105 protein-coding genes, 2 tRNA genes, 1 pseudogene and 1 riboswitch (1 of these 109 running past the window's edge) are annotated in these 113,590 nt (G+C 67.7%); of the genes and pseudogenes, 67 read left to right on the forward strand and 41 right to left on the reverse strand.

What is annotated here, in order from left to right:
- The 6 genes from NVV99_RS07300 to NVV99_RS07325 all read left to right on the forward strand — a co-directional run.
- On the forward strand, positions 1-541 hold the 3' portion of the coding sequence (locus NVV99_RS07300; protein ID WP_254583883.1) for a maleylacetate reductase. 536 nt of this gene lie to the left of the window's left edge; only the last 541 of its 1,077 coding nucleotides appear in the window; its start codon lies off the left edge, out of view; its stop codon occupies positions 539-541.
- 79 nt (positions 542-620) lie between these two features.
- Positions 621-1,049, forward strand: coding sequence for a DoxX family protein (locus NVV99_RS07305; protein WP_019288774.1), 429 nt, complete (start codon positions 621-623; stop codon positions 1,047-1,049).
- Between the two features lie 141 nt (positions 1,050-1,190).
- Positions 1,191-2,870, forward strand: a complete 1,680-nt coding sequence (locus tag NVV99_RS07310) for a sulfatase-like hydrolase/transferase (RefSeq protein ID WP_260782785.1) — start codon at positions 1,191-1,193, stop codon at positions 2,868-2,870.
- A gap of 392 nt (positions 2,871-3,262) precedes the next feature.
- Positions 3,263-4,390, forward strand: a complete 1,128-nt coding sequence (locus NVV99_RS07315) for a resuscitation-promoting factor (RefSeq protein ID WP_252173803.1) — start codon at positions 3,263-3,265, stop codon at positions 4,388-4,390.
- A 53-nt stretch (positions 4,391-4,443) separates the two neighbouring features.
- Positions 4,444-5,352 carry a 16S rRNA (adenine(1518)-N(6)/adenine(1519)-N(6))-dimethyltransferase RsmA gene (gene rsmA / locus NVV99_RS07320; RefSeq protein ID WP_006553819.1) on the forward strand — a complete coding sequence of 303 codons (909 nt, stop codon included), beginning with the start codon at positions 4,444-4,446 and terminating at the stop codon, positions 5,350-5,352.
- A 226-nt stretch (positions 5,353-5,578) separates the two neighbouring features.
- Positions 5,579-5,785 (forward strand): cold-shock protein, encoded by a 207-nt coding sequence (locus NVV99_RS07325; RefSeq protein WP_006553820.1) that lies wholly within the window; start codon positions 5,579-5,581, stop codon positions 5,783-5,785.
- Between the two features lie 63 nt (positions 5,786-5,848).
- Here the strand turns inward: NVV99_RS07325 and NVV99_RS07330 are convergent, their stop codons facing one another.
- Positions 5,849-6,115, reverse strand: a complete 267-nt coding sequence (locus NVV99_RS07330; RefSeq protein WP_260782786.1) for a hypothetical protein — start codon at positions 6,113-6,115, stop codon at positions 5,849-5,851.
- Between the two features lie 89 nt (positions 6,116-6,204).
- Here NVV99_RS07330 and NVV99_RS07335 point away from each other — a divergent pair, with 89 nt between their 5' ends.
- From NVV99_RS07335 to NVV99_RS07345, 3 genes are all read left to right on the forward strand, one after another.
- The gene (locus tag NVV99_RS07335; protein WP_037216304.1) at positions 6,205-7,140 is read left to right on the forward strand and encodes a 4-(cytidine 5'-diphospho)-2-C-methyl-D-erythritol kinase; all 936 of its coding nucleotides are present in this window, start codon (positions 6,205-6,207) and stop codon (positions 7,138-7,140) included.
- Positions 7,141-7,183: 43 nt separating this feature from the next.
- The gene (locus tag NVV99_RS07340) at positions 7,184-8,977 is read left to right on the forward strand and encodes an ABC-F family ATP-binding cassette domain-containing protein (RefSeq protein WP_260782787.1); all 1,794 of its coding nucleotides are present in this window, start codon (positions 7,184-7,186) and stop codon (positions 8,975-8,977) included.
- Positions 8,978-9,050: 73 nt separating this feature from the next.
- Positions 9,051-9,488, forward strand: coding sequence for a DUF6069 family protein (locus NVV99_RS07345; RefSeq protein WP_024103215.1), 438 nt, complete (start codon positions 9,051-9,053; stop codon positions 9,486-9,488).
- Between the two features lie 124 nt (positions 9,489-9,612).
- On the opposite strand, the gene NVV99_RS07350 is transcribed toward NVV99_RS07345, so the two are convergent.
- The 3 genes from NVV99_RS07350 to NVV99_RS07360 are packed head-to-tail and all read right to left on the reverse strand — an operon-like array spanning position 9,613 to position 12,256.
- Positions 9,613-9,948: an acyl-CoA dehydrogenase family protein gene (locus NVV99_RS07350; protein WP_260782788.1), complete on the reverse strand. Its 336-nt coding sequence runs from the start codon at positions 9,946-9,948 to the stop codon at positions 9,613-9,615.
- Between the two features lie 2 nt (positions 9,949-9,950).
- Complete coding sequence (locus NVV99_RS07355) at positions 9,951-10,745, reverse strand: enoyl-CoA hydratase/isomerase family protein (protein ID WP_064255743.1); 795 nt, start codon at positions 10,743-10,745, stop codon at positions 9,951-9,953.
- Positions 10,742-12,256, reverse strand: a complete 1,515-nt coding sequence (locus NVV99_RS07360) for an acetyl-CoA acetyltransferase (protein ID WP_260782789.1) — start codon at positions 12,254-12,256, stop codon at positions 10,742-10,744. The genes NVV99_RS07355 and NVV99_RS07360 overlap by 4 nt, the downstream gene beginning before the upstream one ends.
- A 101-nt stretch (positions 12,257-12,357) precedes the next feature.
- On the opposite strand from NVV99_RS07360, the gene NVV99_RS07365 reads away from it, so the two are divergent.
- From NVV99_RS07365 to NVV99_RS07385, 5 genes are all read left to right on the forward strand, one after another.
- The gene (locus NVV99_RS07365) at positions 12,358-12,966 is read left to right on the forward strand and encodes a TetR/AcrR family transcriptional regulator (RefSeq protein ID WP_024103219.1); all 609 of its coding nucleotides are present in this window, start codon (positions 12,358-12,360) and stop codon (positions 12,964-12,966) included.
- A 134-nt stretch (positions 12,967-13,100) separates the two neighbouring features.
- A complete protein-coding gene (locus NVV99_RS07370; RefSeq protein WP_024103220.1) occupies positions 13,101-13,583 on the forward strand; it encodes a nuclear transport factor 2 family protein in 483 nt (160 codons plus the stop codon).
- Between the two features lie 14 nt (positions 13,584-13,597).
- Complete coding sequence (locus tag NVV99_RS07375; protein ID WP_024103221.1) at positions 13,598-14,032, forward strand: glyoxalase/bleomycin resistance/extradiol dioxygenase family protein; 435 nt, start codon at positions 13,598-13,600, stop codon at positions 14,030-14,032.
- Between the two features lie 25 nt (positions 14,033-14,057).
- Positions 14,058-14,729: a pyridoxal 5'-phosphate synthase gene (locus NVV99_RS07380; protein WP_006553831.1), complete on the forward strand. Its 672-nt coding sequence runs from the start codon at positions 14,058-14,060 to the stop codon at positions 14,727-14,729.
- A 49-nt stretch (positions 14,730-14,778) separates the two neighbouring features.
- Entirely contained in the window at positions 14,779-15,819 is a 1,041-nt protein-coding gene (locus NVV99_RS07385) for an enoyl-CoA hydratase/isomerase family protein (protein ID WP_024103222.1), read from the forward strand.
- Positions 15,820-15,853: 34 nt separating this feature from the next.
- On the opposite strand, the gene NVV99_RS07390 is transcribed toward NVV99_RS07385, so the two are convergent.
- Both NVV99_RS07390 and NVV99_RS07395 read right to left on the reverse strand, forming a co-directional pair.
- Positions 15,854-16,531, reverse strand: a complete 678-nt coding sequence (locus NVV99_RS07390; RefSeq protein ID WP_024103223.1) for a hypothetical protein — start codon at positions 16,529-16,531, stop codon at positions 15,854-15,856.
- Positions 16,532-16,626: 95 nt separating this feature from the next.
- Positions 16,627-18,336, reverse strand: a complete 1,710-nt coding sequence (locus tag NVV99_RS07395; RefSeq protein WP_006553834.1) for a peptide chain release factor 3 — start codon at positions 18,334-18,336, stop codon at positions 16,627-16,629.
- Between the two features lie 205 nt (positions 18,337-18,541).
- Between NVV99_RS07395 and NVV99_RS07400 the strand changes: the two genes are divergently transcribed.
- Entirely contained in the window at positions 18,542-20,179 is a 1,638-nt protein-coding gene (locus tag NVV99_RS07400; protein ID WP_024103224.1) for a fatty acyl-AMP ligase, read from the forward strand.
- Positions 20,180-20,234: 55 nt separating this feature from the next.
- On the opposite strand, the gene pth is transcribed toward NVV99_RS07400, so the two are convergent.
- The 3 genes from pth to NVV99_RS07415 all read right to left on the reverse strand — a co-directional run bounded on the left by pth (position 20,235) and on the right by NVV99_RS07415 (position 22,908).
- Positions 20,235-20,807, reverse strand: a complete 573-nt coding sequence (gene pth / locus NVV99_RS07405) for an aminoacyl-tRNA hydrolase (protein ID WP_006553836.1) — start codon at positions 20,805-20,807, stop codon at positions 20,235-20,237.
- A 95-nt stretch (positions 20,808-20,902) separates the two neighbouring features.
- On the reverse strand, positions 20,903-21,511 hold the full coding sequence (locus tag NVV99_RS07410; protein WP_006553837.1) for a 50S ribosomal protein L25/general stress protein Ctc: 609 nt from the start codon (positions 21,509-21,511) through the stop codon (positions 20,903-20,905).
- A gap of 218 nt (positions 21,512-21,729) precedes the next feature.
- A complete protein-coding gene (locus NVV99_RS07415; protein WP_024103225.1) occupies positions 21,730-22,908 on the reverse strand; it encodes an aminotransferase class V-fold PLP-dependent enzyme in 1,179 nt (392 codons plus the stop codon).
- 154 nt (positions 22,909-23,062) lie between these two features.
- Here NVV99_RS07415 and egtA point away from each other — a divergent pair, with 154 nt between their 5' ends.
- The 5 genes from egtA to NVV99_RS07440 all read left to right on the forward strand — a co-directional run bounded on the left by egtA (position 23,063) and on the right by NVV99_RS07440 (position 28,567).
- On the forward strand, positions 23,063-24,292 hold the full coding sequence (gene egtA / locus NVV99_RS07420) for an ergothioneine biosynthesis glutamate--cysteine ligase EgtA (protein WP_024103226.1): 1,230 nt from the start codon (positions 23,063-23,065) through the stop codon (positions 24,290-24,292).
- A complete protein-coding gene (egtB, locus tag NVV99_RS07425) occupies positions 24,289-25,581 on the forward strand; it encodes an ergothioneine biosynthesis protein EgtB (RefSeq protein WP_024103227.1) in 1,293 nt (430 codons plus the stop codon). Before egtA ends, egtB begins: the two co-directional genes overlap by 4 nt.
- Positions 25,574-26,323 (forward strand): ergothioneine biosynthesis protein EgtC, encoded by a 750-nt coding sequence (gene egtC, locus NVV99_RS07430; protein ID WP_024103228.1) that lies wholly within the window; start codon positions 25,574-25,576, stop codon positions 26,321-26,323. Before egtB ends, egtC begins: the two co-directional genes overlap by 8 nt.
- A complete protein-coding gene (egtD, locus tag NVV99_RS07435; protein WP_006553842.1) occupies positions 26,320-27,276 on the forward strand; it encodes an L-histidine N(alpha)-methyltransferase in 957 nt (318 codons plus the stop codon). Before egtC ends, egtD begins: the two co-directional genes overlap by 4 nt.
- A gap of 64 nt (positions 27,277-27,340) precedes the next feature.
- Positions 27,341-28,567, forward strand: a complete 1,227-nt coding sequence (locus NVV99_RS07440) for an MFS transporter (protein WP_019288756.1) — start codon at positions 27,341-27,343, stop codon at positions 28,565-28,567.
- On the opposite strand, the gene NVV99_RS07445 is transcribed toward NVV99_RS07440, so the two are convergent.
- The 6 genes from NVV99_RS07445 to NVV99_RS07470 all read right to left on the reverse strand — a co-directional run bounded on the left by NVV99_RS07445 (position 28,536) and on the right by NVV99_RS07470 (position 35,443).
- Positions 28,536-31,124 carry a LuxR C-terminal-related transcriptional regulator gene (locus tag NVV99_RS07445; protein WP_041803562.1) on the reverse strand — a complete coding sequence of 863 codons (2,589 nt, stop codon included), beginning with the start codon at positions 31,122-31,124 and terminating at the stop codon, positions 28,536-28,538. The two genes, NVV99_RS07440 and NVV99_RS07445, sit on opposite strands and share 32 nt — an antisense overlap.
- Positions 31,125-31,344: 220 nt before the next feature.
- Positions 31,345-32,022 carry a hypothetical protein gene (locus NVV99_RS07450; protein ID WP_006553845.1) on the reverse strand — a complete coding sequence of 226 codons (678 nt, stop codon included), beginning with the start codon at positions 32,020-32,022 and terminating at the stop codon, positions 31,345-31,347.
- Between the two features lie 157 nt (positions 32,023-32,179).
- Positions 32,180-32,809 (reverse strand): DUF2461 domain-containing protein, encoded by a 630-nt coding sequence (locus NVV99_RS07455; protein ID WP_024103230.1) that lies wholly within the window; start codon positions 32,807-32,809, stop codon positions 32,180-32,182.
- A 33-nt stretch (positions 32,810-32,842) separates the two neighbouring features.
- Positions 32,843-33,820: a ribose-phosphate diphosphokinase gene (locus tag NVV99_RS07460; protein ID WP_024103231.1), complete on the reverse strand. Its 978-nt coding sequence runs from the start codon at positions 33,818-33,820 to the stop codon at positions 32,843-32,845.
- On the reverse strand, positions 33,817-35,292 hold the full coding sequence (gene glmU / locus NVV99_RS07465; protein WP_006553848.1) for a bifunctional UDP-N-acetylglucosamine diphosphorylase/glucosamine-1-phosphate N-acetyltransferase GlmU: 1,476 nt from the start codon (positions 35,290-35,292) through the stop codon (positions 33,817-33,819). Before glmU ends, NVV99_RS07460 begins: the two co-directional genes overlap by 4 nt.
- Positions 35,293-35,371: 79 nt before the next feature.
- A tRNA-Gln gene (locus NVV99_RS07470) sits at positions 35,372-35,443 on the reverse strand.
- A 192-nt stretch (positions 35,444-35,635) separates the two neighbouring features.
- On the opposite strand from NVV99_RS07470, the gene NVV99_RS07475 reads away from it, so the two are divergent.
- The 6 genes from NVV99_RS07475 to NVV99_RS07500 all read left to right on the forward strand — a co-directional run bounded on the left by NVV99_RS07475 (position 35,636) and on the right by NVV99_RS07500 (position 42,380).
- Positions 35,636-36,241 carry a TetR/AcrR family transcriptional regulator gene (locus NVV99_RS07475; RefSeq protein WP_024103232.1) on the forward strand — a complete coding sequence of 202 codons (606 nt, stop codon included), beginning with the start codon at positions 35,636-35,638 and terminating at the stop codon, positions 36,239-36,241.
- Between the two features lie 83 nt (positions 36,242-36,324).
- Positions 36,325-36,966, forward strand: coding sequence for a ScbR family autoregulator-binding transcription factor (locus NVV99_RS07480; RefSeq protein ID WP_024103233.1), 642 nt, complete (start codon positions 36,325-36,327; stop codon positions 36,964-36,966).
- Positions 36,963-37,292, forward strand: coding sequence for a helix-turn-helix domain-containing protein (locus NVV99_RS07485; protein ID WP_024103234.1), 330 nt, complete (start codon positions 36,963-36,965; stop codon positions 37,290-37,292). Before NVV99_RS07480 ends, NVV99_RS07485 begins: the two co-directional genes overlap by 4 nt.
- Positions 37,293-37,358: 66 nt before the next feature.
- Positions 37,359-37,937 carry a PIN domain-containing protein gene (locus NVV99_RS07490; RefSeq protein WP_039584602.1) on the forward strand — a complete coding sequence of 193 codons (579 nt, stop codon included), beginning with the start codon at positions 37,359-37,361 and terminating at the stop codon, positions 37,935-37,937.
- A 139-nt stretch (positions 37,938-38,076) separates the two neighbouring features.
- Positions 38,077-41,730 carry a transcription-repair coupling factor gene (gene mfd / locus NVV99_RS07495; RefSeq protein WP_260782790.1) on the forward strand — a complete coding sequence of 1,218 codons (3,654 nt, stop codon included), beginning with the start codon at positions 38,077-38,079 and terminating at the stop codon, positions 41,728-41,730.
- On the forward strand, positions 41,727-42,380 hold the full coding sequence (locus tag NVV99_RS07500) for a MazG family protein (protein ID WP_041803563.1): 654 nt from the start codon (positions 41,727-41,729) through the stop codon (positions 42,378-42,380). The genes mfd and NVV99_RS07500 overlap by 4 nt, the downstream gene beginning before the upstream one ends.
- 11 nt (positions 42,381-42,391) lie before the next feature.
- Here NVV99_RS07500 and NVV99_RS07505 read toward each other — a convergent pair whose 3' ends face one another.
- Entirely contained in the window at positions 42,392-42,904 is a 513-nt protein-coding gene (locus NVV99_RS07505) for a PIG-L family deacetylase (protein WP_313906243.1), read from the reverse strand.
- Positions 42,905-43,974: 1,070 nt separating this feature from the next.
- Between NVV99_RS07505 and NVV99_RS07510 the strand changes: the two genes are divergently transcribed.
- The 16 genes and pseudogenes from NVV99_RS07510 to NVV99_RS07585 all read left to right on the forward strand — a co-directional run.
- Positions 43,975-45,336: a glycosyltransferase family 2 protein gene (locus tag NVV99_RS07510; protein ID WP_024103239.1), complete on the forward strand. Its 1,362-nt coding sequence runs from the start codon at positions 43,975-43,977 to the stop codon at positions 45,334-45,336.
- On the forward strand, positions 45,315-46,709 hold the full coding sequence (locus NVV99_RS07515) for a nucleotide sugar dehydrogenase (protein WP_242411690.1): 1,395 nt from the start codon (positions 45,315-45,317) through the stop codon (positions 46,707-46,709). The genes NVV99_RS07510 and NVV99_RS07515 overlap by 22 nt, the downstream gene beginning before the upstream one ends.
- Before the next feature lie 42 nt (positions 46,710-46,751).
- Entirely contained in the window at positions 46,752-47,837 is a 1,086-nt protein-coding gene (locus NVV99_RS07520) for an NAD(P)-dependent oxidoreductase (protein WP_260782791.1), read from the forward strand.
- A gap of 104 nt (positions 47,838-47,941) precedes the next feature.
- Positions 47,942-49,387, forward strand: coding sequence for a polysaccharide deacetylase family protein (locus NVV99_RS07525; protein ID WP_260782792.1), 1,446 nt, complete (start codon positions 47,942-47,944; stop codon positions 49,385-49,387).
- Positions 49,384-50,169 carry a hypothetical protein gene (locus NVV99_RS07530; RefSeq protein ID WP_024103243.1) on the forward strand — a complete coding sequence of 262 codons (786 nt, stop codon included), beginning with the start codon at positions 49,384-49,386 and terminating at the stop codon, positions 50,167-50,169. The genes NVV99_RS07525 and NVV99_RS07530 overlap by 4 nt, the downstream gene beginning before the upstream one ends.
- A gap of 396 nt (positions 50,170-50,565) precedes the next feature.
- Positions 50,566-51,027, forward strand: coding sequence for an effector binding domain-containing protein (locus NVV99_RS07535; RefSeq protein ID WP_024103244.1), 462 nt, complete (start codon positions 50,566-50,568; stop codon positions 51,025-51,027).
- The gene (locus tag NVV99_RS07540) at positions 51,024-51,446 is read left to right on the forward strand and encodes a hypothetical protein (protein WP_024103245.1); all 423 of its coding nucleotides are present in this window, start codon (positions 51,024-51,026) and stop codon (positions 51,444-51,446) included. The genes NVV99_RS07535 and NVV99_RS07540 overlap by 4 nt, the downstream gene beginning before the upstream one ends.
- Positions 51,447-51,627: 181 nt before the next feature.
- Positions 51,628-52,281, forward strand: a complete 654-nt coding sequence (locus NVV99_RS07545; protein WP_260782793.1) for a hypothetical protein — start codon at positions 51,628-51,630, stop codon at positions 52,279-52,281.
- Entirely contained in the window at positions 52,278-54,395 is a 2,118-nt protein-coding gene (locus NVV99_RS07550) for an Rv1355c family protein (RefSeq protein ID WP_024103247.1), read from the forward strand. Before NVV99_RS07545 ends, NVV99_RS07550 begins: the two co-directional genes overlap by 4 nt.
- A 42-nt stretch (positions 54,396-54,437) precedes the next feature.
- A complete protein-coding gene (locus tag NVV99_RS07555) occupies positions 54,438-56,294 on the forward strand; it encodes a bifunctional diguanylate cyclase/phosphodiesterase (RefSeq protein WP_024103248.1) in 1,857 nt (618 codons plus the stop codon).
- Between the two features lie 117 nt (positions 56,295-56,411).
- Positions 56,412-57,134 carry a lytic transglycosylase domain-containing protein gene (locus tag NVV99_RS07560; RefSeq protein WP_041803566.1) on the forward strand — a complete coding sequence of 241 codons (723 nt, stop codon included), beginning with the start codon at positions 56,412-56,414 and terminating at the stop codon, positions 57,132-57,134.
- A gap of 116 nt (positions 57,135-57,250) precedes the next feature.
- Positions 57,251-58,537: a phosphopyruvate hydratase gene (eno, locus tag NVV99_RS07565; protein ID WP_024103250.1), complete on the forward strand. Its 1,287-nt coding sequence runs from the start codon at positions 57,251-57,253 to the stop codon at positions 58,535-58,537.
- Between the two features lie 8 nt (positions 58,538-58,545).
- Complete coding sequence (locus NVV99_RS07570; RefSeq protein ID WP_024103251.1) at positions 58,546-59,253, forward strand: septum formation initiator family protein; 708 nt, start codon at positions 58,546-58,548, stop codon at positions 59,251-59,253.
- Complete coding sequence (locus NVV99_RS07575; protein WP_024103252.1) at positions 59,250-59,777, forward strand: DUF501 domain-containing protein; 528 nt, start codon at positions 59,250-59,252, stop codon at positions 59,775-59,777. Before NVV99_RS07570 ends, NVV99_RS07575 begins: the two co-directional genes overlap by 4 nt.
- Positions 59,774-60,718, forward strand: coding sequence for a Ppx/GppA phosphatase family protein (locus NVV99_RS07580; RefSeq protein ID WP_024103253.1), 945 nt, complete (start codon positions 59,774-59,776; stop codon positions 60,716-60,718). The genes NVV99_RS07575 and NVV99_RS07580 overlap by 4 nt, the downstream gene beginning before the upstream one ends.
- A 12-nt stretch (positions 60,719-60,730) precedes the next feature.
- A pseudogene (locus NVV99_RS07585) lies at positions 60,731-60,847 on the forward strand (cold-shock protein); the annotation flags it as partial.
- Positions 60,848-60,969: 122 nt separating this feature from the next.
- Here NVV99_RS07585 and NVV99_RS07590 read toward each other — a convergent pair.
- Together NVV99_RS07590 and NVV99_RS07595 are read right to left on the reverse strand one after the other, a co-directional pair.
- Positions 60,970-61,434, reverse strand: coding sequence for a hypothetical protein (locus tag NVV99_RS07590; protein WP_041804004.1), 465 nt, complete (start codon positions 61,432-61,434; stop codon positions 60,970-60,972).
- A gap of 14 nt (positions 61,435-61,448) precedes the next feature.
- Positions 61,449-62,702 (reverse strand): lipase family protein, encoded by a 1,254-nt coding sequence (locus NVV99_RS07595; protein ID WP_024103255.1) that lies wholly within the window; start codon positions 62,700-62,702, stop codon positions 61,449-61,451.
- Between the two features lie 347 nt (positions 62,703-63,049).
- Here NVV99_RS07595 and NVV99_RS07600 point away from each other — a divergent pair.
- Positions 63,050-63,123, forward strand: a tRNA-Leu gene (locus NVV99_RS07600).
- Between the two features lie 124 nt (positions 63,124-63,247).
- On the opposite strand, the gene NVV99_RS07605 is transcribed toward NVV99_RS07600, so the two are convergent.
- Genes NVV99_RS07605 through NVV99_RS07615 form a run of 3 tightly spaced genes read right to left on the reverse strand, consistent with a single transcriptional unit; the run spans position 63,248 to position 65,791 of the window.
- Complete coding sequence (locus NVV99_RS07605; RefSeq protein WP_006553864.1) at positions 63,248-64,018, reverse strand: ABC transporter ATP-binding protein; 771 nt, start codon at positions 64,016-64,018, stop codon at positions 63,248-63,250.
- A complete protein-coding gene (locus NVV99_RS07610; protein WP_019288745.1) occupies positions 64,015-64,800 on the reverse strand; it encodes an ABC transporter permease in 786 nt (261 codons plus the stop codon). Before NVV99_RS07610 ends, NVV99_RS07605 begins: the two co-directional genes overlap by 4 nt.
- A complete protein-coding gene (locus tag NVV99_RS07615; protein ID WP_024103257.1) occupies positions 64,778-65,791 on the reverse strand; it encodes an ABC transporter substrate-binding protein in 1,014 nt (337 codons plus the stop codon). The genes NVV99_RS07610 and NVV99_RS07615 overlap by 23 nt, the downstream gene beginning before the upstream one ends.
- A gap of 36 nt (positions 65,792-65,827) precedes the next feature.
- Positions 65,828-65,924, reverse strand: a riboswitch (TPP riboswitch).
- A 947-nt stretch (positions 65,925-66,871) separates the two neighbouring features.
- Between NVV99_RS07615 and NVV99_RS07620 the strand changes: the two genes are divergently transcribed.
- Together NVV99_RS07620 and NVV99_RS07625 are read left to right on the forward strand one after the other, a co-directional pair.
- Positions 66,872-67,759, forward strand: coding sequence for a hypothetical protein (locus NVV99_RS07620; RefSeq protein ID WP_242411691.1), 888 nt, complete (start codon positions 66,872-66,874; stop codon positions 67,757-67,759).
- On the forward strand, positions 67,756-67,953 hold the full coding sequence (locus NVV99_RS07625) for a hypothetical protein (RefSeq protein ID WP_242411692.1): 198 nt from the start codon (positions 67,756-67,758) through the stop codon (positions 67,951-67,953). The genes NVV99_RS07620 and NVV99_RS07625 overlap by 4 nt, the downstream gene beginning before the upstream one ends.
- 7 nt (positions 67,954-67,960) lie before the next feature.
- On the opposite strand, the gene NVV99_RS07630 is transcribed toward NVV99_RS07625, so the two are convergent.
- Positions 67,961-68,107, reverse strand: coding sequence for a hypothetical protein (locus tag NVV99_RS07630; RefSeq protein ID WP_024103258.1), 147 nt, complete (start codon positions 68,105-68,107; stop codon positions 67,961-67,963).
- A gap of 219 nt (positions 68,108-68,326) precedes the next feature.
- Between NVV99_RS07630 and NVV99_RS07635 the strand changes: the two genes are divergently transcribed.
- Positions 68,327-68,524, forward strand: coding sequence for a hypothetical protein (locus NVV99_RS07635; RefSeq protein WP_006553868.1), 198 nt, complete (start codon positions 68,327-68,329; stop codon positions 68,522-68,524).
- Between the two features lie 115 nt (positions 68,525-68,639).
- Here the strand turns inward: NVV99_RS07635 and NVV99_RS07640 are convergent, their stop codons facing one another.
- A complete protein-coding gene (locus tag NVV99_RS07640) occupies positions 68,640-68,837 on the reverse strand; it encodes a CsbD family protein (protein WP_019288742.1) in 198 nt (65 codons plus the stop codon).
- A gap of 119 nt (positions 68,838-68,956) precedes the next feature.
- Between NVV99_RS07640 and NVV99_RS07645 the strand changes: the two genes are divergently transcribed.
- Positions 68,957-69,133 carry a hypothetical protein gene (locus NVV99_RS07645; RefSeq protein WP_024103259.1) on the forward strand — a complete coding sequence of 59 codons (177 nt, stop codon included), beginning with the start codon at positions 68,957-68,959 and terminating at the stop codon, positions 69,131-69,133.
- A 29-nt stretch (positions 69,134-69,162) separates the two neighbouring features.
- Here NVV99_RS07645 and NVV99_RS07650 read toward each other — a convergent pair whose 3' ends face one another.
- Complete coding sequence (locus NVV99_RS07650; protein WP_037216292.1) at positions 69,163-70,182, reverse strand: magnesium transporter CorA family protein; 1,020 nt, start codon at positions 70,180-70,182, stop codon at positions 69,163-69,165.
- A gap of 57 nt (positions 70,183-70,239) precedes the next feature.
- Positions 70,240-73,740, reverse strand: coding sequence for a serine/threonine-protein kinase (locus tag NVV99_RS07655; protein WP_024103261.1), 3,501 nt, complete (start codon positions 73,738-73,740; stop codon positions 70,240-70,242).
- Between the two features lie 159 nt (positions 73,741-73,899).
- On the opposite strand from NVV99_RS07655, the gene NVV99_RS07660 reads away from it, so the two are divergent.
- From NVV99_RS07660 to NVV99_RS07690, 7 genes are all read left to right on the forward strand, one after another.
- A complete protein-coding gene (locus NVV99_RS07660; protein WP_024103262.1) occupies positions 73,900-74,256 on the forward strand; it encodes a hypothetical protein in 357 nt (118 codons plus the stop codon).
- 7 nt (positions 74,257-74,263) lie between these two features.
- Positions 74,264-75,406, forward strand: coding sequence for a class I SAM-dependent methyltransferase (locus tag NVV99_RS07665; RefSeq protein ID WP_024103263.1), 1,143 nt, complete (start codon positions 74,264-74,266; stop codon positions 75,404-75,406).
- A 96-nt stretch (positions 75,407-75,502) separates the two neighbouring features.
- Positions 75,503-76,345: a Bax inhibitor-1/YccA family protein gene (locus NVV99_RS07670; RefSeq protein ID WP_006553873.1), complete on the forward strand. Its 843-nt coding sequence runs from the start codon at positions 75,503-75,505 to the stop codon at positions 76,343-76,345.
- Between the two features lie 118 nt (positions 76,346-76,463).
- The gene (locus NVV99_RS07675; RefSeq protein ID WP_006553874.1) at positions 76,464-77,849 is read left to right on the forward strand and encodes a cystathionine beta-synthase; all 1,386 of its coding nucleotides are present in this window, start codon (positions 76,464-76,466) and stop codon (positions 77,847-77,849) included.
- A 13-nt stretch (positions 77,850-77,862) separates the two neighbouring features.
- Positions 77,863-79,014, forward strand: a complete 1,152-nt coding sequence (locus tag NVV99_RS07680; protein ID WP_024103264.1) for a cystathionine gamma-synthase — start codon at positions 77,863-77,865, stop codon at positions 79,012-79,014.
- Between the two features lie 141 nt (positions 79,015-79,155).
- Positions 79,156-81,066 carry an SEC-C domain-containing protein gene (locus tag NVV99_RS07685; protein ID WP_231911957.1) on the forward strand — a complete coding sequence of 637 codons (1,911 nt, stop codon included), beginning with the start codon at positions 79,156-79,158 and terminating at the stop codon, positions 81,064-81,066.
- 149 nt (positions 81,067-81,215) lie between these two features.
- Positions 81,216-82,577 carry a bifunctional lytic transglycosylase/C40 family peptidase gene (locus tag NVV99_RS07690; protein WP_024103266.1) on the forward strand — a complete coding sequence of 454 codons (1,362 nt, stop codon included), beginning with the start codon at positions 81,216-81,218 and terminating at the stop codon, positions 82,575-82,577.
- A gap of 71 nt (positions 82,578-82,648) precedes the next feature.
- Here the strand turns inward: NVV99_RS07690 and NVV99_RS07695 are convergent, their stop codons facing one another.
- The 3 genes from NVV99_RS07695 to NVV99_RS07705 form a co-directional block, all read right to left on the reverse strand.
- Positions 82,649-83,848 (reverse strand): IS30 family transposase, encoded by a 1,200-nt coding sequence (locus tag NVV99_RS07695; RefSeq protein WP_260782798.1) that lies wholly within the window; start codon positions 83,846-83,848, stop codon positions 82,649-82,651.
- A 462-nt stretch (positions 83,849-84,310) separates the two neighbouring features.
- Complete coding sequence (greA, locus tag NVV99_RS07700) at positions 84,311-84,805, reverse strand: transcription elongation factor GreA (RefSeq protein ID WP_006553878.1); 495 nt, start codon at positions 84,803-84,805, stop codon at positions 84,311-84,313.
- 247 nt (positions 84,806-85,052) lie between these two features.
- Complete coding sequence (locus NVV99_RS07705; RefSeq protein WP_024103267.1) at positions 85,053-85,481, reverse strand: DUF4307 domain-containing protein; 429 nt, start codon at positions 85,479-85,481, stop codon at positions 85,053-85,055.
- A 162-nt stretch (positions 85,482-85,643) separates the two neighbouring features.
- Between NVV99_RS07705 and mca the strand changes: the two genes are divergently transcribed.
- The 3 genes from mca to NVV99_RS07720 are packed head-to-tail and all read left to right on the forward strand — an operon-like array spanning position 85,644 to position 88,877.
- Positions 85,644-86,522, forward strand: a complete 879-nt coding sequence (mca, locus tag NVV99_RS07710) for a mycothiol conjugate amidase Mca (RefSeq protein ID WP_024103268.1) — start codon at positions 85,644-85,646, stop codon at positions 86,520-86,522.
- A complete protein-coding gene (locus NVV99_RS07715) occupies positions 86,519-86,839 on the forward strand; it encodes a hypothetical protein (protein ID WP_024103269.1) in 321 nt (106 codons plus the stop codon). The genes mca and NVV99_RS07715 overlap by 4 nt, the downstream gene beginning before the upstream one ends.
- 43 nt (positions 86,840-86,882) lie before the next feature.
- Positions 86,883-88,877 (forward strand): thioredoxin domain-containing protein, encoded by a 1,995-nt coding sequence (locus NVV99_RS07720; RefSeq protein ID WP_024103270.1) that lies wholly within the window; start codon positions 86,883-86,885, stop codon positions 88,875-88,877.
- Positions 88,878-88,941: 64 nt separating this feature from the next.
- Here the strand turns inward: NVV99_RS07720 and NVV99_RS07725 are convergent, their stop codons facing one another.
- Both NVV99_RS07725 and NVV99_RS07730 read right to left on the reverse strand, forming a co-directional pair.
- The gene (locus NVV99_RS07725) at positions 88,942-89,859 is read right to left on the reverse strand and encodes a mechanosensitive ion channel family protein (RefSeq protein WP_024103271.1); all 918 of its coding nucleotides are present in this window, start codon (positions 89,857-89,859) and stop codon (positions 88,942-88,944) included.
- A gap of 74 nt (positions 89,860-89,933) precedes the next feature.
- Positions 89,934-90,602, reverse strand: a complete 669-nt coding sequence (locus NVV99_RS07730; protein ID WP_024103272.1) for a hemolysin III family protein — start codon at positions 90,600-90,602, stop codon at positions 89,934-89,936.
- Positions 90,603-90,759: 157 nt separating this feature from the next.
- On the opposite strand from NVV99_RS07730, the gene NVV99_RS07735 reads away from it, so the two are divergent.
- The gene (locus NVV99_RS07735; RefSeq protein WP_006553884.1) at positions 90,760-91,527 is read left to right on the forward strand and encodes an isoprenyl transferase; all 768 of its coding nucleotides are present in this window, start codon (positions 90,760-90,762) and stop codon (positions 91,525-91,527) included.
- Between the two features lie 74 nt (positions 91,528-91,601).
- Here the strand turns inward: NVV99_RS07735 and coaA are convergent, their stop codons facing one another.
- Positions 91,602-92,534, reverse strand: a complete 933-nt coding sequence (coaA, locus tag NVV99_RS07740) for a type I pantothenate kinase (protein WP_006553885.1) — start codon at positions 92,532-92,534, stop codon at positions 91,602-91,604.
- Positions 92,535-92,684: 150 nt separating this feature from the next.
- On the opposite strand from coaA, the gene NVV99_RS07745 reads away from it, so the two are divergent.
- The 4 genes from NVV99_RS07745 (at position 92,685) to NVV99_RS07760 (ending at position 97,813) form a co-directional block, all read left to right on the forward strand.
- Positions 92,685-93,875 carry a hypothetical protein gene (locus NVV99_RS07745; RefSeq protein WP_024103273.1) on the forward strand — a complete coding sequence of 397 codons (1,191 nt, stop codon included), beginning with the start codon at positions 92,685-92,687 and terminating at the stop codon, positions 93,873-93,875.
- Between the two features lie 95 nt (positions 93,876-93,970).
- The gene (gene glyA / locus NVV99_RS07750; RefSeq protein WP_024103274.1) at positions 93,971-95,266 is read left to right on the forward strand and encodes a serine hydroxymethyltransferase; all 1,296 of its coding nucleotides are present in this window, start codon (positions 93,971-93,973) and stop codon (positions 95,264-95,266) included.
- A gap of 161 nt (positions 95,267-95,427) precedes the next feature.
- Complete coding sequence (locus NVV99_RS07755; protein ID WP_024103275.1) at positions 95,428-96,114, forward strand: isochorismatase family protein; 687 nt, start codon at positions 95,428-95,430, stop codon at positions 96,112-96,114.
- 334 nt (positions 96,115-96,448) lie between these two features.
- Entirely contained in the window at positions 96,449-97,813 is a 1,365-nt protein-coding gene (locus NVV99_RS07760; protein ID WP_024103276.1) for a PhoH family protein, read from the forward strand.
- Positions 97,814-97,867: 54 nt separating this feature from the next.
- Here NVV99_RS07760 and NVV99_RS07765 read toward each other — a convergent pair whose 3' ends face one another.
- Positions 97,868-98,296, reverse strand: a complete 429-nt coding sequence (locus tag NVV99_RS07765; protein WP_024103277.1) for a carboxymuconolactone decarboxylase family protein — start codon at positions 98,294-98,296, stop codon at positions 97,868-97,870.
- Between the two features lie 92 nt (positions 98,297-98,388).
- On the reverse strand, positions 98,389-98,811 hold the full coding sequence (locus NVV99_RS07770) for a limonene-1,2-epoxide hydrolase family protein (RefSeq protein ID WP_024103278.1): 423 nt from the start codon (positions 98,809-98,811) through the stop codon (positions 98,389-98,391).
- A 160-nt stretch (positions 98,812-98,971) separates the two neighbouring features.
- Here NVV99_RS07770 and NVV99_RS07775 point away from each other — a divergent pair, with 160 nt between their 5' ends.
- A complete protein-coding gene (locus NVV99_RS07775) occupies positions 98,972-99,562 on the forward strand; it encodes an LGFP repeat-containing protein (protein ID WP_024103279.1) in 591 nt (196 codons plus the stop codon).
- A gap of 134 nt (positions 99,563-99,696) precedes the next feature.
- On the opposite strand, the gene NVV99_RS07780 is transcribed toward NVV99_RS07775, so the two are convergent.
- Both NVV99_RS07780 and glpX read right to left on the reverse strand, forming a co-directional pair.
- A complete protein-coding gene (locus NVV99_RS07780; protein WP_024103280.1) occupies positions 99,697-101,112 on the reverse strand; it encodes a class II fumarate hydratase in 1,416 nt (471 codons plus the stop codon).
- Between the two features lie 134 nt (positions 101,113-101,246).
- Entirely contained in the window at positions 101,247-102,281 is a 1,035-nt protein-coding gene (glpX, locus tag NVV99_RS07785; RefSeq protein ID WP_006553904.1) for a class II fructose-bisphosphatase, read from the reverse strand.
- Positions 102,282-102,464: 183 nt separating this feature from the next.
- Here glpX and NVV99_RS07790 point away from each other — a divergent pair, with 183 nt between their 5' ends.
- A complete protein-coding gene (locus tag NVV99_RS07790) occupies positions 102,465-103,034 on the forward strand; it encodes a DUF4245 domain-containing protein (protein ID WP_024103281.1) in 570 nt (189 codons plus the stop codon).
- A gap of 44 nt (positions 103,035-103,078) precedes the next feature.
- On the opposite strand, the gene NVV99_RS07795 is transcribed toward NVV99_RS07790, so the two are convergent.
- Genes NVV99_RS07795 through NVV99_RS07805 form a run of 3 tightly spaced genes read right to left on the reverse strand, consistent with a single transcriptional unit; the run spans position 103,079 to position 105,311 of the window.
- On the reverse strand, positions 103,079-103,348 hold the full coding sequence (locus tag NVV99_RS07795) for an exodeoxyribonuclease VII small subunit (protein WP_024103282.1): 270 nt from the start codon (positions 103,346-103,348) through the stop codon (positions 103,079-103,081).
- Positions 103,345-104,610 (reverse strand): exodeoxyribonuclease VII large subunit, encoded by a 1,266-nt coding sequence (gene xseA / locus NVV99_RS07800; RefSeq protein ID WP_260782794.1) that lies wholly within the window; start codon positions 104,608-104,610, stop codon positions 103,345-103,347. The genes NVV99_RS07795 and xseA overlap by 4 nt, the downstream gene beginning before the upstream one ends.
- Positions 104,607-105,311 carry a lipid droplet-associated protein gene (locus NVV99_RS07805; protein WP_006553908.1) on the reverse strand — a complete coding sequence of 235 codons (705 nt, stop codon included), beginning with the start codon at positions 105,309-105,311 and terminating at the stop codon, positions 104,607-104,609. The genes xseA and NVV99_RS07805 overlap by 4 nt, the downstream gene beginning before the upstream one ends.
- A 99-nt stretch (positions 105,312-105,410) precedes the next feature.
- Between NVV99_RS07805 and NVV99_RS07810 the strand changes: the two genes are divergently transcribed.
- Positions 105,411-106,409 (forward strand): 4-hydroxy-3-methylbut-2-enyl diphosphate reductase, encoded by a 999-nt coding sequence (locus tag NVV99_RS07810; protein ID WP_006553909.1) that lies wholly within the window; start codon positions 105,411-105,413, stop codon positions 106,407-106,409.
- A gap of 78 nt (positions 106,410-106,487) precedes the next feature.
- Here the strand turns inward: NVV99_RS07810 and NVV99_RS07815 are convergent, their stop codons facing one another.
- Together NVV99_RS07815 and NVV99_RS07820 are read right to left on the reverse strand one after the other, a co-directional pair.
- Entirely contained in the window at positions 106,488-107,387 is a 900-nt protein-coding gene (locus NVV99_RS07815) for a DUF6542 domain-containing protein (protein ID WP_024103284.1), read from the reverse strand.
- Positions 107,388-107,411: 24 nt separating this feature from the next.
- Positions 107,412-108,575 (reverse strand): DNA recombination protein RmuC, encoded by a 1,164-nt coding sequence (locus tag NVV99_RS07820; RefSeq protein WP_006553911.1) that lies wholly within the window; start codon positions 108,573-108,575, stop codon positions 107,412-107,414.
- A gap of 77 nt (positions 108,576-108,652) precedes the next feature.
- On the opposite strand from NVV99_RS07820, the gene NVV99_RS07825 reads away from it, so the two are divergent.
- Both NVV99_RS07825 and NVV99_RS07830 read left to right on the forward strand, forming a co-directional pair.
- The gene (locus tag NVV99_RS07825; protein ID WP_024103285.1) at positions 108,653-109,831 is read left to right on the forward strand and encodes an exonuclease SbcCD subunit D; all 1,179 of its coding nucleotides are present in this window, start codon (positions 108,653-108,655) and stop codon (positions 109,829-109,831) included.
- Complete coding sequence (locus tag NVV99_RS07830; RefSeq protein WP_024103286.1) at positions 109,828-112,806, forward strand: AAA family ATPase; 2,979 nt, start codon at positions 109,828-109,830, stop codon at positions 112,804-112,806. The genes NVV99_RS07825 and NVV99_RS07830 overlap by 4 nt, the downstream gene beginning before the upstream one ends.
- Before the next feature lie 7 nt (positions 112,807-112,813).
- Here the strand turns inward: NVV99_RS07830 and NVV99_RS07835 are convergent.
- On the reverse strand, positions 112,814-113,590 hold a 777-nt coding region (locus NVV99_RS07835; protein WP_260782795.1), incomplete at its 5' end, for an AI-2E family transporter.

The raw sequence follows: 113,590 nt of genomic DNA on the forward strand, positions 1-113,590 counted from the left end.
CTACTCCGAACAGGCCAATCCGATCGTCGACGCCCTCGCGCTCGAGGCCGTGGCCGCGATCGCCCGGGGTATCCCGGCGCTCGGTGCGGATTCGGTCGATCCCGAGGGGCGTTCGGATCTGCTGCTCGCGGCGTGGCTCTCCGGAACCTGTCTCGCCTCGGCGGGAATGGGGCTGCACCACAAGCTCTGTCACGTGCTGGGCGGCTCGTTCGACCTGCCGCATGCCGCCACGCACACCGTCGTGCTGCCCCACGCGCTCGCCTACAACGAACCGTCGGTACCGCACGTCATGGTGCGGGTCGCGCAGGCGCTCGGCACGGATTCGGCGTCCGCGGGCGTCTACGACCTCGTGGCGGCGGCCGGTGGGCCGACGAGTCTCGAGGAACTGGGGTTCCGGGAGTCCGATCTGGACGAGGCGGCACGACTGGCGACGGCGAAGCCGTATCCGAATCCCCGGGAGGTCACGGAGGTGGGCGTGCGACGGTTGCTGGGGGAGGCGTTCGCCGGTACCCGTCCGGAACCGGCGCAGAAGTCTGGTTGAAGCTACAACCAAGGGTTGCTACCTTAGTTGTCGCTTCAACTAAGTGGGGCTCTCCGGCCTCCTACCCGAAAGGCTCGACATGAAGACCCCTCTCGTCCGCGACCTCGGCATCCTCGTGGCCCGACTCGTACTCGGCGTCATCTTCCTCGCGCACGGACTGCAGAAGTTCAATTCGTGGGGATACGAAGGCACCAAGGCCGGCTTCGAAGGAATGGGCGTGCCCGCCCCGGCCGTCTCGGCGTTCGTCGCCACCTGGATCGAGATCCTCGGCGGTCTCGCGCTCATCCTCGGTGTGCTCGTCCCCGTCTTCGGCGTCCTGCTGTTCCTGCTCATGCTCGGCGCGTTCTTCATCGTGCACGTGGAGAACGGAATCTACGTCGGCGACGGCGGTTTCGAACTCGTGGCCGCGCTCGGCGCAGGGGCCCTCCTACTCGCCGCGGTCGGTGCAGGAGCGTTCAGCGTCGACCGATTCCTCGCGCGGAAGGTTCCGCTCCTGCGCACGGCCTGACCTGCGGTTCCGCGGCGCTGTGGACGACTTCCCCCGATCGTCCTCAGCGCCTCTTCCGTCCGATGACGCGCGCTCAACGCATATGTCTTGTTATTCTCCTGCACGACATACGCGTTCACGGATCTCTCCGACAGGACCGATATGACCGTGCAGCAGGCTGTTCCGCGTCGCGACACCACGTGGAATGTCAATCGACGGACCTTCCTCGTGGGCGCGGGTGCGCTCCTCGCTGCCGGCCTCGTGGGCGCCGGATCATCTGCGGCACAGCCTCGGACACCGCAGCGTCCCAACATCCTCATCATCATGACCGACCAGGAGCGCCAGCCGATGCACTGGCCGGCCGACTGGGCGCGCAACAACCTGCCCAACCGGCAGCGTCTGGCCGACACCGGGCTGACCTTCACGCGGTCGTTCTGCAACGCCGCGATGTGCTCGCCCAGTCGCAGCACGTTCTTCACCGGCTTCTATCCCGCCCAGCACGGGGTGGTGAGCACCCTCACCGAGGGTGGCACGCTCTCGCCCACCGAACCCGTGCTGCCGGTGGACGGCCAGAACATGGCGAAGATGCTGCTCTCCGCCGGATACGACGTCCACTACCGCGGCAAATGGCACATGAGCAAGGGCGCCGACGGCGGCGACCCGTCGCCCGACGACATCGCGCGGTACGGCTTCGCGGGGTGGGAGCCCCCGGAGGCGGGGCAGGACACAGCACCCGAGAACTTCGGGGGTGGCTGCGCCGACCGCGACGGCAAGATCGCCTCCGACGCCGCCGAATTCCTGCGGTCGCGCAGCGCCTCCGACGACAGGCCGTTCGCGCTCATCGTGTCGTTCGCCAATCCCCACGACATCCTCTCGTACCCGAAGACTTGGGATCAGGTCGACGGCGATTGCAACAACTACGGGGCCTTCGCACCCGAAGCCTTCGAGCAGGGAATCGACCTGCCGCCCACCATCGACGAGGACCTGCTCCGCAACTTCAAGCCCACCGCCCAGGCCGAACTGCTCCTGCTGCTCGCAGGTGCGCTCGGTCCGCTCGTCGGTCCCGAAGCGGCACGGCAGTACGTCAACCTGTACGCCTACATGCACAAGGTCGTCGACCAGCACATCGGGACGGTTCTCGATGCGCTGGAATCGGTTTCGGGCATGCGCGAACGCACCGTCGTCTTCCGGGTGGCCGACCACGGTGAGATGGGGCTCTCCCACGGCGGACTCCGCCAGAAGGCCTTCAACGCCTACGAGGAGACGCTCAATGTCCCTCTCGTGGTGAGCAATCCGGTGATGTTCCCGAGGCCGGTCTCCACCGACGCGCTCGCGTCGCTGATCGACGTCATGCCCACCCTCGCGACGATGGCCGCCGTGCCCGACCGTTCGGCGTGGACGTTCAAGGGCGTCGACCTCACGCCCGTCATCGAGGGCGCGTCGTCCGGTGGCACGCCGCCACAGGTGCAGGACACCGTCCTGTTCACCTTCGACGACGAGAACGCCGCCGCGGCCAACGGGCAGACGACGGTGAAGCAGCCCAACCACATTCGTGCCGTCCGGCAGGACAGGTGGAAGTACGCGATGTACTTCGATCCGTCGGGACGCGCGCTGCCGCAGTTCGAGCTCTACGACCTGCACGACGATCCGCTCGAGACGCGCAACCGCGCGAACCCGCTCGATCTCGCGAACTTCGACCCGGTGCAGGTCGCGACCATGCACGCCGTCCTGATGGACGTGATGGCCCGCACGGGCACCACCCCGGCTGTGACGATTCCGCAGTTCCCCGTACCGAGCGGATCCGCCGATCTCCCGATTCCCAGCGGGTCGGCCGGACGCTGACGAAGCCGATCACCGGCAACCGCGACCATCGGTAGGCGGTCCCGGAAACCGCTGCGCCCGCGAAGCCGGCCGCTCCGGCCGAGCCTGTGGGCATCGGCACCTCGAACGCCCCCGCATGGGGCAGGGCACAGCTGCGCGCGATCCTCGGCTACCTCACGGAGTCCATGTCCTTGCCGCCCGAATCGCGAGGAAGTTCTTCTTCCGAGTGTCGATCGAAAATGGCGATTTCGGACACTTGAAAATGATCGAGCTAATATCGATCCGATATCTGTGACGTGCGTCGTGATCTGACAGAAATCATGATCTGTGCAGGTAAATGCGATGAAGTTGCGATAACAATGCCGTCTCGTTACCGTGCTGTGATCACAGTTGTCGTCCGTCTGGAAATAATCGTGTCACCTTTCACCAAGATCAATCGCCTCAAGTCGCCGGTGTTCTACTCGGTGGTCGCCGCCGTCTTCGTCACCCTCGGTGCCGGTGGCGCCACTGCTGTGGTTCAGCACAAGGACGTCGTCCTCGACGTCGACGGTGAGCAGCGTGCCTTCGGCACGATGAACTCCAACGTCGGCGACATCCTGGCCGCAGCCGGCTACACCGTCGACGAGAACGACGTCGTGGCCCCGGCCGTGGACTCGTCCGTCTCCGACGGCGACACCATCGTCCTGCGACAGGCTCGCGAGCTGCGCCTCACCGTCGACGGTGAGGAGCGCTCGGTGTGGACCACCGCGCTGACCGTCGACGAGGCGCTCGACCAGTTCCGCCTCTCCGACGACGCCTACGTCTCCGCCTCCCGTTCGCACCGCCTCCCGCTCGACGGTGCCGATCTCGAGGTCGTCAACCCCAAGACGGTGCGCTTCGCCGACAACGGCGCGCCCGCCGCCGAGGTGCGCGTCGCAGCGCCGACGGTCGCCGAGTTCCTCGAGGCCCAGGGCGCGAAGCTCGAGCAGGCCGACAGCGTCACCCCTGCCCTCGACGCGGAACTCGCGGAGGGCATGGAGGTCGTGGTCACCCGCGACCGGACCGAGTCGCGGACCGAGAACCTGCCGATCGCCCCGCCGGAGAACCGCGTGGACGATCCGAACATGCTCGAGGGTGAGGCCGCCGTGAGCGACCCGGGTGCCCCGGGCGAGCGGTCGGTGACCTTCGACGTTCACACCGTCAACGGTGTCGAGGTCGGACGCGCCGAGACCGCTTCGAAGGTCCTCGCCGAGCCGCGGCCCGTCGTGGTCCGCGTCGGCACCAAGCCGAAGCCCGCCGTGCCGGCCTCCGGTCGCGGCTCCACCTGGGACGCTCTCGCGCAGTGCGAGGCGACCGGCAACTGGGCGATCAACACCGGCAACGGTTTCTACGGTGGCCTGCAGTTCACGCAGCAGACGTGGGCCGGCTTCGGCGGCACCCAGTACGCGCCGCGTGCCGATCTCGCGACGCGCGAGCAGCAGATCGCCGTCGCGGAGAAGGTCCAGGCGGCCCAGGGCTGGGGCGCCTGGCCATCCTGCACCAGCAAGCTCGGTCTGCGCTGACCGGCGCGGGTGTGCGCGGTGTGACCTGCTCCCGAGTGCGCTAGGTTCACCACGTGTCAGCAGACGATCCCGAAACCACTCCGAGGGCCACTCCGGCTTCTCCGCGCGGCCTCGCCGCGCTGCTCGGGCCCGCCGAGGTCCGCGCACTCGCGGAGGAGTTCGGGGTGCGCCCGACGAAGCAGCTCGGCCAGAACTTCGTGCACGACGCGAACACGGTGCGCCGCATCGTCAACGTCGCCGGGGTCGGCCCTGAGGATGTCGTGCTCGAGGTCGGGCCGGGCCTGGGTTCGCTCACCCTCGCCCTGCTCGACGTCGTCGACCGTGTGGTCGCTGTCGAGCTCGATCCCGTTCTCGCGCAGCGTATTCCCGTTACCGTGCGGGAGCGGGCCCCGCAGCTCGCCGACCGCTTCGACGTCGTGCACATGGACGCGATGAAGGTGCTGCCGAAGGATCTTCCCGTCACGCCCACCGCGCTGGTCGCGAACCTGCCCTACAACGTCGCGGTGCCGGTGCTGCTGCACCTTTTCTCTGAATTCCCTACTCTGCGAACCGCTCTCGTGATGGTGCAGGCCGAGGTCGCCGATCGGCTCGCAGCAGAACCGGGCGGTAAGATCTACGGCGTACCCAGCGTGAAGGCGCGGTTCTTCGGCGACGTTCGCAGGGCCGGCGCCGTCGGGCGTGCGGTCTTCTGGCCCGTTCCCCAGGTGGAATCGGGCCTCGTGCGTGTCGACCGCTATGCGGAGCCACCGTGGCCCACCGACGCCCGGACACGCGCTCGGGTCTTCGCCGTCGTCGACGCGGCCTTCGCTCAACGGCGAAAGACGTTGCGCGCAGCGTTGAGTGGATGGGCAGGTTCGCCCGCGGAGGCCGAGAGGCGCCTGCTGGCGGCCGGTATCGAGCCGTCGACCCGCGGGGAGAAGCTCGACGCCGCAGCCTTCGTGCGGCTCGCAGGGGTGGAGTGATCCCGGTCACTCTTCCTGGCGGTCGGATGCGATGTGTGGTTAAGTTGTCCTCGGTCGTTAGGTAGTGTGTTCGTGGTTTACCCCTCGCACATTTCTGGTTGCGAGCGGATGCGATAGCCACGATGGAATCGTTTCAGCCGTGTAGTGACAGACCCGGGGGCCGAAACCGACTCCCGACGAGACAGAACGTCTACATCCGTTCTGCCTGCAAGTGAAGGACAGCAACATGGCTGAAGGTACTGTGAAGTGGTTCAACGGCGAAAAGGGCTTCGGCTTCATCGCTCCCTCGGACGGCTCCGCTGACGTCTTCGTGCACTTCTCCGAGATCCAGGGCCGCGGCTTCCGCACCCTCGAGGAGAACCAGCGCGTGAGCTTCGAGATCGGCCAGGGCCAGAAGGGCCCGCAGGCCACCGGCGTGAACGTCATCGGCTGATACCGATAATTCTCCGAATCCGGGCCGGCACCTCAGGGTGCCGGCCCGGATTCGTTCGTCCGGTCAGCCGATCCTTGCCCCGTAACCGGTGATGCCCAAGTTCGACGAACCGGTCGACGAGCCCGCCGAGTCGGCGGAGCCGGTCGCCATTCCGGCGGAGCCCGTGGGAGGGGTCACGCAGTCCACGAGATTCAGCGAGCGCAGGACCAGGTCGCCGAGCGAGCAGACGCGCGGCGGAGCCGGTTCGGCCGAGGCGACGCCGGCGGTTCCCATGGTGGCCGCCACGGCGACGGCGCAGACGGCGACCGCATTACGTACGGAACGAGTCACATTTCCTCCAGAGTGTTCAGAGTCGATCGATCGTAGAGCGTGGCCGCGGCGGTCGGGAAGCATCCGTATCCCGAGTAAGCTCTGTACTCGTGCTTTCCGTCGTGCCGACCCCCGTGACAGTGAGGGTCCCGTCCAAGGTCAACCTGCATCTCGCGGTGGGTGACCTCCGTCCTGACGGCTACCACGACCTGCACACCGTCTTCCAGGCTCTGTCCCTGTACGACGAGGTGTCGGTGGTCCCGGCCGACACCCTGAGCGTGACGGTGCGCGGCGCGGGCGCCGAGTCGGTGCCTACCGATTCGACGAACCTGGCGTGGCGCGCCGCCGAGATGATGGCGGAACGGGCCGCACGTACACCCGACGTGGCGATCACGATCGACAAGGGCATCCCCGTGGCCGGCGGAATGGCCGGTGGCAGCGCCGACGCTGCCGCGACGCTGGTCGCGCTCGACACACTGTGGGGCATCGGGGCGCCCCGGGAGGACCTCGCGGATCTCGCCGTCCGCCTCGGCAGCGACGTGCCGTTCTGCCTCCACGGCGGAACGGCGATCGGAACAGGGCGGGGCGAGCGCCTCGTCCCCGTCCTCACCCGCGGCACCTTCCACTGGGTACTGGCCCTCGCGAAGGGGGGCCTGTCCACGCCGGTCGTCTTCCGTGAACTCGACCGGCTGCGTGCCGAGGGAGAACCTCAGCGCATCGGCAGCGCGGATGCCGTGCTCTCCGCGCTCGGCTCCGGCGACGCCCACCAGCTCGCGCCGCTGCTCGGCAACGACCTGCAGGCCGCGGCCCTGTCCCTCGACCCGATGCTGCGACGCACGCTCCGGGCGGGTGTCGAGGCCGGGGCCCTGGCGGGCATCGTCTCCGGTTCCGGCCCCACCTGCGCGTTCCTCGTCGAGGACCAGCACGCCGCCGTCACCGTGAGTGCCGAACTCGCCGGTGCCGGTGTGTGCCGTACGGTGCGGGTCGCCTCCGGTCCGGTGCCCGGAGCCCGTGTCGTCGGCGACGCCGATCCCGCACACTCCTGATCCTGTAGTACATCCCCGCAATTCTCGGAAGGCGTTCCTCCACGTGGCGAATCTCATCAACCTCGAACAGGTCTCGAAGTCGTTCGGCATCAAGCCGTTGCTCGACTCGGTGTCCCTCGGCGTGAACGAGGGGGAGCGGATCGGTGTCGTCGGCCTCAACGGCGGCGGCAAGACGACGATGCTCGAGGTGCTCGCCGGCACCGAGGAGCCCGATTCGGGCCGGGTGAGCCGCGTGAACGGTCTGCGCATGGCCGTCGTGACGCAGCGCGGCGGTCTGCCGGAGGGCTCGACCGTCGGCGAGGTGGTCCTCGGGCCGCTCGATGTGGCCGAGCACGAGTGGGCCGGTGATGCGCGCATCCGCTCGGTGCTCACCGGTATCGGCATCGACAATCTCGGTCTCGACGCGGTCGTCGACGGTCTGTCCGGTGGTGAGCGTCGCCGGGTCGCCCTCGCCGCAGCCCTCGTGCAGGATCTCGACCTGCTCGTCCTCGACGAGCCCACGAACCATCTCGACGTCGAAGGCGTGCAGTGGCTCGCCGAGCACCTGCTGTCGCGGCGCAGCGCGCTCGTCGTCGTCACCCACGACCGCTGGTTCCTCGATACCGTCGCGACGCGCACCTGGGAGGTCGTGAACGGCCGGGTCGAGAGCTACGAGGGCGGCTACAACGACTGGATCTTCGCGCGCGCCGAGCGTGCCCGCCAGGCCGACGCGATGGAAGAACGCCGCCGCAATCTCGCGCGCAAGGAACTCGCGTGGCTGCGTCGCGGAGCTCCGGCCCGCACGTCCAAGCCGAAGTACCGCATCGAGGCCGCCGAAGCGCTGATCGCGAACGTGCCGCCGCCGCGCGACTCGGTGGCGCTGGCATCGTTCGCGAAGCGCCGCCTGGGCCGCGTCGTCATCGAACTCGAGGACGCCACCCTCACCACCCCGGACGGGCGCGAACTGGTCCGCGACCTCACCTGGCGTCTCGGTCCGGGCGAGCGGATCGGTCTCGTCGGCGTCAACGGTTCGGGCAAGACGACCCTGCTGCGCACGCTCGCGGGCGAACTCGAACCGGCGCAGGGACGTCGCGTCCAGGGGCAGACCGTCGAGATCGGCTGGCTGCGGCAGGAACTCGACGACCTGCCCACCGACATGCGGGTGCTCGACGCCGTCAAGGACGTCGCCGAGCGGATCACACTGGGCGACAAGGAGATCTCCGCCGGTCAGCTCGCCGAACGTCTGGGCTTCACACCGGCGCGGCAGCGCACCCCCGTCGGCGACCTGTCCGGTGGTGAGCGTCGCCGGTTGCAGCTCACGCGCGTGCTCATGGCCGAACCGAACGTGTTGCTCCTCGACGAGCCCACCAACGACCTCGACATCGACACCCTCCAGCAGCTCGAGGACCTGCTCGACGGCTGGGCCGGAACCCTCGTGGTCATCAGCCACGACCGGTATCTCGTCGAACGCATCTGTGATTCGACGTGGGCCCTGTTCGGCGACGGCCGCCTGACGAACCTTCCCGGTGGTATCGAGGAGTACCTGCGCCGGCGCGCGGCCATGGGCGACGGCGACGTGCCGTCGGTGGCGTCGACCGTCTCGAAGACCGGTGACGCCGCCGAGCAGCCGAAGAAGCGCGACGGTGCCGCCGAACGCACCGCGCGCAAGGAACTGTCGCGCCTGGAGCGTCTCGTCGCGAAGCTGACCGAGAAGGAGGAGAAGCTGCACCACGACCTCGCGGAGGCGGCGACCGATCCTGACCGGCTGCAGAAACTCGACGCGCAGTTGCGTGAGGTGGTCGCGGAGAAGGAAGCGGCCGAGGAGCAATGGATGGAGCTCGCCGAAGATCTCGACTGAATCCTCTTGACCTCGAGTCGGCTCGAGGTCGCAGGATGGGCGTCGTCAGAAGGAACGCCCATCAGGAGGATCCATGTCCGTCACCGAAACATCCGGTACCTCTACGCATCTCCCGCAGTCCCGGCTCGCGCGTTCCGCCGTGGTGGTCGCCGCGTCCGTCGTGACCGCACTGGTGATCGACCTCGCGCTGTGGGCCGTCGGGCTCATCGCGGGTGGCTCGTTCGAACACACCGACGCCGGTGAGGTGGTGAGCGCGGCGCCCGGTGGCGTGGTTCTCATGTCCGTCGTCCCGCTCACCGTCGGTCTCGCCGTCGCGGCCCTGCTCACCCTGTGGTGGAACGGTTTCGCGCGGATCGCCCAGGTCGTCGGGGCGTTGCTGCCGCTGGCGACGATCCAGGGCACGATCTCCGCGGACTTCGACACGCCGAGCACCGTCGCCCTGACGCTGATGCACGTCGTGATCGCCGTGGTGGTCGTCGTCGCCCTGGAGATGCTCCGTGCGCGTGACTGACACGAGTAGGGGGAGGAAATATGCGCTTCCGCAAGGAAAGTCGCACATTTCCTCCCCCTGATTCGGGCAGAGGCCTACGGTCAGGTCGAAGCAGCGCTGAGCGCGGGACGCGCGAACCGCTCGATCAGGTCGTGTTGCCCGACGAGACGATGTGCGGGGTGGCGATGCCGTGGCTGAACAGCGCCGAGATCAGGCCCGACGAACCACCGGCGAGGATGATCTCTTCGAGGATCGCGAGCATGTCGAGGGCGGTGCCGCCCGGCCCGCCGTGCTCCTCTGCGACGGAGGCGCCGATCAGGCCCGCGTCGGCGGTCTTGCGATGCAGTTCGCGCGGGATCTCGCCGGCGCGCTCCCATTCGTCGAGGTGGGGGACGATCTCCTTGCGGGTGAAGTCGGCGGCGAGTTGACGAAGTGCCTTCTGCTCGTCGTTGTCCCAGCGGATCACTTCGGTGGTGGTCATGCCTATTCGCCCTTCCAGACGGGTTCGCGCTTCTGTATGAAGGCCATGACGCCTTCGAGGGTGTCGGCGCTGGTGGTGAGACGTGCGAGGGCTTTGTCGGTGAGTTCCCAGGGCAGGTCCTCGGCGGGGACGTTGCCGTCGATGATGCCGCGGGCGACGGTCTTGCTGGCCTGCACGGCGAGCGGGGCGCCCTTCGCGATGTCGGCGGCGAGAGCGAGAGCGGTGTCGAGGACCTCGTCCTGTGGGACGACCCGGTTGACGAGGCCCCAGCGCAGCGCGTCGGCGGACGACATCGGCTTGCCCGTCAGGACGAGTTCCATCGCGACGGCGCGGGGGATGGCCTGGCCGATGCGGAACACGCCGCCGGCACCGGCGATCAGGCCGCGGTGCACCTCGGGCAGACCGAATTCGGCGGTTTCGGATGCGACGACGAGATCGCTCGCGAGGGCGAGTTCGGTGCCACCACCGAGTGCGGTGCCGTTGACCGCGGCGATGACGGGCTTGGAGATGTGGTGCTTGACGACACCGGCGAAGCCCCAGTGGGCGGTTTCGGGCGGGGTGACGCCGTCCGGTCCTTCGGTGCCGAGGGCCTCGAGGTCGGCGCCGCCGCAGAAGACGGCGCCGCCTGCGCCGGTGAGCACCACGACGCGCACGTCGCGGTCCTCTTCGGCGCGGTCCCAGGCCTCACCGAGTGCCTGGTGCACGTCGGCGTTGATGCTGTTGGCCGCCTTGGGGCGGTTGATGGTGACGAGCAGGACGTGCTCGCGCTTCTCGACGTGAACGACGGGTTCGCTCACGACCGGTACTCCTCGGGGCACAGGTGTTCGATGCGGGTGACGGTGAGAATGCCGCCGTCGTCGGTGACGTGGACGGTCTCGCCGACGATGTCGGCTCCGGCGGCGAGGACTGCGGCGCCGGTGGCGTCGGTCTGGCCGGAGACACGCCGGCCGTCGGGGGTGAGGCCGACGAGGAAACCGATCGACGGGTTGCCGTCGCGACCGAATTCGGCCGTGGCGGTGACAATCTGGACCTCGCCGCTGTAATCGGTGGCTGTCTCCGGCGCGGACGGCTCGAGCAGCACGTGCTCGGGGTCGCCGACGTAACCGTCGGTGTGCGGCGCGCAGCCGAGGACCACGACGTGCTGGTAGGTCAGGTAGCCACCGTTGCCGTGCACGAGGGCGAGCTCGCCGTCCTGGCGCAGCCGCTTGGCCACCGACACCACCGAGTGCAGCGTGTAGCTGTTGAGCGGGCCGCCGAACAAGGAGTGGCCGCCGGTCACCGACGGGACGGTATCGCGGGGGAGGCCGAGCTGCTCGATGAGCAGTTTCGGGACCACGGGGAAGCAGCTGTAGGCGTCGATGATGTCGAAGTCGCCGGGACGCAGGTCGCTCGCCGACAGCGTGCGCCGCAGCGCATCGTCGAGTGCGGCGGAGCGTCCGAAGTCGCCGCGGGCGAGCACGTCCGAGGGCTCGGTCGCGCCGGCGCCGCCCCACACGTAGAGCAGGTGGTCGTCGGGGACACCGAATTCGCGGGCCACGGCGAGCGAGGTGACGACCACGGCAGCGGCCTGGTCGACGAACGGCATCGCGTTGACCATCAGCGGGTACGGGTCGGTGACGAGGCGGTTCTTGCCGGCGATGGTGCGGATGTCGTCGGCGGTGCGGCGCTCGGGGTTCCAGGACGCCGGGTTCTCGGCGGCGAACTCGGAGAAGGCGGCGTACAGCGTCGCCGACCAGTCGAGCGACTTCTCGCGCGAGTGCCCGAGATCGTGGCTGAGCCGGTTCTCGAACAGCGGGTAGACCCGCGTGGGGACGATCATCCCGGCGCGCTGCATCGCGGGGCTGCCGAGGTCCTTGTTGCTGATAGGCGCGGGGCCGCCCGGGGCGGTGGTCCATCCCAGCGTGACCGGATCCGTTCCGGCCTTGTACGAGTTGGTCGCCGAGGCCTGCGCCTCGCCGCCGACGAGCAGCGCGACGGTGCTGGTGCCCGCGGCGATGTCGTGGCCGATGCGATCGAGCAGGGCCGCCGGCCAGTGGCCGCCGATCGGCGTGGTCGACGTGTGCTCGGGCGTCGCGCCGAGACGTTCGGCGAGCAGGCCCGGCAGGTCGTCGTAGTTCCAGCTCGCGGTCTTGATCGCGTGGATGGTGTCGATCCGCGTGGCGAGATCGGCGCCGGAGTCGGCGATCGCGGCGAGGGTGGCCTCGTGGATGAGGTCGAGCGGTTCACGCGGGTCGGCGGGCGCACCGGCACGGCCGGAGCGCAGGTCGCCGACGCCGATCACGACGGGAACCCGAGTGGGGTCGGTCATGGCGTTCCTTCGGTCTGCTCTTGGGGGAGGAGGACGCCGCCAGCTTAATGCGGACGATTTCAGTCTGTAAATCGAGGAGTGGTCTGGCACACTTTCCCGACGTGACCGAAGCACCCGCACCGCGCCGCCGCGGACGCCCCCGCGACGCCGACCTCGAGGACCGCGTGTTCGACGCCGTGCTCGAGGTGTACTCCGAGACGAGCTGGCGTGGTTTCACGCTCGACGCGGTCGGACGACGCGCGCGGGTGGGGCGCGCCGCCCTCTACCGCCGGTGGTCGAGCAAGGACGACCTGCTGGTCCAGGCCCTCGAAGCGCGCAGCCCGCTGCCCGTGCCCATCGACACCGGCGCGCTCCGATCCGATCTCGTCGAACTCGCCCGGCAGCTGTTGCGCGGTTACCGGACCACCCCCGGCCTGGTGAGCCTGCGCGTCGCGCTCGACGCCCGTGCCAACCCCGAACTGCTCGCCCGGCTGATCCACACCCTCAACCGCAGCCGCGTGCTCGCGGCGCGCACGATCGTGCACCGCGCCGTCGAGCGCGGCGAACTCCCCGCCGACACCTCGGCGACGCTGCTGCTCGAAATGGTCACCGGCACCGTGCTCAGTCATGCCCTCTTCGCGTTGGCCACCCCGGACCAGAACGTAGACGACGACTACGCCGAACTCGTCGTCGACGCGACCATCCGCGCGCTGCGTCGTCCCGAGTCGTGACCGCCACGCCCTCCCGTGACCGAATCGCGATCGAATGCTGCCTGGTAACAGTGTGATTCCGGCCGTCTGCGCCGGTCGTCCGGGCTAGCCTGGAATGCGAATACTCGCAGGGGGGCGCCAATGGGAGGCCGACGATGGATGTGCAGGCGGTAGCGGAGATCACGCGGCTCAAATACCGTTATGCGCGAGCGCTCGATACGAAGGACTGGGACGAGCTGGCGAACACCCTCACCCCCGACGCACACGCCGTCTACGGGGAGCATCTCGTTTTCGACTCACGCGACGCCTTCATAGGTTTCCTCGAGAACACGCTGGGAACGCGCTTGATCACGGAGCACACCTGTTCCCATCCCGAGATCGACATCGCCGACGACGGCCGCAGCGCCACCGGGGTGTGGTTGCTGTCCGACACCGTGATCATCCCGGAGGACGGGATGATGTTGCGCGGCTCGGCCTACTACCACGATCGGTACAGCCTCGGCGACGACGGATGCTGGCGGATCAGCCGCACCGGATATCAACGCAACTGGGAGACGGTCACATGCATGGGCGACTCGCCTTCGGTCCGGTTGACGACCAATCGATGGGCGCTGCTGCAGCAACCGAAAGCGTCCTGAGCGGGAACGACGAGATGGTCTCGGAGGGTTCCGGCGATTTTCCCCGTCCGGGGGCGCTGCCCTATCTGACGGTGCCGCGGGCCCACGAGGCGATCGAGTGGTACACCCGGGTCTTCGGAGCCTCGCTGACCGCCGAACCGGTCGTCATGGACGACGGTCGCGTCGGGCACGCCGAACTGCGGTTCCCCAGCGGAATGATCTATCTCGCAGACGAATTCCCCGAACTCGGACTCACGGCGCCGCAGGAGGGGGCGGTCTCGGTGAGCCTGATGCTCGAGGTGGCCGACACCGACACCGTGCTCACCCGCGCCCGTCTGGCCGGCGGTTCGGTCGAGAGGTGGATCAACGAGGCCCACGGTCATCGCAACGCCACCCTGCTCGACCCCTTCGGGCATCGCTGGATGCTCGTCGGCCCGCTGACCGGCAAGCTGCCGCCACCTCGGGAGTGAGCTCCCGAATCGGTACCATGCGGCGATGAGTGAGATCGCGCGTCGCAGTGAGTTTCCCGATACCCGCGGCTGGATCCGGGCCCTGCCCACCCTCACGGCGTCCGCGCCGCCGTTCGCACCGGCCGCGACGCCGCAGGAGACCTTCCTCCGCTGGCTCACCGAGGCGGCCGAGGCCGGCGTCGCCGAGCCGCACGCAGCGACCCTGTCGACCGTCGACCCGTCCGGGACGCCCGACGCGCGCATGCTGCTGATCAAGGACGTCACCGACGACGGCTGGTGGTTCTCCGGCGACGACCGTTCCCCGAAGGGCCGCCAGCTCGACGCGACACCGGCCGCCGCGCTCACCGTGTACTGGCGCGAACTCGGCCGGCAGGTACGCGTGCGCGGACCCGTCCTGGCCGGCCCACCCGAGGTGTGTGCCCGCGACTTCCGGGAACGATCGGTCTTCGCCCGTGCCGTCGCATCCACGGGACACCAGAGCGAGGTCCTCACCGATTCCGCCGAGTACGACGACCTCGTACGGGAACGCCTGACCGCGCTCGAACACGATCCGGACCTCGTCTCGCCGCACTGGACGGCGTGGTGCGTCGCCGCTGAGGCCGTGGAGTTCTGGCAGGCGGATCCCGGCCGGCGGCACCTGCGGTATCGCTACCGGCGTGCGGGGGACCGGTGGGTCACCGAGGAACTTCATCCGTGACGTGTCGCGTGGCCGGGACGAGTCGCCCGCGACCGGTAGGCTCCCGCCCGTGAACGAGTCCTTCATCCGCACACGCGTCGCCAACGGAGTCGGCGAAGTGCAACTCGACCGTCCCGGTGCGCTCAACGCGCTCGACCGGTCGATGATCCGCGACATCCGCTCGTCGCTTCTCGCCTGGCGCGACGACCCGGCCGTCACGGCCGTGCTCGTCACCAGCACGTCCGACCGCGCGTTCTGCGCCGGTGGCGACGTCAAGCCGGTGCGCGAGCTGGCCCTCGAGGGGCGCTTCGACACCGTCCGCGAGTACTTCGCCGACGAGTACCGCCTCGACGAGCTGGTCGCCACCTACCCGAAGCCGTATCTCGCGGTCCTCGACGGCGTCACGATGGGCGGCGGGCTCGGTATCTCGGTGCATGGCGCGGTGCGCGTCACCACCGAGAAGACCACGATGGCCATGCCCGAGACGGCCATCGGGTTCGTTCCCGACATCGGGTCGAGCCACTTCCTCCCGCGCCTGCGCGGCACCACCGCGCGGTGCGATGCGGTGGGGATGTATCTCGGACTCACCGGCGCCCGCATCGATGCCGGCGACGCGCTGGCCGTCGGCCTGGCCACGCATTACGTGCCCAGTGCCCGCATCGACGACTTCGCCGACCGCATCCGCACCGGGCAGTGGCGCGACGCCCTCGACGAGTTCGTCGAACCGACCCCCGAATCCTCCCTGGCGCAGCGTTTCCCCGACATCGAGACGGTGTTCGGCGACGGTACGGTGCTCGACATGGTGACCCGCCTCGACAGCCTCGCCGACATCGACGCCGAGTGGGCCGAGCAGACTCGCACGGCCCTGCGGTCGTTGTCGCCGACGAGCGTGTGGGCCACGGCCGAACTGATGCGACGCGGTGCCGAGAGCACGCTCGAGGAATGCTTCGCCCGCGAACTCGACGTCGCCGTGCGCGTCGCCGCGACGCCGGACTTCATCGAAGGTGTACGCGCCGTGCTCGTCGACAAGACCCCCGACCCGCAGTGGTCGCCCGCGACGCTCGAGGACGTCGATCCGGCGGCGATCGCCGCACTGTTCGGCGACGGATAACCCGCGACCTGCCCGTCTCTACCGGGCGTGACCTCTACCGGGCGTGACGCTGCGGTACCTGCAGGTCGACGACGATCGGCTGCCCACCGAGGGTCGCGTGGATCTCGGGCTTCTCGAGTCCACCGGCCAGCAGGTACTCGCCGAGCAGCGTGAGCAGTTCATCGTTGTCCGCTATCGGGTCGCCGTGCGATCCGGTGCTACGCGGGTCGCCGTGCGCTCCGGTGCTACGCGGGTCGCCGTGCGCTCCGGTGCTGCGGGAGTCGCGGGAGGTCAGTTCGTTCTGTGCGAGTCGCGCGGCGATACGCACCGACGCCACGCCCATCGAATTGCGCCGTGACGGGACCGGACCCGGTGCGGTGATCGTGCCCAGGCTCTCGGTGGCCGTCGGGGTCGTCGTGGTGGTGGCGGGCCCACTCGCGGAGCCGTTCGTGCCGGTGCTGCTCACCAGGGTCGTTCCTTCCTCGGAATTGCCGGCGCCCACCCCGCCGGCCGGGTCACCTTCGAGCGACGATGAATCCCCCACGCTCATGCGGTGTGTTCCGGGATCCGGCGTGCTCGTCAGCGGGGTACTGCTCGGAAGAGGAGTGCTCGGCAGCGGGTAGACGAAGGTGCCCGAGCGCTTCGCGCGTCCGGATCGCCTGCTCGTATCCGCCGTCCCACCGGACGACAGGTCCTCACCGGCTGCGGCCGGTACGTCGTCGTTCATCGACACAACTCCTGATTCCACCCGAATACGTCGGATCGACGAAAGGGAAAGTATCAGTAAAATCCGCTGGACGCACTATCCGTCCGGCGTTGCCGGGACGCTCAGTCGGTCGCCGCGACCAACGGTTCGAGAGTCAGCTCCGGCAACTCCTTGAGGATGTACTGCAGCCGCCACTTGTCGCTGACGAGAGCGAGGAGCACGCCGTCCGACCGGGTGAACACCTCGACGCCGCGCTGGCGGTTCAGTTCGTCGGCCGAAGCCGCATCGGTGCGACGCGCGAGCGAGTAGCCGAGATGCTCGATCTTCGGGTCGACGTTGTACTCGGCCTTCATCCGCGCCGCGACCACCTCGAACTGCATCGGACCCACGGCCGCCATCACCGGCGACGCGTCGCCGCGGACGTCGTTGCGGAGGATCTGCACGACGCCCTCGGAATCGAGCTGGTCCACGGCCTTGCGGAACTGCTTGTACTTCGAGGCGCTCTCGGCCCGCAGGATCGCGAAGTGCTCGGGCGCGAACGACGGAATGGGCGGGAACTCCACCTTCTTGTCGATGTAGAGGGTATGCCCCGGCGCCAGCGCGGTGGCGTTGACCAGGCCGACGACGTCGCCGGGATAGGCGTTCTCCACCGTGGAACGTTCGCGGCCGAAGACCGTCAGCGCGTACTTGGTGGCGAAGGGCTTACCGGTCTGCGCGTGCGTGACGACCATGCCGCGCTCGAACACACCCGAGACGACACGCATGAACGCGAGCCGGTCGCGGTGGGCGGTGTCCATGCCGGCCTGCACCTTGAACACGACGGCGCTGAACGGATCGTCGACCTCGCGAGCGGTCTCGTCGATGGCGAGACGGGCACGCGGTGGCGGTGCGAGCGTGACCAAGGTGTCGAGGATTTGCCGCACACCGAAGTTGAGCATCGCCGACGCGAAGATCACCGGCGAGGTCTGCCCGGCGAGGAACAATTCCTGATCGTGATCCTGGCCGTTGGACGACAGCAGTTCGGACTCCTCGGCGGCCTCGACCCAGGTGTCGCCCTCGAGGGCGAGCGCCTCGGCGGGGGACAGATGCTCCTCGGGCGCGATCTTGGCGCCACCGGCCGTGCGGGTGAACTTGATGTACTCGGCCGCGTCTCCGTCCTCGCCGCGACGCAGCAGACCGCGGAAGTCGCCGGCGATGCCCACGGGCCAGAACAGGGGAGTCGGCATCAGGCCGATGCGCTCGTCGATCTCGTCGAGCAGTTCCAGCGGCGTCCGGCCCGGTCGGTCCCACTTGTTGATGACGGTGACCACGGGGATGCCTCGGTGGCGGCACACCTGGAACAGCTTCAGGGTCTGCGGCTCGAGACCCTTCGCCGCGTCGATGAGCATGACGGCGGCGTCGACGGCGGTGAGGACGCGGTAGGTGTCCTCCGAGAAGTCGGAGTGACCGGGGGTGTCGACGAGATTGACGACGTTGACGACCTCGTCGTCGGTGCCCGCGACGTCCGAGCGGGTGTAGTTGAACTGCAGGGCCGTGGAGCTGACGGAGATGCCGCGGGCCTTCTCCATCTCCATCCAGTCGGAGACCGTCGACTTGCGGCCGGCCTTGCCGTGGACCGCGCCGGCCTCGGAGATGACCTTCGCGTGCAGGGCGAGCGCCTCGGTGAGCGTCGACTTACCGGCGTCGGGGTGGGAGATGACGGCGAAGGTGCGTCTGCGCTCGGCTTCGGCTCTGACCTCCTTCGCGGCCCCGGGCTTCGCTGTGCCGGAGGACTGCGCAGGCTCCGTCGTGCCGGTGGATTGACTGTCGGCCGAAGCGTGCGGGGTGCTCAACGGGAAAAACCTCTCGAAGGGGGCAGGGAGTAGGGGCGCTATCGCCGCCAACTCGTCCATGTTACTCGGCGATTCGGTGTCGATTTCCGCCAGATTCGATCACGTTTCCCCGAGGCCGCCCCATACCGACCACTCGACGGAGCACGCTGATGTGCAACTACCGGATCTTGATCGAGGTCGTGCACCACCGGACGAGGAGCGGGTCGTGAGCAGGTTCACCGAGGAGATGTACGCGACGGCGGAGTCGGACACCGGGGCTCTGGTCACCGGCGAACCGGATACGCCGTTGCGGCAGAACTGGGGAGAGATCCACCGGCAGGCCCGCCGCATGGCCGGCGCACTGGCCGCGGCGGGTATCGGACCCGGCGACGCGGTGGGTGTCCTCGCAGGACAACCGGTGGACATCGCACCGGTCTGCCAGGCCGTGTGGATGCGCGGCGGAAGCGTGACGATGCTGCACCAGCCCACGCCGCGCACCGACCTGCAGATGTGGTCGCGCGACACCGAGGTGGTCCTGCGGATGATCGACGCCCGCGCCGTCGTGCTCGGCGCACCCTTCGAGATCGCGGAGCCGCTGCTGCGCGAGCGGGGCATCTCCGTCGTCACCGTGGAGCGGATGCGGGAGGGGAGGCCCGTCGATCCCGTCGACACGGCGGAGTCCGACATCGTGCTCCAGCAGCTGACGTCCGGGTCCACCGGCTCGCCGAAGGCGGTGCGGATCACGCACGGCAACTTCTACGCCAACGCGACGGCGATGATGGACCGCGTCAAGTTCTCGCTCGACGACGACGTCATGATCAGCTGGCTGCCGCTGTTCCACGACATGGGCATGGTGGCCTTCCTCAGCGTCCCCATGCAGGTGGGCGCCGAGGTCGTGTCGGTCACGCCGCTGGACTTCCTGCGCTCTCCGATCCTGTGGGCGGAGCTGATCAGCAAGTACCACGGAACGCTCACCGCAGCACCGAATTTCGCGTACTCGTTGCTGGCCCGGAAGTTGTCGCAGGCGCCGGACGGCGCGCTCGACCTGTCGTCGATGCGCTGGATGTGGAACGGCGCCGAGCCGGTCGATCCCGACACGATGGAGGCCCTCGCGGAGGCCGGGGAGCGCTTCGGTCTCGACCCGTCCGCCCTCGCGCCCTCCTACGGGATGGCCGAGACCACGCTCGCGGTGTCGGTCCCCGATCCGGGACGCGGGGTGGTGCTCGACGTGGTGGACCCCGACCTGCTCGAGGCCGGCGGGATGGCCGTGCCGACCAACCGCACCCACACGCGCCGCATGCCCACCCTCGGCCGTCTCGTGGCCGGTCTCGAGGGCCGGGTCGTCGGCCGTGACGGACAGGTGCTGCCACCCCGCGGCGTGGGCATCATCCAGTTGCGCGGCGAGGCCGTCACGCACGGCTATCTCACCGTGGACGGACCCGTACCCGCGCAGGACGCCGACGGCTGGCTCGACACCGGCGACGTGGGTTACTTCACCGAGGAAGGTCTCGTCGTGGTGTGCGGCCGGGTGAAGGACGTCATCATCATGGGCGGCCGCAACATTTATCCCACCGACATCGAGCGAGCGGCGGGGACCGTCGACGGGGTGCGTCCCGGCAACGCCGTCGCCATCCGGCTCGACGCGGGGGACAAGCGCGAATCGTTCGCGGTGGCCGTGGAGACCAAACTCTTCGACCACCCCGACGAGGTGCGCCGCATCGAACACGACGTCGTGCACGCGGTGGTCGCCGAGGTGGGCGTGCGGCCCCGCACGGTCGCGGTACTCGGTCCCGGCAGCATCCCGAAGACCTCCTCGGGCAAGCTGCGTCGCGGCACCTCGCTGGCACTGCTGACGCGGGCCTGACCACCGCGCCACGCGACGCCGCTGCGACCGCGCCGGCCTCGGCGGAGGCGGGCGGTCAGTGGATGCGGTTCTGGGCGCCCTCGAGGCCGAGCCTCAGCAGCAGTTCGACGGCGTCGGCGCCTTCCTCACACCACACGTCGAGTTCCTTGCGTTCGGTCGCCGAGAACGGCTTGAGCACGAAGTCGGCGGGATCCTGGCGGCCGGGAGGGCGGCCGATGCCCATCCGGACCCGCAGGTAGTCCTTGGTGCCGAGCGCCGACGAGGTCGACCGCAGGCCGTTGTGCCCGTTCTCGCCACCGCCGAGCTTGAGCCGAATCGTGCCGAAGTCCAGGTCGAGTTCGTCGTGTAGGACGATCACGTTCGAGGGATCGACCGAGAAGAACTTGGCCAGGGAGGCGACCGGACCGCCGGACAGGTTCATGTAGGTGCGCGGCTTCGCGATGATCACCTGCCGCCCGTCGAGCCGGGCCTGCACGATGTCGGCGTTGCTGCGCTTGTGCGCGGAGAACTTGCCGCCGACGCGTCCGGCCAGCACGTCGGCCACCATGAATCCGATGTTGTGCCGGGTGTTCTCGTACTTCGGGCCGGGGTTGCCGAGACCGACCACGAGCGCGGCGTCGTCGCCCACGAACTGATCCTTCCGTGCATTCGAACGACGTGCGGCGCGCCACCCCGAAGGGATGACGCGCCGCACGAGTGACTTCACAGGGAGCCGGTGAAGGCTCAGGCCTCCTCGGAGGCCTCTTCTGCGGTCTCTTCGCCCTCGGCGCCTTCCAGGGCGTCGGCGGAGGGAGCCTCGACGATGTTCACGAGCAGCAGCTCGGGATCGTCCTGCAGGGTCGCGCCGGCGGGCAGCTCGACGCCACCGGCCAGGATCTGGGTGCCGGCCTCGGCGCCCTCGATCGAGACGGTGATCTCCTCGGGGATGTTCAGGGCGTCGGCCTCGAGCTTGATCGTGTTGACCTCGTTGACCACCAGCGTGCCGGAGCCGGCCTCACCGGAGAGGACGACGGGCACCTCGACGGTGACCTTCTCGCCCTTCTTCACGACGAGCAGGTCGGCGTGCTCGATGTAGCGACGGATGGGGTGGACGACGACCGACTTGGTCAGCGCGAGCTGATCCTCGCCGTCGACGTCGAGGGTGAGGATGGCGTTGGTGCCGTGGTTACGCAGCACGGCTGCGAACTCGAGGTCGGGGAGGGCGAGGTGCCGGGGCTCGGTGCCGTGGCCGTAGAGGACGGCGGGGACCTGGCCGGCGCGACGGGCGCGGCGTGCGGCACCCTTGCCGAACTCGGTGCGGACGCTGGCTACGAGACGATTCTCGTCGGACATGATGTGACGGCTCCTACGCTGGTGGCACTTGGTGGTCGGGTGTTCTCGAACGAACGGATCCGACACGTGCGACCGGGGAGCACATTGCTTCCGTCGCAGCCGCGTCGATCACGGTGATCCAGCGATATTGCGGTTCACCCTCGCCGAGACAACTCGAACCACTTTACCGGACGACGTCGATCAGGGACAAACAGCCCTGTCGTCGACGCGCGTGAGCTTCACGACCGGGCGATGTCGTGCACCGAGGCGAGGAACCTGTCGACGTCGGCGGGGGAGACGAAGTAGTGCGGCGACGCCCGCACCACCGACTGCAGGTCGCGCGAGGTCATGTCCAGCAGCGTCGAACTGCGGCTGCTGACCGTGACCGTCACGGACCGCTCGGCCAGGGCGTCGCGGACCTCCCGCGGGTCGCGGCCGTCCACGGTGAACGAGACGATGCCGCTGCGCTGCTCGCCGAGGTCGGTGACGGTGACGCCGTCGATGCCCGCGAGCCCCTCGCGCACGTGCCCGGCCCGGTAGGCCACCGCCTCGGCCACGGCGTCGACACCCAGATCGAGGAGATAGTCCACGGCCGCGCCGAGCCCGAGCCGGGCCGCCACTCCGGCCTCCCACATCTCGAAGCGGGTGGCGTCCGGAGCGAGTTCGTAGCTGTCGGCCGAGGTCCACGAGGCGCTGTGCAGGTCGAGAACGGCCGGTTCGAGTTCGCTCACCAGGCGCGGCCGCACGTAGAGGAAACCGGTGCCGCGCGGCCCGCGGAGCCACTTGCGCCCGGTGCCCGACAGTGCGTCGACATCGAGTTCGGGCACGCTCACCGGCAGCTGCCCCACCGACTGGCACGCGTCGAGCAGCACGAGCGCCCCGACCGCGTGCGCGGCGTCGGCGATCTCCCGCACCGGGTTGACCAGCCCGCCGTTGGTGGGGGCGTGCACCACGGACACCAGCCGCACCCGTTCGTCGAGCATCCCCTCGAGCGCCTCGACGTCGACGCGGCCGGACGGATCGGACGGAACGACCTCGACGGTGGCGCCGGTCGTCCGCGCGCGCTGCAGCGCGGCGATCGCGTTCGCGGCGTATTCGGCCTGCGAGATCAGGATGCGGTCGCCGGGTCGCAGCGGCACCGCGTAGAAGAAGGACGTCCACGCCCGCGAGGCGCCGTCGGACAGTGCGAGGGAGGTCTCCGGCACGTCGAACAGGCGGCCGAGCGAGGTCTTCACGGCCGTCAGGTCGTCGAGCCGTTCGTCGGCCGCCACGTACCCGCCGATCTCGGCCTCGCGGCGCAGGTGCGCGAGCATCGTCTCGAGCACCGGTGCCGGGGGCAGCGACGAGCCGGCGCTGTCGAGGAAGACCCGGTCGAAGCATCCCGGTGTGTCGCGTCGGGCAGCCTGGAGGTCCAGCACGGGCCGCTCACCTCCTCCGTCGTCCGTATCGTCGGGGTCGAGCCTGCCCGGTGGAGTGCGTTCGCGCACGCACCGGTGCGTTATCCGCGCGTCGTGTCCCCCGGCGGGTTAGTCTCGACCGCAGACCTGGCGCACCGGCCGAGGGGGTGGACGAATGGCAATGGCAGTCGATGCCGCAGCCTCCCGTGCCCGCAAGGAACTCGGCTCCCGAGCAGCAGCGGAGGACCACGTCCGCAGCAGGGCATTCCGGCTGGGAATCCCCAGGCTGATCGGGGTCGAGCTCGAATGGCTCACCGCGCGGGCCGACGGCACCGAATCGCGTCCCGAACTCACGAGGCTCGTCGAGGCCCTCGGGCCCCACGCGCCGCGCACGGTGGCGCCGTCGTCGTCGGCCCGTCCCCTGCCGTCGGGCAGCGCGGTCAGCGTCGAGCCGGGTGGTCAGATCGAGCTGTCGAGCGTGCCGTGCACTTCGGCACGGCAGGTGTGCGATCGGCTCACGGCCGACCTCCGCATGCTCCGGGCGTTGCTGGCCCGCCGGTCGGTGACCATGCTCGACCGCGCCGCCGACGAGGTGCGGCCTCCCCACCGTCTGCTGCGCACCCCGCGCTACGGAGCGATGGAACTCCGCTACGACCGGATCGGCCCGATGGGCCGGTTGATGATGAACAGCACTGCGTCCATACAGGTTTCCGTCGACGCGGGACGCGACGAGGCAGAGGTGGTGCAGCGCTGGGAGTTGCTCCACGCCATCGGCCCGGCGATGATCGCGGCCTTCGCGTGCTCGCCCCGGCTGCGAGGTGCTCCGGAGGGCGACTGGGCGTCGCAGCGGATGCGCACGTGGCTCGAACTCGATCCCGCCCTCGGTCACGTCGACCATCCCGCCGACTACCCCGCATGGGTGCTCGACGCACCGCTGACCTGCGTGCGTTCGGAAATGCCCGAATGGTACGCACCGCCTGGCGCCACCTTCGCGGCGTGGCTCGCGGGCGAGCTCGACGCCGACATCCACCGTCGACCCACCATCGACGACCTCGACTACCACATGACGACGCTGTTCCCGCCTGTTCGTCCGTGCGGGCATCTCGAGGTGCGTTATCTCGACGCCCAGCCGGCCGAGTCGTGGCAGGTGCCCGTCGCGGCTCTCGAGGCGTTGCTGTCGGCGCCCGAGGTCTCCGCGGAGGCGTGCGCGATCGCCGCGCCGGTGCGCGACCAGTGGTCCGAGGCGGCCCGCGTCGGTCTCGCCTCGCTCGAATTGCGTGCTGCCGCAGCGGGTTTGCTCTCGCTCGCGGCGGAGTCCTCCCGCGACATGCGGTTCACCGCGGCGCTCGACGCGGCCGCGGCACGGTGCCTGCGCGGTCTGGCGCCGGGTGAGGAGGTGCGGTGACACCTGCTCGTGTTGCGCTCAGGCGGCACCTCGAGCGGGCGCGTGCCCGCACCGAGGTACTCGCCTCCGTGCCGGAACAGGATCTCACCGCACAACATTCGCCGTTGATGAGCCCGCTGGTGTGGGATCTCGCGCACATCGCCAACCAGGAGGAGCGCTGGCTCGTGCGGGTCGCGGGCAGGCGCCCTGCGGTTCGCGGCGACATCGACGATCTCTACGACGCGTTCCGGCATCCCCGCGCGACCCGCACGGGGCTGCCGCTGCTCGACCCCGACGCCGCCCGCCGTTACGCGCGTGCCGTCCGCGAGCTCACCTGGGATGTGCTCGAAGACAGTGCATTCGACGACGATCTGACCCGCGAGGGTTTCGTCTTCGCGATGGTCGCGCAGCACGAACAGCAGCACGGCGAGACGATGCTCGCGACGCACCAGTTACGGCAGGGTCCACCCTTGCTCGACGCGCCGGAAGCGCCGCGCACCGGAACCGTCCGCGACACCGAACGTGTCCGGATCCCCGCCGGCGCATTCGAGATGGGCACGTCCACCGATCCGTGGGCCCTCGACAACGAGCGCCCGGCACACGTCGTCGAGGTGCCGGAGTTCGAACTCGACGCGGTGCCCGTCACCAACCGCCGTTACCTCGGGTTCGTCGAGGACGGCGGGTACGAGCGGCCCGAACTGTGGAGCGAGGCAGGTTGGCAGCACCGCCTCGACGCCCGTCTCGAGGCCCCGCAGTTCTGGAGTCGCGACGAAACCGGATGGAGCCGAACGGCCTTCGGCCGCACGGTGCCGCTGCACCCGGACGAGCCGGTCGTGCACGTGTGCTTCCACGAGGCGGAGGCGTTCGCCCGCTGGGCCGGTGGACGTCTTCCGACCGAGGCCGAATGGGAGAAGGCGGCACGCTGGGATCCGGCCACCGGGCTCAGCCGCCGATTCCCGTGGGGCGACGAGGATCCCGGTCCCGACCACGCGAATCTCGGACAGCGTCATCTCGGTCCCGCCGTCGTCGGCGCGTATCCGCAGGGAGCGTCACCGCTCGGGGTGCACCAGCTGATCGGCGACGTCTGGGAGTGGACGTCCACACCGTTCACCGGTTATCCGGGCTTCCGCGCGTTCCCGTACCGCGAGTACTCGGAGGTCTTCTTCGGCGACGGACACCGGGTTCTGCGCGGAGGCTCGTTCGGAACCGACGAGGTCGCGTGCCGCGGAACCTTCCGCAACTGGGATCTGCCGATCCGCCGTCAGATCTTCTCCGGGCTCCGCGTCGCGTACGGGACGGGCGATGTGTAGACATCTGGCGTACATCGGGCCGGAGACGAACGTCGCGGCACTGCTGGCCACCGGAACCAACTCGCTGCTCCGCCAGTCGTGGGCGCCCACCGACATGCGTGGGGGAGGCACGATCAACGCCGACGGATTCGGTGTCGGATGGTGGAGTGCCGAGGGCACCTTCGGGCGCTACCGGTCGGCGTTGCCGATCTGGTCCGATCCCTTCGTCGGTGAAGGCCTGACGTCGATACGGTCGCGCACCGTCGTCGCCGCGACCCGCTCGGCCACCGAGGGGATGCCCGTCGAACGGTCGGCGGCCGCGCCCTTCTCCGACGACCGGTGGGCGTTCAGTCTCAACGGTGTCGTCCGGGGCTGGCCGGGATCGCTCGTCACCCTCGCCGGCGCGCTTCCCGTCGCCGAACTGCTGCAGCTCGAATCACCGACCGATGCTGCCACGCTGTGGCTCCTGCTCCAGTCGCGCCTGCGCTCGGCCGATCCCGAGCCGGCGCTGATCTCACTCGTCCACGACGTGCTGGAACTCGCACCGGAATCACGGTTGAACATGTTGCTGTGCAACGAATCCGGGATCTGGGCCACCGCCTGGTACCACTCGCTGTGGACGTTCGTCGACGAGCAGGTCGCGATCGTGGCGTCCGAACCGTTCGACGACGACAGCCGCTGGAAACCCGTACCCGACCGGCATCTCGTCGCCGCGATGCCGGGCAAACTCATCGTCTCACCACTGGAGGTCGGTTCACCGTGATCGTCGACGTGCATCTGCGCCCCGAGGACCTCGACGCCAAACTGCGCGAGGACGCACGGCGCGGACTCACGTCCGATCCCAAGTACCTGTCGCCGACCTGGCTGTACGACGCGCGGGGCAGCGAACTGTTCGACGAGATCACGCGACTGCCCGAGTACTATCCGACACGCACCGAATTCGCACTGCTGCGACAGCACGCCGCCGACTTCGCCGATGCCGCCCGCCCCGAGATGCTCGTCGAACTCGGCTCCGGGTCGTCCGAGAAGACGCACGTGCTGCTCGACGCCCTCGAACCGTATCTCCACACCTACGTGCCGCAGGACGTCTCCGAACCGGCGTTGCGGTCGGCCGTCACCCGGCTGGCGGCGGAGTATCCGAACCTGACGGTGCACGGGGTTGTCGGCGACTTCACCGATTCGCTCACGCATCTGCCGGCCGGCGGGAAACGCGCGATCGCGTTCCTCGGCGGCACGATCGGCAATCTCGTCCCGAGCGAACGCGCACAGTTCCTCGCCGGGACGGCCGCGATCCTCCATCCCGGCGAGTGGCTGCTCCTCGGCGCCGGTCTCGTCATCGACCGCGACACCCTGATCGCCGCCTACGACGACGCGGCCGGCGTGACGGCGGAGTTCGACCGGAACGTCCTGCGGGTGCTCAACGACCGGCTCGGCGCCGACTTCGATCCCGCCCGGTTCGTGCACCGCGCCGTCTGGGACCCGGAGAACGAGTGGATCGAGATGCGCCTCGAGGCGACCGAGGCGATGGACGTGACGATCCCGGGCCTCGACCTGCAGATCTCCTTCGCCGAGGGTGAGCAGATCCGGACCGAGATCTCCGCGAAGTTCCGCCTCGTCGGAATCTCGCAGGAACTCGCCGACGCGGGATTCGTGGTCCGGCACGAATGGGTGGATCCGGACGGACGGTTCGTCCTGCTCGCCGCCTCCCGGGAGTAGTCCTCGAAAGGCGGCCGACGAGCCGATTCGACTTCCGACGCGCCCACACGGGACGCTGGAGGACATGGCGTCCTCCCGTCCCGTCCTGACGACCCCGGTCCTGTTGCTCATGGCCGTGGCGACGGGTCTGTGCGTGGGTGGCAACTACTTCAACCAACCGCTGCTCGACTCGATCGCCGAAGCACTGGACACCTCCCGATCGGCCGCCGCCTCCACCGTGACGGTCGCGCAGGTCGCCTATGCTCTCGGCCTGCTGTTCCTCGTGCCGCTCGGCGACATGTTCCCGCAGCGGCGGCTGGCGGTGATGCTCATGCTGGCCGCGGCGGCGGGGCAGGGGCTGAGCGGATTCGCGCCGAACATCGGGGTGCTCGTGGTGGGCACCGCTGTCGCCGGTCTGTTCTCGGTGGCCGCGCAGGTGCTGGTGCCGTTCGCGGCGACCCTCGCGACGCCGGAATCGAGGGGTCGCGCGGTCGGCACCGTGATGAGCGGGCTGCTCGTCGGGATCCTCGTGGCCCGGAGCGTCGCGGGCATCCTCGCCGAACTCGGCGACAGTTGGACGACGGTCTACCGGGTGAGCGCGGTCGCGATGGTGATCGTGGCGCTCGCGTTGTGGCGGGTGCTGCCGGCGACGCCACCGGTGGTCCGTCAGGGTTACGGCAGCACGCTGCGATCACTCGGGACGTTGATCGTCACGCATCCTCGCCTGCGCACCCGGACCCTGCTCGGCGGGCTGGGTTTCGCGTCGGTGGGCGCGCTGTTCTCGACGATGGCGTTCCTGCTGTCCGACCCGCCCTTCGGCCTCGACGACCTGCAGATCGGGCTCGTCGGGCTGGCCGGGGTGGCCGGTGCGTTCGCCGCGACCGCGGCGGGCCGGCTCGTCGACCGCGGTTACGGACCGCCGACGACGGCGGTGGGAGTGTTCACGCTGATCGCGTCGTGGGCGGCGCTCGCGGCGGGTGCGAGCTCGCTGGTGTGGTTCGTCGTCGGGATGCTCGTCGTCGACCTCGCGCTCAACCTCGTGCACATCACCAACCAGAACATCGTGTACGCCCTCGACCCCGACGCCCGCTCGCGCGTCAATTCCGTCTACATGACGGGCTACTTCATCGGTGCGGCGTCCGGTTCGGCGCTCGGCACGATGGCGTGGAGCGCCGGCGGGTGGACCGCGGTGTGTGTGCTCGGTGTCGGACTGGCGGCGCTCGCGGGTGTCGTGTGGGCGCTCGATCTTCGGCTCACCGCCCGGATGCGTGCGCGTTCGGCTACAGCGACCGGCGGACCGGCAGCAGCCTGAGATCGCGCGCCCGGCCGATGGCTTCCACCCGCGTGTGCACGCCGAGCTTGCGGTAGATGCTGCGCAACTGGGTCTTGATCGTGTTGTGCGAGACGAACAACTTCTTCGCGATGTCGGCGTGCGTCGATCCCAGCGCCAGCAACTCCAGCACGTCCGTCTCCCGCCGGGACAGTTCGACATGGGTGACCGGTTCGGTGAAGACGGACCCGATCGCCTCGTCCGGGACGGTGAGACCGCCGGGCTCCGCGAGACGCGCGGCGACACCCTCGGCCAGAGTGGTGAAGGCGCGGCGGTTGCCGAGGGCCTCGGCGAGCGTGCAGGCCCGCTGCCAGCTGCGGACCGCGGCGTCCTTCTTGTCGAGATCGAGGTGGGCGCTCGCCTCGATGAGCAACGCCTCGACATGTGCGCGCGGGAAGCCGCACTCCGTCCACGGAACACGCTTGAGCTTCTTGAGCGCGATCTCCGGATGACCGGTGAACAGTTCGACACGCGCGTTCGTCACCACGAGCATCGGATGGGTCTGCGGCGACTCCTCGGCGAGGGCGCGCGCGAGGTTGCCGTTGCCGAGCGCCAGCTGCAGGTCGATCTCGGCGGCCCCGAGCAGAATGCGCGAGAACGCGCCGCGGTCGAACAGATCGTGGTGTGAAGCGATGAGCCGGTGCAGTTCGGTGAGTCCGTCGTAGGCGTTGCCCGCCGCCAGGTTGTAGTAGGCCCGGCCGTAGGCGACGAATCCCCAGAGTTCCTCCGAAACCCGCGGGACACCGAGCTCGTCGAGATATCCGACGGCACGGTCGAGCTCGAGCGAGTCGAGGTGGACGAGCGCGGACGCCACGAGACCACCCACCTTGACCATCTCGCCCCAGCGACCCTCGGTGGGCTCGGCGTTGCTCTCGATGCGCAGCCATTCCCGGGCGCGCGGATTGTCGCCCGTCACCGCCCAGTTCAACGCCGAGCTGCCCGCGGCGTTCTGGATGACGAAGGCGATGTTCACGGCGTACGCACCGCGGTAGGCGCGGCGGAAGACGGTGGTGGACTCGGTCAGATATCCGGCGAGCTGGAGCGTGATCGCCCACTGCACGCGCAGCAGCGGCAGTTGCGGACCGAGATCGTCGGGCCGGTGTTCGAGGATCGAATCGACGAGCGGACGCAACAGCAGCGTCAACCGCGCGGCCTCACCGAATTCGCCCGAGACCCGCAGGGTCAGGGTCTGCACCGTCGCGACGTAGAGGGCCTGCGCGGCGCCGGGTGTCTTCCCGAGCTCGGTGAGTTCGTCGGGATCCGCGGGCAGGGAGGCGTGCAGGATCGAATGTTCGTCGAGCATCTGTGTGAACAGCGCGCGACCTGCCTGGACCGACGGATGGTCGCCGAGCTCCTGGTCGGGGATCTGCCGGAGCACCTTGACGAGAACGTCGAAGGAACTGTCGACCATGCGCGCCCAGGATTCCTCGACGATCGCCACGGCGGTCTCCCAGTCGCCGGCCTCGACGGCATAGATCGACGCCTCGGCGGGCCTGCCGGCGTCGCGATGGGCCCGGGCGAGTTCGACGAGCAGGGCGTCGACACGTCCGGGTTGCTCTCGGCGGGAGATGTCGAGCACGCACGAGCGGACGGCGTCGGGCCACCGCCACGCCCGGGGATCGTCGAAGGGCGAATCCGTCAGGAGGCCGGCCGCGGCGAGCGTCGCGAGTGCGGCCTCGGGGTCCGCCGCGCCCGTCAGTTCGGCCGCCCGCTCGGCGGTGACGCTGTGGGCAGCGGCGACCGAGAACGCGAACTCGCGGTGCGCGTCGTCGAGTTCGTCGAGCCGGCTCTCCACATACGTCCGCACGAGGCGGGCCAAGGCCGGGGTCGGCAGTCCACGGGAGTCGATCAGGCGCTGGGGCCGGCTCCGGGCGACGGCCGCGGCCGCCGAGACCAGGGTGGGCACACCACCGAGCACGCGACACACGACCTCGCACTCGCTGTCGGAGCGCTCCGGTCCGGCGTCACACAGCAGTGTCGCCGTCTCCTCGATGGTGAACGCGAGATCGGCCGCCGGGACGTACGTGGAGTCGATCCCGCGGAGGACGACCTCGGTCATGTCGGTGCTGTTTCCCGGCAGGCAGACGATCGCATCGAGCAGGGGGCACCGGTCGAGCAGCCGAAGGGTTGCTTCGAGCACCTCGGCCGAGTTCTGCGGCGACACACAGGCGAGCACGAGCAGGCAGGGCGACCCCAGATCGCGGAAGGTACGGACCACGCGCTCGAACGGGGAATCGTCGGGACCGCCGCCGGCGACCTCGACGGCCGGGTGATCGGCGAGGACCGCGAGCACATGTTCGGGCAGGTCGCCGTCGCCGGACGCCGTGAGTTCGGGAACCCAGACGATCGTGTGGTCGGGTGCGCCGCCCCGATGGAGCCATCCCGCGATGAGCGTCCGCTTGCCGAAACCCGGGGGAGCGTCGATCACCGTCAGCGTGGAGCACCGGTCGAGACACGCGAACAATCGGGGTCGCGCCAGAGCCGAGGACAAGGAACGCCACGCGGGTGCACCGACGCGAGGGGAGTCGGAAACACTCACGCGCACTCCTTCGGAAGGCTTCAGCCCGGATCTGCACAGGCGGGAAGGCCCGAGCAGTGCCCCCGACAGGCTCTTGGTCGATCACAGACTACCTGGTCCGTTGTCGTGAGGTGCGGTAACGACAACCGTCGTGACGTGCGGTAACGACGGCAGCCCCGGCACCGGACCGTCGAGCGGACTCGACGGAGCGGGACGGGGCTGCGGTGGTGTGAGCCGGCGACTAGCTGCCGGATGCGCTCAGACGTGCCTTCTCGAGTGCGGCGAGGGTGCGCAGGATCGTCGCCTTCTGCTTCTCCAGATCGCTGCGGCGGGCGCGGGCGGCGAGGCCGTTCTGCTCGGCGACGAGCGCGAGCTGCGCGTCGATCGCGGAGAGCTGATCGAGCAGCGCGAGGGCCCGGGTCTGGATCTCCTCGACGTCCACGGCGCCCGTCCGGACCGGAGCCGCGGACTTCGCCGGCTTGGCCGAAGCGGACGAGCTGCGGGTCGCGGAGGCCGGACGCGTCGACGTCTGCGCGGAGGAACCGGTGTGGCCCTCCGTGATCGCGGCGGCGCGGGGACGCAAGGCCTTGCGCACGAGCGCCGGGTCGGGCTGCTCGGCGAGACGGATGTCGTTGAGGGCGCGGCGGGCCTCGCGGGCGGCGAGGCGGTGCTCGTATTCCTCCTCGTCGTCGGACTGCAGGGTGCCGCCGATGGGGCGCAGGCCGTACATGCCCATGAATTTGCGGGCCTCGTCGATGACGGCTTCGTGCTTACGGCATGTGGCACAGCGAGGTTCGTTGCGGAAGACCTCGACAGAGTCGGTGTCGCCGCACCAGACGCACGCACCCGGCGACCATCGTCGGACCGTTCGGATTGTCGCGTTTTCCGTAGGGGCTTCGAGAGTTTGCGCGTCGGTCACGAGGTGCCACTTTAGGTGAAAGCCGAGTTACGCAGGGGAGGGGGGTCTCGCACGACCTGCGACGATTTCACGCGGCGTGACGAAGATCATCCCCGTCCCGGCGCGTCCTTCAAACCATTGCGCCACACAGCATTTCCATACCACCCGGTCTGCCGGATCACGTTGTGGTAGCAGCGGTGAGCCAGCGCACCAGCGGCCGGAACTCACGCCACGCCGAACGCACCTCCTCGAGGGTGCGCGGACTGTCGATCCACGGCGGGGAGATCTCGGTGCGACCGGCCCACAGCGACCGGTGACGCATGAGTTCGATGCGGGGATGATCGGCGTCCACGCCGCGCGGCCGGGACTTCAACCGGTCGCCGCCGATCTCGTATCCCGCGCGTTCGAGCTTGCGCACGATCCTCCTGAGCTCGGGGCCGCGACGGTCGTGATCGACCCCGGTCCGGTAACCGGCGATCTGATCGGACGAGCCGTGGAACAGGCCGGCGGCGACCCGCAATCCGGCGGCGTTGATCTCGACGTAGTAGCCGACGCTCTGCGCGACGGAGGCGAATCCGCCCTGGTGGGTCTTGTACGGCAGCTTGTCCTTGCTGAACCGCACGTCGCGGTACGGGCGGAAGGCCTTGCCCTCCCCGAACTCCTCCTCGAGTTCCGCAAGTAGGGCAAGCATCGGGCCGCGCACGCAGTCGTCGTAGACGGCCTTGTGCGCGGCCCAGAATGCTTTGCTGTTGTCGGCCTCGAGATCGTCGTAGAAGTCGAGGGCCGCGACGGGAAATCCGGTGAACACCCGGACAAGTCTGCCCCGTCGTCGAGCGGAAGGTCAGGCGACCCCGTTGAACAGCGAGGTGACCGAGCCGTTCTCGAAGACCTCGCGGATCGTCTGCGCGAGCAGCGGAGCGATCGACAGCACGGTGAGGCAGTCGAACTGCTTCTCCGGCGGGATCGGCAGCGTGTTGGTGACGATGACCTCCTTGGCGCCGCACGAAGCGAGGCGCTCGGCGGCCGGGTCGGAGAGCACACCGTGGGTGGCGGCGATGATGACGTCGCCCGCGCCGGCCTCCTTGAGGATCTTCACGGCGCCGGCGATGGTGCCACCGGTGTCGATCATGTCGTCGATCAGGATGCAGGTGCGGCCCTCGACCTCACCGACCACGCGGTTCGACTTGACCTGGTTGGGCACCAGCGGGTCGCGGGTCTTGTGGATGAACGCCAGCGGCGCGCCACCGAGGGTGTCGGCCCACTTCTCGGCCACCCGCACGCGACCGGAGTCGGGGGAGACCACGGCGATGTTCTCGACGCCGTACTTGCCGCGGATGTACTCGGCGAGCTGGCCCTGTGCGTGCATGTGGTCGACCGGACCGTCGAAGAAGCCCTGGATCTGATCGGTGTGCAGGTCGACCGTGATGATGCGGTCGGCGCCGGCGGTCTTGAGCAGATCGGCGATCAGGCGGGCGGAGATGGGCTCGCGGCCGCGGTGCTTCTTGTCCTGACGGGCGTAGGGGTAGAACGGCAGGATCGCGGTGATGCGCTTGGCCGAACCACGCTTGAGCGCGTCGATCATGATGAGCTGCTCCATGACCCACTGGTTCAGCGGGAACGGATGGCTCTGCAGCACGAAGGCATCCGAACCGCGCACCGACTCCTCGAAACGCACGAACGTCTCACCGTTCGCGAAGTCTTGTGCCGTCTGCGGGGTGAGGGGGACGCCCAGTTCCTTCGCGACCTGCTCTGCCAGCTCGGGATGGGCCCGGCCGGAGAAGAGCATCAAGTTCTTCTGGTTGTCGATCCAATTGGTCACTGGTTCTGGCCGTCCTTCTGGCGATCGTGGTCGTGCGGCTGCTGTGCTCTCGATGCTGCCTCGGCAGCGGGGGTACCGGCGCGATTTCGCTGGACCCACCCGTCAATATTGCGCTGTGGCGTACCCGACACCGCCAGCGCCCCCGGAGGAACGTCGCGACGGAGTACTGTTCCGGCGCCCGTGTAGGCGCCGTCGCCCACCGTGAGGGGAGCGACGAACATAGTGTCCGACCCGGTCCGGACGTGCGATCCGACGACCGTGCGGTACTTCTTCACCCCGTCGTAGTTGACGAACACGCTCGATGCCCCGATGTTGGAGTGCTCGCCGATCTCCGCGTCGCCGACATAAGTGAGGTGGGGGACCTTCGAATGCGCTCCGATCTGCGCGTTCTTCGTCTCGACGAAGGCGCCGAGCTTGCCGCACGCGCCGAGTTCGGTGCCGGGGCGCAGGTAGGTGAACGGGCCGACGGTGGCCTCCGCGCCGATCACGGCGTCGGAGCCGTGGGTGCGCATCACGGTGGCGCCGGCGCCGACCTGCACGTCGGTCAGCGTCGTGTCGGGGCCGACCTCCGCGTCGTCGGCGATCACCGTGCGGCCGCGCAACTGCACACCCGGGTGGATGGTGACGTCGGCGCCGAGCACGACGTCGACGTCGATCCACGTCGAAGCCGGGTCGATCACCGTGACACCCTCGCGCATCCAGTGCTCGAGCAGGCGCCGGTTGAGTTCGGTGGTCAGTGCGGCGAGCTGGACGCGGTCGTTGACGCCGGAGACCTGCACCGCGTCGTCGGTGTGGAGTCCGCGGACGGTGTGGCCCTCGTTGCGGGCGATCTTCACGACGTCGGTCAGGTACAGCTCGCCCTGCGAGTTGTCGGCGCTCAGCTTGCCGAGCGCGGATCGCAGCGCGGCCGCGTCGAAGGCGTACACGCCCGTGTTGATCTCCTGGATCGCGCGCTGCGTCGGCGAGGCGTCCTTCTCCTCGACGATCCCGGCGACGTCGCCGTCGGTGGTGCGCACGATGCGTCCGTAGCCGGTCGGCTCGGACACCGTCGTGGTGAGGACGGTGACGGCGGCAGGTTCGGTGTCGAGGTGCGCGTCGAGCAGTTCCTGCAGGGTGTCGGAGCGGAGCAGCGGGACGTCGCCGGCGGTGACGACGACCGTGCCGTCGAAGTCGTCGGGGAGGGCACCGAGGCCGCACTCCACGGCGTGGCCGGTGCCGAGCTGTTCCTCCTGGACGGTCACCCGGATCTCGCGGTCGAGATCCGCGGCGACGGCGCTCACCTCGGCGGAGACCTCCTCGCGGCGGTGCCCGACGACGGTGACGAGATGGGCGGGTCCGAGTGCGGCGGCGGCGTACAGGGAGTGAGCGAGCATCGTGCGTCCACCGAGGGTGTGCAACACCTTCGGTGTCTTCGACCGCATCCTTGTTCCTGCTCCGGCTGCCAGCACGACGATCGCGGTCTGCACCTGCATGTAGCTCCCTCGACACGTTTCTGTACGCCGGTCCGTGCGTACACCGGGGAAGCGCTGAGGCTCCCCGGGACGGTTCCCGCTCCGCCGCCAGGACTCGAACCTGAACTATCTGAACCAAAATCAGAGGTGCTGCCGATTACACCACGGCGGATTGCCACACCCCCGCGGCGGAACCGGCGGGCGTGCGCCCCTGATCCTCGCACGAGACGGCGTCGACGTCGAACCTGGGGTGGCGCGATCGGGAATGGATAGGCTGTCGAACGTTCGAGTACGTCCCGCCGCCGAAGGAGGACCTGTGTCGCAGGCGTCGCAGAAGCGAACCGAGCGCACTCCGCGGATCCGGATGACGGGCACGCAGCGTCGGGAACAGCTCATCGAAATCGGTCGCGCCCTGTTCGCCGAGCGCGGCTACGAGGGCACCTCCATCGAGGAGATAGCCCAGCGGGCGCAGGTCTCCAAGCCGGTCGTCTACGAGCACTTCGGCGGTAAGGAAGGTCTCTACGCGGTGGTCGTGGACCGCGAGATGACCGTGCTGATGTCGATGGTCACCGAGAGCCTCACCCGCAACCGGTCGAGGATCCGCGTCGAGCGGGCCGCGCTCGCTCTGCTCACCTACATAGAGGAGCGCACCGACGGCTTCCGCATCCTCGTGCGCGACTCGCCGATGTCCGCCGAGGAAGGCACCTATTCGAGTCTGCTCAACGAGGCGATGCGTCAGGTGGGGAAGCTGTTGACCGGCGACTTCTCCCGGCGGGGGCTCAACCCGGAGTTCGCTCCGCTCTACGCCCAGGCTCTCGTCGGCATGGTCGCCACCACTGCGACGTGGTGGCTCGACCGCCGCACTCCGTCGAAGGAGGACGTCGCGGCCCACCTCGTGAACCTGTGCTGGAACGGCCTCATCGGTCTGGAAGCGGACCCGAAGCTCGGGGAACCCCCGGTTTCCGAATAGTCCTCTCGTTTCCGGGACCGTCTGCTCTCTACTTTCAGGTAAGTGGCGTTATCGTTGGGATACCCGTGAGAAGGCAGGCTGTGGTGGGACGACAAGTACGCGCAGAGGTGACACGCGAATCGGTGCTGCAGGGCGCAGCGACGATCTTCGTGCGCGACGGGTACGCGGACGCGAACCTGGGCGACATCATCGAGGAGGCCGGCGTCACCAAGGGTGCGCTGTACTTCCACTTCGGTTCGAAGGAAGAACTGGCGCGCGGGGTGATCGACTCCGGCTATGTCCGCTTCGAGGCCGCCGCCGAGTCCAAGATGGACCGCCGTTCCCCGGCGCTCGAGACACTGATCGACCTGTCGGTCCTGCACGTCGACATGTCCGAGACCGATTCCGTGGTGCGGGCGATGTTCCGGCTGCTGGTCGAGATCGGCGACTACCAGGGCACCGAGCACCGGCCCTACGAGATCTGGCAGAACAACCTGCAGGAGCTCGCGGCCCGGGCCGCCGACGAGGGCGACCTCGTCGAGGACGTCGACGTCCACGCGGTCTCCCTGCTGCTGCTCGAACAGTCGATGGGCGCCCGGATCATGGCGAACGCTCTCAAGGCGACCGAACGGCTCGCAGAGCAGACCGGTGCGATGTGGCAGATGATCCTGCCCGCGCTGGTGCCGGCGAACAAGCTCGAATACTTCCGGCAGTTCGTGGAGCGCCGTCTGCGGCTGCAGTCGTGACCTTCGGGCCGTTCTCCGCCGAGGAGGCCCCCGCGGCGCTGGCGGGTCTGCTCGACCGGTTCGGGTCCGACACCGCCGTGACGATCGGTGTCGTGCCGTCGTTGCTCACCATCGCCCAGGCCGCCGACGTCCTCGGCTGCTCCCGCCGGCACGTCGCGCGCCTGGTCGACACGGGCGCACTCTCCGCCGACTTCCACGGCCTGCACCGGCGGGTGTCGCGCTCCGACGTCCTCGACCTCGCGAAGCAGCAGGCGGAGGTGGTCACGACGGTCCTCGACGGACTCGCCGATCTCACGCGGCGCGAAGGACTGTACGACCCGTTCTGACAGCATGACGCGGCCCGCCGTGGCAGCACGGTAAGGTCCGTTCCGACGGTTCGACGAAGGGTGACGATGCCGGTTCGAGTGGTGCTCGATGCGACGGTCCTCGCCCGCCCCCGCCTGCGCGATGTGGCGCTCGCCCTTACCGAAGACGGACTCTACCAACCCTTCTGGAGCGACGGAATCATCGCGGAAGTGGACCGCCGACTGCCGCAGGAACTGCTGCGTCCCGCCCGCGACTTCCTCTTCGCCGAACTCGACCGCGCCTTCCCCGACGCCCGGGTGGTCTGGCCCACCACCGTGCTCCGCGAGGTGCCGCACGTGACGGGACCGAGGGAGGCACACGTGACCTCGGTGGCGCTGCTGTGCCACGCCGACGCCGTCGTCACCGCCGACCCCGAGCTCACCGGGGCACTGGAACGATCGGGTATCGAAGCGTGGACACCCGACGCTTTCGTCACCTTCGCGCTCGACGCCGATCCCGTCCGCACCCGCGCGGCACTGCTGAGAATGGTGCGCCGTCGCTGGCTCGCCGACGATGACACCCGGCGCGAGGCGGACGACGACGAACTGTTCGCACGGCTGGCCGAGTGGGCCGCGCGCGACCTCGGTGCAAACAGCGCCGACCTCCTCGCGCCCCCGGCGCGGTAGCGCGTTTCACGCCCCCGGCGCGGTAGCGCGTTTCACGCCCCCGGCGCGGTAGCGCGTTTCACGCCCCGGCGCGGTGACGCGCGGGGAACAGCGGAATAGACTCGACAAGGTTCTCGTCCCACACTCAGGAGCGCCTTCCTTGTCTGCTGTGCCCCCGGCCGCTGTCCCACTGTCCGGATTGGCGCGGATCGCGCTGGCCGACGACAGACTGCGCAGGATCGGCGAGCTCGCCGGTTCCGCCGAACAGGAGATCGTCGCCCCACCCGCCGCGCGGCCGTTCGTCGCGGCGGCGCTGGCCGAGAAGACACCTCTGCTCGTGGTCACCGCCACCGGACGCGAGGCCGACGATCTCACCGCCGAACTCACCGAGATGTTCGGCGAGGGCGTCACGCAGTTCCCCTCGTGGGAGACCTTGCCGCACGAGCGCCTGTCGCCGAGCGCCGACACGGTCGGCCGTCGCCTGCACGTCCTGCGTCGCCTCGCGCGTCCCGACGATCGCGATCTCGGGCCCGCACTGCGGGTCGTCGTCGCCACCGTACGGTCGCTGGTGCAGCCGATGGCTCCCGGACTCGGCGAGATCGACCCCGTCACGCTGCGGGTCGGCACCGAACACGACTTCGAGGAACTCGTCGAGCGGCTCGTCGAACTGGCGTACACCCGCGTCGACATGGTCGGCAAGCGCGGTGAGTTCGCGGTGCGCGGCGGCATCCTCGACGTCTTCCCGCCCACCGCCGACCATCCGGTCCGCGTCGAGTTCTGGGGCGACGAGGTCACCGAACTTCGCTGCTTCTCCGTCGCCGACCAGCGTTCGATCTCCGAGGTCGACGTGCCGGTGCTCGTCGCGCCGCCGTGCCGCGAACTGCTGCTCACCGACGAGGTCAAGGCCCGCGCCGCGCAGCTCGCCGAGGACAACCCGGCCGATGCGGCGCTCGTCGAGATGCTCGACAAGGTGGCCGGCGGCATCCCCGTCGAGGGCATGGAAGCGTTGCTGCCGGTGCTGCAGCCCGGCGAGTTGCAGTTGCTCACCGACGTTCTGCCCGCCGGGGCTCACGTGCTGATCTGCGACCCGGAGAAGGTCCGCACCCGTGCGAGCGATCTCGCCCGCACCGGGCAGGAGTTCCTCGAGGCGTCGTGGACGGCCGCCTCGATCGGTGGTGCGGCGCCGCTCGACACCTCGAACCTCAACGGGGTGGACGGCCGGAAGCTCGATCTCGGCGCGTCGGCCTACCGGTCGCTGCGTCAGGTGCGCGAGGCCGCGCAGGCCGCGGGCAGACCGTGGTGGACGCTCAGCCCGCTCGCCTCCGGTGCCGACACCGAACTCGTCCTCGACGTGCAGCCGGCCCCCGAGGTCCGCGGCTCCGAGGACCTGCTGTCGATGCTGTTCGTGAACCTGCGCGCCCACGTCACCGCGGGGGGCCGTGCGGTGATCGTCGTCGCCGGTGCGGGCACCGGACAGCGCATCCTCGAGCGGCTGAAGGAGAACGAGGTCCCCGCCGCGAAGCTCGAACCGGGCACCGAACCGGTGCGCGGGCAGGTCGGCGTCATGCGCGGTTGCCTGCACGAGGGCGTCGTCCTCCCCGGCAACGACGACAACGTGGTGCCGGGGCTGGTGGTCGTCACCGAGGCCGACCTCACCGGTAACCGCGTGGTCACCGAGGGCCGCAAGACTCCCGTCAAGCGTCGCAACCAGGTCGACCCGCTCGCCCTGAACGCCGGTGACTTCGTCGTCCACGACCAGCACGGCATCGGCAAGTTCGTCGAGATGGTCGAGCGCACGGTCGGTGGTGCCCGCCGCGAGTATCTCGTCATCGAGTACGCGCCCGGCAAGCGGGGCCAGCCCGGCGACAAGCTGTTCGTGCCGATGGAGCAGCTCGACCAGCTCTCTCGGTACGTCGGCGGTGAGCTGCCGTCCGTCAGCAAGCTCGGCGGATCCGACTGGGCCAACACCAAGCGCAAGGCGCGCAAGGCGGTTCGCGAGATCGCGGGCGAGCTCGTGCGGCTGTACGCGGCGCGGCAGGCCTCGCCCGGCCATGCCTTCGCGCCCGACTCGCCGTGGCAGAAGGAGATGGAGGACGCCTTCCCCTTCACGGAGACACAGGACCAGCTCACGGTGATCTCCGAGGTCAAGGCCGATATGGAGAAGGCGGTGCCGATGGACCGCGTCGTGATCGGCGACGTCGGCTACGGCAAGACCGAGATCGCGGTGCGTGCGGCCTTCAAGGCCGTGCAGGACGGCAAGCAGGTCGCGGTGCTCGTCCCCACGACCCTGCTCGCGCAGCAGCACCTGCAGACCTTCACCGAGCGGATGGCGGCCTTCCCCGTGACGGTGAAGGGGCTGAGCCGATTCACCGACGTATCCGATTCGCGCGCGATCACCGAGGGCATGGCCGACGGCACCGTCGACATCGTCGTCGGCACCCACCGCCTGCTCCAGACCGGGATCCGCTGGAAGGACCTCGGTCTCGTGATCGTCGACGAGGAGCAGCGTTTCGGCGTCGAGCACAAGGAGCACATCAAGGCGCTGCGCACGCACGTCGACGTGCTCACGATGTCGGCAACTCCGATCCCGCGAACCCTCGAGATGAGCATGGCCGGGATCCGCGAGATGTCGACCATCCTCACCCCGCCCGAGGAACGGCACCCGATCCTCACCTATGTGGGTGCCTACAACGACAAGCAGGTCGCCGCGGCGATCCGCCGGGAGCTGCTTCGCGACGGCCAGGTCTTCTACGTCCACAACCGGGTGAGCTCGATCGACAAGGCCGCCAAGCGACTCCGCGATCTCGTCCCCGAGGCGCGGGTCGCGGTCGCGCACGGGCAGATGAACGAGGAGACGCTCGAGAAGACGGTGCAGGGCTTCTGGCAGCGCGAGTTCGACGTGCTGGTGTGCACGACGATCGTCGAGACCGGCCTCGACATCTCGAACGCCAACACGCTCATCGTCGAACGTGCGGATTCGCTCGGTCTGTCGCAGCTGCACCAGTTGCGCGGCCGCGTCGGGCGTTCGCGTGAGCGCGGCTACGCGTACTTCCTGTACCCGGCGGAGAAGCCGCTGACGGAGACCGCCTACGACCGACTCGCCACGATCTCGCAGAACTCCGATCTCGGCGCGGGTATGGCCGTGGCCATGAAGGACCTCGAGATTCGCGGCGCCGGTAACGTTCTCGGTGCCGAACAGTCCGGCCACGTCGCCGGCGTGGGCTTCGACCTGTACGTGCGGCTCGTCGGCGAGGCCGTCGAGGCGTACCGGGCCGCGGCCGACGGCCGCACGGTCACCACCGACGAAGCGCCCAAGGAGGTGCGGATCGACCTTCCCGTCGACGCGCACATCCCGGCCGACTACGTCGCATCCGACCGGCTGCGCCTCGAGGCGTACCGCAAGCTCGCCGCCGCGAACGACGACGCCGCGATCGCCACGGTCGTCGACGAACTCGTCGACCGTTACGGTCCGCTGCCCGATGAGGTGCAGCGGCTCGTGTCCGTCGGCCGGTTGCGGTTGCTGTGCCGCGAGTACGGCCTCGAGGAGGTCGCGGTCACCGGCACCCAGATCCGGATCTCGCCGATGGAGCTGCCCGACTCGAAGCAGATGCGGCTCAAGCGGTTGTACCCGGGAGCGCAGTACCGCGCGACGAGCGGTCTCGTGCAGCTGCCGATCCCGCGGACCGGCGGGGTGGGATCGGATCGGGTGCGCGATGTGGCGCTGCTGCAGTACATCGCCGACTTCCTGCTCGCCCTCGACGGCAAGCCGCAGGGCTCGGTGGACCTGAACAGCGCGGCGACGGTGAATGCATGACCGACTACACCGCTCTCGCCGAGGCGGCGGCCGTGATGGACAGACTGTGGTCGTTCGGGGGATGGGAGGTCACCCAGACCCACGAGAGTCTGCGCCGCTATCTGATCGAGGAGACCTACGAGGTTCTCGACGCCGTCGAGTCGGGTGATCCGGACGAGCTCCGCGAAGAACTCGGCGACCTGCTGCTGCAGGTGCTGTTCCACTCCCGGATCGCCGAGGCGAACGGGCAGTTCACGGTCGACGACGTGGCGGCGACGCTCGTCGCCAAGCTGGCCGCGCGCAGCCCGCACCTGACCAACGGGCACACCGGTCCGCTCGACGTCGCGGAGCAGGAAGCAGCGTGGGAGATCGCGAAGAAGACGGAGAAGGCTCGAACGTCCTGTCTCGATGGGATCGCGCTCTCCCAGCCGTCCTTGGCGCTGGCCGAAAAGGTGATCGAACGTGCTCGGCGGGCGGGGCTGCCGAATCGACTCATCCCTCCGGAGTTGCGTACCGTTCGTATCGGCGAGGGCGGGGCGGAAGAGGCACTTCGCTCGGTCACTCTGAGGTTCATCGCCGCTGTCCGGGCGGCCGAGACGTCCGCGCGGGACGAAGGCCATGTGGACGGCAACTTGACGGCGAAGGAATGGTCGATGTTCTGGCCCCGGTAGGCAGCGGGCGATCAGGTCTGGTCGAAATGAACGACGGCGCTCTGGGCCGAGAACGCCTCGGCATACTGGTTGTGGCACTGTACCCCGCGGAGCCGTGCCAGTCCGATGAACGCCTGTTCGTCGAACCAGTCGCGGTCGGACAGTGACGAATAGTGCTTCAAGAGGATTCGTGCCTTCTCCTCGGCTACCCGACGTGTCAGGGGTTGATAGATGGTCAGGCGGGAGAGTTCGGCCTCCGAGGTGAAGACCTCGTATCCCAGTCTCAGATGTTGTGGGAAGAGGCCGGCGGCGACCTCGGCAAGTACGCGGTGGTCTTCGTCCACAGACTCTCTCTGTGGAACGAAGAGGACATCGGGCGTGCAGCGGCGGCGGAACGACTCGAGTGCGCCGCCGATCTCGTTCCGGTAGAGCATTGCGTGGCCTGCAGGAACGTCGAGAACGGACAACTCGATATCGGCGTTCGAGCAGAGCGCGGCCAGCGCATGACGCTCCTCGATCTCGCATCGGGACTCCTCGCCGGACACCAAGAGTGCACGAATTCTGAGCCGAGGCGAATGCGCGGCCAGACCGAGTAAGGTGCCCCCGACCCCGAGGGCGAGGTCACCGCAATGTGAGCCGACTACCGCGACTTCGTTCAGGCCTCGGAGGTATAAGTTGATCATTGTCTGGTCCCTCCAGTTCGACATCCCTCAACATAACGTACTTTGAGTCCAATGAAGTTGGTATAAAACAAATAAGAGTCTTTTAAGTAGGCCTCCACGGACTCTCGGAATGTCACTACGCTCCCCCGATTCGACCTCGGGTCCGGAAGCCGCGGTTCGCGCCAGGTGGCGCGAGTGTCGAACTACATGTACATCGGTGACTGTCACCTCGGGCTGCATGAGATCCGCCGAGACTCCCGTGCCTCGTTCCGGGTCGGTGCGGTGCCGGGTGACCGGCGGAGCGGCTTCCGGGGATCCTGCCGACAGTCGAGGTTATCGTTGTCATGCCTGAAGTTGCTGGACAGCAGTATCTTTCGCCTGTTCCGAGGATGGGGGTCGGTGGCGACCCAGGTATGCGAGCGAGGGCGAGCGTCGCACGAGGGGGGTGCTCGATGAACAAACCGCAGCGCATCATAACCCGTACGAAACATTCCAGCAGATTTGTTCTAGGGCTTATTGCGTATGGAAGGTATGTGTGGCTAGTCTAAAGGTGCTTCCGGTTCGTCGTCGGGGATGATTCCGGTCGTGCAGTGAGGTATGCGCGACGAGGGACTTGCGACCCGAACGCATCCACGTGGGGTGACGCGATTGTCGCCCTCGATATCGATGCAGAGGACGTGGGGCAATGATGTATTCAACCGAGTTCCGGTCGACCGCAGCTGCGGCGCGACAGACGTCATCGACTGCTCCGATTCCAGCGTGGATCCTGCACCTGTAATCGTCAGCCCTGGATCTCGGCCGTCGCTGTGTGCTCAATTCTCTCTCGTTGCACGTCTTGCACTCGACTGCCCGCATTCGGAATTGAATGTCGACCTCTATCTATTGGCCGACAAGATGTTTCACCCGTAAACCCTCATATGCCGAGGCAGACAAGACATTCAAGTGGAGGAAAATTGATCGTCGTACTCGTGATCTTCATACTCGGGCTCGGGACGATCGTCTGGGCGTGCATCGGTTCGATGCGGTTCATATACGAAAGGGCTCACGCTGCCCGCCGGACGGAGGCGGCGCACATTGCGGTCGAAGATGTAGCCGTCCTCCTCGCAGCCCATAACGAGGCCGTGGTCATCGCTGGCGCAATCGAGGCTGCGGCTGCACTCGTGGCCAGGAAACGGATTCATGTCGTATCGGATGGATCATCCGACGCGACCGCAGAGATCGCTCGCCGCCTCGGTGTCCGCGTGCTCGAACTCGAACGGAATCGTGGAAAGGCCGGAGCGCTGAGTGCCGGCCTCGAACATTTCGAGCTGTGTGACCGATTCGAAGTGGTGCTTCTCCTCGACGCGGACACCCGCCTGTCGCCCGACTATCTGCAAACGGGGTTGCCATTGTTCGACGATCCGGGCGTAGTCGCAGTCGCCGGATGCGTGAGGGGTGTGGTCGATAAGCCCGCACCGACCGTGCTCGGCCGGTTACTGGTGGCTTATCGGGAACGGCTGTATGTGATCGTGCAGCTTCTCTTCAAATACGGCCAGGCTGCACGTCGCATCAACGTCGTGAATATCGTTCCGGGGTTCGCGAGCATGTATCGAACTGCCGCGTTGTCCCGGATCGATATTGCTGCGCCAGGCCTGGTCATCGAAGACTTCAACATGACTTTCGAAGTACATGCAAAGAAATTGGGAAGAATTGCCTTCCGGCCGGGATCTGCCGTCGCCTACACGGAGGATCCGGACAATCCGAGGGATTACGTTCGGCAGATCAGTCGTTGGAACCTCGGGTTCTGGCAGACGGTTCGACGCCACGGGTTGCGGCACGGGCTCTTCTGGACCGTCCTGGCACTTCATCTCATCGAGTTGATCATCAGTAGCGTTCTCCTGGTTCTGGTGGTTCCGCTCCTGTTGGTACACACATTCGTCCGATTTGCGGAGGCGTCCGATATCGGAGTGGTAGAACCGATTCGTCTCGTCGCCACGACAGTAGGACTCGAAGCAGTGTTGTTCGGGTTGCTGTTGCCCGATTTCCTCTTGACCGTATTCGCAGCGTGGGTGCTCCGTCGTCCTTCGTACCTGGTGTTCGGCCTTGTGTTCCCCGTAGTGCGAATACTGGATGCCTATATCTGCTTGAGTGCGGTCCCGCGTACGTTCTCGACGCAGTCCAACGGCAGTTGGGCGAGCCCGACTCGCCGCAGTTCCCCCATTCGGCCTGACCCGGTCGAAAGGATCCCCGCAACAAGATCGGCAACTCGTTACAGCGCACTCCGGCTGTCCGACCCGACCCGTAAGGAACGAACATGTCCTTTGAAGCCAGTGTGAACGGTACACATCCCTCGGCAGGCGAGTTGACGCCGCGAGGGGGCATCGAGATATCTCTCGACCCCAGCGGGTCCGGAAATGCGCACTCGGACGCCGGACACTCCGAAATGGATCAAGAGGTCTTCGACGTGGCGATCGTGGGGTTGGGGTACGTAGGACTACCGACGGCACTGTCCTTTCACGATGCCGGCTATCGGGTACTCGGCCTCGACGTGAATTCGAACCGTCTGGATACGATTCGGCGCCGACATGTGGATCTGATCGAAGCGGACCGGCAACGACTCGAACGAGCAGTCGAAGATTCGAGATTCGTGCTGACCGCCGACCCTGTGATGTTGCGGCGATCGACTGCCGTCGCGATCTGTGTTCCTACGCCGGTCGACGAACACTTGGTGCCGGACCTCGGGCCGTTGATGAAGGCATGCAAAAGTGTTGTAGAACATACCGTCCCGGGTCAGTTGGTGATGCTGACCTCGACCACCTACGTGGGTTGCACCGAAGAGCTGCTGGCCGCTCCGCTACGGTCCAGAGGATTGATCCCGGGTACCGACGTCTTCGTGGCATTCAGTCCGGAACGAATCAACCCGGGCACCGACGCTTACGCGCACGAGAATGTGCCTCGGGTTGTCGGTGGTGTCACACCGGCATGTACCGAAGCTGCGCTTGCGTTGGTCGCGAAGTGTGTGAACAAGGTTCATCCCGTATCCCGTGCCGAAGTTGCAGAGATGTCCAAGCTTCTCGAGAACACTTTCAGAGCAGTGAACATCGCTCTCGTCAATGAGTTCGCCGACATCTGTAGTCATCTGGAGATCGACGTTACCGAGGTGGTAGAAGCAGCAGCCACCAAACCGTACGGGTTCATGCCATTCTTCCCCGGGGCAGGTGTAGGTGGCCACTGCATCCCGTGTGATCCCCAGTATTTGCTGTGGCAGTTGCGGAAACAGCGTCGCACTGCGCCTCTGATAGAACTGTCGATGAATGAGATCGCATTGCGCCCCCGGCATGTGGTCGAACGCGTGATCAGAGCGCTTTCGGACCGTGGGCGTCGAATCCGAGGTGCTCGCGTACTGCTCGTCGGAGTGGCCTACAAACCGGATGTCGAGGATCTTCGTGAGTCGCCGGCCCTGGAGATCATGGAGGATCTCCGGCACGAGGGTTCGGTGGTCTCGTACTACGACCCGTTGATTCCCGTTGTCCGACTACGAGATGGCACCGAAGTCGAGAGCGTTACCGATCCGAGTGCGGTGCAGCCAGACCTCGTGGTCGTTCACACGCTGCATACCGGTGAGGACACGAATTGGTTGGCCGACCAACCTCAGGTACTCGACGCCACATATCGGCTCAAGAATCTGCCCCACGTGCTCCATCTGTGACGGAACACCTACGGGAGCGGTGCCCTGGAGGAGGAAGAAATTATGAGAAGTGTAGTTACCGGCGGTGCCGGTTTCATCGGTAGTCATCTGGTCGAACATCTGTTGGCGCAGGGAGACGAAGTCGTTGTTCTCGATGACTTCTCCACGGGATCCAGACGGAACCTGGCGTCGGCGGAGGGCTCGCCGACACTGAGTGTTGTCGAAGGTTCGATCCTCGATCGGGCGCTCGTGGACGCGGTCGTCACTTCTGCCGACCGAGTGTTCCATTTGGCTGCCGCAGTAGGAGTCCGACGAATAGTAGAGGAGCCATTGGAGTCCCTCCGCGTCAATCTCCATGGGACCGAGAATGTTCTGGAAGCTGCATGTTCCACCGGTGCGGTACTGCTGCTGGCATCGACCAGTGAGGTCTACGGGAAGAACACATCGGACGGTTTGACCGAGGAATCCGACCGCATCCTGGGGTCGCCCCTGAAGTCTCGGTGGACATACGCGGCAGCGAAGGGGATCGACGAGGCAATGGCCCGTGCATATTTCGACCGATACGGGCTCAGAGTTGCCATCGCCAGACTGTTCAACACGGTCGGTCCGAGGCAGACAGGCCGATACGGGATGGTGGTACCGAACCTTGTAGGCCAGGCTGTGCGGGGGGAACCGTTGACCGTCTACGGCGATGGGCTGCAGACCCGATGCTTCTCGTATGTCGGCGACGTGGTTCCGGCACTCGTCCGGTTGTCGGAGACTCCTGAAGCTTACGGACGAGCATTCAACCTGGGTGGTGCTCAAGAAATTTCGATCCTGAGCCTCGCCGAACTGATAATCGAGATACTCCACAGTCCCAGCAGAATCGAACTCGTACCGTACGAGGTTGCCTACCCGCAAGGATTCGAGGACATGAGGCGTCGCGTCCCGGACAATACGAATGCGCGGAAGTGTGTCGGATTCGAACCGCAGACACGATTGGACGAGATCGTTCTCGCCGTGGAGAAGTCGGTTCGTGAGCGAGCGGAAGGCAGGAATTCCTCGGAGTATCCGGTTCTCGACTCGGCCGGTCCGGTTGCCCCTTCGGAGCGTGACCGGGAATCTCGCAGGGGGGCTTCCGAGGCCGAGGAGATTCCGGCAAGGTGGTGAGGTGAACAGTGCGTTCGGTCCGTTTCGGCGAGGGCGGAGGTCACCGCAGAGCACACCGGCCGAGGGCTCTGGGGAGCGGACGTGGCCGTACTGTCTCGTGGTGGGTGTTCCTTGTGATCATTGGCATGGCCGTCCAGTTCGGTATCTCGCGTTTGATCGGGGGATCCGCAGAAACCGATGACAACCAGGACATAGTGCAGCCGGTGGTACATGATCCGTACGTTCCGCAGGACAGGCTCTTCACCGCAAGTGAGCCTCCCGTCGAACCACTCGGCGGGGCGCCGGGAATGCCCGTGGTCAGTATGACTTTCGACGACGGGTTCGCGGATCAGATCAGGGCCGCACGCACGATGTCCCAGTATGGTATGGAAGGCACCTTCTACGTGAACTCGGGAACTATCGGTACGCCCGGGCACTTGACCTCGGACGACCTGATCGAGATCGCCAACGGCGGGCACGAGATAGGCGGCCACACCGTGAATCATTCGATCATCGAAGCTCTCCCGATCGAGGAGGCACAGCGTGAGATCTGCATCGATCGGAAGACCTTGCTCGAGTGGGGCTTTCCGGTGAGGAGTTTCGCGTACCCCTTCGGGGCCGCCACGCCGCCTCTCGAAGAGGCGGTAGAGGCCTGCGGCTACAACAGTGCGCGTGACCTGGGGGATCTTCGGAGCGTCACCGGTTGTTTCGACTGTCCGGTCACCGAACATCCGGTTCCTCCGCAGATGATGCTGGTGAGAGCCCCGGCGCAGGTGGAAATTTCCTGGACCATAGAGGATCTTCAACAGCGCGTGCTCGAAGCGATGGACGTGGGGACGGGACTTCTTCCTCTCACATTCCATCGGCTGTGTACGGACGACTGCAATCAGATCTCGATTCGGGAGCCCCTGTTTGCGCAGTTCGTTGCGTGGTTGTCGGAGCTGGAACGCGCCGGCCGGATCGCAGTACGGCCGATGGGAGATGCCCTCGGAGGTCCGGTCCAGCCTGCGCGGCCGGTTCCGGCTCGGTCCCCGGCGCCTGCGGAGTCCAACGCATTGACGAATCCGAATCTACAAGGCACGGCTCCGGAGTTGCCCGAATGCTGGTCCCCGGCCTCCTGGGGGGCCAATAGTCCGACCTTCGCCACCGTTCCGGGCGAAACCCCGGGGACAGTAGGGCTCGAATTGACCATGGACGATCACGTGGACGGGGATGCCAAGTTCATGCCTGTTCCGGATCTCGGAACGTGCGCACCATCGGTCGTACCAGGACACAGATATGTGCTGAAAGTGCGATACCGATCCACCGCTCCGACCCAGTTGGTCGTTCAGTACCGTCTCGCCCGAGGCGTCTGGACGTTCGGAGCTGCCAGTCCCGAATTCGCTTCCACCGAGCATCCGACATGGGCGGAATGGACGACGCCTCCGATCCCGGTGGGCGTCACGGGAATCAGCTTCGGTCTGAGTCTTGCGCGCAACGGCACATTGGTGACCAGTGGTTACGAGATGTACGACCGCACCCCCGAACCGAGCTCGCCGGTCTCCGATCCGCATGAAGGCTCAACTCGATGACCGAAAAGCGTTCGAAAGTGTCTTCCCAGAAGTGCACCCTGACAGCGATTTCGCTCTTGCTGACCGCATGCTCATCGGTCGATGATGCACGGCACGCCACGAAGCGCGAGTACCCGTGGCACACCGATATCGTTGCAACGACCTTCTGGGTCGGGGAGATTCTCGACCCCCTGGTCTCGGATGGGAGTCAGGTCGTCTCGACATACGACGCAAACTGGATGGAGAACTACGGTGGCTGTGACGGTGTCGTAGAGGACGGAGTGTGCAAGACGGAACGCCGGACGGCCGACAACGACTACTTCCCCACGAGCATGGAGCCCAAGCAGAATCCCTTCTACCTGGATCTACCGTTCGACGATGTGAACAATCGGAGGGCATTCGAGACACGTGCAGACGTGGTTCCATGGGCAGAGGACCCCGGATACGCCGGACGGGCGGAGGATCGTTCGTTCAGTTTCCTGAAGAATCGGTGGGTCCGGCTCGAACGCGACGGCGCCGTCTGCTACGGCCAGATCCAGGACGCAGGTCCGGCGCTCTACGATGACGCCGAGTACGTATTCGGCGACGCCGACGAGCGCCCGAGGAGCGACATGTTCAACGGGGCGGGTTTGGATGTGTCACCGGCACTGAACGGATGTCTGGGTTTCTCCGAGCTGAATGGTCAACACGACAGGGTGAATTGGCAGTTCGTCGAAGATGACGAGGTTCCCGAAGGGCCTTGGACCATTATCGTCACGACTACTCCTGTCATCCCGTTCGCGAGAGTTCCGGGGCAACGTTGATCATGGACTCCTCGCCTTCAGGTACTGTCGCTCGTTTGCAATGCCTGAGCGAGTGGGGCAGTCGGGCTGGTTCGAGCCGTGGCGTGTTCGGGGGTCACGGGTCGGCCGGCCCGGCTGTAGTGCACACCCGAGGGCTCCGCGAGTCGCGGTGCTCAACGAACTCCCGTCGCTGAGTCGTGGGTCGGCGACGGTCTACAACATGGCAGGGGCGGTACGCCACCGAAGTCTGCATGCGCGTGGTGTAATAATCAGTCGAAAACAAACCGACAGTATGTGGATTTGGTGTTTGCTATGCAGGCATGACGTTCTAAGATGTGGAGGCACAGCGATCGAGTTCGTGTCGGGCGTTCCGATGTTGTAGGGATATAGCAGGGGATATCCAGCGGAGGTCGCCCGATGTCGTTCGAAATCGTTCGTCGCGAGCAGACGCTCGTCGCCGGTCTACCGGTTCGAAGCCCTCGACGGGCGCTCGGCCAGGTACGGGACAGGGCTCTCGAACGCGCCTGGCACGCGGTGCTCAAAGAGAAGCTCGGCGGTCCTCTGGCCTCTGCCTACACCGACCATGCGGTCGAGATCGGCTCCTACTACACCCAGACGGTCGGCTATCGGTGCGAGTCCCTGGATCAGGTGTCGGAGGGGCACTTCGTGGCCTGTGTCCCTGCCGGCACGTACGCGAAGTTCAGTTCCATGGGCAATTTTCCCCAGGTCGTCTCGGATCTCTGGGAGCAGGTCGGAGAAGCTGAGGCCTCCGGTGCGATCCAACGGTCCTTCGTCGGCGATTTCGAGTCCTACCCCAACGCCTTCAGTATCGATCTGTATGTGTCTGTATTCGATTCGGGCAAGGGCGGTGGACGATGACGTTCGAGATCACGAAGCTGCGCGAACATTGTGTGGGCGGCCTGGTACTGCCGGGGATGGAACCGAACGGACGAGGCCAGAAGGCCGAACTACTGGCCTTCACGCAGGATCGTGTTCGAGCACGCGGATTGCAGGAATTGCTCGTCCTGTACGTCTGTCACGCCGAAGTGGGATGGACTGCGCTGGTAGGGACCCGATGCAAGGGACTGTACGACCTGACGGTGGGCGACTCTCTGTTCAGGGTTCCCACCGCCTACTTCGCGCACTTTCGTCCGGACGATGATTCCGACGCAGACGAAGATCTCTGGTCGCAGGTGGACGAAGCGGAGAAGGAAGAACGAATCGATCGTGCCTACCGGGGTGAAATCGCAGTGGTAGGGCCGTCGGGAACAACCGATCTGTACGTTTCTTTGTTGTGAAGGGTCATGCGGAGCGCTTCTTTACTGCATACTCACGTTCGTAGACCGTCTCGGCGTTCGGACCGGGTGGTCACGCCCGATATCGACCACGTCGAACCGCGGTGCTCGTCGGGTGGAGGTGAGCAGGAGGTGGCCGGTGGATCCAGGACTACGGGCTTTTCCGAGCATGGGCCCGAAGGACGTGTCCACCTATCGTGATCCTGTTTCACGGTACCTGTTCGTCACGGCGCGTCCCTGCCTCATTCCCGAGATCTGGCACGATTACCTCGACGGCGCGCTGAAGGCTTACACGAAGTTCGGAGCCGAGTCGGCCCTGGAATACGAGCAGGTCATGTCCGGCCACAGTACGGCCGTCTTCTCCGCCGCGCTCGACGACGACGGCGTGGTCGTCGGGGGATTGCGCGCTCAAGGCCCCTTCAGCTCGGCCGACGAATCCCATGCCTTGAAGGAATGGACGGATCCGGAGCAGATACAGAGGATCCGCGCACGGATCGACGCGCGCGTACCCTACGGTCTCATCGAGGCAAAGGCGGCGTGGGTCAGTGAGGGTCTGCCGCGGCGCCGTGAACTCACCTTGGCTGTAGCGAGAATGGGTGCGAATTTCATGCACGTGCTCGGTACCCGGTTCATGATGGCGACGGCGGCCGACACAGTACTGGATTTGTGGCGCACTTGCGGGGGAGAGGTCGACGAGTCCGTTCCTCATACCCCCTACCCCGACGAGCGCTACCGGACACGATTGATGTGGTGGGATTCCTCCCGGCCCGAGCAGTCCGGTTTGCTGGGGGACGACCCTCGCGAAGCACGGAAGAGCCTGCGAGTGGAGCGCCGATGACGTCGGCGGCCGAGACGCCGGGCGCACCGATAATCCTGATGGAGGGGGACGAGGCGGACCGTCTGCGTTCGAACCCGCATACTTCGGTCACGGATCGGCTGCTCGCGCAGCAAGAAGCGCTGCGCGAGGTGCTGCCTGCCCCGGGGGACGAGTTGTTGACGGAGTCACCGCGGTGGGTGTACTACCCGTGGCGGAACAGTATCGTGCACATTCTGGGCCCCCATGGTTTCCGTCGTCTCCGATTGGATCGGAACAGGAACAAGCTGACGGCTGCGGAGCAGGAAAGACTGGCCGAAAGGGTCGTAGGGGTAGTGGGTTTGAGCGTTGGGTCCGCCGTGGCTCAGGCCGTGGCGCTCGAAGGGCTTTGCGGTGAGTTGCGGCTTGCCGACTTCGATGTGCTCGAATTGTCCAATTTGAACCGGGTTCCGGCGTCCGTTCTCGATCTGGGGGTCAACAAGGCGGTCGTGACCGCACGACGCCTGTGGGAAATCGATCCCTACCTGTCGATCTCCGTGTGGCCCGATGGTATCCGCCCTGAAATTGTGAACGTTTTCGTGGACGGACTCGATCTCCTGATCGACGAGTGCGACTCGCTGGACATGAAGGTGTTGATGCGTCTGGAGGCATGCAGACGAAGGGTGCCCGTGGTCATGGAAACCAGCGACAGGGGATTGATCGATGTCGAGCGTTTCGACCTCGAAGCGACGACGCCGTTCCACGGATTGCTCGGTGATATCGACCTCGAGCAACTTGCCGGGCTCACCGATCGGGAGAAGATCCCGTTCGCGTTGCAGCTTCTGGGAACGGACAGCATTTCGTCGCGTATGGCTGCATCGCTGCTCGAAGTCAACCGGACCCTCGCTACGTGGCCGCAACTCGGTGGCGAGGTCATGCTCGGGGCTGCAACGGTCGCGACAGTCATCCGCCGGGTACTGCTCGGTAGGCATGTGCCGTCGGGGCGTGGACGGGTCGACCTCGACTCCTTCGTCGAGCGGTTGCGCGGCCCCGAGCCTGGTGCACCAGCTCCGGTTGGACACAGCATTCGACCGGTCCCGGACGAACCGGTCGCTGCCGTCGTGCATGCGGCGGAGCGGGCGCCCTCCGGAGGTAACAGTCAACCGTGGTCGCTGAGAATCGAATCCGGCAATCTACGCATGGAGATCGGAGATCACTTCGTCTACTCCGGAATCGATATCCGGTGCAGGGGGAGTTATGTGGCTCTGGGGGCCGCGCTGCAGAACGCACGCATCGCAGCGGCAGCGCACGGCATCCTCGGCTCTGCATACATCGAAGAGCGAGCCGGAGAGGTGAGTCCATGGGATGTGGTGGCAGGAGTGCGTTTCAGCTCGGGGACCGATGAGGAACTGGCTGCCTCGTACCAGGCGATGCTCTCTCGCGCGACCACCAGGCAGATGGGGGACGGGCGTCCCCTTCCGATGGGTGCTCGGGAGGTTCTTCACCGAGCGGCCGGTTCGGCGGGTGGGCGGATCGATGTGATCACCGATCCTGTCCGCTTGGATCGTATCGCCGACATCTTTGCGGAGGCCGACCGTATCCGTTACCTGGACCCGGAGCTCAGACGAGAGATGATCGCTGAACTTCGATGGCCGTCCGATGGTTCCGATACCGGAATCGACATCGCGTCCCTGGGACTCGACGACGCGGAATCGGTGATGCTCGAGATCATTCTACGCAACGACGTGCTCGACCAGTTGGGAGAGTGGGACCTCGGTCATGCACTCGGCAAGCCGGCCGCAGACCGGATTCGGTCGAGTTCGGCGCTCGTCGCCGTATTCTCCGAGGGAGTGGAGGCGAGGGACTACGTACGTGCAGGAATGCTCACGGAAAGCGTCTGGATCGCAGCCCACCGTATGGACCTGGCAGTGCAGCCCATGACTCCGGTCTTCATGTACGCAGAGGACGCGGAGGATCTCCTCGAGTTATCGCCTACGTATGCCCCGAAATTGGCGAAACTGAGGACGATTCTCGACGGCGTCGTGGAACGGCCCGGGGACGCTCGCATCGCCATGCTCCTGCGGGTCGCGCGGGTTCCTCTTGAACCTCCTCGAAGTGTTCGGCGCTCCGATAGGATCTTTCGCGAGTCCGTAACGTAGTCGTCGCGTCCGTCGACAGTCTAGTAAGCAGGGGAGACGGACATGCCGCTGGAAAGTCTGGAGGGTCTCGTCGCCAGAGTGGCGGCGCACCTAATGCCGGTGGATGCCGTGTCGCACCACTCGGTGGTGGAGACCGTGCTACGGGACCTTGTAGAGTTTTTTCAGGTCGACACCGCTTTCCTTCGATACAACGATCACGAGATCCACGCCACGATCCTGATCGCCGAATGGCCACCGAGACCGGTGATACCCGATCCGGACCCACTGGGAGTGGTCTACTTTCGCGATGCGGATCCGATCTTCGCTCTCACCGAGCACATGAAGGAGCCATCGGTCAGCCGTCCTGCACAGTCGGGCGCCGCCTACGCCGACCGTGTGCGGGCCGGTTCTGGCGTACCCGAGGTCTCTGTCGCCGCTGTACCTCTGATATCCGGACAGATCACCACGGGCACCCTGGGTTTCATCAAGATCGGTGACCGAGTCTGGACCGAGGACGAGATATACACGCTCACCATGATCGCCGCTATGCTGACGCAGGTTCAGGCCCGAGTCCGCGCCGAGCGGGAATTACGCGACGCTGCCTTCCATGACGACCTCACGGGGCTGGCGAGTCGGCGTGCTCTTCTCGATCACCTCGAAAAGCGTCTGAGTCCGGGAGAACCCGGCCCGGTAGCCGCCGTGTTCCTCGACATGGACAGACTCAAGCCGCTCAACGACTTCCTCGGCCACACGGCAGTGGACATCTTCCTGTGTAGGACCGCACAGAGGATGAGTCGGGTTTGTGGTCCGGACGACGTGGTGGCTCGTCTGGGCGGAGACGAGTTCGTGATCGTATTCGGTGGTCCGCTGTCCCTCGAAGAAGCATGCGAGAAGGCCGAGGAACTGCGCTGGGTCGTGGGGATGTCGGTTCAACTCGGAACCCAGGTGGTCAGTCGATGCGCCAGCCTCGGCGTCGCAGTCGGTGAGCCGGGCAAGCTGGATCCGGTGGCTCTGCTCGGACGTATCGATGAAGCGATGATGCGAGCGAAGAGCAAGGGTGGTAACGGCGTCGAGGCCTATACCGAGGACATGCAGGGAGCCAGCGAACGTCGTAATCTCATCGAACTCAGTTTGAGAAGGTCGATAGGGGACGATCAGCTCGTTCTCGAATACCAGCCGGAATTCGACCTGCGGAACGGGCGGATACTCGGTGTGGAAGCCTTGGTGCGTTGGGATCATCCGGTGCTCGGTCGGCTTCAGCCGGCAGAGTTCATCGAAGTTGCCGAATCTACGAATCTCGCAGGTGAGCTCGGTCGTTGGGTGCTGCGCACCGCTTGTGCCCAATTGGCGGAGTGGCGTCGGACAGTGCCTGGACTGGAACTGCGGATGAGTGTCAATGTGTCGCCGGCGCAGTTGGTCGGTATCGGTTTCGTCGAGATGGTGGAGGAAATCCTGGAGGAATTCGATCTTGGCAAATCGTCACTTTGCCTCGAGATCACGGAATACGTCGTCGTCAGCGACCTCGAACGGTCGCGCAAGACTCTGCGGCGTCTCGACCGCCTCGGAGTGTGCTGCGCAATCGACGACTTCGGTACCGGGTACAGTTCGCTCGCTCACCTCAAGTCTCTTCCGGTTCATGTTCTCAAGGTCGACAGAGCCTTCGTTCTCAACCTGCAACGCAGTCCGAGCGACAGGGTCATCGTCGAGTCGATCATCGGATTGGCTTCCGCGTTCGGACTCGACGTCGTCGCCGAGGGGCTGGAATCGTTCGCGGCAGCGCGCACCCTGCTCGGCCTCGGTTGTTATCGAGCCCAAGGATTCCTCCTGAGCAAGCCGCAACCGCCCGCGGACCTCGAGGAGATGCTCCATATGAAGCAGATCGAACTCCCTTCCTCGGTAGTCGCCTCGGACATCTCCTGAGGGCTCTTTTCCGGGCCCCAGTGCCGCGACTTCGTGACGGCTCGGCCCCCGATCGTGACATTTGTGGAATATGGAGGGGTGCCGTCCGATCGAGAACCCCGACGCTGGCTGTGGCCGGTGGTCCTGCTCAGTGCACTCGTCGCCGTCGTCTTCGTGGCGGTCGAGTCCGCTCTGCACTCACCCCGGCGACCGTCCGTCGAGATCCCCGACGGCGTCCCGCCGGCACCCGGTCTGCCCGTTCCGCCCATCGACGTGAACGGTCCCGGCCGCACAGCAGCACAGCTCGCCGACTGGGCCGAATCACAGTCCCGCGAACTGGGCATCCCCACCACCGCACTCGAGGCGTACGGGCACGCGGCGGCCGTCCTGGCCGTCGGCACCCCCGACTGCGGCCTGTCGTGGACGACCCTCGCCGGCATCGGCAACGTGGAGAGCAGCCACGGACGGTTCGGCGGCGCCTCCCTCGGATCCGACGGCAGCGTCTCACCGCCCATCCGGGGTGTCCCGCTCGACGGCACCCGGGGCAACGCCGAGATCCGCGACACCGACGGTGGCCGCCTCGACGGCGACCCGGTGCTCGACCGGGCGGTCGGGCCGATGCAGTTCATCCCCGAGACCTGGGAACGGTGGGGCGTCGACGCGAACGGCGACGGCATCGCCGACCCCGACAACATCGACGACGCGGCCCTGACCGCAGGCCGCTATCTGTGCGACCGCGGAGGCGACCTGACCACCGCGGAGGGCTGGACGAACGCCCTGATGGCTTACAACCGCTCCACCGAATACCTGATGCTCGTCCGCGACCGCGCCGCCGCCTACGGCGTGGGAGTGCGGCCGTAGACAGTACCGCGCCGGGCCTCGAGCGCGCCTGTACCTCACACGCAGGTCGCGACCGTTAGGCTGTCCCCAGCGTGCAGACACCGCAGCGTGACAGTCCATCGAAGGAGAATCAGCCAGTGGCCATCATTGAGCAGGTAGGAGCCCGCGAAATCCTCGACTCCCGTGGCAACCCCACGGTCGAGGTCGAAGTGCTGCTCGAGGACGGAAGTTTCGCCCGCGCTGCAGTGCCGTCGGGCGCCTCCACCGGCGAGCACGAGGCCGTCGAGCTGCGTGACGGCGGCGACCGTTACCTCGGCAAGGGCGTCGAGAAGGCCGTCGAGGCCGTCCTCGCCGAGATCGGCCCGGCCATCATCGGCCTCGACGCCACCGAGCAGCGCACCGTCGACCAGGCCCTCCTCGACGCCGACGGCACCCCCGACAAGGGCCGCCTCGGCGCGAACGCCCTGCTCGGCGCGTCGCTCGCCGTGGCGAAGGCCGGTGCGGAGTCGTCCGGACTCGAGCTGTTCCGTTACGTCGGAGGCCCGAACGCCCACATCCTTCCCGTTCCGATGATGAACATCCTCAACGGTGGCGCCCACGCCGACACGGGCGTCGACGTCCAGGAGTTCATGGTCGCCCCGATCGGCGCCCCGACCTTCAAGGAATCCCTCCGCTGGGGTGCCGAGGTCTACCACTCTCTCAAGTCCGTGCTCAAGAGCAAGGGCTTGGCCACCGGCCTCGGCGACGAGGGCGGCTTCGCCCCCGACGTCGCGGGCACCAAGGCCGCGCTCGACCTGATCAGCGAGGCCATCGGTAAGACCGGTCTGAAGCTGGGCAGCGATGTCGCGCTCGCACTGGACGTCGCGGCCACCGAGTTCTACACCGAGGGCACCGGCTACAAGTTCGAGGGTCAGAACCGGACGGCCGCCGAGATGGGCGCCTTCTACGCCGAGCTGCTCGGCCAGTACCCGCTGGTCTCCATCGAAGATCCGCTCAGCGAGGACGACTGGGAGGGCTGGGTCGCGCTCACCGAGGAGATCGGCGACAGGATCCAGCTCGTCGGCGACGACCTGTTCGTCACCAACCCCGAGCGCCTCGAGGACGGCATCGTCAAGGGTGCCGCGAACGCGCTGCTCGTGAAGGTCAACCAGATCGGCACCCTCACCGAGACCCTCGACGCCGTCGACCTCGCGCACCGCAACGGCTACAAGACGATGATGAGCCACCGCTCCGGCGAGACCGAGGACACCACCATCGCCGATCTCGCCGTCGCCGTCGGCAGCGGACAGATCAAAACCGGCGCGCCCGCCCGCTCCGAGCGTGTCGCCAAGTACAACCAGCTGCTGCGCATCGAGGAGTCCCTCGGCGACGTCGCTCGCTACGCCGGCGAGCTCGCCTTCCCGCGGTTCTCCGTCGAGGGCTGATCGCCGGCATGAGTCAGCGCGGTAGATCCCGTCCCGGAGCGAGGCGCACCCGCACCGAGGGTGTGTCCGGCGTCCGGCGTCCGGGCCGGGTCCGGCCCACGGGATCTGCCGCGCCGGCCGAACACTCGGCCGAGAATGCGGGTGCGCGGCCGGCCGGCCGCGAGGACCCCGTTCATTCGTCGCCCGGCCGCGGCCGCCCCGGTGGTTCGGGGCGAGCCCGCCCCACCCGGGTCGGCGCGCCCCGCGACTCCCGCCGCCCCCGCACCGAACGCACCGTCCTGGGCCTGTCCACCGGCCGCGCCGTGGTGCTCGCCCTCGTCGTGTGTGGTCTCGCGCTCACCCTCGCGGTGCCGCTGCGCACCTACGTGAGCCAGCGTTCCGAAGCCGAGCAGCTCGCCGCCGAACGCGTGCAGCTCGAACAGGAGATCGCGGCCCTCGAGGAACAGAAGGCCCGCATGGAGGACCCGGCCTGGGTCCGCGCCCAGGCCCGCGAGCGACTGCGGTTCGTCGTCCCCGGTGACATTCCCTACCAGGTGCAACTGCCGGGCGACGCCCCGCCCGAACGTGAGGAACGCGAACCCGAGCGGCCGACGACCGGCGCCTGGTACAGCGACCTGTGGTTGTCGGTGTCCGAACCGGCACCCGAACCCGAGCCCGAACCCGTGCCCCAGCAGATGCCTGTGGCACCCCCAGAACCAGGAGATGTCCCCGGGTGACCGATCACGTCACGCAAGAAGACCTCGACGCCGTCGCCGCCCAGCTCGGGCGCGAACCCCGCGGCGTCCTGGCCATCGCCTACCGTTGCCCCGACGGTGCGCCCGGAGTGGTGAAGACCGCGCCCAAGCTGCCCGACGGCACGCCTTTCCCGACGCTCTACTACCTCACCGACCCGCGCCTCACAGCCGAGGCGAGCCGGCAGGAATCCGCCGGGGTCATGAGGGAGATGACCGAGCGTCTCGGCACCGACGAGGAACTGGCTGCGGGCTACCTGCGCGCCCACGAGTCGTACCTGGCCGAACGCGACGCGATCGAGTCGCTCGGCACCGACTTCACCGGCGGCGGTATGCCCGAACGCGTCAAGTGTCTGCACGTGCTGATCGCCCATTCGCTCGCGAAGGGACCGGGCGTCAACCCGCTCGGCGACGAATCCGTCGCCCTCGCCGCCGACGCCGGTCTGCGTGGCACGGCGATCCCCGCCGACTGGCCCACCTACGCCGAGCTGCGCGGAGCAAAACAGTGAGGGTCGCGGGAATCGACTGCGGCACCAACTCCATCCGTCTTCTGATCGCCGACATCGCGGAGGACGGTACGCTCACCGACGTCACCCGCCTCATGAAGGTCGTGCGGCTCGGGCAGGGCGTCGACGCCACCGGTCGTCTCGCACCCGAGGCGATCGAACGCACGCGGGTCGCGCTGGTGGAGTACGCCGACCTGATCCGCGAGACCGGCGCCACCGCCGTCCGCATGGTCGCCACCTCGGCCACGCGCGACGCGAGCAACCGTGAGGACTTCTTCGCGATGACCCGCGAGGTACTCGGTGCCGTGATCCCCGGAGCCGAGGCAGAGGTCATCACCGGCGACGAGGAGGCGCGTCTGTCCTTCGCTGGTGCGGTCGGCGAACTCGACTCCGCGCGTGGGCCTTTCGTCGTCGTCGATCTCGGTGGCGGATCCACCGAGGTCGTGCTCGGCGACGCCGACGGTGTGCACGCCGCCTACTCCACCGACATCGGCTGCGTCCGGCTGACCGAACGGTGCCTGCACGACGACCCGCCGACCGCCGCGCAGGTCGCTGCGGCACGGGAGGTCGCGGCGGACAAGATCCGCGAAGCGCTCGAGCGGGTGCCGGTCGAGCAGGCCCACACCTGGGTGGGTGTCGCGGGCACCATGACCACCCTCGCCGCGCTCGCCCTCGAACTCGACGAGTACGACTCCGAGAAGATCCACCTGTCGTCGGTGCCGTTCGACCGCCTGCGCGAGGTGTGCGACGGTCTCGTCGCCGCGACCCGCGAGAAGCGCGCGGCGCTCGGCCCGATGCATCCCGGCCGCGTCGACGTCATCGGCGGCGGCTCGATCATCACCACGGTCCTCGCCGAGGAACTCGGCCGCCGAGCCGGCATCACCGAGCTGGTCGTGAGCGAGCACGACATCCTCGACGGCATCGCCCTGTCCGTCGCCCGCTAGTTCTTTGATCCGCACTACTCGGAGATCCAGTCGGGCGGCTACCGCAGCCTCGACGAGAACCAGCGCGTGCGCTTCGAGATCGGCCAGGATGCCAAGGGTCCCCAGGCCACCGGTATCACCGTGATCTGATTCGATCTCCCGTCCCCCCAGGGGATCCGAGACACCATCAGGCCCGCCTCGTCATTCGAGGCGGGCCTGATGGATGTCCTGGCCGGATCGAGCGGAAACGATTGTGACGACCGGAAATCCCGTCAGGGCACCGTGAAACGAGTGGTGAACCGGGCGGGGTCGAGATAGGTCGTGTTGAGGCCGTCCGTGGTCACTGTCATTCCCGCATCGCCGGAACCGATGTCGATACTGATCTGTCCGCTGGGAGCGTGCCCGGGTTCGCCGGGAGCCGACGTCAGCTCGAGGGCGCGTACGCCGTTCCTCTTGCTTCCCCAGTGGTTGACGAATGCGGTGATGGTGCACGAACCGCCGAAGAACGTCGACCAGGACAGATCGATGAGGATCGTTCCCGGTCGATGGTGCGGGGCGAACACGTGGCCGGTCAGCTGCCCGCTGCACGGTACCGAGTGGTCCCGCCCCAACGAGTATGTGGTCGGCAGGGGAACGAACTCCTGGTGGTGCGCGGACGCCGTGCCCGGAAGAACCGCGAGCAGGGCAAGCGACATGCCGCCGACCGCGAACGTCCGACGGAATTGTCGTCCAGTCACGCTCCGAGCGGTGTTCATACCGTCCCGCAGTCCGACGACGGCGCAACGCCGGCGAATCGGCCGTCGAGGAAGTCCAGCGCACCCGGCAGGCCGATCACGGCGGCAGTGATGTGATCCGGGCTCGGCACGAGTTCGGTCCGCACCGCCACCCCGGCGTCGCAGTACCTGCGCAGCGTCGTGGAGATCGCATCGAGAGGAATCAGCACGTCGGTCGGTGAATGCCACTCGTACACCGGGGCATTCGGCACCGTCGGGACCTTCTCGACGCTGTTCTCCATCAGCACCTCCTGCACGGTCGGGCTGTCGAGCAGGGCAAGGCCCGCTGCCGCGTCGGCGACGTCGGCCATGCTGCGACCGGCACCGGCGAGCAGGATTTCGTTGGTGCACGCGTTGGCGATGCGGTCGCGCAGTTCCCGCCCCGCACCGTTGAGCTGCTCGCTGACCGGCATGCGGTCCGGGTACTCACGTTCGAGGCCGAGGGCGGCCGCCATCGCCAATCCGAAGGCGGGATGCGCGGATTCGCCGAGTTCCCGGGCCATCTCGCCGATGTCCATCGGGACGCCACCGTAGGCGGAGCCGACGATCGGGATCTCGGGCGCGTAGGTCGGGGCGAGTGCTGCGGCCATCGCTGTCGCCATCCCGCCGCCGGAGTAGCCGGCGATGCCGACCGGACTGTCGGCGAGTTCGAGCGGTGCGTAGCGTTGCGCGGCCCGGATGCCGTCGAGGGTGATCTGCCCGCCGACCTTCGCGGCGCCGTAGGCGCTGTTCGGTCCGAGATGATCGGGAACGGCCAGCGACCAGCCGCGCTGGATCGCGATGAGCAGGCCGGGAGACTCCCGGATGCCTCGCAGCGGGTTCGGTGCGTACAGCGCCGTCGACGGCGCGCATTCGAGCCCGAGTGCGTTGATGATGGCTTGGTACGAGACGAGCGGACGACCCGGCGCCCCACCCTGAGGGGACAGCACGGTGGTCACTGCGGAGATCGGTTCGCCGGCGGAGTTCGTCGACCGGAACTTCAACTGGACGGCGTCGGTGCCGGGAAATCCGAGCGGTGGCGGAAGGACGCGCGCGGCAAGGACGTCACCGGGCTGCCGATCGGCGATGTCGTCGGGGGTGCTGTAGAAGGAGTCGTTCACGGACGCGGGGTAGACGATGCCTTCGGCCTGTGCGGAGGGTGCGGCCACCAGGCTCGGCGTCGCTGCCAGGGCCATGGCGGCTACTGCGGTGGCGAGTCGCCCGGTCAGTGGGCGTGCGGTCGTGAAGCGCATCCATGGTCCTTCTCTTCGTGCCCGGTTCACCACCCGGCTGTCCGCTGTGTACTTGTCTCCCCGCAGGATGTCGGCCGGAAATCGAGGTGCGTTACAGCCCGGGCGAGGAGCACATTCGAAGTCGGATCCGAGGAGGTCGAGGAGCAATGAGGATCGAACCTTGCACGGCCGAACGACGAAGTGACGTACTCGATCTCTCCCTCCAGGCGTGGCGTCCCGTCCTCGGGCTGTACCGGCCTCCGTCTACGAGGGGACAGGATACGAACGCCGTCCCGTCGCACGGTACTTCAAGAACCTCGCGCCCCGGCGCAGTGGTGGACAGTCGTGAACGCTAATGTGATCCCCACGCCCCTATAGCCCAATTGGCAGAGGCAGCGGACTTAAAATCCGCACAGTGTGGGTTCGAGTCCCACTGGGGGCACAGGTCCGGGGTCGTCCCCGATGCATCTGCTACCGCTCTCGCTATCCGCTACAGCAATCGATTTGCCGTAGCGGATAGCGAATCTTGTAGCGGATGCACTGGTGGCGAACAGTTCGGCCGGCGACTATCCCGAGGGCAACCTCTGCTGCTCCTCGTGTCGTGACCGGTGCAGGACCTCCATGAGCTCGTGTTCGAGCGCCACGAACTCGCTCGACACGCACGTCTCCAGGGTTCGAGGTCGGGGCAGGTGCACACGCACCTCGTGCTGCACCCGCGTCGGTCGCGGACCGAGGACGACGACCCGATCGGACAGCAACACCGCCTCGCGGACGTCGTGCGTCACCATCAGCACCGTCCACCGATGCTGCTGCCACACCTGCTGCAACCACAATTGCATCTCGGTGCGGGTCAGCGAATCGAGTGCGCCGAACGGCTCGTCGAGCAGGAGCACGTCGCGCCCCTGCAGCACCGTGCGTGCGAGCGACGCGCGTTGACGCATACCGCCCGACAGTTGGTGCGGCGCAGCGTCCTCGAAGCCGGCCAGGCCGAAGGTCGGCAGCAGTTCGCGGGCGCGGGCACGAGCGTCGGATCGCTGTACACCCTGCACCTCGAGCCCGAGTGTGCAGTTGTCGAGCACCGTCCGCCACGGGAACAGCAGGTCCTTCTGTGGCATCAGCGCGACCTGCCCGGGTGCCGCGGGCGAGTCGCCGACGAGAACCTCTCCGGTGTCGGGTTGCTCGAGTCCCGCGACGATCGAGAACAGCGTCGACTTGCCGCACCCACTCGGCCCGATGAGGGACACGAACTCGCCGGGCTCCACAGCACAGTCGATGCCGTCGATCACCGCCCGGTCGCCGTACGACTTGTGGACCGAGGCCACCGTCACCGCATTCATCTCTCACCCCTCGTGAGCGCCCACGGCGCGACCATCCGTTCGACGACGAACGTCAGCGCGTACAGCAGGAGTGACAGAGCAGCGGTCACCACTACGGCAGCGAGCACGAGATCGGTGCGGAACGAGTTCTTCTGCGTGCTCATGTAGATGCCCAGACCGGATGTCGCGCCGACGTATTCGGCGAACACCGCACCCACGACGGCGTAGGTGATGCCGATCCGCAGGGCAGTGAAGAAGCGGGGGAGCGCGGATGGCAGGCGCACGTAACGGAACTGCTGCCACCGAGACGCGCCCATACTGCGTAGCAACGCGCCCGCCTCCCGGTCGGCCGCCGCGAACCCTTCGAGCAGCCCGATCGCGACGGGGAAGAACGTCACCAGCGCGATGACGAGGATCTTCGGTAGCAGTCCGAAACCGAACCAGATGATCATCAACGGCGCGATCGCGATGATCGGCAGGGTCTGCGACACCACGAACAACGGCACGAGGGCCCGCCGCAACCAAGGCGAGAAGTCTACGACGATCGCGAGGGCCCACGCCAGTGCCAGCGACACGGCGAACCCGACCATCGTGACCTGCAAAGTGGACCAGGCGTGCCCGGCGATGTCGACGCGATGAGACCACCCCTGCGTGAGAACGCGTGCGGGGGAGGGCAACACCTGCGGGCGGACACCGCTCACCACGACGTACGACTGCCAGATCGCGACCAGAGCCCCGGCGATGAGCAGCGCGGGAAGGAGCCGACGTGCGCGGCCGATGCTATCGGTCTTCGAGGTAGTCATCGGTGACATAGGTCGACCAGTCCGGCTCGGTCGTCAACGGGCTGCCGTCGGGTCCGGACAGCACGCCGTTCTCGTACAGGAACCGGGCATAGCCCGACCATTTCCCGGCGTCGAGGACTCCGACGGCGCCGGAGGCGTCACGCATGTACTCGGCGGCGAGCATGCGCTGGCTCTCGTAGACGAGTTCCTCGTCGGGGAAGGCCCCGGGGTTCGCCTCGAGCAGAGCCCGGGCTCCACGATCGGGGTCGTCGGCGGCGATCCGGTAACCCTGGTGCAGCGCCTGCACGAAAGCGCGTGCCTGCTCCGGGTTCTCCGTCATCCAGTCCTCGTTGCCGTCGACGACGATCGCGTACGCGTCGGGGAAGCCGTAGTCGGTGAAGCCGAAGTACCGCATGGGCAGGCCGCGGTGCTCGGCCTCGAGACCCTCCCATGCCAGGTACGACACGGTGAAGTCGGCGGTCGACGAGTAGACGGCCTCGTACGACGACGTCCCGAGCGTCACGTTCTCGAACTCACCGCGGCCACCGTCGTTGCGGATCACTTCGGCGAGCATCTCGTCCTCACCAGGGTTGGCGAAGCCCGCGAAGGTCTTGCCGTCGAGATCCGCCGGCCGCGTGATCTCGGCGTTGTCGGCCCGCACGGCGATCCCCGTCGCCCAGTGCTGCAGCGGTGCGAGGACCGCGACGGTCCGGGACCCGGCGGCTCTGGCGATGGTCGATGTGGCGTGCGTGGAGATTCCGAACTCGGCGCTACCCGCGTCGACGAGGGTGTCGGGGGTCGCGTTGTTGTATGGCAGGAGCTCGACGTCGAGACCCGCATCGGCGAACAGACCTTCCTGCTGCGCCACGTACAGGCCGGTGTGATTGGTGTTGGGCGTCCAGTCCAACGCGAATCGGATGGTGTCGCTCCCGGAATCGGACGAGCACCCGACGACCGCGGAGAGCGCGGCGACGAGGGTGAGCAGTCCGGCGAGAGTCCGCCGCGCCTTCACTGCGCGGGCAGGGGACGGATCGATGTGGGTACAGGCGTGGTCATGTCGGGACATCCCTTCGTCAGCATTACCTGGTCAGGTTCGACGGGTGTGATCTCAGCCCCGCTCGTGCGGAGCACCCCGTGTCACGGGCGACCCTAGCACCATGCCCTCCTGGGGCCGCCGGGACGGGATCAGAACGGAAGATGTGACCCGAAGTTACGGAAATGCCCAGGTCAGGATGTCACCCTCACATTTCACCCGCAACGGAAGGATCGAAGATCCCGACTCTTCGAGTGATGGTCCCTGCCACCTCCCCCGAACGGCAGGGACCGTCGCTCTGCGCATGTCTCTCCCTTGCGCGGACGATGAAGGGCCGTCGGTGAACTCCGACGGGTCCGTTCTTCTGTTGTTTCCGTAGACCCGACTCCCGCAACGGTGTTCAATACGCACGAACCGATCGGGGGATGGGATGCGCGCAATGATGGGCGCCGCGATGGCTGCGGCGGTGATGGGAAGTGTCCTGACGGCATCGGTGGTGTCGGCGGAGACGAGCGGACGCACCGAAATGCCGTATGACTCGTCGGCGCCGCTGGCCGGCGAGGTGCTCGGGTCCGTAGTGTCGATACCCGCACCGCTACCGCCGGAGGCGGGACCGCGACCCGCCGCGTGCGACCGGTTGTCGTATCTGCGGTGGCGTTCGGCCGACGGACCGGAGAGTTCGGCCGACGCCGACCGGATCCTCGTCGCCCAACCGGGGATCTTCGAGGGAGCGGGTGCATTCGAGAGCGTCGCGCGCAACACCGTCGTCGCGGCCGCGACTCGCGGTGCCCACATCGAGTTCTGGGCACTCGACCGGCGATCGAACTGCCTCGAGGACCACGCCGGTACCCGGGCGGCACTGCGGACGGGTTCGCTCGATACCGCGACCGACTACTACTTCCGCGGTGCCGAAGTGGACGGGCGACGATTCGCCGGCCACGCGAGCGGCGCCGACGTCGCGTGGCTCTCGCATGTCGGCATCGAGCAGACGCTGCGCGACCAGTACGACCTGCTGCGTCACGAACTCTCCGACCCGGAACTGCGGAAACGGAAAGTGTTGTGCGGCGGACATTCCTCGGTGGTTTCATCACCGGCTACTTCGCGGAATGGGACTTCGACGGAGATCCCGCCACCACGGGCGACGCCGGTTACAACCAGTGCGGCGGGTACTTTGCGCTCGATACGGTGATCGAGGCGGGAGCGCCCTCCCCCGGGCAGAGTGCCCTCCCGGATCTGCCCGAAGCGGTCTCGGCGCCACTCGATGCGTTCTTCGGCTCCATCTCGACGGCATCGCCGGTGCTGGCACTTCCCACGGTCATCAATCCCGAGACGACGAATCTGCTCGCACTCACCGGACTCGCCGCGCGACTGGACCCGGACAGCACCGACGGCATTGTCCCGCGCATGCCCGACAACCCGAACATCGACTGGACGTTGCGCACTCTGTTGTCGAGGGACTACGCGATGTTCGCGACGGGCGACCCGGATGTGCGGACGTTGAACGCGACCAACGAGGCGGTGCTCGGCGCGATCCTCGACGACAATTCGCAACCGCTGGGGTTCCTGCAGGTGAGCGTCGGATTCATTACCGGGGCGCCCGTGCGCGACAAGCTGTTTCCTGTTCCCGCCACGCCGGAGGTGCTCGGGTCGGGATTCTTCGGCGATGCGCTCAAGGCGTCGCCGGCGGTGTTCGCGGATCCGGGAGTCGTCTACCGGTGGCTCGACTACGACGAGGTGGGCACTGGGGCGTCGTCACCCGACGAGGCGCGGTACACCGATCGGGGGAGCGAGGTGACGTCGATCGCGGAGTTGGCGCGGAATCTGTCGGAGCCACCACTGGATTTCACCGAGTGGTACTTCCGTCGAGGCTTCCGTTCGACCTCGCATCGGCGACCCGCTTCGAAGGGCATCTCCACCGCGACGGTGTCGCGCGCAATCCTGTGGTGACGCTGGTGGCGAGCGGCGGGATCCCGTTGCCGGAGAAGGATCATCCGAACGAACGCAGGTGGGTGCTGCCCGGATACAAGCACATCGATGTACTCACTGCGGCCGCCGATCAGAACGACGGGCGGCCCGAGCAGGTATCGCAGACGCTCGCCGACTTCGCAGCCGACCGAGTCGGTAGCTTCACAGTCGGATGAGGCGGGATCAGGCGCCGCGCGCGGAGAAGATCGAGGTGTAGTCGTGGGGGCCGCTCACCTCGGCGACAGCGGTGGCGGGTTCGGTCTCGGCGTCGGTCTCCGGAGTGGTGGGCGCGAGGAAGAGGGGTCCGTCGAATTCTTTGTTCTGGCTCATGGCCGTCCTTTCGGGTGCGGCCGGGTAGACCCGGCCGTGGGGCAGTGCGAAGAAGAGGGGCCGCGGTACACGCGGCGGGGAACTCTCACGTCCGGTTCGGAACCTTCGGGCACTGTGGTGCGAGGTTGCTCATCATGTGCGAGCCGAACGATGTCTCCACCCTACACCAGAAGGTTCGCGCGACGTTTGACCGGCGAGTCGCGTGGGAAGACACTCGGCATGGCTACCTACAGAGTGATCGACCCGACCGGGAACGTCGTGGATACCAAGGAAATCGAGAGCGCGGACGACGCGCACGCCTGGTTCGTCGACCAGCGCGCCGACAACAGCGAACTCGGCTGGCGTATGGAGGCGCAGAACGAGCAGGACGGTACCTGGCACTTCTTCGACGACACCGAAGGCACCTCCTCGAAGTAGTCCCGGCAGCACCCCGTGAGAGCGGGGTGCTGCACGCACCGACACAGCGCGGTACCGAGCACCTCAACAGCGCGGTGCCGGTAGTCGTAACTACCGGCACCGCGCAGTTCAAGGGCTACTTCTTGAAAGCGTCCTTGACGTTCTCGACGGCATCCGAGACCTTGTCGCCTGCCTGCTTCAGACCGCTGGAGGCCTGGTCACCGCGACCCTCGGCTTCGAGATCACGATCGCCGGTCGCCTGACCGGTGTTCTCCTTGATCTTGCCGCCCGCTTCTTCTGCCTTGTGCTTTGCCTTATCGACGAAGTCGGCCATGGGGTCCTCCTGTGTCATCGAACGTTGCTCTGACGGAGTACCCCACCCGAACAGCCTGAAACCGAACACGACCGGCTCGTCCGTGTCAGACTTCGACACAGGCAGCCAGGAGGAGACCGATGTCGCATCCCACCAACTCCGGTCCCGAGAACAACGACCCGATCGGGGACGCGCCCGACGCCGATCCCGAACTCGTCCGCGACGGGCCGGTGCAGCGCCGGCGTTCGGCGAGTGCGGTGATCGCAGCCGTCGCGGTGGTCGTCGTGATCGTCGTGCTGCTCGTAGTTTTCCTCTGAACAGAGTCGTTCACCGAGCAACGCGGGGTTCACAACCAGTCGCGGCGCTTGAAGAGCACGTAGAGCACGATCGCCGACACGACCATGATCCCGACCCCACTCATCAGTCCCCAGGCCTCGCCTACCCCGGGATAGGGCACGTTCATGCCGTACCAACCGGTGACGGCCGTGGGGACGGCGATGATCGCGGCCCATCCCGTCAGTTTCTTCATGACGATGTTCAGGCGCGCGTCCTGCAGCGACAGGTTCGTCTCGAAGACGGTGTTCACCATCTCGCGCAGTGAATCGGTCCACTCCGCAGCACGCATCACGTGGTCGTAGAGGTCGTTGTAGGAACTGTCGAGTTCGGGGTGGTGGTTGCTCTCGGCGCGGGTCCGCAGGACGGCATTGACGACCTCGCGCATCGGCAGCACGACCCGCCGGAGCTGCACGAGTTCCTTGCGGAGCCGGTAGACGCGTCGCTGGATCTGCCGGGTGGAGGCGCCGTCCTCGAAGAGGCAGTCCTCGAGGTCCTCGGCGGCGTCGTCGAGTTCCTGGATGGTCTCGAACTGCCCGTCGACGACCGTGTCGAGCAGGCCGTGGATCAGCGCACCCGGTCCGTACTGCAGCAGGTCGGTGTTCTCGTCCCACCTGCGCACCGCCTCGTCGATGTCGAACGGAGTGCCGCGGCGAACGGTGACGACGCCGCGGGGCAGGACGAAGGCGGAGATCCGGGTGGTGCGGAGCCGGGACTCGTGCGCCTGATTCTCGTCCTCGGAATCCGGAAACAGGTGTGTCGCGTAGACCGTGAGGAAGGTATGGGTGGCGTAGCGGGTGGCCTTCGTGCGCTCGCCGTGTGCGAGCGAATCCTCGACGGCGTGCGGGTCGAGGTTCCATTCCTCGGCGAGTTCGAGCAGAGCCGTGTGCTCGGGATTCCACAGATCCACCCAGACGAGGGCCTCGGGATCGGCGAGATGCTCCGAGACGGCTGAGAGCGGGAAACCTTCGTCGACGAGTTTCCCGTGGGCCCACCGCCGGGTCCGGATGGAGTTGTCGTATCGGTCCGTCACCTCGGCAGTGTCCCCGAAATCGGCGGGCTTCACACCACGTTCCCGTCACGACCGGGCTCACACGACAGGACGATGCTCGGTGTCCACCAATCGCAGCACCTCGTCGACGAACCCGAGGTCGATCCGTGGCCGATCGTCAGGCCGCAGACCCTGTTCGATCCGTACCCGCATCGAGGTGAGCGTGGCGATCACGTGTGGCCCGCCGTCGGTCAGATAGCGCACCATTCCGCGCGCCGCGCACGCGTCGACCACGACGGCCAGGGTCTCCTCGGCCTCCTCGATGCGTCCGGCCGCGTGCAGGCAGGAGGCGAGCAGACGGTGGGCCTGCAGGTGGGCGCGGGGACGCGAGGTGGTGCGCTGTACCCACATCCGCGCCCATTCGACGGCCTGTTCCGCCGCCTCGGGCTCCCCGTTCTCGCTGAGCAGCCGGATCGCGGTGGAGTCCTCGATCTGGAGGGTGATCTCGACGGTTCCGTCGGGGTGGGGTGTGGTGTTCTCCGGCATCGTGCGCGTCGAGTGGCCTGGAGTGGCGATTCCGAGCCGGACCCGTTCGTTCTCGATGCGTGCCCGCAGGCGCGGCAGGTCGTGCAGCGCCGCGACCCGCAGTCCTTCGGCGAGCAGGGCGACGGCTTCCTCCCGGTTGCCCTGCAACATCTTCAGGCGCGCAGCGGTACCGAAGCGAGCGATGAGGAAATCCGTTCCACCGCCTTCTATTCCGAGCAGGTTGCTCTCGTCGAGCAGTGCTTCGGCCTCGGCGGTCCGTCCCTGTTCGTAGAGCAGCTCTCCGAGCATGGCAGCGGCGAGACGCCCTCCGTGGGTGTGGATTCCGCCGTTTCGTCGCGCTCGGCGCAGCGCTGTGCGGAAGTACTTCTCGGCCGAGGCGACATCGAGTCGTTCGTTCGCGGCGATGCCGCACAGGCACTGACCGTAGATCGACGCGAACGGTCCGCGGGTCTCGCGGTGGTAGGGCTCCGCCCATTCCTGCCGCCGGATCGCTGAGGTGAAGTCGAAGCGGAAGATGTCGGCGTACGAGGCGAAGTCGGCTGCGGCCGCCACCACCCACGGGTGCACGGAGGTCGGATTCTCCAGGCACGGCGCGATGAGTTCGTAGATGCCGTCGATGCGGTCGGAGTTCATCAGGATCGACGCCTCGACGGCATCCGCCTCGATGTGGAGTGCTTCGACGTCGTAGCTGTCCGTCACCCCACGGTCGAGCAGTTCCCGTACTGCCGCGAGGGTTCTGCGGCATCGGTCCAACCGCAGCAGCGCACTGTTCGCCCAGGCCTGCGTGAGCAGCAGGCGCGGATCGTTTGCGACGGCCCGCGGCGGCAGTTTGTCGATCAGGGCGAGCAGCGTGGCGATGTGCCCGTGCTCCATCAGGTACATGCCGTCGTCGGCGAGCAGGTCGACGGCGAAGTCGGTGTCGTTGGCGGCGAGGGCGTGGTCGACGGCCTCCTGCAGCATGCGGTTGCGGGCGAACCAGTCGGCGGCGGTGCGATTCAGGTCCGCGACCTTCTCGGGATGGTCGCGTTCGAGACGTCGACGCAGGAAGTCGAGGAACAGGTGGTGATAGCGGAACCACACGCGTTCGTCGTCGACGTGCCGCAGGAACAGGTCGCGTTCCTCCGCCTCCTCGAGCATCGCCTGGCTGCGCGGATCGCCCGTGAGCGCCGCGGCGAGGCTGCCGCTGATCGATTCGGTGATGCTCGTCGCGAGGAGGAATTCGTACATCCGGGGTTCGAGACCGGCCAGCACGTTGTCGGCGAGGAACTCACCGATCGCGTGGTGCCGACCGGTGATGTTCTCGATGAGCCACGACGGATCGTCGCTGTCGCGCAACGACAACGACGCAAGCTGCAGGGCTGCGGCCCAGCCCTCCGTGGTGTGGGTGAGATCCTCCACGTCCTCGGGGCCGAGGTCTATCCCGCCGATGTCGCGCAAGAAGGCGTTCGATTCGTCCACCTCGAACCGCAATGCCGTCGAATCGATCTCGACCAGCTCGTCGCGAACACGCATGCGGCTGAGCGGAAGTCCGGATCGGTTGCGGCTCGTCACCACGAGCTGCAGGTGATGGCATCCGCGGTCGAGCAGGAACTCGAGGGCAGCGACGGTCTCCGTCGACGTGACGCGGTGCCAGTCGTCGATCACCAGCGTCGCCGCGGTGTCGGTGCGGTGCAACTCGTCGATGAGCGTGCACAGTACGTACCGTTCGGCCTCGTCGCCGTGCGCGTCGAGGATCTGGCCCAGTTCGCGCGCGAGGACCGGCCGGATCTGCTTCATGGCCTCGACGAGGTGCGCGAGGAACCACAGGACGTTGTTGTCGTCGCTGTCCACCGTCAACCACGCGACCGGCACTCCCTCGGCGGCGAGTACGTTGCGCCACTGCGTCGCGAGGGTGGACTTACCGAAGCCGGTGGGGGCGTGGATGGCGACGAGACGGCGTCGTCCGCCTGCCCGCAGGAACGAGATCAGACGGCTGCGTTCGATCAGGGGACGTGAGGTCGAGGGCGGCCGGAACCTGGTCGACGGTGCGGTGGACGGACCGGTGCGCCCCGAGACCGTGGACGACCGGCCGGAGACCGTCGAGGCCGGTCCGGTGAGCGGTGGCGCCGAACGCGGCGGGAGCGGGCCGGACGGCGGTGACCCGGGCAGCGCCATCTCGTCGATGGGCAGGTTGTGGGCGCGCTGGACGTCGCGGAGCAGATCGCCGAACTCGGCGGCCGTCTGCGGCCGGTCCTCGGCATCGGTCGCCATGCCGCGCTCGAGGGCCTCGCACACATCGTCGGGGATGCCCTCGTCGCGCAGGTCGGGGACGGGCTCGGAGGTGATGCGCACGAACTGCGCGACGATCTTCTCGCCCTCCTTCCGCTCGAAGGCGGCGTGACCGGTGATCGCCGCGAACAGGGTCGCGGAGAGGCCGTAGACGTCGGCGGCCGGAGTCGGGGCATGACCGCGCAGCACCTCCGGTGCCGTGAACGCGGGGGAACCGGTGATCTCACCGGCAGTGGTGCGGAAGCCGCCGCCGACGCGGGCGATACCGAAATCCGTCAGCTGCGGTTCGCCGTACTCGGTGAGCAGGATGTTGCCGGGCTTGATGTCGCGGTGCAGGACGTCGGAACGATGCGCCGTCTCGAGTGCACCGGCGACCTTCACCCCGATCCGGACCGCCTCCGGCCAGGCGATCGGTCCGTGCCGCCGGATGCGGGTGTCGAGAGAGTCGTGCGGGTGATAGTGCATCACCAGATAGGGCAGGCCCGTGTCCGTCGCGCCGGCCTGCAGCACGGTGACGATGTTGGGGTGGCCGGAGAGCCGCCCCATCGCGCGTTGCTCGCGTAGGAAGCGTTCGAGATCGGCGGGTTCGGGGGAGCGGCGCAGCACTTTCACCGCGACGTCGCGGTCGAGTTCGGCCTGCCGGCAGCGGTAGACCACACCGAAGCCGCCGCGGCCGATCTCCACGGCGTCGGTGAAACCGGCATCGTGCAGCGCGCGCACGATGTCCGTCTCTGCGACGTCGACAATCGGCGCGCGCTGAGTGGCGGCCGGATCGTTCTCGGTCATCGGCGCAATCACCTCGGGAAGCCGTTTCCCCAGGATAGTCTCGAAATGTGCACGCCCGCCGCAGATCGTGCGTCGCCCCTGTTCTAACGTGGTCCGGCCGGACCACGGTGCCTCACCGGGAACGGACGAAACGACACTGCGACCAGAAGTGGGACATAGATGAAGAAGACTCTCGCGGCGCTGTTCGGTGCAGGTGTGGTCCTGCTTGCGGCGGCGTGTGGATCCTCGGACGGATCCGACTCGGCCGAGGAGACCACCACCACGACGAGCACCTCGGCTTCGGCGGAGGCCGGCACCTCGGGCACCAGCGTCGAACTCGGTAAGAGCTACGAGGAGAACTGCGAGGCTCTGCTGCCCTACCTCGACGAGCTCGAGGAGTGGGGCCAGGACCGCGCGGCAGCGGCCCAGGCCGTCGCCGACGCCCAGCAGCAGCTCCCGGCCTGGCAGGATCTCAGCGAAGAGGAGCAGGCCGACACCCTGCGTGCCATCGAGAACGCCGGAAAGGGCGAGTGCTGACGGTCGAGTGGTGATCGACGAGTTGTACGACAGGTTGAGGCGCTTCCCGGATGTGGAAGCGCCCAACCTGTTCGCCGTCGACGGGGCCGATCGCCTGCTCCTCGACGAAGCCGCGCCCGCACTGGAATCCGCAGCGCCGGGCACGATCGTGGTCGTCGACGACCAGTACGGCGCCCTGACCCTGGGTGCGGCCGTCCGGTTCGGCGCGGAGCGGATCCGGGTGCATCAGGACTCGGTGGTGGCCGAACGCGCCCTGGCTGCGAACGCCGAGCGTGAGGATCTCACCGACCGCTACCGTTCCTGCGGACTCGACGCGGACCTGCTCGCCGGTGCCCGAGTGGTACTGCTGCGTCTTCCCCGTTCGCTGTCGGCGCTCACCGAGATCGCCGAGACCGTGGCCCGCCACGCCGACCCCGAGGTCGTCGTGTTCGCCGGTGGCCGCGACAAGCACATCAGCCTTGCGATGAACGACGTCCTCGCTGCGTCCTTCGCAGAGGTCCGCGCGTCGCGGGGACGGCAGAAGTCGCGTGTGCTCACCGCGCGCCGAGCAACGCCCGGACCGGCCTCGTATCCCGTCCGTGAGAGGCTCGACGAACTCGGCCTCACCGTGGTCGCGCACGGGGCCGCCTTCGCCGGCCCGCGCCTCGACATCGGTACCCGTTTCCTCCTCGACTTCTTCCCCCGTCTCGCCTTCCCCCGTAACGACACGGACGAGCAGATCGCGGTGGACCTCGGCTGCGGCACCGGCATCCTCGCCGCGATGCTCGCCCGGCAACTGCCCGACGTTCGCCTGATCGCGACCGATCACTCCGCCGCCGCCGTCGCCTCCGCCGCGGAGACGGCCGCCGCGAACGGGCTCGCCGACCGGATCGACACGCTCCGCGACGACGCCGCGAGTTCGATCGCCGCCGGGTCGGTCGACCTCGTGGTGTGTAATCCGCCCTTCCACATCGGCGCCGCCGTGCACACCGGCGCGGCCCACAAGATGTTCGACGCCGCAGCCCGGATCCTCCGCCCGGGAGGACAGATGTGGACGGTCTACAACCGCCACCTCGACTACCGCCCCGCGCTGTCGGGCATCGTCGGGCCGACCCGCGTCGAGGGCCGCAACCGCAAGTTCACGGTGACCAGGTCGGTACGGAGCCGGTAGAGTCCGATTAGTCCGAGCTTTCTCGACGAAACGGGAACTCGTGAGGTTACTGCCTCGTTGAACGGACAGAAGCGACCACGAGAAGGGAAGTGCACGGTGCGCACCACCAGTAACCCGGTGTTCCGCAACCTGCCCAAGCAAGAGGGCGGCGGATACGCCACGTTCGGCTCTGCGACGGCGGGCGCCGCGCAGGCCACCCAGCAATTCGGTCAGCCCCAGACGGATCCGTGGGCACGTCCCACCGACCAGCGGACCATGACGATCGACGACGTCGTCACCAAGACCGGCATCACGCTCGGCGTGCTCGCCGTCTCGGCACTCATCTCCTACGTCCTGGTCAACTCCAACGTCGGCCTGGCAGCTCCGTTCGTCATCGGCGGCGGTCTGATCGGCCTCGTCCTGGTGCTGGTCGCGACGTTCGGCCGCAAGATGGACAACCCGGCGATCGTCCTCGCCTACGCGGTGGCGGAAGGCTTCTTCCTCGGCGCGCTGTCGTTCATGTTCACCGACATCACGTTCGGTGGCGCCGGCGGCGCGACTCTGATCGCGCAGGCCGTCCTCGGTACCTTCGGCGTGTTCTTCGGCATGCTCGTCGTGTACCGCACCGGCGCCATCCGCGTCACGCCGCGCCTGACCCGCATGATCGTCGGCGCCCTCGTCGGTGTCCTGGTCCTGGCGCTGGGCAACCTCGTCGCCGGCTTCTTCATCGACGGTGGCCTGGGCCTGCGCGACGGCGGCCCGATCGCCATCATCTTCAGCCTCGTGTGCATCGGCATCGCGGCGTTCAGCTTCCTGCTGGACTTCGACTCCGCCGATCAGCTGATCCGCGCACAGGCCCCCGAGAAGGCCGCCTGGGGCGTCGCCCTCGGCCTGACCGTCACCCTGGTGTGGCTGTACGTAGAGATCCTGCGACTGCTCAGCTACTTCCAGAACGACTAGCAGTACGCCATGAAGACCCCGGACCACGGTCCGGGGTCTTCGTCGTTTCCCAGGGGTGTTTTCCCAGGGGTGTACACCTTCACCCTGTCGGAAAGCCACGACGTGGGAACATGGAGTCATGCGCATTGCGGATTCCGTCATCGACCTCATCGGAAACACCCCCCTCGTCAAGCTCAACACGGTGGTGAAACCCGGATCGGGGCTCGTAGCGGCGAAGATCGAATACCTCAATCCCGGCGGCAGCTCCAAGGACCGTATCGCGGTGAAGATGATCGATGCGGCCGAAGCGTCGGGCGAACTGAAGCCGGGCGGGACGATCGTCGAGCCCACCTCCGGCAACACCGGCATCGGCCTGGCCCTGGTCGCGCAGCAGCGCGGCTACAAGTGCGTGTTCGTGTGCCCCGACAAGGTCGGCGAGGACAAGCGCAACGTGCTGCGGGCCTACGGTGCCGAGGTGGTCGTGTGCCCGACCGCGGTCCCGCCGGAGCACCCCGACAGCTACTACAGCGTCTCCGACCGTCTCGCCCGTGAGCTCCCCGGTGGCTGGAAGCCCAACCAGTACTCCAACCCGGGGGGCCCGGCGAGCCACTACGAGACCACCGGCCCGGAGATCTGGAACGACACCGACGGCAAGATCACGCACTTCGTCGCTGGCGTCGGCACCGGCGGCACCATCTCGGGTACCGGCCGGTACCTCAAGGAGGTCTCCAACGGTGCGGTGAAGGTCGTCGGCGTCGACCCCGAGGGCTCGGTGTACTCGGGCGGCACCGGCCGGCCGTACCTCGTCGAAGGTGTCGGTGAGGACTTCTGGCCCTCGGCCTACGACCCGTCGATCCCCGACGAGATCATCGCCGTCTCCGACGCCGACTCGTTCGAGATGACCCGTCGCCTCGCCCGCGAGGAAGGCCTGCTCGTCGGTGGCTCCTGCGGCATGGCCGTCGTCGCCGCACTGCAGGTTGCCGAGCGCGAGGGCCCCGACGCGGTCGTTGTCGTGCTGCTGCCCGACGGTGGTCGCGGCTACATGTCGAAGATCTTCAACGACAAGTGGATGGCCAGCTACGGCTTCCTCCGCGCGCCGCTCGACGGCAAGCCCGACGACTCCACCGTCGGCGACGTGCTGCGCGGCAAGAGCGGCGACCTGCCCGACCTCGTGCACACCCACCCGTCCGAGACGGTGCGCGACGCCATCGAGATCCTTCGGGAGTACGGCGTCTCGCAGATGCCGGTCGTGGGTGCCGAACCGCCCGTCACTGCAGGTGAGGTGGCTGGTTCGGTCAGCGAGCGCGAACTGCTCAGCGCCGTCTTCGAAGGTCGCGCGAATCTCGCCGATCCGGTCGAGAAGCACATGAGCCCGCCGCTGCCGAACATCGGCGTGGGCGAGTCGATCGACTCCGCCACGAAGGCGTTCGGCGACACCGACGCGCTCATGGTGATCGACGACGGCAAGCCCGTCGGTGTCATCACCCGCCACGACCTGCTCGGATTCATCTCTCAAGGCCGATAGGACACAGATCTTCATGACAGACCAGAACCAGCACGGTTTCGCGACCCGCGCCATCCACGCCGGGTACGAGCCCGACCCCCAGACCGGTGCCGTCAACGTGCCGATCTACGCGTCGTCGACCTTCGCCCAGGACGGCGTCGGCGAGATGCGCAACGGCTTCGAGTACGCCCGCACCGGCAACCCCACCCGTCGTCCCCTCGAGGCGAACCTCGCCGCGCTCGAGAACGGCACCTACGGCCGGGCGTTCGGCTCGGGCATGGCCGCTACCGACTGCCTGCTCCGTTCGGTGCTGCGTCCGGGCGACCACCTCGTCATCCCCAACGACGCGTACGGCGGCACCTTCCGTCTCATCGACAAGGTGTTCACGCAGTGGGGGATCGAGTACACCCCCGCCGCCGTCAACGACGCCGACGAGGTGCGCGCGGCCGTGCGCCCGAACACCAAGCTCGTGTGGGTGGAGACGCCCACCAACCCGCTGCTCAACATCGGCGACATCTCGGCGCTCGCCGACATCGCGCACGAGGGTGGTGCCAAGCTCGTCGTCGACAACACCTTCGCGTCGCCGTACCTGCAGCAGCCGCTCACCTTCGGTGCCGACGTCGTGCTGCATTCGACCACCAAGTACATCGGTGGTCACTCCGACGTCGTCGGTGGCGCGCTGGTGACGAACGACGAGGAGCTCGACGCCGCCTTCGCGTTCCTGCAGAACGGTGCGGGCGCCGTGCCGGGCCCGTTCGACGCCTTCCTCACGCTGCGCGGCATCAAGACGCTCGCGGTGCGGATGGAGAAGCACTCCGACAACGCCGAGAAGCTCGTCGACTTCCTGTCGGGACATTCCGCCGTGACCAAGGTGCTGTACCCGGGTCTCGAATCGCATCCGGGCCACGAGTACGCGGCCAAGCAGATGCGTCGCTTCGGTGGCATGATTTCCGTGCGCCTCGCCGGTGGCCGCCAGGCCGCGCTGGACTTCTGCAAGCGCACCGAGATCTTCACCCTCGCCGAGTCGCTCGGTGGTGTGGAGTCGCTCATCGAGCATCCGGGTGCGATGACCCACGCCTCCACCGCCGGGTCGCTGCTCGAGGTCCCCGAGGATCTCGTCCGGCTGTCGGTGGGTATCGAGGATGCCGCCGACCTGCTCGCCGACGTCGAACAGGCGCTCGGCTGACACACCGGTCGTAGAAGACAGGAGGAGAAGGCGTCCCGAAGGACGCCTTCTTCTCGTGTCGATCGGGAAAACATCGACGGCGACGTGCGGAAGGAACCGCATAGCCCCCGGAAGCACTGCCGGGCGCCGTACGATCACGTGGTGACGGACAGCGAACATCCCGAATCCGCCCTGTGGGACACCGTGCTCGACACGGTACGGCGCCATGGACCCATGACGATCGACGAGGTTGCCGATCATCTCGAGGAGCACGGATTCGGCTCGGCCGAGCAAGTGATGATCGATCTCGAACAGTCGGAACCGCATCCGCTGTTGATGTGGTTGTCCGACGACCGTGTCGCGGCGACGGATGCGCTGTTCGAGGGCAGGATGCTCACACACCGCCTCACCGCGGACGAACTCGACCGGCACGCGATCCCGGTCGACGACATCGAACCGCTCCTGCTGCTCGTCTCCGAGGACGACGAGTTCGATCTCGTGCAGCCCGGTGGATTCGAAGCTGCTGCCACGCAAAACGATCCGGATTCGGATGAGATCGTCCGCAAGGAGACGATCGTCTTTCCCGAAGGAGCCCTGTCGGGTCACGAGGCGGGAGACCTGCTCGCACTCACCGTGCGGGACGGTCGCTTGTCGTTCGCTCCGGTCGACGACGAAGTCCGAAGTAGTGAGGCCGAATTCGTGCACGCGCTCGAACAGACCATCGCCCGCCAGCAGGTGGCGAGCCTCGGGGGCGCCTTCCTCGACGTGCTCGCCGATGTACCGGACGCGTTCTCCGCGCCGTCCCTGCCGCTCGGGGACTTGCTCGCCGGAGCCGGTCTGGTCCGCAGCGGAGACCTGGTGGCACCGAACGGTTTCGACTTCGACGGATACTCCGACCGGGCAATGTTCGAGATCTATGCCGAACAGCTCGGGATCCCCGTCGACGCCGTGCCCGGCGTGGCCCTGTTCGCGTCGCTGGTCGAAGCCCTCGAACGCGGCGACGACGCCGAACTCGACGAGCGTTTCGCCGTGGGAAAATCCGGTCTGTACTCGGTGCTGTCCGATCCCGAGATCGCCGAGACCGTCTACGACGAACTGGTGGGGGAGAAGCTCGCGCCCGAGGCGATCGAACAGGCCGCGCTGTGGCTGCTCGACCATGCGCCGCGACGTGCGGCGGGGGCAGCGCACTGGATCGCCGGTCGCGCGGCCGAATCGACCGGACGCCTCACGGAAGCCGAACGGCACTACGAGCGCTCGGCCGACCTCGACTCCGCCTTCGACCTCCCGTTGTTCGACCTCGCGCGCTTCGCTTCCGATCGCGGGGACGCGATACGGGGGCTGTCTCTGCTCGCCCGGGTGCCGGGCGGCGACGAACATCCCCTCCACGAAGTGCTCGAACGGTACCGGCCGAAGGAGGTTCCGGGACTCGGCCGCAACGACCGCTGCTGGTGCGGGTCGGGCCGCAAGTACAAGGCGTGCCATCTCGGGCGCGCCGAGCACTCGCTCGAGGAACGCTCCGACTGGCTGTACATGAAGGCGGCCATGCACGCCCTCGAACCCGGATGGGCCGAACAGCGGGTCGCGCTGGCGGAGGCGCGTTCCGGCTACGGGGACGACGACGCGGTGGCCGAGGCCGTCGCCGATCCTCTCGTCGAGGACGTCCTGCTCTTCGATGCCGGCGCCTTCGCGGATTTCGTCGAGCGTCGCGGTGAGTTGCTGCCCGAGGACGAGGCCGAGCTCGCCCGCTCGTGGCTGGCGGTCGAGCGTTCGGTCTTCGAGGTCGAGGCGAGTGCGCCGGAGGAGTCGCTCACGCTGCGCGACGTCCGTAGCGATCGGGTGGTGGAGGTGTCCGCGCCCTGGCTCGCGGGTGAGGTGCCCGCCGGGACGTTGCTGTGCGCCCGTGTGATGCCGGTGGGGGAGGACCGGTGGGTGATGCCCGGCGGGTGCGAACCGGTGACGAAGGATCAGCGGGACACGCTCGTCACGCTGCTGGACGAGGACGCGGTCGATCCGGTGGACATCATGGACGTCCTGACCCAGCCGGACGCCGCAGACTTCTATCCGGAACCGTAACTCCGGACCCTCAGGAAGCACCGGTCCCACTGGTCCCAGTACTAGAACGTGTTCCTGAATATATGTGATAAGAACATCCGGAAGCCGCACTGGTGATCGACCTCACAGCTACGGTGGGAGCGGTTGATGGATGGATGTGGGGGTAGCGGATGTCGGTGGACCCGTCTGCGGTCATCGTGGCAGTGGCTACGGCAGCAAGTGCGCTCGTTCAGGGCGTGGACCTACCAGCAGAGATCAAGGATCAGATCAACGGGGCGATCGAGTCGTTCGAGGCAACTGCCGAGAACGCCGACACGGATGTGGCGAATCTCGTCGCGTCCTTGCCGGAACCGATGCAGCAGGGAGCACAACAGGCGGTCGCGGATGCGACGACGGCGGTCGCGGGAGCGATCGAGCCGCATCTGCCCGAGGACGCGGCCGCGGCCCTGCACCCCGCCGATCCGCAAGCAGCTCCGCCCGCTCTGGTGCCCGAACCGCCGGCCGCGCGTCCCGGGCCCTTCGGAATACCGGTCCAACCCCCGGCGACCGGTGTGGTCGGGAACCCGCAACCCGGTCCCACGATCCCGGGCACCGGGATCACGTTGCCGTCGATCCCGGCGATCCTTCCCGGAACGCGACTCGCACCCATCGGTGCGATCGCAGTGTTCGCGCCGTGGCTGAAGAAGGCCGGCGAACTGTGCGAAGGGGTCTCCGCGCCGGTCCTCGCGGCCCTCTACTCCGCCGAGAACGGTTTCCGGTACGGCCCGACCGCGCCGGTCTCGCCGGTCGGCGCCCGCGGCCCGGGACAGTTCATGCCCGGCACCTGGGACCAGTACGGTAAGGACGCCGACGGTGACGGCAAGGCCGACGTCCTCGGCATCGCCGACCCGGTCATGGCGTCGGGCAACCTCCTGTGCGACAACTACAAGCTCATCGACGACTGGAAGAAGCGCGGACTGGTCGAGGGCGACACCCTCGATCTGACCCTCGCGGCCTACAACGCCGGCGTCGGCGCGGTGAAGCGCTCGGGTGGCATGCCGTCCGGTCATCCCGACTACGAGAACCAGACGAAGCCCTACGTCGCGAAGATCCGCGCGACCGAGCACGTCTTCGCCCGCATGCTCTCGCCGTTCCTGGGTCTGGGCATCGGAGGCGGAGCCGGCGACGTCGGTAATCGCATCGTCGACCTTGCCTTCAAGTACCTCGGCCTGCCGTACGTCTGGGGTGGCGGCAATATCAACGGGCCGTCCGGCGGCGGTTTCGACTGCTCCGGCCTGACGTCGTACGCGGTCTTCGCCGCGACGGGCATCACGCTGCCGCGCACGTCCGAGACACAGTGGCACATCGGCACCGAGGTGCCGCTGTACGCGGCGCGCCCCGGCGACCTGCTGTTCGGCAACTGGCAGGCCGGCGGACCCGGTCACGTCGCCATCTACATCGGTGGCGGGCAGATGGTGCACGCACCCACCACCGGCGACGTCGTGCGGGTGGGGCCGGTCTTCTCCGACATGAAAGCGCGGCGCATCTTCTGACACCTGCCGTGAACACGCGAAAGGCCCGACCGAGAGAATGGCGGTTTCAAGGGGTCGACGCAACACCGCTGTTAGTTGGTGGTGATTAGATCACGCAGACGCTCGGCTGGAGTATCCCAGCCGAGCGTTTTGCGTGGCCGGCCGTTGAGCTCCTGGGCGACGTGCTCGAGGTCCGCCGGGCTGTAGACACTCAGATCGGTGCCCTTGGGGAAATACTGCCGCAGCAGTCCGTTGGTGTTCTCGTTGGTGCCGCGCTGCCAGGGGCTGGCCGGGTCACAGAAGTAGACGGCCATATCGGCAGCGATACCGAACTGCTTGTGCCGGGCCATCTCGGCACCTTGATCCCAGGTCAGCGAGCCACGAAGATGGGCGGGCAGGTCTTTCATCGCGGCGATGAGCGCGTCCCGCACGGATTCGGCGTCGTGCCCGTTCGGCAGGTGCAGCAGCATCGTGTAGCGGGTGGTGCGTTCGACGAGGGTGCCGATCGCGGTCTTGTTCAGCTCACCGGTGATCAAATCGCCTTCCCAGTGCCCGGGCACCGCACGGTCGGCGACCTCGGCGGGCCGGTCACTGATCATCACCATCGGATCGGTGAATCGCTGATACCGCTGACCGTCCGCGCGGTGCGGTTTACGTCTCGCCCGTCCGGTCCGAAGTGACTGTTGTACTTGCTTTTTGAGACCGCCTCGGGCTTGGAAGTAGAGGGCTTGGTAGATCGTTTCGTGGCTCACCCGCATACTTTCGTCGTCGGGATGATCCCGGCGTAGACGGTGCGAGATCTGCTCCGGTGACAACTTCCGGGACAGGCCTTCCTCGACCGCTGCCCGCAGGACCGTGTTCACCACCAGTTTGGACTGCTTCGGCCGCGCCCGGGCCGTGGCGGCGGCTCGATCGGCCTGATACGGCAGGTAGCTGCCCTCGATGCTGTGCCGACGAATCTCCCGCGAGACGGTCGAGACGTTCTTGCCGATCCGAGCGGCGATGGCCCGCAACGAATCCTCGACGAGCAGGCCGTCGGCGATCGCGATCCGGTCCTCGGTCGACAGATACCGGTCGCTGATCGCCGGCCGTCCGCTGTCATCGCAGGTCACTCTGGTCGCACTGGTCACAGACTGTGTGTAGACGGTTCCGTGGTGGTAATCCACGACCCGCCCATCGGGATGGATCCGCTTATTGTTCGAGCGCCGGATTCCCTGCCGCCAGTCCCGTGCGGTGCGTTCGTTGACCCCGACCTCACGGGCTGCTCGTCTGGCCGACCAGCCCGCTGCGATCAACTCCAGGCAACGACGCTTGGCTTCGAGTTTGCCCTTCGGTGAGATTTTCTCCCTGCCGACCAGTCCCTCGTCCACCAGGATCCGGCGGGCCACCGAGTGCGCGACCTTCGATGCCTTCGCCGCCCGATTGATCGACCCGGTCTCGTTGTAGACAGACACGATCAGCGCACGGTCGGCGGTGCCGGCCGGGCCACGGGATCTACCCGCCGGCCGGTCGATGGCCCTCAAGATCGCGTAGCACCGCTGCCGGGGCAGCCCGATCGCGGCCGCGGCCTCCTTGACCGGAATCCCGGCATCGATCAGTCGTGCCAGTTGGTTACCGAACCGGTCGCAGTCCTCCGTGAACGACATGATCGTCGCAACCTCTCGTTGAGAGTGTTGCGACGATCATGTGAACCCGCCGAATCCGGTCGGGCCTTTCGGCTGCGGAGGGGACTGCCGCGGTGCGGCACTCGGCGATCAGCCGCGGTAAGGTTCCGCGCTCACCAGTGTCACCTTCATGGTGTTGCCGTTGGGCAGCGTGTACTCGCGGGTCTCGCCGACCTTCGCGTCGATCAGGGCGCCACCGAGGGGCGAGCTGGGGGAGTAGGTCTCGAGCTCGCTGTTGCGGGCACCTTCTTCGCGGGTCGCGATCAAGAACGTCTCCGTGTCGGTCTCGTCGCCGGCGTAGTAGACGGTGACGACGGAACCGGGGAGGGCCACGCCCGACTCGGTCGGAGCGACGCCGACCTTGGCGGTGCCCAGCAGCTCCTGGAGCTGACGGATACGGGCTTCCTGCTGACCCTGCTCCTCGCGGGCCGCGTGGTAGCCGCCGTTCTCCTTGAGGTCGCCTTCCTCGCGACGCTCGTTGATCTCGGCGGCGATGACAGGACGATTCGCGATGAGCTGGTCCAGCTCGGCCTTGAGTCGGTCGTACGACTCCTGCGTCAGCCAGGTCACCTGGGTCTCGGTCATCCTCGATCACTTCCTTCGGGTTGGAGCCCCCGGCTCCGTGGACAAGTCGTGCACATGCAACGACCGCGACAGCACGACCCCCGTTGTCCCCCCTGGTTGTCAGGCTGAACGGAAGTCGTACTGTCTGTTGATGCTCTTATGCAGCAATACACGGCCCCAAAGGGTGGAACCGTGTATCCGGCTATTTTAGCATCACTATCGTCGCTGCTCCGGAAAAGCGCAGGAAGCCGCTGGTCGCGGTAGATTTTTAGGGTGCGCGGAGGTAGTCGGGAGCCTCGGTGCTGCAGCCGTAGGTATCGCCCATTCCGGGGCGTTGTGACGTCTTGACCGTGGATGTCAGCACGACCGTCTGCGAATCGGACGCCGGGATGAGGACCTCGCGCCGTCCGGTCTCGCTGCCGTCCTTCGACCGCGCCCGGATGATGCAGACGGCATCCTCGGACGGATCGTCCCGCGTGACCTTGAGCTGGATGTCGATGGTGCTGTCGTCGATGATCTCGAAGGCGACCACCTCCGACTCGATCGGAGCCGAGTTGTTCTGGAACAGCACGAACGCCACGACGAGCCCGGCGAGCAGACCGGCGATGGTGAAACCCCAGCGCTTGCCGCGTGTCGACACGCGGGGCCCGGGGTACCGGGAGGAGGGGTACCGGTCGGTGGGCAGGGTGTTGCTCATCACTTTGCTTTCACAGCGGAACGATGGATCGGGCGTCGCCGCAGGGTCACGGCTGACGTCGGAATTATCAGGTGGAACTATAGAGGACGGATCCGTAGCGACCGCGACGCGGGCGCAGGGTCGGTTCCGGCGAAGCAGACGACGTGAGGTGGAGGAATACACGTGAGCGGACTACGGCTCATGGCCGTGCATGCCCATCCCGACGACGAGTCGAGCAAGGGCGCGGCCACGATGGCCCGGTACTCGGCCGAGGGACACGAGGTCCTGGTGGTCACGCTCACGGGCGGAGAGCGCGGCGACATCCTGAACCCCGCCATGGATGTGCCCGGCATTCGCGAACGCATGAGCGAGGTGCGTCAGGAGGAGATGGCCGAGGCAGCCCGCATCCTCGGGGTGCGGCACAAGTGGCTCGGCTTCGTCGACTCCGGACTGCCCGAGGGCGACCCCAAGCCTCCGCTGCCGGAGGGCTGCTTCGCTGCGATCCCGCTCGACGAACCGGTCCGCCGGCTCGTGCAGTCGGTGCGCGAGTTCCGCCCCCACGTCATGACCACCTACGACGAGAACGGTGGCTACCCGCATCCCGACCACATCCGGTGCCACGAGGTGTCGGTCGCGGCCTACGAAGCGGCCGCGGATCCGGATTTCCATCCCGAGCTGGGCGAGCCCTGGGCGGTGAGCAAGCTCTACTACTCGCACGGTTTCATCCGTAAGCGGCTCGAGCTGTTCCGCGAGGAGTACGAGCGTCGCGGGGAGCCGTTCCCGATGGAGCAGTGGCTCAACAAGTGGCGCACCGAGCAGGGCGACATCATGGGGCGCGTGACCACCCAGATCACCTGTGGCGACTACTTCCCGAAGCGCGACGACGCGCTGCGGGCCCACGCCACCCAGATCGACCCCAACGGATCCTTCTTCGCGGTGCCGTTGGACATCCAGCAGAAGGTGTGGCCGACCGAGGAGTTCGAGTTGGCCAAGACCCGCGTGAGCACGGTACTTCCCGAGACGGATCTGTTCGCGGGCATCGAGGACGGACAGGGCAAATGACGATAGGCACGCTCGCGGTCGATGTTCTGGCCGTCGAGATTCTGGCCCAGGAGCCGACCGGCCCCGAGTTCGGCAAGGCGTCTCCGCTCGGACTGGCCATCGTGGTGGTCCTGCTGGTCGCGACCGCTCTGCTGATCTGGAACATGAACAAGCGGCTGAAGAAGCTGCCCGAGAACTTCCAGCCGGAGCATCCCGAACCCGACCAGGCCGTGGACGACGGCACGCTGCCGAGTGCGATGCCCGGCGGAGCCGAGGAGAAGGCCGGCGGCACGAAGGCCACCGGTCCGGAACGTCCGGAACCCACCAAGGGAAGCTGACGACCGGCCGTCACCGGCGGTGCTCCTTCCGTAGCGTGGGGGCATGGCGAACCGACTGGCCGACGCCCTGAGCCCTTATCTGAGGCAGCACGCCGACAATCCGGTCCACTGGCAGGAATGGGGCGACGACGCGCTCGCGGAGGCGCGCGAGCGCGACGTGCCGATCCTGCTGTCGATCGGGTACGCGGCCTGCCACTGGTGTCACGTCATGGCACACGAGTCGTTCGAGGACGAGGCCACGGCCGCTGTCATGAACGAGAACTTCGTGTGCATCAAGGTCGACCGTGAGGAACGGCCGGACATCGACGCGGTCTACATGAACGCGACCGTCGCCATGGCCGGTCAGGGCGGATGGCCGATGACCTGCTTCCTCACCCCCGACGGCTCGCCTTTCTACTGCGGCACGTATTACCCGAACACGCCGCGCGGCGGCATGCCGTCCTTCGTCCAACTTCTCGAGGCCATCACCCAGACCTGGCACAACCGGCGCGACGAGGTCTCGCAGGCCGCCGACGCCGTGGCCACCGAACTCCGTCGGAGCAGCGGGGGACTGCCCGTCGGGGAGGCCGCTGTCGAGGCGGTCCTGCTCGACGCGGCGGCCGCTGCGATCGCCACCGACGAGGATCGCGAACACGGCGGCTTCGGGGGCGCACCCAAGTTCCCGCCGTCCAACCTGCTCGAGGGCCTGCTGCGCGGATACGAGCGCACGCGCTCCGCCGACACGCTCGGTCTCGTCGAGCGCACGACCGACGCGATGGCGCGAGGTGGGATCTACGACCAGCTCGGTGGCGGTTTCGCCCGCTACAGCGTCGACTCCGCCTGGACGGTGCCGCACTTCGAGAAGATGCTCTACGACAACGCGCTGCTCCTACGGCTGTACGCGCACCTCGCGCGGGTGACCGGCGCGGAACTGCCGACGCGGGTCACCCGGGAGACCGCCGAATTCCTGCTGCGCGACCTGCTCACCACCGACGGCGGATTCGCCTCGGCGCTCGACGCCGACACGGACGGGGTCGAGGGCCTGACCTACGTGTGGACCCCCGATCAGCTCGTCGAGGTGCTCGGCGCGGACGACGGCCGGTGGGCCGCGGAGGCCTTCACCGTCACTCCCGGCGGCACCTTCGAACACGGCACCTCGGTGTTGCAGCTGCTCGACGAGCCCGACGATCCGGCCCGTCTCGCCGACGTGCGGGCACGCCTGTTCGCGGCCCGGCAGGATCGCGCGCAACCCGGACGCGACGACAAGGTCGTCACCGCGTGGAACGGCTTCGCGATCACCGCACTGGCAGAGGCCGGCATCGCACTGGGCGAACCCGCCTGGATCGACGCGGCGGCGAGGTGCGCGCGGTTCCTGCTCGACCGGCACCTCGTCGACGGACGACTGCGCCGCGCGTCGCTCGGAGGTGTCGTCGGATCTCCGGTGGGCGTGCTCGAGGACTACGGAGCACTCGTCACCGCGCTGCTCGCCGTCCATCAGGGGACCGGGGATCGGAGCTGGGTCGAGCGCGCGCGAGAACTCGCCGACGTCGCGCTCACGCAGTTCGCGGATCCGGAACGTCCCGGGAGCTGGTTCGACACCGCGCACGACGCCGAATCGCTGGTCGCCCGGCCGCGCGATCCGGTCGACGGGGCGACGCCGTCGGGGGCGTCGCTGATCGCCGAGGCGTTGCTCGGTCTGTCCGCGCTGGTGCACGACGACCCCCGCTACGCCGATGCCGCCGCGCTGTCGCTGTCGGCGGCCTCGATCCTGCTCGAGAAAGCGCCGCGTGCCGGAGGGCACTGGCTGACCGTGGCCGAGGCGTCGGTGCGCGGTCCGCTGCAGGTCGCCGTCGCGGGTGGCGGCGCACTCCTCGACCTCGCGCGCCGGCTCGCACCGGGGGGAGCGATCGTGGTGGGCGGCGAACCCGACTCGTCGCCGCTGCTCGATGGTCGGCCGCTCGTCGACGGAGCATCCGCGGCCTACGTGTGCCGGGGCTTCGTGTGCGATCGGCCGGTGACGACGGAGACGGATCTGCGCGAGGTGCTCGCCGCGCTCTGACTCGTCGGGGCCAGGCGGTGCCAGGGGCGGTGAATCGGTGCGCTCGGTCCTCTACTTCGAGGGTCTAGCTGCTCACGGCGGCTGCGACCGCGACGTTCGGCGACTCGATGCCGTTCTGATCGAACGCCTCGAGCACCGCGCGGGTGAGACTGCGGCGGATCGCCCACTGCTTGCCGGCGCGCACGCGCACGGTCAGCCGCAGCGTCACCGCACCCGCCGTCACGGAGTTGACCCCGAGCAGTTCGGGCTTCTCCAGGACGTCGGGTGCGATGTCCTCGCGTTCGACGGCGTCGAGTACGGCCCGCAGGGCGATCTGGCAGGCGCGGTCGACATTGGAGGTCGGTGCGATGGGTACGTCGATCACGGAGACCGCGTGGCCCTGGCTCATGTTGCCGACGCGCAGGATCTCGCCGTTGCGGCAGAACCACAGGGTGCCGTCGATGTCGCGGACGGTCGTCACGCGCAGGCCGACCGACTCGACGGTGCCCACCGCGTCGCCGAGGTCCACCACGTCGCCCACACCGTACTGGTCCTCGAGCAGCATGAACATGCCCGAGATGAAGTCCCGCACGAGGTTCTGCGCACCGAAACCAAGAGCAACGCCGGCGATACCGGCCGAGGCGATGAACGGCGCGACGTTGAAGCCGAGCGTGTCGAGCGTCTGCAGCACCACCCAGACGAGCACGACGACCGACACACCGGACTTGAATACCGAGCCGATCGTCTGGGCACGCTGGATCCGGCGTTCGCGCGCGTAGGGATCACCGATGGCGCGTTCGGCGCGTTCCTGCAGCGGTGCGAGGAACGATCGGCGGGGCTTGCCGGATTTCTCACGCGGCTTCGTCATGCGGTCGATCAGTCGGTGGAGGACGAAGCGGAGCACGATCGCGACGACGATGTAACTCACGATCGCGAGCGGCCGGTGGATCAGCCAGTCCCTGTTGGTCTCGGTCAGTTCGAAGGCGAGCAACGGAATAGACATCCCCCGCGAGTCTACAAACGGGTGCCGGATGCTTCAGGTGGTGTGAGAAGTTGCACGAAGCGGTCGGTGAGGTTTCAACCGAGAATCACGAGCCACACCGCTATCGCGTGACACAGTGCCGCGATGACCGTGGCCGCGTGGAAGAACTCGTGGTGCCCGAAGGTCGCGGGCCACGGATCGGGCCAGCGGGTCGCGTAGAGGATCGCTCCTCCGCTGTAGAACAGCCCTCCGACCAGCAGGAGCAGCATGGGAGCGAGACCGACCTCGGCGACCAGCTGTCCGGCAACGGGCACGATGGCCCATCCGAGCAGCAGATACAGCGGCACACCGACCCAGCGCGGCGCCGTAGGCCACAGCATCTTCAGGGCCACGCCCGCCAGCGCGCCCGCCCACACGACGATCAGCAGCGGTCGCCCGGACTCCGGGGGCAGGGCGAGTGTCGCGAACGGGGTGTAGCTGCCGGCGATGAACACGAAGATCATCGAATGGTCGGCGCGCTTCATCCACACGCGGGACCGGGGCCCCCAGTTCAGGCGGTGGTAGAGCGCGCTGACGCCGAACACACCGCACACGGTGAGGCTGTAGATGGTCGCGGGGAGTACGGCGTCCGGGCGGTCGGCGAGGAAGGCGGCGGCCGAGACGAGGGCGACGCCGGCGATGACGGCCACACCGAAGGCCCAGGCGTGGATCCATCCGCGCATCCGCGGTTTGACGGGTAGTTCCTCGAGGCCGAATGCCGTCATGCGTGCGCTCCTCTCGGTACCGATCAGTAACCTACGCACCCGTAGGTTTGTTTCGTCGTCACGTTACAGCCCGTGAGGGCGCTCCGGGAGACTCTGTGACCACCGACGCGACCGTCCGTACGCCTGGGCGTAATGTGACTCGCGTGGTGATGACGGGGTGAGCGTCCGCGGACTGCTGTACCGGCTCTACGAGCGCAGGCTGCTGAAGGAACTCGACGGAGCACGGCATCCGCGACACGTCGCGGTCATGTGCGACGGCAATCGGCGTTGGGCGCGCGAGAACGGCTTCACCGACGTCAGTCACGGCCACCGCGAAGGTGCCAAGAAGATCGCCGAGCTGCTGAGCTGGTGCGACGCGGCCGGTATCGAGACGGCGACGATCTACCTGCTGTCCACCGAGAACCTCCGGCGCGACCCGGAGGAGCTCGATGCTCTGCTCGAGATCATCTCCGACGTGGTGGAGGAGATCTCCGCGCCCGGCCAGAACTGGGGCGTGAAGATCGTCGGCACCACCGACCTGCTCCCGGCCGACCACGCCAAGCGGCTGCACGAGGCCGCGGCCGGCACCGCGGGCCGGACGGGCACGCACGTCAACGTCGCCGTCGGGTACGGCGGTCGCCAGGAGATCGTCGACGCGGTGCAGTCGCTCCTGCGGGTGCGCTACGCGCAGGGGTTGCGTGGCGAAGAGCTCGTCGAGTCCGTGACGGTCGACGGTGTCGACAGCCACCTCTACACGTCCGGTCAACCCGATCCGGACCTCGTGATCCGTACCTCCGGCGAGCAGCGACTGTCCGGATTCCTGCTCTGGCAGTCCGCCTACTCGGAGATCTGGTTCACCGAGGCGTACTGGCCCGAGTTCCGCCGGGTCGACTTCCTGCGCGCGCTGCGCGACTACGCCGCCCGGCACCGCCGGTTCGGCGCCTGACGGCACCCGCCGGTTCGGCGCCTGACGGCACCCGCCGGTTCGGCGCCTGGAACAGGGCCGAGCGGCGGGGCGCGTCAGAGCTTGCGCAACCGGAGCCGGTTGATGGCGTGATCCGAGTCCTTGCGCAGGACCAGGGTCGCGCGGGGACGCGTCGGCAGGATGTTCTCCACCAGGTTCGGCAGGTTGATCGAGTGCCAGATCTCCTTCGCGGCACTCATCGCGTCCCGGTCCGACAGGTTCGCGTAGTGGTGGAAGTGCGCCTCGGGATCCGCGAAGGACGTCTTACGTAGCGCGAGAAAGCGTTCCACGTACCACTTTTCGATGTCCTCGATACGCGCGTCGACGTAGATCGAGAAGTCGAACAGGTCGGAGACCATCAACCGCGGACCGGTCTGCAGCACGTTCAGACCCTCGATGATGAGGATGTCCGGCTGCCGCACGATGTGGTACTGACCCGGGATGATGTCGTACGAGATGTGGGAGTAGATCGGCGCCGCAACCTCTTTCGCTCCCGACTTGACCTCGGTGACGAACCGCAGCAGTTTGCGCCGGTCGTAGCTCTCGGGAAAACCCTTGCGGTGCATGATGTTGCGCCGCACCAGTTCCTTGGTGGGGTAGAGGAACCCGTCGGTGGTCACGAGATCCACCCGCGGGTGATGGTCCCAGCGTGCCAGCAACGCCTGCAGCACACGGGCCGTGGTGGACTTGCCGACCGCCACCGAACCGGCCACACCGATCACGAACGGCACCTGCTGGTCGGGATGCTTCTCCCCGAGGAAGGTCGCGGTCGCGGCGAACAACCGCTGCTTCGCTGCGACCTGCAGGTGGATCAACCGGGCGAGGGGGAGATACACCTCCGCGACCTCCGCGAGGTCGATCTGCTCGCCCAGGCCCCGAAGCCCGATGAGTTCGTCCTCGGTGAGGACGAGGGGAGTCGACTTCCGCAGCGTCCGCCACTGCTTGCGGTCGAACTCGACATACGGGCTCGGTTCGTTCAGACGAGCCATCGGCACGGCTTCCCGGTGGCGCGGCGGATGCGGCGTTGCATGTCCATGTAACGGATTGTGCTCGCTGACACAGGCGGATGCCTCCCCGGGTCCCCACCCCGGCGGGTTCTCCCGTGTCGGGTCGCCGACGAGCGACTACGCTCGGCCGGTATGGGAGCCGACGACTTCGTGAACGAATATCTGCTGCTGGGCCTGGCTTTCGACCGGCTCGAGGACGGGTTCGTCGACGCCTACACCGGCGATCCCGCGCTGCGGCGGAAGGTCGAGAACGCCCCGATCCCCGATCCCCGTGATCTATCACACACCGCGCGACGCCTGCGGGACGAACTTCCCGGTGCGGCACTGTCCGACGAGCGCACCCGTTTCCTCGACGTGCATCTGCGCGCCCTCGACTGCTCGGCCCGCAAGTTCGCGGGGGAGGAGATCGGTTTCGTCGACGAGGTCGAGGCATACTTCGACGTCCGCATCGCGCCCGGCGACGAGGACACCTACCGCGACGCGCACCGTCGCCTCGATGCGTTGCTGCCCGGCACCGGATCGCTCACCGAACGGATGCAGGCCCACCGCAGGTCCGATGTGATCCCCGCCGATCGTCTCGCCGAATGCGTCGACGCGTTCTCGAGCGCTCTACGGGAGAAGGTGCGGGCGGTCTACCCGTTGCCCGACACCGAGCGTGTCGAGTACGAGATCGTCGGCGACAAGCCGTGGTCGGGCTTCAACTACTACCTCGGCGACTACCGTTCGCGGGTCGCGATCAACTCCGATCTCGAACAGACGATGGCGCACCTACCGCGGCTGATCGCGCACGAGGCGTATCCCGGGCACCACACCGAGCACTGCCGCAAGGAGGCCGGTCTCGTCGCCGGCGGTCAGGCCGAGCAGACGTTGTTCCTCGTCAACACCCCGCAGTGCCTCATGGCGGAAGGGCTCGCCGATCTTGCGCTCGAAGCGATCGTCGGCCCGGGCTGGGGGGAGTGGGCGCAGGACATCTACGCCGATCTCGGGCTCCGGTTCGACGGCGAACTGGCCGAGCAACTGTCCGAGGCGTCCGAGCAGTTGCTCTCGGTGCGGCAGGACGCCGCCCTGCTGCTCCACGACCGCGGGCGCAGCCACGACGAGGTCGTGGAATTCCTGCAGCGCTGGTCGCTGTCGAGCCCCGAACGTGCCCGGCAGTCGCTGCGATTCCTGTCGTCGCCGTTGTGGCGCGCCTATATCAGCACCTATGTGGAGGGCTACCGGCTCCTCGGCAGCTGGCTCGGGCAGGTTCCGGCCGGAGCCGAGCGCGCCGACCGTTTCCGGCGCCTGCTCGACGAACCCCTGGTGCCCAGCAGCCTGCGGTGAACCGCAGGTCGCTCGGGGACCGGCTTCCGGAGCCGTGGACGGCCTTCGTAGACTGGAGGACGTATCCCTGACGTCCTCTGCTTGGAGAAACCTCGATGACCGCTGCGCCCGGCGCCGACGTGAACACTGCCGCACTGAACGACCTCGATCCCGAGGTCGCCGAGGCCATGGCCGGCGAGCTGTCGCGTCAGCGCGACACGCTCGAGATGATCGCGTCGGAGAACTTCGTGCCGCGCGCCGTCCTCCAGGCCCAGGGCAGCGTCCTGACCAATAAGTACGCCGAGGGTTACCCCGGCCGCCGCTACTACGGCGGCTGCGAGAACGTCGACATCGTCGAGGACCTCGCCCGTAACCGCGCCAAGGAGCTCTTCGGCGCCGATTTCGCGAACGTGCAGCCGCACTCGGGTGCGCAGGCGAACGCGGCGGTGCTCATGGCGCTGATGACCCCCGGCGAGAAGCTGCTCGGTCTCGACCTCGCGCACGGCGGCCACCTCACGCACGGCATGAAGCTCAACTTCTCCGGCAAGCTGTACGACGTCGCGTCCTACGGGGTCAGCAAGGACGACCACCGCATCGACATGGACGAGGTCCGCGACATCGCGCTGCGCGAGAAGCCGAAGGTCATCGTCGCCGGCTGGTCCGCCTACCCGCGCCACGAGGACTTCGCCGCCTTCCGCTCCATCGCCGACGAGGTCGGTGCCTACCTGTGGGTCGACATGGCGCACTTCGCCGGTCTGGTCGCCGCAGGCCTGCACCCGTCGCCGGTGCCCTACGCCGACGTCGTCTCCACCACCGTGCACAAGACCCTCGGTGGCCCGCGTTCCGGCCTGATCCTCGCCAAGCAGGAATGGGCGAAGAAGATCAACTCGGCCGTCTTCCCCGGTCAGCAGGGCGGACCGCTCATGCACGCGATCGCCGCGAAGGCCGTCGCGCTGAAGATCGCCGCGAGCGACGAGTTCAAGGACCGCCAGCGGCGCACCCTCTCCGGTGCCCGGATCATCGCCGACCGCCTGTCGCAGTCCGACGTCGCCGACAAGGGCATCTCGGTGCTCACCGGTGGCACCGACGTGCACCTGGTCCTGGTCGACCTGCGCAACTCGCAGCTCGACGGCCAGCAGGGTGAGGACGCCCTCCACGAGGTCGGCATCACCGTCAACCGCAACGCCGTGCCGTTCGATCCGCGTCCCCCGATGGTCACCTCGGGCCTGCGCATCGGCACCCCGGCGCTCGCGACCCGCGGTTTCGGCGACGAGCAGTTCACCGAGGTCGCCGAGATCATCGCGCAGACGCTCGTCGGTGGCGCCGACGCCGAGTCGCTGCGGACCCGCGTGAGCGCCCTGGCACAGTCCGTGCCGCTGTACGAGGGCCTCGAGGACTGGCGTCTGATCTGACGGCTTCCTACTGTCGCCGACCGGCCCGCACCGATCTCCGGTGCGGGCCGGTCGGCGTATCAGGGGTCGAGACATCCCACCGTAGGGCTGGTTAGGGTAGCCTACGCATGCCGACACTGTCGGTGCCCGCACGCGTACCCCGAACAGCAGAAGGAAGTCGCATGGCCATCCCGAGCATCGATCCGTACGAGTTGCCTACCAGCGACGAGATTCCCACTGCTCGGGTGGACTGGACGATCGATACGTCCCGCTGTGCACTGCTGATCCACGACATGCAGAAATACTTCATCGACGCCTACCGGCGCGATGCCGAACCCCTCGCGACCGTGGTGCCCAACATCGTCCGCCTCCGCGAGGCGTGCCTGGCCGCCGGTATCCCCGTCGTCTACACGATGCAGCCCGGCGACCAGCATCCGTCGCGTCGCGGCATCCTTGCCGACTTCTGGGGCGTCGGGCTGAGCACCGGCCGCGACACCGAGGTCATCGACGAACTGACCCCCGGCCCGGACGACATCCAGGTCACCAAGTGGCGCTACTCGGCGTTCCAGCGCACCGACTTCCGTCAGCTGCTCGCGCACAACGGCCGCGACCAGCTCATCGTCACCGGCGTCTACGCACACATGGGCTGTATGCTCAGCGCCGCCGACGCCTTCATGAGCGACGTCGCGCCGTTCATGGCCCTCGACTCCACCGCCGACTTCTCCCGCGACGAGCACCTCATGGCGCTCCAGTACGTCGCCAAGCGGGTCGGCCGGGTCGAGACCACGGACGCGCTGATCGAGTCGATCACCGCGTCAGCGCGTCGCCGCGACCGCGAGACCGAAGAACTCACCGCGTCGCTGCGCTGACCCGAATCAGAATTTCGGTGGATCGGACCCGTCGAGCGGGGTCGGATCCACGACGTTCGTGCATACCTCTGAGGCGCACAAACACTCCCGAGACGACGTTTACGCAAACTTCACCGACACGCATGCTCCACCATCGAGCGAATCGTCCGTATCGGGGTTAGCGTCGGGGGTGTAGGCGGCGCAGGTGCCGTCTACACGGGAGGTCCCTGATCGTGTGGCTGACACAGTCCGAGCGAGGGGGCCGGCACCGGGCCTCCGTGGTCGTGACGACACCGGGGACCCACCGGCCCACCGAATACGTCCGGACGGTGCCGTCCGGGCCGAGGAGCCCCACGTGAACGCAACACGCTCCGTCCCCACCCGCTCCGGCCACGCCTCCGGTACCGCCGCTGCGAAAGAATCCGCTGTACGCACCTACGTGCTGGACACTTCAGTGTTGCTCTCCGACCCTTGGGCGGTCACCAGGTTCGCCGAGCACGAAGTCGTCCTTCCGCTGGTCGTGATCGGCGAACTCGAAGGGAAACGGCACCACCACGAACTCGGCTGGTTCGCTCGCGAATCGCTGCGCCTGCTCGACGACCTGCGGCAGCGGCACGGACGCCTCGACCAGCCCATCCCTATCGGGGACGAGGGTGGCACCCTCCACGTGGAGCTCAATCACACCGACCCCATGGTCCTGCCCGCGGGATTCCGCACCGACACCAACGACTCCCGCATCCTCGCGTGCGCCCTGAACCTGGCCACCGAGGGACGCGACGTGGTGCTCGTCAGCAAGGACATCCCGTTGCGCGTCAAGGCCGGTGCCGTCGGCCTCGACGCCGACGAGTACCACGCCCAGGACGTGGTGATCTCGGGATGGACGGGCATGACCGAACTCGAGGTCGACCGGACCCTCATCGACGAGATGTTCACCGAGGGCATCGTCGACATCGACGATGCGCGGGATCTGCCGTGCCACACGGGGATCAGGCTTCTCGGTGGCTCCTCCAGCGCGCTCGGCCGGGTCACCGCCGACAAGCGGGTGCAGCTCGTCCGCGGCGACCGGGAGGCGTTCGGACTGCACGGGCGCTCCGCCGAACAGCGCGTCGCCCTCGACCTGCTGCTCGACGAATCCGTCGGCATCGTCTCCCTCGGCGGCAAGGCCGGAACCGGAAAGTCCGCGCTGGCACTGACGGCGGGACTCGAGGCCGTCCTGGAAAGACGAACCCACCGCAAGGTGGTGGTCTTCCGGCCGCTCTACGCGGTGGGTGGGCAGGAACTCGGCTACCTGCCGGGTACCGAGGCCGAGAAGATGAATCCGTGGGGGCAGGCGGTCTTCGACACCCTCGAAGGACTCGCCAGCCCGGCGGTGCTCGAGGAGGTGCTCAGCCGCGGAATGCTGGAAGTGCTGCCGCTCACGCACATTCGCGGCCGGTCGCTGCACGATTCGTTCGTCGTCGTCGACGAGGCACAGTCGCTCGAACGCAACGTGCTGCTCACCGTCCTGTCGCGGCTCGGTGCGGGATCGCGCGTCGTGCTCACCCACGACGTCGCCCAGCGCGACAACCTGCGTGTCGGCCGGCACGACGGTGTCGCGGCGGTCATCGAGAAGCTCAAGGGACATCCGCTGTTCGCGCACGTCACGCTCACCCGCAGTGAACGGTCGCCGATCGCAGCACTCGTGACGGAGATGCTCGAGGAGTTCGCTCCGGGCGCCTGACACCCGAGCATGATCGAACGGCGCGTCCGGCATCCGCCGGGCGCGCCGTCGTCGTCAGACCTCGTCGGAGGCATCGGTGCCCTCGGAGAGGGGGCCGAGTTCGGCCTCGAGCACTTCCTGGACCACGCGCATCGCAGCGAGTCCGGCGGGAGCGCCGCAGTACGCCGAGCAGTGGATGACGGATTCGACGATCTCCGTGCGGCCGAGCCCGTTTCGCAGGGCACCGCGGACGTGTCCGCGCAGCTCGTTCTCGGCGCGCAGCGCGATGAGCATGCCGAGGTTGAGCAGGCTGCGGCTGCGCCGGTCCAGGCCGGGACGCGACCACACGGCACCCCAGGCGTGCTCGGTCACGAACTCCTGCATCGCCTCGGAGTCGGTGCCGCGGGAACGTTCGAACGCCCGCTCGACGAAGTCGTCACCCATCACTTCGCGCCGGATCTCCAGACCCGTCGTGAATCCCGGAGTGTGCTCGGCGTCGGACATGTCATCGCTCCCTGCTGATCCGTCGCCGAACGGTTCGGCGACGAACGGATTCTATGCGGGCGCCCTGGGGGGGAGCGGTGGGGTGAGGATCGTCAGGAGCGACGCAGGACGGCACGCAGGACGCCCACGACGGTTCCGCGAAGGAAGGTGAGGACGTCGAAGTGGTCGTCCCACACGGCGATCCGTCCGTCGCGCAACTCGAAGGTGCCGCACACCCAGAACTCGATGCTCACCGGCCCGAAGCGCAGGATGTCGGTGCGTTCGGTGAGCACGATGTCGCCGTCGGCCGCGATGTGGTGGACGACGACGCCGAAGCCCACCGAAGGTCGCGCGAGACCGGCGAGGATCTTCCGGACCCGGGAACCGCCGCGGATGGTGGGGAGCCAGGTGTTGTGCCACGCGATGTCGTCGGTGATCAGCGAGGCGGCGCGGTCGATGTCCTCCGCGGCCGTTGCCTCCAGGAAATCGGTCACCGTGGCGACGGCGTCCTGCGCGGTGGCGGTCTGTGTGCTCATCGTTCTCCTCGGCGTCGGCTGCGTCGCATGGTAACGGCAGGAGTCCTGGGGTGGGGCGGATTGGTGCACGGCACGGAATCACCGGAAACCGGGTTGTGTCGCCGAGGAGTCGGGCACCCTGAAATCAGGTACCCGTCCTCTCAGTGACAGGAGCGAACCGATGAATCGAATTCCCCGACGCAGAGCAGCGTTGGTGGCGGCCGCAGCGGCGATCGGACTGGTGGTCGCCGGTTGCAGCGACGACCAATCCGCGGAGGACACGGTGGGCAGCGCGACCAGCGCGGTCCAGTCCGCCGCGGAGAGCGTGGCATCCGGGGCGGAGAGCGCCGTCGAATCGATCACGCAGGGCGACGATTCGCCCGAGGCCGACGAGCCCGCGGCGGATCGGTCCAGTGCGGTGCCGGGACCGGACGGCGAGCAGGTCGAACTCAGCGGGCCGATCCTGCAGAAGTACGACGAGGTCGGCGGTGCGTCCAGCCCGCTCGGCGCCGCGACCGGCCAGCAGGAGGAAGTCGGCGACGGTTACGTCGCGGAGTTCGAGGGCGGCATCATCGCGTGGAGCCCCGACACCGATTCCCACATCGTGTGGGGTGAGATCCGCACGGCCTGGGAGGCCGCGGGTGGTGCCGGTGGCGACCTGGGCTTCCCGATCACCGACGAGGAACAGACCCCCGACGGTGCGCGAAGCAACTTCCAGTTCGGTTACATCACGTGGGCGCCCGGCGCCGGGACCGAGGTGGTCCAGGAATGAGGTGACTCCCCGACTCGCTGAGCCCTCGCTATCCGCTCACGTTTTCGCCATCCGCTACAGCACATTCCGAGTTGCTGTAGCGGATGGTGAAATTCGTAGCGGCTGCAGGCGGGGGCCGGCCGGGACCCTGCGGGTCAGGACTCCTCGTCCACCCGCGTCATCGCCAGGACGTCGAGGCGGCGGTCCAGTTCCTCCTCGCTCAGGCGGTCGCCGACGAGGCCGCGGTCCACGACGGTCTGACGGATCGTCTTCTTCTCCTTCAGCGCCTCCTTGGCGACGGCGGCCGCCTCCTCGTATCCGATCGCGGAGTTGAGGGGAGTGACGATCGACGGCGACGACTCCGCCAGTGTGCGCAGATGTTCGACGTTCGCGACCAGCCCGGTGATGCAGCGATCGGCGAACAGTCGGGAGACGTTGGCGAGCAAACGAATCGACTCGAGGACGTTGCGGGCCATCACCGGGATGTAGACGTTGAGTTCGAACGCCCCGGCCGCGCCGCTCCACGCCACAGTGGTGTCGTTGCCCACCACCTGTGCGGCGACCTGCGTAACCGCTTCGGGAAGAACTGGATTGACCTTGCCCGGCATGATCGAACTACCGGGCTGCAGATCGGGGAGCTGGATCTCGGCCAGACCCGTGAGCGGACCGGACCCCATCCAGCGGATGTCGTTGGCGATCTTCGTCAGCGACACGGCGACGGTGCGCAGCGCCCCGGACACCTCGACCAGAGCGTCACGCGCGGCCTGAGCCTCGAAACTGTTGCGGGCCCCCTGCAACTCGTCGAGCCCCGTGGTCTCGACGAGCACGGCCACGACACGCGCCCCGAAATCCGCCGGTGCGTTGAGGCCCGTGCCCACCGCGGTACCGCCGATCGGCAGTTCGCCGAGGCGGGGGAGGGTCGCGCGGAGACGTTCGATCCCGGCCTCGATCTGGCGGGCGTAACCACCGAACTCCTGGCCCAGGGTCACCGGGACCGCATCCATCAGGTGCGTACGACCCGACTTGACGACCGTGCGCCACTCCTTCGCCTTCTCGTCGAGGGCACCGTGCAGGTGCTCGAGGGCGGGGATCAGATCCTTCACCGTCGCCTCGGTCGCGGCGACATGCGTCGCGGTGGGGAAAGTGTCGTTCGACGACTGCGACATGTTGACGTCGTCGTTGGGGTGGACCGTGACGCCGGCCTTCGCGGCGAGCGACGCGATCACCTCGTTGGTGTTCATGTTCGAGCTCGTGCCCGAACCGGTCTGGAAGACGTCGATCGGGAACTGGTCGTCGTACTCACCCGCGGCGATGGCATCGGCGGCCGCGACGATCGCGTCGGCCTTGTCGGGGTCGAGCAGACCCAGGTCCTTGTTCACCCGGGCGCAGGCGCTCTTGAGCAGACCCAGCGCGCGGATCTGTGCGCGTTCGAGTCCACGGCCCGAGATCGGGAAGTTCTCCACGGCGCGCTGCGTCTGGGCGCGCCACAAGGCGTCGACCGGAACCTGGACCTCGCCCATCGTGTCGCGTTCGATACGGAACTGCTGAGAAGACTGTTCGGTGTCGGTCATGTCCTCCACGTTATGCCGCCGGAACGAACGAGGAGGGGCACTGCACCAGAACTCGGTGCAGTGCCCCTCCTCGGAAGGATCGGTGACGATCAGGGCAGTGATGATCAGGGCAGTGATGATCAGGGCAGTGATGATCAGGGCATGGGCGGCGGGGAGCCGGCGACACCGTGGAAGTCGATGGACGAGAACTCGCTGAGCTTCTGCAGGCGGTGGTACGCCTCGATCATGCGGACCGTGCCCGACTTGCTGCGCATCACGATCGACTGCGTCTCCGCGCCCCCGGCGGAGTAGCGGACGCCGCGGAGCAGCTCACCGTCGGTGACGCCGGTCGCGCAGAAGAAGATGTTCTCGCCGGTGACGAGATCGGTGGTGGTGAGGACACGGTCGAGATCGTGTCCGGCGTCGATCGCCTTCTGGCGCTCGGCGTCGTCCTTCGGTGCCAGGCGACCCTGCAGCGCACCACCCATGCAGCGCATGGCGGCCGCGGCGATGATGCCCTCGGGGGTACCGCCGATGCCGAGCAGCATGTCGACACCCGAACCCGGACGTGCAGCGGCAATCGCGCCGGCGACGTCGCCGTCGGAGATCAGACGGATGCGGGCACCCGCCTCGCGCACCTCCCTGATGATCTGCGCGTGGCGCGGACGGTCGAGGATCGTCACGGTCAGGTCGGCGTGCGCGATGTTCTTCGCCTTCGCGACACGGCGGATGTTCTCCGCGATCGGGGCGGTGATGTCGATGACGTCGGCGGCCTCGGGACCGACGGCGATCTTCTCCATGTAGAACACGGCGGACGGATCGAACATCGCGCCCCGCTCGGCCACGGCGAGCACCGCGATCGCGCCGGGAGCGCCCTTCGACATGAGGGTCGTGCCGTCGATCGGGTCGACCGCGACGTCGCACAGCGGACCGTCGCCGTTGCCGACCTCCTCGCCGTTGTACAGCATGGGCGCTTCGTCCTTCTCGCCCTCACCGATCACGACGACACCCTGCATCGACACGGAGCTGACCATGTGCCGCATCGCGTCGACGGCGGCGCCGTCGCCACCTTCCTTGTCGCCGCGTCCGACCCACCGGCCGGCCGCCATCGCCGCGGCCTCGGTGACGCGGACCAGTTCGAGCGCGAGGTTGCGGTCCGGAGCTTCGCGGCGTGGGGTGCTGGCCGTCATGGGCTACTGCCTCCTGGAGACTTTTCGGTCGACGCGGGTTGCGCCGGCAGAGGGAGCGGGCGCCGAGGACGCCCGCACGATCCGTGTGTGTCGCGTGGCTATTGTCTCATCACGGCCGATGGTGTGGGCTGTCGGACCCGCCCGGCCTGAACCTGCCCGTTTCGTAGCTGTCAGACTGGACGGGTGGCATCCAAGAAACCTCGCATCCTGCAAGACGGTCGAGATATGGCGTGGTCGCTGATCCCGCTGCTCGTGCTGATCCTCTTCATCGCGGCGATCGCCAGCCAGTGCGAGTTCAAGCCCGGCGGACCCACGGCGGGTCCCGTGCCGAGCTTCGACATCGATGCCGGCCTGAAGTACGACGCGGCGGAACTCGGATTCCCGATCCGCCACCCCGAGGTGCCCGAGGACTGGCAGCCCAACTCCGGTAGCCGCAGCATCGTTTCCGGTAACCAGGGCGGCGATTCGAGCACCGTCGGTTTCATCACTCCCGCAGGTCGCTACGTGCGCTTCACCCAATCGGATGCCGGTGAGGACGAACTGGTGCGATTCGTCGCCGGAGGTGCCCGCACCGCCACCGACACCAGGTCCGTCGAGGGCCACGACTGGGTGGTCTACGGCGGCGAGGGCGTCGAAGCGCTCTGGGTGTCGGACTTCGGCGACGTGCGCATCCTGATCGGTGGCTCCGGCGACGAGGCCGAGTTCACGACCCTGGCCACCGCCGCGGGCAGGGCCGAGCCCCTCGAACCCTGATCCGGGTCGGAGCGACCGAGCCCTGATCGTGAGCTCGGTCGAGGTCAGTCCTCGTCCTCGTCCTCGTACTCGTCGTCTTCGTCCTCGTCGTCCGTGAGGGAGAGCGCCTGCTCGACACGTTCGCGGGCGCCGGCGAGATGTTCCTCGCAGCGCTGCGCGAGTGCCTCGCCGCGCTCCCACAGCTGCAACGAGTCGTCGAGGTCGAGTCCGCCCTGCTCGAGCATCTTCACGACGTTGACGAGTTCGTCCCGAGCTCGCTCGTAGCCGAACTCCCGCACATCGGCGTTGGCGTCGTCGGTTCCCGCGTTCGTCACTGTCCTGATCTTCCTTGTCGTTCGTGTCCCATGACGGCGGCGCGGGCCGCGCCGTCCGCCACGCGCACTCGCAGCTGGGTGCCGATGGGCATCTCGTCGAGTGTGCGTACCACTTCGGGGGCGCTGCCCGGCAAGATCCGCTGGACCACGGCGTAGCCACGCGCCAGGGTCGCCGCGGGCCCGAGGGTCGCCAACCGTGCCCGCAGGTGTTCGAGCGTCGACGATTGCGACGAGATCAATCGCGTGACGTCGCGTCGTGCCGCGTGCTGCAACCGCTCGATCTCCTCGTTCCGCCGGTCGAGATCGCGGAACGGATCGGCCAGGACGGGACGGTCGCGCAACTGTGCGATCACGTGTTCCTCGCGCCGGACCCAGTTGCGCAGCGCCGCCGCCGACCGTGCTCTCAGTTCGTCGACGAGATCGAGTTCGGCAACCGCATCGGGTACGACGCGCTTCGCGGCGTCGGTCGGGGTCGCGGCCCGCAGGTCGGCGACGTGATCACAGAGCGGACTGTCGGGCTCGTGGCCGATCGCGCTGACCACGGGCGTCGTACACGCGGCGATCGCGCGGCACAGCGCCTCGTCGGAGAAGGGCAGCAGATCCTCGACGCTGCCGCCGCCGCGGGCGAGGACGATCACGTCGATGTCCGGGTCCTTGTCGAGTGCTTCGATGGCGTCGATGAGTTGCGTGACCGCGGTCGGGCCCTGCACCGTCGCGTGGCGGACGTCGAACTGCACGGCCGGCCAGCGACGCTGCGCGACCGACAGCACGTCGCGTTCGGCCGCGCTGCCGCGGCTGGTGACCAGACCGACGCGGCGCGGCAGGAAGGGGAGGGGGCGCTTCAACCGCGGGTCGAACAGTCCCTCGGCCGCGAGCAACGCACGCAGTCGTTCGAGCCGCGCGAGCAGTTCACCGATACCGACGGCCCGGATCTCCGTGACTCGCAGCGCCAGGCTGCCGCGGCCGGGCCAGAAGGTCATCTTCCCGAACATGATCACGCGGCTGCCCTCGGTGAGCGGCACCCCCGATTGCTGCAACAACTGGGGTGAACAGGTCACCTGCAGGGACATGTCCACCGACGGGTCGCGCAGGGTCAAAAACGCCGTCCGCGTCCCGGGGCGGGCGTTGATCTGCGTGATCTGCCCTTCGACCCAGATGGTGCCGAGCTTGTCGATCCACCCGGCGACCTTCTGCGCCACGGTGCGGACGGGCCAGGGCTGCTCCGCGGAGTTCGGGCGTGCCGCGTTCTGTCCGGCCGTCACTTGTTACGCGCGCTCGTGATCCGGTTCGACAGCATCGTCACGAACGGAGTACGCGCGGCGTGAGCATTCTCGTATTCGAGCACCGCTGTGAGCTCGTCCACCGACAGTGCGCGCAGGCGGGCACGCAGTTGGGCGAGGGTCAGCGAGTCGTAGTCGAGGTATTCGACGATCTCGGAACGATCGTCGGAGGCGACCTTCGTGTCCGTGGTCTCGCCGATCTTCGTGACCTCGGCGTCTGCGGACTTCGCGGCGGCCTTCTTCGGAGCAGACTTCTCGGCTGCCGTCTTCTTCGCGGGCCCCTTCGTCGTCGCGGTGCCGGCCTTTACCGGTGCGGCCTGCTCGGCCACGGGTGCGTCGGCTTCGGTGGCCGGCGGGATCGAGTACAGGGCGAACCGGCCGGGAGCGCCGTTCGCGGCGCTGTTCGTCGAGGTCGCGGTCTCGTCCGAAGGGGTCGAGCCGTCGTCGTCGAAGGTCGCCCACTGCGCGGTCTCGGCGGGCTCCGCTCCGAAGATCTCGAAGAACTGGTCGCCCTTGATGGCGAACGAGGTCATGACCTGCTGCACTCGCATCGTCGTCTGCAGGATCTGGCTCACCGTCGTCATCGGCAACGAAACGGCTGTGCTCGGCAGCTTGAGGGTCTCTTCGTACGCGGTGACAGCAACGCCGGCAGCCACCCGTGCCAGGAACGGTGGACGGATCATGCCCCAAGACTGCCCGATGATCGGCGTGATTGGTAGCCGGGGAGCACGTCGGCTGCGAGCTGGAAAGCCACACTCCGACGCGCCCCGTACTCTGGAGGTATGTCTGCGCCTGTTCCTCTCGAAGTCGGGATCACACGGTCCGCCGGTCTCTCCACCTCCGGAAAGCGCGTCCTGCTCGCCGAGCCGCGCGGCTACTGCGCCGGCGTCGACCGCGCCGTCGAGACCGTCGAGAAGGCGCTCGACAAGTACGGTGCGCCGATCTACGTCCGCAAGGAGATCGTGCACAACCGCCACGTCGTCGACACGCTCGCCGACCGCGGCGTGGTGTTCGTCGACGAGACCGACGAGGTGCCCGAGGGTGCCGTGCTCGTGTTCTCGGCGCACGGTGTGTCGCCCGCGGTCCACGAATCGGCCGCTGCCCGGCAGCTGCGCACCATCGACGCGACCTGCCCGCTGGTGACGAAGGTCCACCAGGAGGCCAAGCGCTTCGCCCGCGACGACTTCGACATCCTGCTCATCGGTCACGAGGGCCACGAGGAGGTCGAGGGCACCGCAGGTGAGGCCCCCGACCATGTGCAGCTCGTCGACGGTCCCGACGCCGTCGATTCGGTGACCGTGCGCGATCCGTCGAAGGTCATCTGGCTGTCCCAGACCACCCTGAGCGTCGACGAGACGATGCAGACCGTGCAGCGTCTGCGCCAGAAGTTCCCACAGCTGCAGGATCCGCCGAGCGACGACATCTGCTACGCCACGCAGAACCGCCAGGTCGCGGTGAAGGCGATGGCGCCCGAGTGCGATCTGGTGATCGTCGTGGGGTCGCGGAACTCGTCGAACTCCGTGCGGCTCGTCGAGGTCGCCCTCGGTGCGGGTGCCCGGGCAGCGCACCTGGTCGACTACGCCAAGGAGATCGATCCGGCCTGGCTCGAGGGTGTCGAGACCGTCGGCATCACCTCCGGCGCGTCGGTCCCCGAGATCCTCGTTCAGGGCGTCGTCCAGTTCCTCGACGAGCGCGGTTTCCACGACGTGCAGTCGGTGACGACCGCCAACGAGACCCTGGTGTTCGCTCTGCCGCGCGAACTGCGCGCGTCGCGTCGCTGAACCGGGTAGTTCCGTAGAGCGAAGACGACCGGTCACCGCCGTGAATCGGCACGTGACCGGTCGTCTTCGTCGTGTGGGTCAGTCCTCGTAGCGGTCGCGGTACCGCACGCGCGGCGGCTCGTAGCCCTGCGTGGGTGCGGGGGAGGGCGCCGGTCGACCGGTGTCCGGCTCGGGTGCCGGACGGCGCCGCGGCTCGCGGACCTCCGGCTGCACCGGGTCCGCAGGTCGGGGAGCGCGGGCACGCCGGGGAGCGGGCTGCTCGGCGGCCGGGGATTCGGGACGGACGCGGCGACGGGATCGGGTGTCGGCGACCTCCCGGACCGACGCCTTCGCGGCCGGCGTCCCGCGGCCCGAAGCGGTGCGAGGTGCATCCGCAGGGGTGGCCGTCGCCGGTCGCCCCCGGCCCGCACGCCTGGTCGGCCGGTCGTTCGCAGCGCGGGTCGGCCGGTCGCCCGCGGCGCGAGCGGGGCGGTCCTTCGCGGTTCCGGTCTTCGCTGCCCGCGGCTTCGACCGCTCTCGCGGCGCACGGGCACGTACTCCCGTGTTCTGTCGGGTCACGAAGATCCGGAAACCGCCGATGGCCAGTGCCAGGAGTGTCGCCACCAGCATCGCCGGGAAGCGGTTCACCAGCGGATAGGCGACGTTGAGCGCGAGATCCTTCAATCCGCCGGTGCTGGCGGAGGAGACGATCTCCTGACCGATCGGCACCGCGAGGACCAGCAGCAGAGGCGGCTGGGCCATGGCCGTGAACAGTCCGCGATAGCGCACCGCCACCACGGCCGCGACGCAGCCGAGCACGTAGAAGACAGTGAACGCAGAGGTCAGCTCGTTCCCGCGTGCGCTGTCGAGCAGCACCCCGAGAAGCGTCGTTCCGGCTGCGATCGCCACGGCACCCCACCAGGGCACACCGGGCACCGTAGGCACCAACGACCGCATGTCGAGCGGCACCGCCGAACGTGCACGTTGGGTTGCAGACACAACGTAGACATTAGCGTGGCGATGTCAGCTCGCTTCGTCGACAGGACCGTCCGCCACTGCTCTTTCTGCCAGAGTGCTGCGTCGCGGCCAAGCGTCGACACGCTGCACCTCGGGCACCTCACCGTCGAATATTTCCAGGTCGTGGAGCTTGCGGGCCGTCACGCCCACCCGGGTGTCCATCGACGAGACCGTCATGTTGAACGAATCGACGGCCTTGCCGAGCTGGTTGCCGAGCCGATCGAGGTGGGAACCGACCACACCGAGCCGTTGGTACAGTTCACGGCCCAATCGGTGGATGGTCGCGGCGTCGCGGGAGAGCGCCTCCTGCCGCCAGGTGTGCGCGATCGTGCGCAGCAACGCGACGAGCGTGGTGGGTGTGGCGAGGATGACGTTCCGGGCGAAGGCGTGCTCGAGCAGATCGGGATCGGCGCCGAGCGCGGCATCGAGGAACGGATCGCCGGGGACGAACAACACGACGAACTCGGGCGTCGGGTCGAACGACTCCCAGTAGGCCTTCGCCGCCAGTTGGTCGATGTGGGTGCGCAGTTGGCGTGCGTGGCGCGTGAGGTGCCGGTCGCGCTCGTCGGGCTCCTCGGCCTCGGCGGCATCCAGATAGGCGGCGAAGGGCACCTTCGCGTCGACGACGATCTGTTTGCCACCGGCGAGGTAGACGAGCAGGTCGGGGCGCACCCCGTCCTTGCTCACCTGGGTGTCGAAGTCGCAGTGCCGGACCATCCCGGCGAGCTCGACGACGCGTTCGAGCTGGATCTCGCCCCATCGTCCGCGGATCTGCGGCGCACGCAGCGCGGTGACCAGCTGCTGGGTGCGCGTGGACAGCAGCTGCGACGCGCGGTGCATGCCCTCGACCTGCTCGCTCAGCCCGGCGTAGGCGTGCACGCGGTTGCGTTCGACGTGTTCGACCTGCCGGGCCAGCGCTCCGACGGCCTCGTTCAACGGGCCGACGAGCCGCGAGACCTGGTCGCCGATGGCACCGGACTGCCGGCGCGCGGCATCCTCGCTCACCGCTGCCAGCGACTGACGCAGCTGCTCCTCGTTGTCCCGCAGGGCTGCCAGCTGCGCCTCGGCACGGGCTGCGCGTTCGCCGTCGCGGGTGGCCCGCAACAGCCAGCCGAGCACCACCCCGAGACCGAGCGCGACGAGCAGGCCGAGTGCCGTGAGTGCTGTCATGTGGCGGATAATGCCTCATCGATGCGACATCCACCCGACATCCGGGGATGTCGGTCCTCTCCTCTACCGTCTGTCCCATGCGGATCCTGCACACCTCCGACTGGCACATCGGCCGCACCTTCCACGGTGTCGACCTGCTCGCCGACCAGGCGCGTGCGCTGCGGGCCATCGCCGATCTGGTGGCCGAACGCCGGATCGACGTGGTGGTCGTGCCGGGCGACGTGTACGACCGGTCGATCCCGAGTTCCGACGCGGTCGCCGTGTGCAACGCCGGCCTCGAGGCCATCCGTGAGGCAGGGGCGATCATCGTCGCCACCTCCGGCAACCACGACTCGCCGGTCCGGCTCGGTGCCGGCGCTGCCTTCGCCGCGCACGGGGGTCTGCACCTGATCACCCGCGTATCTCAGATCGACAGCCCTGTCGTCCTGCACGACGAGCACGGCCCGGTCCGCTTCTACGGCATCCCGTATCTCGAACCCGAGATCACCCGCGCCGAGCTCGGCGTGCCCGAGGCCCGTTCGCACCAGCAGATCCTCGACGCGGCGATGGAACGCGTGCGCGCCGATGTCGCGGATCGGCACGGCCGCACGGTCGTCCTGGCGCACGCCTTCGTCGTCGGTGGCGAGCCCAGCGACTCCGAGCGGTCCATCTCCGTCGGCGGGGTCGAGACGGTCGCCGCGTCGTCGTTCGACGGTGTCGACTACGTCGCGCTCGGTCACCTGCATTCCCCGCAGACGGTGAGCGAGACGGTCCGGTACTCGGGATCGCCGTTGCCGTACTCCTTCGGCGAGCGCTCGCACCGCAAGGCGGTCTTCGTCGTCGACCTCGACGCCTCGGGTGCGGCGTCCGTCGAGCGGGTCGATCTCCCGGTGATCCGCGAATTGACTCGTCTCGAAGGCGAACTGGACGATCTGCTCGCCGATCCGGCGCATGCCGCCGTCGAGGAGCACTACGTCTCCGCGGTGCTGACCGACGCGATCCGCCCGCTCGACGCCATGCGTCGCCTGCAGGAGCGGTTCCCGTACGCCGTGCACGTCGAATGGCAGCGGCCGGCCGGGTCCACGGTGGGCAGCTACCGCGACAAGGTGCGCGGGCGCAGTGATCGCGACATCGCCGCGTCGTTCCTCACCGATGTGCGTTCCGAGCCGTCCGAACGCGAGCGCGGCTGGATCGACGAAGCGTTGAGGGAGGTCGACCGTCGTCGTGGCATCGGCGACGAGACCGACACGCAATGGCGGACGGACGTGCCGGCATGAGACTGCACCACCTCGAGATCACGGCCTTCGGTCCGTTCGCCGACACCGTCGAGATCGACTTCGACGAGCTCGGCGCCGATGGGTTGTTCCTACTGCACGGGCAGACGGGCGCGGGCAAGACGTCGATCCTCGACGCGGTCGCGTTCGCGCTCTACGGCACCGTCCCCGGTGCTCGCTCCGAGGGGCGCCGGTTGCTGTCCGACCACGCACGGGTGGGTGCTGTGCCGACGGTCCGGCTCGAGGCGACCATCGCGGGTCGCCGTCTGGCCATCGAACGCAGCCCCGAGTTCGAACGCCCGAAGAAGCGCGGCACCGGCACGATCAAGCAGCAGGCCAAGGCGAATCTCACCTGGCTCGACGGGTCGGGGGAGAACCTGTCCCGCGCCCAGGAGATCGGCGACGTCGTCAAGTCGTTGCTCGGGATGAGCGCCGAACAGTTCTTCCAGGTGGTGCTCCTTCCGCAGGGCGACTTCGCCCGGTTCCTGCGTGCGAACAGCGAGGAGCGCGGCAGGCTGCTCGAGCGTCTGTTCGACACCACCCGTTTCGGCGACGTCGAGCAGTGGTTCCGCGATCGGCGCGGTGCCGGAACGAAACTGCTTGCCGAGCAACAGAAGAAGGTCGAAGTGCTCGCGGCGAAGGTGGCCGCGTCGGCCGGGATCGAGGCGGGAGCCGACGCCGATCCGGTGGAATGGGCGGGCCGCCTGCTCGCCGAGGCCGCCGAGAGCCGCGACGACGCCGCCGCAGCGCTTGCACGAGTCCGCGCCGTCGACGAGGTCAACCGGCGCAGGCTCGACGAGACCGTCGCTCTCGCCGACCGACTCCGCCGCCGCCGCGACGCCCTGAACATCCTTGCCGAACTCGAGCAGACGCAGACGCAGCGCGTCGCCGTGACAGCCGAACGCGACGCCGCGCATCGCGCGGTGAGCGTCGCGGTCGTCGATCGGGAGGCCGCCCGCCTCGCGCGCGAGGCCGATGCCGCCGTGGCGCGCGCCGAGACGGCCGCCGCGCCGCTCCGCAACGACGACGAAGGACGCGAACTCCTCCAGGCTGTCGGACCGATGTCGTCCGCCGCCGACCGCGACATCATCCGACCTCGATGCGAGGAATGGTCCTCGGAGGCAGCGCGACTCGACGTCCTACTCGATCGCCGTCGTCGTCTCACCGAGCTCGAGAACGAACGCGAGAAGTTCGCCGGACGTCGCCGTGCCCTCACCGACGAGCGTCGGCAGGTGATCGACGAGCGCGCCGCGCTGCCCGAACGATCGACCGCCGCTGCTGATGCGGTCGCCGAGGCCGAACGCGCAGCCGCGATGCTCCCCGGCCTGTCCACCGCACGCGACCGTGCCGCCGACGCGCTCGACGCCGCCACCGAACTCGCTTCGCGCCGAAACGAACTCGAACGGCTCGAAGCCCGGGTACTGCAACTGCACTCCGAATACAACGACGCACGCGACGCGCACCTCGACGTCCGGCAGCGCCGGATCGACGGAATGGCAGCCGAACTCGCCGCGCGTCTCACCGACGGCGAACCGTGCATGGTCTGCGGTTCCACCGAACATCCCGAGCCCGCGCGCCCGGCTCCCGACACTGCGACGAAGGCAGACGAGGAACGCGCCCACGCCGCCGAGCAACGCGCCGCCACCGCGCTGAGCGAAGCACGCGAGGCCGTCACCGAACTCTCCGGGATCGTCGCCGTCCTCCGACAGCGTTGCGGCGACGCCGAACTCGCCGAACTCACCACCGCCCACGCCGAGGCGGTCCGCGCCCACAACGAGGCCGCCACCGTCGCCCGTCGGCTCGACCATCTGCGCGCGACGGTCGAGGACCTGCGCAAACTCGACACGGTGCTGGCCGAACAGGAGAAGCGGCTCGACGCCGAACTGTCCGAACTCGCCCGCGAGGACGCGGTCCGCGCGGCCGAGATCACGGAGATCCGCGAGCGCATCGTCGAGGCCGTCGGCGACCTCGACCTGCTCGCCCCGCGACGGAGGACGGTCGCGGCACTGTCCGCCGCCGCCACCGCGCTGCTCGACGCCCGCACCGCCGCCCTGCAGGCGCGCACGGCCGCCGACGAACGCGCCGCCGACGCCCGCACCGCAGCCGCGGAGGCGGGCTTCACCGACCTCGACAGCGCCCGCGCAGCTGTCCGGACACCCGAGCGGCTCGCCGAGATCGACCGCGTCCTGCGCGCCGCCGACGACGAACGCGCGGTGGCTACCTCCACGCTGAACGACCCGGCGATCGCGGCCCTCACCGGCGACGAGGTCGCTGACGTGACGGCCGCGCGCGCAGCGGTGGACGACGGTGCCGCGGCGGTCGAGGCCGCCCTGAGCGCGGCCACCGAGGCCGAGCGCCGGCACCTCGACATCGAGAACTACTCCCGGCGACTCGAGCGTGCCTGCGCCGAACTCGTCCCGCTGCTCGACGAACACGCCGAACTCTCCGCGCTCGCCGACGTCGTCGCCGGAATGGGGTCGAACGACAAGAAGATGTCGTTGCGCTCGTACGTGCTCGCGGCGCGACTCGAGGAGGTCGCCGACGCCGCCTCCGAACGCCTGCGCAGGATGTCCGGCGGTCGCTACGAGTTCGTGCACTCCGACGCGGCCGAAAGCAGGGGGCGTCGCGGCGGTCTCGGTCTCGACATCCACGACGAGTACACCGGCGCCGTGCGATCGACGAAGACACTGTCGGGCGGCGAGTCCTTCCAGGCGTCCCTCGCCCTTGCCCTCGGCCTCGCCGACGTCGTCGCCGCCGAGGCCGGCGGGCTCGTGCTCGACACGATGTTCATCGACGAAGGGTTCGGTTCACTCGACGCCGACGCCCTCGAAGCGGTCATGGGGGTGCTCGACGAACTGCGCGCGGGAGGCCGCGTGGTGGGCGTGGTCAGTCACGTCGACGAGATGCGGCAGCGGATCCCGAGCAGGCTACACGTCATCCGTGGTCGCTCGGGATCGACCGTCCGCGTCGCGAGCTGACCGCCCCTCAGTCCTCGGAGGCGGCCGGTGCCGGAGAGGCCGGCTTCGGATCGGGCACCGAGGTGTCGCCCGGAGCCGGGAGTGCCTTCGTCTCGTCGTCCTCGCCTTCACTGGCGCGCTCGTCGATCTGTTCGCCGATGTAGCGGATGACCACCGCGGCCACCGCCGCGACCGGCACCGCCAGGAACGCACCGACGATCCCGAACAGCGACGAGCCGGCCGTCACCGCGAGCAGCACCACGGCCGCATGCAGGTTCATCGACCGCGACTGCAGCACCGGTTGCAGCACGTTCCCCTCGATCTGCTGCACCGCGATGATGAGGACCAGCACGATGATCGCGGTCGTGAAACCGTTGGCGACCAGCGCCACGAGGACTGCCAACGCACCCGCGACGAACGCACCGACGATGGGAATGAACCCGCCGATGAAGGTGAGGATCGCCAGGACGGGTGCGAGCGGGACTCCGAGGATCAGCAGGCCGATACCGATGAAGAGGGCGTCGATGAAGCTCACGAGGGCCTGCGTGCGGATGAACCCGCCCAGCGTGTCCCACATGCGGCCGAGTACCGCTTCGAGGTGACGTCCGGCGCGGCCACCGCTCACGCGGTGCAGCCACGGCACGAAGCGCGGGCCGTCCTTGATGAAGAAGAAGGTCAGCACGAGGACGAGAGCGAGTGTGACGAGCAACGAGCCCGCCGTGCTCACCCCGGAGAAGACACCGCCCGCGATGGTGGCAGCACTGCCCTGCACTCGTTCGACCACCGCGTGGACGGCGTTGTCGAG

Origin of the sequence: Rhodococcus sp. PAE-6 (genome assembly GCF_025290685.1) — a bacterium.
Taxonomy (GTDB): Bacteria; Actinomycetota; Actinomycetes; order Mycobacteriales; family Mycobacteriaceae; genus Rhodococcus; species Rhodococcus pyridinivorans.

Excerpts from the sequence above, each read along its gene's own strand:
- NVV99_RS07305 (WP_019288774.1), top strand. The coding sequence starts at position 621 with ATGAAGACCCCTCTCGTCCGCGACCTCGGCATCCTCGTGGCCCGACTC.
- NVV99_RS07310 (WP_260782785.1), top strand. The coding sequence starts at position 1,191 with ATGACCGTGCAGCAGGCTGTTCCGCGTCGCGACACCACGTGGAATGTC.
- NVV99_RS07325 (WP_006553820.1), top strand. The coding sequence starts at position 5,579 with ATGGCTGAAGGTACTGTGAAGTGGTTCAACGGCGAAAAGGGCTTCGGC.
- NVV99_RS07345 (WP_024103215.1), top strand. The coding sequence starts at position 9,051 with ATGTCCGTCACCGAAACATCCGGTACCTCTACGCATCTCCCGCAGTCC.
- NVV99_RS07350 (WP_260782788.1), bottom strand. The coding sequence starts at position 9,948 with ATGACCACCACCGAAGTGATCCGCTGGGACAACGACGAGCAGAAGGCA.
- NVV99_RS07360 (WP_260782789.1), bottom strand. The coding sequence starts at position 12,256 with ATGACCGACCCCACTCGGGTTCCCGTCGTGATCGGCGTCGGCGACCTG.
- NVV99_RS07370 (WP_024103220.1), top strand. The coding sequence starts at position 13,101 with ATGGATGTGCAGGCGGTAGCGGAGATCACGCGGCTCAAATACCGTTAT.
- NVV99_RS07375 (WP_024103221.1), top strand. The coding sequence starts at position 13,598 with ATGGTCTCGGAGGGTTCCGGCGATTTTCCCCGTCCGGGGGCGCTGCCC.
- NVV99_RS07380 (WP_006553831.1), top strand. The coding sequence starts at position 14,058 with ATGAGTGAGATCGCGCGTCGCAGTGAGTTTCCCGATACCCGCGGCTGG.
- NVV99_RS07410 (WP_006553837.1), bottom strand. The coding sequence starts at position 21,511 with ATGTCCGACGAGAATCGTCTCGTAGCCAGCGTCCGCACCGAGTTCGGC.
- egtA (WP_024103226.1), top strand. The coding sequence starts at position 23,063 with ATGGCAATGGCAGTCGATGCCGCAGCCTCCCGTGCCCGCAAGGAACTC.
- egtC (WP_024103228.1), top strand. The coding sequence starts at position 25,574 with ATGTGTAGACATCTGGCGTACATCGGGCCGGAGACGAACGTCGCGGCA.
- NVV99_RS07440 (WP_019288756.1), top strand. The coding sequence starts at position 27,341 with ATGGCGTCCTCCCGTCCCGTCCTGACGACCCCGGTCCTGTTGCTCATG.
- glmU (WP_006553848.1), bottom strand. The coding sequence starts at position 35,292 with ATGCAGGTGCAGACCGCGATCGTCGTGCTGGCAGCCGGAGCAGGAACA.
- NVV99_RS07475 (WP_024103232.1), top strand. The coding sequence starts at position 35,636 with ATGACGGGCACGCAGCGTCGGGAACAGCTCATCGAAATCGGTCGCGCC.
- NVV99_RS07490 (WP_039584602.1), top strand. The coding sequence starts at position 37,359 with ATGCCGGTTCGAGTGGTGCTCGATGCGACGGTCCTCGCCCGCCCCCGC.
- NVV99_RS07500 (WP_041803563.1), top strand. The coding sequence starts at position 41,727 with ATGACCGACTACACCGCTCTCGCCGAGGCGGCGGCCGTGATGGACAGA.
- NVV99_RS07515 (WP_242411690.1), top strand. The coding sequence starts at position 45,315 with ATGTCCTTTGAAGCCAGTGTGAACGGTACACATCCCTCGGCAGGCGAG.
- NVV99_RS07520 (WP_260782791.1), top strand. The coding sequence starts at position 46,752 with ATGAGAAGTGTAGTTACCGGCGGTGCCGGTTTCATCGGTAGTCATCTG.
- NVV99_RS07530 (WP_024103243.1), top strand. The coding sequence starts at position 49,384 with ATGACCGAAAAGCGTTCGAAAGTGTCTTCCCAGAAGTGCACCCTGACA.
- NVV99_RS07535 (WP_024103244.1), top strand. The coding sequence starts at position 50,566 with ATGTCGTTCGAAATCGTTCGTCGCGAGCAGACGCTCGTCGCCGGTCTA.
- NVV99_RS07540 (WP_024103245.1), top strand. The coding sequence starts at position 51,024 with ATGACGTTCGAGATCACGAAGCTGCGCGAACATTGTGTGGGCGGCCTG.
- NVV99_RS07550 (WP_024103247.1), top strand. The coding sequence starts at position 52,278 with ATGACGTCGGCGGCCGAGACGCCGGGCGCACCGATAATCCTGATGGAG.
- NVV99_RS07555 (WP_024103248.1), top strand. The coding sequence starts at position 54,438 with ATGCCGCTGGAAAGTCTGGAGGGTCTCGTCGCCAGAGTGGCGGCGCAC.
- NVV99_RS07570 (WP_024103251.1), top strand. The coding sequence starts at position 58,546 with ATGAGTCAGCGCGGTAGATCCCGTCCCGGAGCGAGGCGCACCCGCACC.
- NVV99_RS07595 (WP_024103255.1), bottom strand. The coding sequence starts at position 62,702 with ATGCGCTTCACGACCGCACGCCCACTGACCGGGCGACTCGCCACCGCA.
- NVV99_RS07605 (WP_006553864.1), bottom strand. The coding sequence starts at position 64,018 with ATGAATGCGGTGACGGTGGCCTCGGTCCACAAGTCGTACGGCGACCGG.
- NVV99_RS07610 (WP_019288745.1), bottom strand. The coding sequence starts at position 64,800 with ATGACTACCTCGAAGACCGATAGCATCGGCCGCGCACGTCGGCTCCTT.
- NVV99_RS07630 (WP_024103258.1), bottom strand. The coding sequence starts at position 68,107 with ATGAGCCAGAACAAAGAATTCGACGGACCCCTCTTCCTCGCGCCCACC.
- NVV99_RS07635 (WP_006553868.1), top strand. The coding sequence starts at position 68,327 with ATGGCTACCTACAGAGTGATCGACCCGACCGGGAACGTCGTGGATACC.
- NVV99_RS07640 (WP_019288742.1), bottom strand. The coding sequence starts at position 68,837 with ATGGCCGACTTCGTCGATAAGGCAAAGCACAAGGCAGAAGAAGCGGGC.
- NVV99_RS07645 (WP_024103259.1), top strand. The coding sequence starts at position 68,957 with ATGTCGCATCCCACCAACTCCGGTCCCGAGAACAACGACCCGATCGGG.
- NVV99_RS07655 (WP_024103261.1), bottom strand. The coding sequence starts at position 73,740 with ATGACCGAGAACGATCCGGCCGCCACTCAGCGCGCGCCGATTGTCGAC.
- NVV99_RS07660 (WP_024103262.1), top strand. The coding sequence starts at position 73,900 with ATGAAGAAGACTCTCGCGGCGCTGTTCGGTGCAGGTGTGGTCCTGCTT.
- NVV99_RS07675 (WP_006553874.1), top strand. The coding sequence starts at position 76,464 with ATGCGCATTGCGGATTCCGTCATCGACCTCATCGGAAACACCCCCCTC.
- NVV99_RS07680 (WP_024103264.1), top strand. The coding sequence starts at position 77,863 with ATGACAGACCAGAACCAGCACGGTTTCGCGACCCGCGCCATCCACGCC.
- NVV99_RS07690 (WP_024103266.1), top strand. The coding sequence starts at position 81,216 with ATGTCGGTGGACCCGTCTGCGGTCATCGTGGCAGTGGCTACGGCAGCA.
- greA (WP_006553878.1), bottom strand. The coding sequence starts at position 84,805 with ATGACCGAGACCCAGGTGACCTGGCTGACGCAGGAGTCGTACGACCGA.
- NVV99_RS07705 (WP_024103267.1), bottom strand. The coding sequence starts at position 85,481 with ATGAGCAACACCCTGCCCACCGACCGGTACCCCTCCTCCCGGTACCCC.
- NVV99_RS07715 (WP_024103269.1), top strand. The coding sequence starts at position 86,519 with ATGACGATAGGCACGCTCGCGGTCGATGTTCTGGCCGTCGAGATTCTG.
- NVV99_RS07720 (WP_024103270.1), top strand. The coding sequence starts at position 86,883 with ATGGCGAACCGACTGGCCGACGCCCTGAGCCCTTATCTGAGGCAGCAC.
- NVV99_RS07725 (WP_024103271.1), bottom strand. The coding sequence starts at position 89,859 with ATGTCTATTCCGTTGCTCGCCTTCGAACTGACCGAGACCAACAGGGAC.
- NVV99_RS07730 (WP_024103272.1), bottom strand. The coding sequence starts at position 90,602 with ATGACGGCATTCGGCCTCGAGGAACTACCCGTCAAACCGCGGATGCGC.
- coaA (WP_006553885.1), bottom strand. The coding sequence starts at position 92,534 with ATGGCTCGTCTGAACGAACCGAGCCCGTATGTCGAGTTCGACCGCAAG.
- NVV99_RS07745 (WP_024103273.1), top strand. The coding sequence starts at position 92,685 with ATGGGAGCCGACGACTTCGTGAACGAATATCTGCTGCTGGGCCTGGCT.
- glyA (WP_024103274.1), top strand. The coding sequence starts at position 93,971 with ATGACCGCTGCGCCCGGCGCCGACGTGAACACTGCCGCACTGAACGAC.
- NVV99_RS07755 (WP_024103275.1), top strand. The coding sequence starts at position 95,428 with ATGGCCATCCCGAGCATCGATCCGTACGAGTTGCCTACCAGCGACGAG.
- NVV99_RS07765 (WP_024103277.1), bottom strand. The coding sequence starts at position 98,296 with ATGTCCGACGCCGAGCACACTCCGGGATTCACGACGGGTCTGGAGATC.
- NVV99_RS07770 (WP_024103278.1), bottom strand. The coding sequence starts at position 98,811 with ATGAGCACACAGACCGCCACCGCGCAGGACGCCGTCGCCACGGTGACC.
- NVV99_RS07775 (WP_024103279.1), top strand. The coding sequence starts at position 98,972 with ATGAATCGAATTCCCCGACGCAGAGCAGCGTTGGTGGCGGCCGCAGCG.
- NVV99_RS07780 (WP_024103280.1), bottom strand. The coding sequence starts at position 101,112 with ATGACCGACACCGAACAGTCTTCTCAGCAGTTCCGTATCGAACGCGAC.
- glpX (WP_006553904.1), bottom strand. The coding sequence starts at position 102,281 with ATGACGGCCAGCACCCCACGCCGCGAAGCTCCGGACCGCAACCTCGCG.
- NVV99_RS07805 (WP_006553908.1), bottom strand. The coding sequence starts at position 105,311 with ATGATCCGTCCACCGTTCCTGGCACGGGTGGCTGCCGGCGTTGCTGTC.
- NVV99_RS07810 (WP_006553909.1), top strand. The coding sequence starts at position 105,411 with ATGTCTGCGCCTGTTCCTCTCGAAGTCGGGATCACACGGTCCGCCGGT.
- NVV99_RS07820 (WP_006553911.1), bottom strand. The coding sequence starts at position 108,575 with ATGACAGCACTCACGGCACTCGGCCTGCTCGTCGCGCTCGGTCTCGGG.
- NVV99_RS07825 (WP_024103285.1), top strand. The coding sequence starts at position 108,653 with ATGCGGATCCTGCACACCTCCGACTGGCACATCGGCCGCACCTTCCAC.
- NVV99_RS07830 (WP_024103286.1), top strand. The coding sequence starts at position 109,828 with ATGAGACTGCACCACCTCGAGATCACGGCCTTCGGTCCGTTCGCCGAC.